Consider the following 82,279-nt stretch of genomic DNA (forward strand, 5'->3'; position numbering starts at 1 on the left):
CCGTGCTCAGCGTGCACGATGGCGACTTCGACGTCTTCCTGCTCAGCTACGACTCCGACAAGAGAAGGTGGGCGGTCCTGGTCCCGAACCAGGCCACCGGCTGGGCCGACGGCGAGCAGACCGTCTTCAGCCGGGAGCGGCCGGATGCCGGGTCTTGGACGCACCTCGCCGCGGTGTACGACTTGAAGAGGCGGCGGTTGCGGCTCTACGTCAACGGGGAGCTGTCGGCCACCCGGTCGTGCCGCAGGCTGGTGCGCGCGACGGGTCCGCTGGAAATCGGCTCACTCGCCAGGGCCTCGCGGGCGGTGGAGTCGGGATCGGGGCGGTCTTCGACCACACCACCCAGCAGATCGCGGCGGTATCCCGTGCCCCCGGCAACCTCGACCTGTTCGTCATCGGGTTCGACAACCGCGCCTGGAGCGAGCCCTGGAACGACCACGTCGGCTGGAACTGACATGCGCGGGTCCCAGGGCGGCAGCGCGAGAGACCCGCCGCCCCGACCGTCCTCCCGCTCTGGGAGCGTCGTCGGCACTCTTGACGCGAAAGTACTCGCTGTTGCAAAGTACTTCTCAAGCGCAAAGTGAGGGAGGCATCATGGATCCACAGTCCCCCGACCGGATACTCGACGAGGTGGCCAGGCTGCGGCGGCTCACCCGTGCCCGTGCGCGCGGGGCGGCGGTCCCACTGATGATCTTCGGCCTGCTGACGCTGGCCTCGATCCCCCTGTACTCCCACCCCTTCCACGCGATGCAGACGCTGCCGGACGGCGGCAGCGTGAGCAGACCCGGTTCGACAAGCGGCTATGCGGGGCTGAACGGGTTCGACCGATCGGGAGCCCTCTCGATCGCGTTCTGGCTGATCACAGGACCGCTGAGCTACCTGGCATGCGCCTGGTGGTACCGGCGACGGGCCGCCCGCGTCGGACTCACCGTGCGGTGGCGGCCCTGGGCGTACACGGGCACGGCGCTGTTCGCCGTGTTCTTGCTCGCCGTATTCGCTCAGGACCACGGCGCACGGGATGCGTCTTCGCCCTTCGGAGATGGTTTCGTGGCGAGTGCCGTGGTCAGCCCTCTGCTAGCGATCGCGGTCGGGTTGCTGGTCCTGGCCAAAGTGGAGCGGAGCCCGGGCGTCGCGGTCTGCGGTCTCGTTTACGGGGGGCTGTGCGTCATCATGAACGGCTACGGCCTCGGCCAAATCCCTCCTTGGCTCGTGCCCCCGTACGGCGGCATGATCGATGGAATGCTCAACCCTGCACAGAACCTGATCCTGCTGGCCGCCGTCCTGCTGGTCGGCGCGCTGGTCGTCCAGTTGCGGGCGTGGGCGCGACTGCGTTCGGTCACCGCCGCGGCCCCAGTCCAGGCATGAGGGAGACCAGCGAGCCGCCAGGGGCACCGCACCCCACGCAAGGCCTCAACGACACCGTCCACCATCGCACCCGTCTCGGCATCATGACGGTGCTGCACGAGATCGACCGTGCCGAATTCGGATATCTGCGCGACACACTGAACCTCACCGACGGCAATCTGTCCCGACATCTACGGACGCTGGACGAGGCCGGCTATATCGACATTCACAAGGGCTACCACGGACGCCGTCCCCGGACCTGGCTCAGTTTGACCCCGAAGGGGTCTCGTGCGCTGGCAGAGGAGTTGGCCGCCCTGCGCGATCTGGTCGCCCGGCTCGACGGCGTCGCGGACCCCAAGGAGACAGCCGAAGGCAAATGATGTGGTCGGCCTCCCGAAACCTACGGCCGGTACCGCCGGCCGTAAACGACGGCGAACCCGGCTCAGGCGTCGCACGACGCGATCCCCGGGCCGATCAGTTGAAGCCTCAGGTGAGGGGTTTGGTGTCGGCGGGGAGGTCGAAGGTGAGGCCGCTGGAGCCTTCGCCGCGGCCGGTGCCGCGGCGGGCGCTGAGCCAGACGGCGACGCGGCCGTCGCCCCAGCGGGTGCGGTTGTAGGCGACGGTGACCTTGGTGCCGGTCTGCGGGACCTCTTCTTCGTTGAGGAAGTACGAGCGTTGCGGGGCGGCGTCCAAGCCCTCGCGGAGGATCGTGGTGCGGGGGCGGACGGGCTTGGTGTCGATCTCGCTGGGCACGGCGGCGCGCTGGAGCTGGATCTTGCGGCTGTCGCCGGGGACGTGCACGGGGATGAACGGAATCCAGTGGCCGGGGACCGAGGTCATGGCCAGGTAGGCGATGGGGGCCAGCGGGGCGGTGGGCGGCGTGGGCGGGAACAGACGGCGGCGCTGGGCGAGGATCTCGGCGGCGACCTCGCCGCCGCGGCGGCCCGGGCCGGTGGGCAGCCGTACGGTCTGCTCGATGCCCCACACCATGTTGGCGTTCTCGTCGCGGATGAGGTCGACCTCTTCCAGGACGGGTCCGTCGGCGACCTTGGGGACGGTGGGGGCGAGGAACAGGCCTGTGTCGGCGGGGACGGCGTCTGAGCCGATGGTGTCCAGGGTGAACATGGACCAGCGCTGCCAGTCGTTGTCGGGCCCTGCACCGGCAGGCGTGATCCACAGGCGCTGGCCGAAGACGTCGGTGACGGCCAGACCGCGCAGTGAGGCCAGCGTTCCGGTGGGCAGGTCGCACGGCAGGTAGAACCAGTCGTTGCTGTAGACGAGGGCGAACTCCAGGACGACCAGGCGGGCCATGTCGGTGCGGTCCGGGCGGACGGCGGCGAAGTTGGTCTTGCCGTCCTCCACCGCCCACCAGCGCGGCAGCGGCATGCCGGAGTAGCGCACCGGGGCCGGGAAGACCGTGCGGTTGATCGGGGCGGGCGGTGCGGCGGCCCCGCCCACCTGGGTGCCGGGGTCGATGGAGAAGGCGTGCCAGTCGAGCTCGCCGCCCGGATACTCCTGGGCGGTCAGCACCTTCTCCGCGCCCCCCGGCTGCCCCGCGGCGACCGAGAACCGATGCTCCAGGCGGCGCGGATCCCAGGTGGCGTCGCCTGCGGGCTGGTCGATCAGGCCGTCGAACCAGCCGACCAGCCGGATGCCCAGCTCGTTGATCAGTGTGCGGTGCGGTGGCGCGACATGGTCGATGCCGTCGGCGGCCTCATGTCCCGCCTTGATGTGAAGGTACAGCTCGTACCCGTCCATCCGGCGGCCGGCGACGGCCTGCAGCGTGGACCAGACCTCGGGGTGGGCCACCCGCGGGGTGTCGGCGTCGCTTGCCGGGGACGGCAGTGCGATGGGATACAGGTCGACGAAGTCCTGCCGATGGTGGTGGATGGGCGGGTGCAGGCCCATCAGTTTGAGCCAGCGGCGGCCGATGGCAAGGCGCAGATCGTACGAGATCCGCTCCGGCCCGAAGGCGAACGGCAGGGCCCGGCGTTCGGCGACGTCCTCCAACGGACGGTCGGCGGGCAGATTCTCAGCCGAACCGCCCGACGCGGACTGGAACCGGCTCGGAACCGCCATCCCCACCGAGTACATGGCGGTGACCGGCGTCCCGGCGTCGGAGCCGCGGAACTCGCCGAGCTGCCATTGCCGGGTGAGCAGCCACAGCGCGTCCCGCACCTCCACGCGCAAGGCCCGCTCGAAGTCCGCCGTGCGGGGACGTCCCTCCAGCCGGTTCCACAGGCCGACGGTCGGGTACTCCCGCTCCGCCAGGGCCTTCGGCAGGTTCTCGATGCGCTCTGTCATGGGTTCTTCCCGCGCAGATTGTTGGTCGCGAAGTCGGTGCTGATGGTGATCGGCTTGCTGGCGGCCGACACCAGCGTGGCGGGCAGCAGGTGGGCGTAGGCGGTCTCGTCCAGGTGCGCGGGCTCGACGGCGCGGGCCTTCATCAGGTCGTACGTCTCGTGCAGCGCCGCCACCAGGTCGTCGGCGTTCCACGTCCCGGTACGGGTGGGCGGGGTGACCAGCAGCATGGCCTGCGGCGGCTCGGAGTCGGGCTTGTCATAGTGCAGCGCGATCCCGGTCGTCTCCTTCTGCGCCGGGATGACCTCGGTCCACTCGTCCAGCAGCAGGCCGCAGAAGTCGTCGGTCGGCGGTGTGGGCTTGGCGGCGTAGTGCGCGGTGAACAGCAGCCGGTCCTCATCCAGCGTCGTGCCCGGTGCGAACTCCATGGCCAGCCAGTGGTCGTCCGCCCGGTACGGCAGCTGGATCGGCGCCAGCTGCGGCTCCTCGAAGCCGGGCAGATGGCCGAGCAGGCCCCCGTCACGGCGCAGCGCGTCGCTCAGGATCGCCACCTGCTCCCACAGCCGCGGCTTCTCCCTGACCCGGGCGATGCCGTGCAGCCAGTCGTCCACCGGGAAGTCGCGCCCCGCGTCCTCCAGGTGCTCGATCAGGCCGCCGCTGTCGTCGCGGGCCTTCTTCCAGTCCGAAGCGAGCGCGGCCGACGGGGTGTACTGCGGTACGGCCAGTACATCCTCGCCGAGCAGCGCCTTGAGGGTGTCGAGCGCGGCCTCCACCCGGTCGGGCCCGGTCACCGCCGCATCGTGCTCGGTCAGCGCCGCGTCGGCCGCGGTCAGCCGCTCGGCGATCTCGGCTTGCAGCGCCCGTGCCCGGTCCAGCAGTTCCTTCCCGTACGCGACGACCAGGTCCTCGTAGGGGGTCAGCGTCAGCCCGGCCGGGTCCAAGCCGGTCAGCGGCAGCAGCGCGGCGACCTCGGCCAGCAGCCCGCTCAGCGTCCTCTGGCCGGTGCCGGCGACCTCGCGCAGAACCCGCAGCCTGTTCTGGAACACCTGCCGCCGGTTGGTGATGATCGAGCGCAGCAGCCGGGGCGTGTTCGGGCGCGGCGCGGTCGGCGTGGTGGTAAGCAGCCGCTCGATCTGCTCCAGCAGCCGGAACCGCTCCGGGGCCACGGTGGCCGCGGGGAGCGCATCGTAAGCGGCGATGAGCGCGTCGGCGTCGGCCAGTGCCTTGGCCATCCGGTCGGCGACCTCGTCGACGGCCGCGAGCACCTCGGTGTAGCGGTCCCGCCGCCACCCGGCGGCCTCGCCCCAGCCGCTGCGCACCATGCCGAACCCGCCCGCCGTCGCGATCAGATCCCCGTACCGGCGCAGGAACGTGTCGATACCGCTGATCACCTCGCTGCGCCGGACCGGCGCGGGCGGCTCGGGGAACAGCGGCCCGAGGCCGTTCAGGTAGCCGGTGACGGCCGTGCGCAGCGCCACCAGCGCATCCCGCACCGCCACCAGCCGTTCGCGGGGCAGCGTCACGACCGCGTCGGCGGAGCGGTCGACCGGGGCGTCCCCAGCGGCCGGGATCAGGTCGGTGGGCCGCACTGGCCGGGACGTGGTCAGCAGCGACCGCAGAGCGGCGATCAGTGGCGACAGCTCGAAGAACGTCACCTTGCCGGTGACGCGCGTGGTGTGCTCGATCACCAGCCGCGCGTCCGGACGCGGCTGGTCGCGGGTGGCGACCACCCCGATGATCCGGTCGTCCAGATCGGTCATCGACGCCTCTCTCGCGGGCCGTACCGCCCACAGCAGGTCGATCGGCCGCAGCCGCAGGTCCCGCTGGGTGACCACGCTGCTGCGGGCCACCCCGTTGACCGGGTCGGTCCAGGTGACCAGCGCGGCCACATCCCGCTGGTCGGGCAGCAGCGTGGGCAGCCAGTCGTCCACGGCGGGCTCGGCCTTGGCGCGCGGGCCTTCGCCTTGCACGGACGGTGCGCTGTGGCCCGGCCGGATGCCCGGCGTCAACTGCAGAGCCATCCGGTGGGTCAAGGTGGTGCCGCTGCGCGGTGTCCGGACCACCTCGGGTTCGGGCGCGACGCCCTCCTTCGCGTAGGCGTCGAGGGTCGTCGTCGCCCGCTCGGGATTGCCTGCGAGCACCTGGTGCGTGCTCTCGGCCACCGCCAGGTCCGCTAGCGCGTCGTGGGCGTCGAGGAGCCGGTGCACCTCCTCGTTGATGGCCTTGCGCTGGTCGGCGTCGGGGTCCGGGAGCCCCTGGGCGCCGAACGGGTAGACGTCCGCGCCGGGCACCTGGGTCACCCGCCGCACGAGTTCGAGGCCGTCGATGACGTTGCGGGCCTCGACCAGTTCGACGGCGGTGCCGGGGGCCGGCCTGGTCTCCTCGATCCGCCCGGCCCGCAGCGGGAAGGCCCCGCGTAGCGCGGTGATGAACGAGTCCAGCTCGGCATCCGGATACCGGTCGTGCAGGGCCCGTTCGAGCCGGTAGCCGAGCAGGGCGCCCTGCGACTGTCCCCGCCGCAGCCCGTCCAGCAGGGTCAGCGCCACCCGGACCCGTTCGGAACTCAGGTTGACGGCGAACGTGTGCCGGTCGGCGGGACCGGCGTTGGCGATGTATCCGGCGCGGAGGACCGCGGCGGTGGTGGCCTGCGCGGGCGAGGGAGCGTGGATGTAACCGCCGTTGGCCTTGTCGTGCATCAACGGCTGCGTGCCCGGCGGGTTGAACAGCTCCCCGAGGTCGCCGGTCAGCTCGACCTGCGTCATGCCGGGGCGCGGCTTGGGCCGTACCTCCTCCAGCCAGCCGTACGCACCGAGGTGGATGCCGCGCCGGGCCGGTCCCGTGCCGGACGACCCGTATCGCAGCTCCGCGAGCCGCTCGTTGACCAGCCCCAAGCGCCAGGCGTCGAGCCGGTACGTCGCGCAGTCCAGGTGCTCGGTCAGCACCCGTTCCAGCCGGGCGGTCGGCAGCCCGGCCAGGTGTTCCAGCGCGTCGATCTGTTCGGCGAGCTGCGCGGTGGCCGGGCTCTGCCTGATGACCTCGGGGATGAAGCTCGCCACCAGCCGGTCCGGGCTGCCGGTGATGGCCCGGTCCGGCGAGTACAGCTGGCGGAACCGGCTCTCGCTCTCCACCGGGGGTGCGCCGGGCCGGTTGGGCCGTACGTGGACGAACAGCGGATCGCGCGCGGGTGGCACCGTGCTCCCGGCTGCGGCGGCCAGGCGGCGGCCGGCGTCCTCCCAGGCGAGCAGGACCGCGTGCCGCGCCAGCAGATACAGCAGCGCCGCGGGCGGCTTGTCGCCGTTGAAGCCCAGTTCGAGCCGGATGGCCTCCAGGTCCTGCTCGGCGTGCTGGGCGAGCCAGTGCAGGTAGTTGCCGCCGTCGGGAAGGTACGCGCGGATGTGGTCGGTCTCCGACGGCGGCCGGTCATCGACCAGCGGTCCGAGCAGCGGATACTGGTCGCCCACGAACAGCCGCCGGATCACCTCCGGGTCGGCTCCGGGCGGGACGGCGTAGCCGAGGCGGTCGAGCAGGGCACGGATCGGCTGCGGCATGTTGAGCTGGTCCAGCGCGGGGATGACGCGCGGGCCGCCGCTGCTGAGGTTCTCCCGGTTGAAGATGTCCTCGACGCTCTGCGCGTACCGCTGGTAGAACTCCGCCGACGTCGGATGCAGCGCCAGGATGTCCAGCAGCAGCTGGTGCGGGTCCCCGCCCTTGCCCAGGTAGCTGACCTTCGCGAGGGCCTTCTGCCAGTCCCCCGCCGCCACGCTGAGCAGCTTGTACAGCCCGCGGCGGTGCGTCGCGCTTTCCGGGAAGGTCATCTTGGAGAAGGCGGTGGTGGGCAGGATGCCGTACGGCTGCCGCCCGATCTTGACCGCCGGGACCGGGCCGCGCCCCGACACGTACCGCACGAAGAACTCGCGCGTCTGGTCGACCACCTGCTCGGGCAGGATCGGATGCATCATGCCGCGCAGGTACGCGCCCCAGGTCGCCGGCCACAGGGCGACGTTGGCCGCGCGGGCGTCACGCTGGTCGGTGCCGTCGGCGTTGGGCATGCCGGTCAGCACGGCCGGATCGATGCCGAGCAGGTCGGCCAGCCACTGCCCGTCGGTCCGGGTCCGCCAGTCGTCGGGCGCGTCCGCCGCCGCGAACCCGAAGGCGGTGCGCAGCGCGGCCTCGGCTTCGGCACGGCGGTCCTGCCCGGCGGGGGCGGCCTCGCTGTTGTTGGTCGGGGTGCCCTGCGGCAGCAGCCCGTACCCGGACGGGCTGCGCAGCTGGCGGGTGATGAGGTCGGCCAGTTGGACGGCCGTCTGCTCGGGGCCGGACCGCTCCCGCAGCCCGAACACCAGCAGCCGGTCCAGGCCGTTGCGGATCTGCGGGGTGAGCGGGATGCGCAGGCCCATGCCGAGCGTCACCGCCCGCTCGAAGTCGGTCAGCCACTGGAGCTCGTCGGGCACCCGCAGCGCGCCGGTCTGCTCGTCCACCTTGAGCTGTTCGTCGGTGTCGGCGTCGGGGTCGGGGCTGACCGCGAGCGCGTCGGGCACCGCCTCGCCGGTCGCTGTCAGCACCCGCTCGCCGCCCACGTATCCGAGCACGGTGAAGCGGTCCGGCAGGAGCCTGGCCTTCGCCGCCTGGGTCCACGACCGCTCGGCCAGGCTTCCGGCGGCCGGCGGCGGCAGCACGAGGAACGCGACCATCACCGCGTCGTCGACAGCGGTGGGCGCGGCGTCGAGGCCCACCGGGCGCCGGGACCGGATCGTGTCCGCCCGGCCGGCCCCGACGTCGGCGCGCAGCGCGGTGTCGGCGGCGCGCAGCTTGGCCCGGTCGCCGTGCGCCCGCCACACCGCCGTCCAGTACGTGACGGCCGGTTGCCGGTCCGCGGCCGGTACGGCCTGGCCGGTCACGACCACCAGCACGGTCGCGCCCTCCGGCACCGTCACGGGCCGATCGGCGGGGTTGGCGGGGGTACGCGTCTGCAGCAGCCAGGCGGCCCGGCCGCCGGGCACCCGGGCGACCAGCTCCTGCCAGGCCGCCTGCTCGGCCACCGCGTTCCCGCCGGTCCGCCAGTGCGCCGTCCAGTAGGCGTCCACCGCGGTGATCTCGGCGCGGGTCGGCTTGGGCTCGAACTTGTCGGTGCACCACTCGTCCGGGAAGATCCGTACCAGCAGCTCGGTGGCGGTGAACCGGGTCTCCACCCGGACCGGGCCGAGCAGTACCGGGAAGTCGTCGCTGAGCGCGGTCACAGCAGCATCTCCTGAGCGTGGACGGCCATCAGCACCGGCGCCTGGAACAGCATGTAGGCCACGTCGGCCGAGCTCAGCCCGCCGTGCCAGACGGGCAGGAACGCGTCCTCCAGGTGCTGGTCGTTCTTCTCGGCGTCGGCGGCGGGGTCGTCGAAGTCCTTGAGCGGGACCTGCACGGTGCTCGCGTCGAGCCGGATGAACCCGGTCCCACCCGGATCCACGTCGGCCCACGTCAGGTCGTTCCACACCTCGACCGGGGTGGGCGGGCCCTCGTCCGCGCCGAACCGGGGGTCGCCGGGACGTTCCTGGATCACGAAGAACCAGCCCGCCGCGCCGGCGGCGAAGTCGCCTTTGGCCTCGGCCGCCGTCAGGTCGAAGCCGAGCAGGGTCAGGTCGGGGTCCACCTTGGCCTCGTACAGCGGGAGCCTGATCTCCTCCAGCGTCGGGTGCGCCGGGTCGGCGAGTTCGACCGGGACCCGTTCCTGGGCCGGGTCCGGCGGTCCCGACTCGGGCTGCCAGCGGGCGCGGTGCGCGTAGACGGCGGCGTTCGGGTACTTCTTCAGCAGGTCGCCGCGGATGACCAGCACGAGGTCGTCGGCCTGCTCGCCGGTCTCCCGCGCGTCGTTCTCACCGAGCTCGGCGGCCTTGGGCCAGGTGTGCAGCGGCTGGATGTCGTACTGCTTCACGCCCCCGCGCGTGTCCCAGAACTGCCGGAAAGGCGAGCCGCGCTGGTCGGTGGGGTACTCGCGCCACAGCAGCTCGCGGGCCATCTCGTGGTTGAGTCCGACGAGGTAGGACTCGATGAACTCCTGGTTGGTCTCCAGCAGCGTCACCGTGTTCCGCGGGACCAGCCCGAGGTTGGGGGCGAAGTAGTCCACCGACAGGTCGAGCAGCGCCTTGTACATCGGCAGGTCGATGACGGGATAGGCCATCGCCTCGATGAAGCGCTCGGCGAAGGACTGCAGCCGTTCGGGCAGGCTGACCGACGTCAGCAGGCTGGTGGGCACGGTCTTCTCGGCGCGCAGGCCGGTCATCATCGCGTCGGTGGTGGCGCGGACGTTCAGCGGGTCGTCGCCGCCCTCGGTCCGGCCACCGACCTCCGCCGCGTGCCGGCCCCGGTAGATGTCGCGCAGCCCGTCCTTGAACCGCTTGGCCTCCTCGCTGTCGTCGCCGCCTTCGGAAGGGACGAACGTGTCGCCCGGCAAGGTGATCCGGAAGTCGGCGCTGTGCGGAAGCCGGTCGACCGGATCGGCCGGGTCGGCCTCGGTGGCGGCCGTGAGCCCGATCGGCGGTGGTGCCGGGTGCAGGACATCGTTCAGCTGCTCGGTCGTCACCACCGCGTCGGGAGTCTCCTTGGCGGCGGCCGCCGTCACGGGGTCGTCCGGGTCGTCCATCCGCGGGATCAGCGCGTCGGGCGGCTTGGTCTCACTGAACGGCAGGTCGCGGATCAGCCGCCCCGGCCGCAGCATCCGCCGCATCGGCGGGGACAGCGGCGCGGCCGTCACGCGGCTGCGCGCCACGTGGAACCCGACCGCGACCCGCTCGCCCTCGACCGCCACCGCCCCGCGCAGAGCCCGATCACGCGTGGTCACCCGCGAGTTGGCGGGAGCGGTGAGCACGAGGGCCTTGCCGGACGGCACCGGCTCGTCGGCCGGCGTGATCGATGCGGCGGCGGGCTCCACATGCTTGGCCTGCAGTACGGTCCCGACCTCGCGGGCGAGCTGGGCGGCGCGGATCTTGGCGTTGACCGCCAGCACGTCGCCGACCTGCGCCCAGGCGGCGACCATGAACTCCTCCTGCCGCTCCTGGACGACGCGGGTCCCCAGGTGGGCGGCGACGCGGAAGCGCGGGTCCAGGTTGAGCCGGTGCACCCAGTTGCGGTCGGGCGTGATCGGGCTGCCGTCGCGCTCGGTCAGCAGCCGGTTCGCCGGGGCGTGCCAGCGCCCGTACAGCGGCGGGGTGATGATCGGATCGACCTCGCCCGCCACGTCCTGCACCCCGTGGGCGGCGTGCGCGGCGGCCGGGGTCTGGTCGAGGTAGGCGTCGGCCAGGTTGATCAGTCCGGCGAGGGCCTTCTGGAACAGGTGCGGGTACGGCTCGTCCCACTTGTCGTAAACGTCGCCCTTGGGACGGTTGGGCGACTGGAGTGCGCCGCCCAGCTTGAGCACGCCGTGCAGCTCCGCCGGGGTGGTGATGGGCGGCAGCCCGGGCCCGGCCGAGTCGTGCACGTCGAGGTCGCGGCGGCCGATGGCCGGGTCGGCGGGCCGGGGCTCCAACAGCCGGACCAGGTATTCGAAGTCGCCCGCGCTGCCGGTGCCGAAGAACCAGCGGTGGTAGTACGGCAACGTTGCGGGCTCGGGGCGGCCCGGGTAGTCGGGGCCCCAACTGGAGTGCAGCGCGCCGGGCGCGGTGGCCGGGTCCAGGCCGAGCCCGGCCAGGCGGCCCGTCTCGAACGCGGGGACCAGGAACGCGTGGTAGCCGCTGTTGGGCTCGAGCCGCCGCGGGCACATCAGCCGCGAGCACGCCAGATCGGCGTTGGTGCTCAGCACCTGGCGCAGGGCGGTGAGCGCACCGGCGGGATCGTCGTTGGCGACCAGGCCGTCCAGCTCGCCGTTGACGTGCACGTGCGCCCACGCGCCGAGCTGGCCCGGCGGCGGCAGCGTCCCGGCCGGGTCCTTGACCTGGATCGACGGCAGCGGCCGCCCGGCGACCGCGCCCTCGGTGAACTCCGCGCCCGGGTCGCCCGCCGGCTCGGCCGCTCCGGCGAGCACGACGAGCGCCAGCCAGGGCAGCAGCCGCTTGTTGGCCCCGTCGGGCGGGGCCGGGCTGTAACTCCACGGCAGGCCCTCGTCGTAGAACTCGATGTGCGCCAGGTAGTTGGGCTCCACGTTGGTGATCCAGGGACGCGGCTCCACCCGCGAGATCACCCGGGGATCGACCCCCACCACGTCGCCCGGCCCGTACAACTGCACGGCCTTCTCGACGTCGCGGGTGATCGTGCCGCCGGACACGCCATCCCCGGTCAGCCGCAGCTTGACCGGGATGACCGCCCGGTCGGCGGTGCCCGGATCGGTCGTGATCCGGGTGCTGAGGCCGGTCCGCAGCCACGGCAGGAAGGAGTACGCGTTGCTCACGGTGTCACCGGGCCGGTGCTGAAGATCTCGCTGGTGGCGGTGACCTCGGTGGCGGCGGAGTCGGCGGCGGCAAGGCCCGCGCGGGTGATGCCGCCGGTGACCAGCACCGTGCCGCCGGTCAGCGGGACGGCGGCGAACCCCCACCGGCCCGTCGCCAGACCGCCCGCCGGGCTCCAACTCCGGGTGGCCGCGTCGAAGATCAGCGCGCTGGCGTAGCCGACGCCGTTGTCCGGGGTGTCGGTGCCGCCGGCCACCAGGATCTTGCCCCCGCCCAGTGAGACCGACCGATGCAGGCCGCGCCCGGCGGGCATGTCCTGCACCGCGCTCCACGCGCCCGCGACGGGGTTGAACGTCTCGGCGGTGGCCCTGCTGAACGGGTCGAAGGTGCCGTTGCCCGGTGCGCCCGGAGGGCTGCCGCCACTGGCCAGGACGGTGCCGTCCGGGAGCAGCGTGGCCTGGTGCCCGCTGCGCGCCGCCGGCAGGCTCCCGGTCGGCGTCCAGGTACCGCCGGTGCCCGAGGCCGGATCGTACAGCTCGCAGAAGGCCAGTGCCGCGTCGGTCTCGCGGGACACGGGTGCGCTGCCGCCGACCACCAGCACCTTGCCGGTGTTGAGCACGAGCGCCGGGTGGCCGCAGCGCGCGTCGGTCATCGCGGTGACCTCCGTCCATGCGGCGGTGTCCGGGTCGTAGACCTCGGCCGAGCACAGCGCCTTGACCGACTGCCCGGACCGGGTGGTGCAGCCGCCCGCGACGAGCACCCTGCCGTCGGGCAGCAGCGCCGCGCTGTGCCCCCACCGGCCGGTCTTCAGGCTGCCGGTCGCGGTCCAGGTCCCCTGCGCGGGGTCGAACACCTCGGCGGAGGCCAGTCCGGCGGACGGGAACGTCGCCGCCCCGGTGATGCCACCGGTGACCAGCACCTTGCCGCTGCCCAGCAGGGTGACGGTGTGCAGCCGCCTGGCGGTGTGCAGCGCGGCGGCGGCCGTCCACGTCTTGGCGACCGGGTCGTACAGCGACACTTGCCCCAGCCCTTCTCCGGCGGCGCCGGCTCCTCCGGCCACCAGGACCTTCCCGCCGGCGAGTACGACCGGGCCGTCATGCTGGCCGGACCACACGCGCGCGGAGGGAAGGGCCCCGGTGCTCGTCCACTGTCCGGTAGCCGCCACGGTGGGGCTGGTCATGGGGTGCCTCCGTCGTCAGGGCGTGAAGATCTCGGCGGTCGGGGTGAGGATGTCGGTGCCGGGGTGCGGGGCGGCAGCGGCCGAGCGGGTCCGGCCACCGGCCACGAGCACCCGGCCGTCGGGCAGGTCGATCACGGCGAACGCCCACCGGCCGGTGGCCAGGCCGCTCGTGGGGGTCCAGGTGCCGGCGGCCGGGTCGTACAGCAGCGCGCTGCGGAAGCCGCCGTCGAAGGCGGGGGCACGGGTGCCGCCCGCCACGAGCACCAGGCCGGAGCGCAATGGCAGGGCGCGGTGCCGGGTACGCCCACCGGGCATGTCGCGGACCGCCGTCCACGTGCCGGATTCGACGGTGAAGCGTTCGGCGCCGGCGAGGGCGGCGGAGTCGTACGGACCGCGCGCCGGACCGGTCGGGGCATCGCCGCCGGTCACCAAGACGGTGTCGTCGGCGAGCAGCGTCGCCTGGTGACCCGCGCGAGGTGCGGCGAGCGAGCCGGTCGGGGTCCATTTGCCGGTTGCCGGGTCGTAGATCTCGCAATAGCCGAGCGCGGCACTGGTCCGGCCGGTCTTGAGGACGCCGCCGACCACGAGGACCCGGCCGTCCGCGAGCAGTACGGCTTGGTGGTCGGAGCGCGGGTCGGTCATCGCGGTCTCGGTCCACTGCCGTTTGGCCGGGTCGTACACCTCGGCGGACGCGAGCGAGTTGCCGCGGACGCCGGTGCCGCCGGTGACCAGGATCCTGCCGTCGCGCAGCACGGTGGCACCATGGCCGAACCTGGCGGTGCGCATCGGCGGAACGTCGCTGCTCCAGGTCGCGGTGAGCGGGTCGAAGATCTCGGTGGTCGCCAGGGGCGCGGTCTCGGTCACGCCGCCGACGGCGAGGACCAGGCCGTCCGGCAGTAGGCAGAGGGTGTGCCCGTCGCGGGCGACCGGAAGCGGCGCGGTGGCGGCCCAGTTCCCGGCGACGGGATCGAAGAGCGCGGCGGCGGCGAGCGGCTTGCCCTCGGCGTCCTGACCGCCGGCGACGAGGATCTTGCCGCTGCTCAGCCGCACCGCTGGTGGGGCGATGGCCGGGGTGGGCAGGGAGCCGGTGGAGGTCCACGACTGCGGGGGGACGGGCAGGGCCGCCGCCTCGGATTCGGGGATGACGTGCAGCCGGCCGATGAGCGCGGGGTCCGCGATGACCCACTCGCCGAGGGCCTCCTCGGCCACCGCCTGGCTGCGGAAACTCGCCGTGGCCGAGCCGAGCGAGGCCGGCGGGAAGGCCTGGGCGTTGTTGCGCAGGTAGGCGACCACGAAGCGCTGGCCCGTGACCTGCACGGTCTCGTCAGGGGTGTACGGCTGGCGCTGGTCGGCCTCGCGCTGCGACAGGGGTGAACGGCTGGTGCTGCTGCCCTCCAGAAGCCGGGTGAACACGGCCGGGCTTACGCTGGTCAGCGTCTTGGTGGGCGCGGCGGTGGGAGCGACCTGGCGGACGAGTCCGTCGGCCTGCACGATCGTCCGGGTCGCCGGTCGTACGGTGCCCGGTGGGCGGCGCAGCCTGCTGTCGATGACGATCTGCTCGTAACGGGCGCTGCGCTTGACGACGCGGGCGGAGGCGATCGCGCCCTGCGCCGCCACCAGCTCCAGCCCCGCGTCCTGGTCCTCGTACGCCGGCCGCGACAGTTTGGTCGCGTCGTCCATGTCCTGGAACTGAGCCATCGCGAACTTGTCGGCGGTGATGGAGGCGCGCACGAGGCCGCTGCCGGGCAGGGGCTCGACGGTGAACCGCTTGCCGTCGCGCGGCCGCTGCGCGCCGATGCGATCCAGCCGTACGGCGAGCGGGATCGCATGCTGGCGGACGAACAGCGAGCCGAGGGGGTGCAGCACCAGGTCCTCGGTCGGCGGCAACGTGCGCAGCGTGACCAGCGGGTTGCCGCCGCCGGTCGGCAGCCGGGTCTGCCAGCCTTCGGGCTTGGCGACCTCGCCCGCCAGGAGCGGGAGCACGTCGATCGGAGGCAGCGTGGTGTCGCGGTCCTCGCCCCAGGTGATATCGAAGTCGGCGGAGATCTCGAAGAACAGCAGCGAGATCGAGCCCCGGCCGTGTGCCCGGAACGGGGCAGGGCCTTCGAGCTGGAAGTCCAGGTCGATGCCGAACAGGCCGACGCCGAACGCCTTGAGCGAGACCCCCGCGGAGACGGCGATGACGAAGCGGAACGGGGAGAACTGGAAGAGCGCGTCGAAGCTGAGATGGCCGGAGATGCCGAAGTCGTCGAAGCCCAGCACCATCTCGGCGCGCGCGCCGAACTGCACCGTGTTGCTGGTGATCGCGAAGTAGCCGGAGACGGTGATCCGGGCGCCCGGCCGGTTGAGGATGTCCACCCGGATGCGGGGCGGCACCGGGAACGGCAGCGGCGGCGGCCTGTACGAGGGGTGGAAGCCGCCGACGGAGATGACCAGGTCGGGGTCGTCGCCCCAGCCGACCAGGAGGCCCATTCCGCCTTCGAGGGTCAAGAACAGCACGCGCGACTCGAAGAGCTGGGCGAAGAACCACAGGCGCTGCTTGTCGAACTCGATCGCGCCGACGAACTGCACTTGCAAAACCAGCAGCGGCAGGTCGGTGGTGGGCAGCACGCAGCGCAGCACGCCGAGGATGGCGATGTCGCCGGGGATCTCGATGATCACCGCGAGCGAGACCGAGACCAGCGTGGGGGTGCCCCAGCCGATCTTGGCCATCGGCCCGACCAGGAACGTGCCCCGCTCAGGCGGGAAGAACGCGCGCAGGTCCGACAGGATGCGCGGCGCGTTGGCCACCACGTCGCGCGGGAACATCACCGACTCGATCGAGCCGCTCCGCACCCCCTCCACCAGAGCCTGCAGGTTCATCCGGCGGTTCAGCCCGACGATCCCGCCCACCGCCAGCAGGGTGAAGCCGAAGCCGAGCTGGATGCCGGTGCCGAACTCGGCGGTGATGATCAGCAGCAGCGAGAAGCCCGCGGAGCCGTCCGGCATCCGGGTGGTGATCAGCCCGATCGCCTTGACGTCGAACAGCCCGGCGAACTCCAGCTCCAGCGCCCCGCCGTACTCCCCCTTGGCCGGGTCGAAGAACAGGTAGCCGCCGCCGCTGACCACCCCGGCGTCCACCGACAGGCCCGCGCCCTTGGGCGGCTTGAACCCCAGCGAGACGTCCAACGGCCCGAGGTTGCCGTCGTTGCCGGACGTGAAGCCGAAGGTCGCCGCCAGACCGAGCTCCTCGACGACCGCCTTGATCGGGCCGAGCTCGGCCTTGAACGTCGCGCCGAGGTTGATCGGCAGGCCGTCCGCGCCGGGGGCGGCCGAGACGGTCAGCGACTGGATGTCGATGGGGCCCAGGTTGAGGTGGACGGGCAGCTGGATCTCCAGGCTGGAGGTGCCGCGGAAGTAGAAGCCGGTTCGCTGGGAGACGCCGAGCGTCAGGTCGGCCCCGAAGGAGAAGCCGCCGTCCGGCACGATCTTGGCGATGAAGCCGTCGGCCTCGCCGGGGTCGAAGACGAACTCCAGACCGGCCAGCTCGAACTCGGCGAACACGTCCGCCGCGCCGTCGGACAGCCGGATGCCGCCGGTGCCGCCGACCTTGCGGAACTGCAGCCGGGTCGCTCCGGGCGAGCCGAGCAGTACGATCGGGGCGGCGTCGGCGTTGCCGCGCTCCGCCTTGACCACCAGCGAGCCGCCGGCGTGGGACGGCGTGCCGCCGCCGGCGAAGCCGACGATGATCTCGATCGGGCGGTCCGGCCGCACCCGCAGCCCGATCCCGCCTTGCAGATCCAGGTCGGTGCGGATGGTGAGGGCGATGTCGTCGCCCAGCTGGAACTTGAAGTCCAGCGCGCCATTGAAGGCGGGGATCAGCGCCAGGCCGGGCTGGCTCCCGGCTGCCGCCGGCACTGGCAGCAGCCTCATCTCGGCGGCCATCCGACCCGAGGCCTGCGCCCGTTCGAAGAAGACCGCCCGAATGCCGCGCACCGGCGGGTCGGTCAGCTTGGGAGCGGTGCCTTGCAGGGCGGCCGCACTCGCCGTCGGGATCTCGGCGGTGGCGATGTCCACGCCGAGGGCCATCATCAGGTTGTCGACCTGCACGGCCAGCGCCTCGAAGTCGAAGTCCGCCTCGCCCCAGCCGAAGGCGTTCTTGAGCACCAGCGAGGGTTCGCTCAGCGTCTTGGGCAGGTCCGCCAGGTCGAGCCGGACGTTCATGTACGGCGGCCGATTGCCCTCAGCCGGTGCGTAGCCCGTCTTGACCACGCCCAGCGCGCGCAGTCCGAACCCGATCGACGGGTGGTACCGCTGCAGGTAGGTGATGACCAGGTAGTCGACGAGCTGGCCGGGGAACTTCTCCTTGAAGCCGTCCGCGCGCAGCGGCGCGGGAATGGCCGAGTCGGGTGCGTTCGCGATCGCCTTGATCGCGTTGACCACGTCCTGGAAGGCCCGCAGCACCCGGCCCACGTCGTCGGGCGAGATCTGCACCGAGGCCTCGCCGTCGCCAACGGACCCGCCGACGTTGAGGCCGCCCTCGCCGAGCAGCCTGGTCAGACCGTCGTAGAGGGTCTCCACCCCGCTGCCGAGGTCGCGCAGCGGCTGCGGGATGTCGTCGGCGCGCCAGCCCAGCTTCTGCAGGAACGCGATGAAGACCTCCGGGGAGGCGAGGGCCTCGCGCAGCGGCAGCAGCGCCTGCCCCAGCTCGGCCACGAGCTTGTCGAACGTGCCGGGCTCAGCCATTCTTCTTCGCCTTCGGGTAGAACATCGCGTCGAGGATGCTGTGATAGCCCGGATCGACCCGGTTGACGATCAGCCACTTGCAGACGAAGCAGAACTCGCCGTCGTTGTCCTCGTCGTCGGAGCGGCGCATCTTGCACGCTCCGGTCGGCCGGTAGTAGCCGCCCGCGAAGTCGAGCGCGCCCTCGTAGACGCCGATCAGTTTCGAGGACTTGCAGGGCGCTTTGAAGTCCGGGATGGATCTCGGGTTATCAACCTCGTGCTTGAAATGCAGGATGTCGGTGTCGACGTTCAGCGGCAGCCTGTTGGCGGGGGTGGGAGTGGTCATGTGTTTGCGCACCGCCGGCTCGACCACGGTGCGGAGCTGACCGGCGGCGTCCTTCAGCGGCACGTACACGGCCGAGCCCGCTGCGAACGTCGGGAACGGCGCGGGCGGCAGGCCCGGGCCGTCGAGCGTCATGGTGCCCAGCTCGGGCTCGATGTGGGCGATCTTCAGGTTGGTCAGGACCTGGGCGGAGCCGGTGGCCAGCGGCAACTGGATCCCCTGCGGGCTGACGTGGAAGTTGCGCAGGTGCACCTCGGCAGGCGGGTTCTGCGCCGCGACCTTCTGCCACGGCGCCATGTACCGCTTGTCGATCATGATCTCGATGCCGCCGAGACCCGGCGCGGAATCGATCACCAGCCGTGCGGACTGGCGCATCCGGGGAAGCGCGAACCACTTGACCTTGGTGACGTCGATCTGCCGGTCGGGCGCGGGGTTGATCCGTAGGAACCCCAGCATGCTGACGTTGTCGCCGAGGACATCGTCCGTCGAGGTCGCGGGCGCGTTCGGGTCGTCTCCCCCGGAGTTCTCGTACTCGTCCATCAGGCCGAAGCTGTGGCCGAACTCGTGCGCGACCGTGTCGACGGTCTCGGTGAAGTTGACGTCGGGCTCCGACGACGGCTTGCGCCGCATCACCCGCTTGTCACCCGCGGCGTACTCGAACTCCACCCCGACGCCCTTGTTGGTCGTCAGTGCCGTCAGGGTGTTGTTGTTGACGTTGCTGCCGCCGTTCACCTCGTCATAGGTGATGAGGGCGACCAGTCCGCGGCTGGGCTTGAAGTGGGCGTCGTCGGGCTCCCAGACCGGTCCGATGTGATGGAACGGGGCGAACGCGTACTCCAGGCCCGCGAGGTACTGCAGGATCAGGTTGCCCGGATTGGTCCTGTGTCGGCCGGCGAATCGCTCGGGAGGATGCCTGCGGGGGTCGGGCGTCAACGCCCTGGTCGCCTGTTCGGGCTTGTAGAACTCATAGAGCCGGGCGATGAACTCGCGCAGCCCCGGCGTGCCCGGCTGGTCGCTTCCGGGCGGGGTCACCGCCGCCTTGCGGTCGGAGGAGCGGTCGCCCCACCGGCAGCCCAGATGCATTCCGAACAGTGTGTCGCGTGCGTGGAGGATCCCGGTCCCCTGGTGCTTCTTCCACGCCCCCAGCAGCGTGTCGTCCACCTTGTCGGGATCGAACCCGGTCAGCTCCTGCCCCGCCCAGATGGCCTTGAGGTTGTCCCTGCTCTCGTTGCGCATCGGCAGCCCGACCTTGGCGACCAGATCCCGCAGCGTGTAGACGTTCTCGTTGTCGCTGACCCTGTGGAGGAACGGGATGGGCACGCCGGTGCCCGTCGTCTGATCCGCGTCGGCGACCCGGTGAGCGACGGTGGCGCAGTGTTCCTGCGAGGCGCCGAAGGCCTTGAAGATGTTGAAGCTGCCCTCCAGCATCGGGTACGGCTGATGCCGGGGCTGGTCGAACATCTGGTCCACGACGCGGGTGACGATCTTGTCAAAGGTCTCTTCGTCGGACTTACGGAACCCTTCCGCGAGGAAGACGATGTTGTGCTGCTCGGCCGCGTGCGCAACGTTGGGCGTCTGGACCGGCTTCAGGTCGCGGCGGTGCCTGGCGTAGTCCACCACCCGCACGGGCAGTCGCTGGGTCTGGTTGACGAATGTGCCCGTCAGGTCCACGGTCCCGGGGGTGCCGGTGGTCTCGCGCAGCCCGCGCAGCCGCCCCTGCGGGTTGACCACGAAGGTGGCGGTGTCGGCCGACGTCAGCGTCACGTACCCGTGCCCGGTGATGTCGCCGATCAGGTCGGTACCGGTCGGATCGTCGCTGAACTTGGCGTAGATCGACGGCTGGGCGTGCGCCACGTCGTCCACGGCGGTGGTGATGGAGTCATTGCCGAACCACCACGTCACGATCGAGGTGTGCACCTGTAGCCGGCCGACGATGTAGTCGCTGCCGCGCCGGATCTGGAACAGGTACACCCCCGGCTGGGTGGCGGTGACCTGCCCGTTGACGCTGTTGTACGCCGGAAGCGGCGGGAGCAGCCGCTGGCCGACCGGGCGATGCGGCGCGAAGAAGTCCACCGCGATCGCCCCCGGGGCGATCGGCGTCAGCGTGTACCCACCGGCCGTCACCGCCCGGTCGAACACCTGCAGCGTCAACGGCGGCGTACCGGACAGGGCCAGGTGGAGATCGCAGTGCGGGAACAGCACGATGTCCGGTGCCATGAGCGCCCCCATCCACGTGGGACTTCGGACGGCTCAACGGAACACAGCCGATCATCGCCGTCAGTGAAGTCTGGAATACTCACCGTGCCATCAGGGATGTTCGGACGTCTCGTTACTGGCCGACTCCGGCCGCAATAATCACGACCGCGATCTCAACTAATGGTCATAATCCACACTAACTCCGAACCAGAACTGCGGAAGTGGGAACTAGCCTCACAAGCCAGACGTTGCAGCGCATCGAAGAATTTAACCGAGTAGCGCGCCACACAGAGGTCTTTTGCCGAATATCCATCAAGCCCAGCCCAAGCGGCTTCTCGACATCGCTGCAACTCGAGCGGCACCCATCGGCACACACAGCGCAACTCAGGGGAGATCAAGTCCGTTACGCTTTCCCGCAACCGACGTCACGCCGGGATCGGCAGCGTGCCGCCCACATAAGAGGCCGGCGCTCTGCACAAGCAGCATACGCGCCAGACCGTTCAGCGCCTCAAGGCAGGCGACGTCTGGCAGCACAACGGTCTGGTGTTCCGCACGAGGAATGGGACGGCCCTAGCTAGGTACCAGGACGCGTGGTGAGCACGAACCGGGTCGGCGACCAGGCCACGACACCCCCTCGCGGCCGGGGCGTGTGGCACGCCGATGTCGCCTGGCCGAATCGACCGAGGTTGTCGAATCCGTGCCGCGCTGTTCGTAGTCGAGTTGAGACGCCGCCTACGGGGGGCGGCTGTGACAACCACAGGAGATGCCGCCCGATGTCGCACCCACAGGCCAAGATCCACCGGATGTCCGAGCTCGTCGAGCCGATCGCCACCGTCACCTTCTCCGAGGTGCCGAACGAGGCGTTCCTGGCCCTGGGCATGCGCGACTACTGGGACGGGTACTTCGCCGGCCGGGCCGCGCCGCTGGGGCAGGCGCCGGCCGAGGTGGTGCACGCGGTCTTCTACAACTTCGCCGACGGCGAGGTGGCGCGGCACATCCCGTGGGTCTGGGGGAAAATCACCCCGCAGGAGGCCATCGCCGTGCGCGAGCGGGGCACCGCCGCCGCGCTGCGGCAGCTGCTCGGACCGCTCGTCGGCTCCCCCGGTCTGGTGCGGGCCGCCGACCTCGCCACCCGGGCAGCGGTCAGCGCGCCGACCGAGGGCCGAGCACTGTACGCCGGCCTCCGGACGCTCGACGTCCCCGAGGATCCGGTGGCCAGGCTCTGGCATGCGGCGACACTGCTGCGCGAGCACCGCGGGGACGGCCACAACGCCGCCCTCCTCGCCCACGGCATCGGCGGCACCCAAGCCCACGTCCTCATGGCCCTCTCCCTCGGCATGAAGGCCGAGGAGTTCGGCCGGGTCCACCACCTGCCCAGGGCGCGACTGGCCACCGTCGTCGACGGCCTACGCGGCCGCGGCCTCGTGAACGCCGACGGCGGGTTCACCGACGCCGGCCGGGAGGTCAAGGAGCGGATCGAGACCCTCACCGACGAACTGGCGGCACCACCGTACGACGTGCTCAGCGCGGACGAACTCGACGAGCTGACTGCGGGACTCGAGCCGATCGCCGCCGCGGCACGGGGCCACGACGACTGAGCGGGGCAAATGCAGGAGACGCCACCACCCCCGGACCCGCCACTCGTCGTCGTGGTGAACCCGGCCGGCGCCGCGCCGCCAACGCTGACCGGCGGCGTGGTGAGGGCGCGTCCCGCGGTCTACGCCCGGTCGGTCAACGCGGGTTTCTGGCTCGCGGACGCTGAACCGCTCCACGGGTGGAAATTGCCCGCTCAGCGGCGCCGGTCCGGGTGGGTGTCGATGCGGACGGGCAGCGTACTGACGCTGTTGGTGAACAGGGAGCGGGCGTTCCGGAGCTCACTGTCCGGGACGGCGAGCTGCATCTCGGGGTGGCGGCCGAACAGTTCGCACAGCGCGATGCGGGCTTCGAGACGGGCGAGAGGCGCGCCCAGGCAGTAATGGCTGCCGGAACCGAAGGCGACCTGCTGGGTGTTGGTACGGGAGATGTCGAACTTGTCGGCGGTGGGGCCGTGGACGCCGGGGTCGCGGCCGATGCCGGCGTACAGGCTCACCAGGAGCTGCCCGGGCGGGATGCTGGTGCCGCCGATGGCGATCGTGTCGGTGGTGTAGCCGGCCACCAGGTAGTTGATCACACCGTCCCACCGCAGGGTCTCCTCCACGACGGCGCTCCAGCCGGCGGGCGGGAGCGCCCTGGCGCGGGCGAGCTGGTCAGGGTGGGTGAGCAGCGCCCGGACCGCATTGGTGATCAGGTTGAGGGTGGTCTCGTGCCCGGCGACCACCAGGGACCACAGTGTGTCGAGCAGCTCCCGGTGAGGCAGGGTGTCGCCGTCGCCGTCGCGTACGGTGATCAGGCTGCTGGTGAGATCGGTGCCGGGTCGGGTGCGGCGGAGTTCGACCAGTTCGTCCAGCAGCTCCAGGCGGCCATGTTCGAGGGCGGCGGCGTCCTCGGCCGTCTTGCCGTCGGTGTTGAGCAGCATGTCGACCAGAGCCCGGAACCGGGGCCGCATCGGTTCGGGGATGCCGAGCAGGTGGCAGATGACGCCCATGGGGATCGCGTAGGCGTAGTGGGCGCGCAGGTCGACGGCGCCGTCCGGGCCGCGGTGGCCGGGCAGGGCGTCCAGTGCGTTTCGCACGACGCGCGTGATGTCGCCGCCCATCCGCTCCACGCGCCTGGCGGTGAACACCGAGCTGATCATCCGCCGCTGATGCTGGTGTTCGGGGTCATCAAGGAAGAACATGCTGGTCAAGCCGATGAACATGCCGGCCAGCGGCCAGTCGGAGGGGACGAGGCCGTCGCGGTGGGCGGCCCAGTGCCGGTGCGCGACCCGGGACACGGCCGGATGCCGGCCGAGCTGGGCGAGCAGGTCCTGCCGGGTGACCATCCAGGCATGCACGGTGTCGGGCAGGCCGGGCAGCACGGTCCGCACGACCGGGCCGGCGGCGCGCAGCCGGGTCATCTCGACGTGCGGGTCGGCGCCGAGGGGGTCGATGGTGACGATCGGAACCGACGGCTGCCGGTCGTTGATAGAGGCGTCGAGCCGTGTCACGGGCTTCCTCCGGTGTGGTGGGACGGACGGCGCCGGCGCGGGGCCGGAGCCCGACCGGCGATCGGTTGGTCGGGGCGGGCGGCGTGCGGGGGCCGCCCGCGGAGCCGCGGGCGGGCTTCACGGCGGTCTCGCCGGGGTGTCGACCCAGGCCGGACGTTCCAGGATGTCGATCACGGCGGCCGACCACGTGAAGCCTGCGCCGACGCTGACGAGCAGGCAGCGGTCCCCGGCGCCGAGCGCGCCGGTCAGCATCAGGTGCTCCAGCCCGGCGATGGGATCTCCGGCGCCGAGGTGCCCGATGCGCCGGCTCCACGGCCAGGTGGTGATCTCCGGCCGGAGGCCGAACCTTCGCAGGTAGCTGCCGTTGAGCCGGTGGAGGCCGAGGTGCGGGAGGACGACCCGGTCGATGTCGGTGAGCCGCGCCCCCGCCAGCGCCAGCGCTTCGGTCAGCACCGCCTCCTGCCCCGCGGATACGCGCGCCGCCACCTGCCGCATCCCGGCGCTGGCGAGGAAGTCGCGCTGGCACGCGTCGAGGTCGACGACGGAGCGCGCGCTCAACGGAGCGGGCCCGAAGGAGTCGTCGCCGCGGTGCATGCCCTCCAACTCCGGGTCGCTGACCGTCACGAGGCTCCGCAGCAGGGCGAACCCTCGCCGCCGGGACAGCGCGAGCGCGGTCCCGCCGTCGGCGTAGACGGTGCCCGGGTCGCTCCGCCACCGGTCGAAGGCCGGTGGTCCGAACTTGTCGCCCGTCGTCACGAGCGCGGCTTCGCGGCCGGGAGCGGCGACCAGGAAGGCGCGCGCCAGCTCGACCGCGGCCATGCCTCCGTTGGACGCCTGGCGTATCTCCACCGCCGGGCAGTCGTTACCCACGGCGACGCGTTGGACGTAGGAGGCCGGAGCCCACACGTCGTGGCCCTGGTAGAAGAAGTTCGCATGCAGGATCAAGGCGATGTCCGCACCGTCGTAGCCCGCCCGGCGCAGCGCGATCCGGGCGGCCCGGCCGGCCATCTCCGGCGCCGCCTCCGCGCCGGCCACGGCGACCGACACCATTCCCGTGCGCCGGACGAGCCTCTCGTCGCAGTGGCCGTCGGCGACGGCCCGCGCGACCGGCAGCAGCGGCGGCAGCCAGGTCGCGCAGGCCGTGATGTAGATGTCCGGCTCGCTCACCGAGCACCCTCTCCACGTCCGTAGGGGATTACCGGAACCGCGGTCTGGGCGGGCCCGGGAGGCCCCGCCTAGGCCGCGACGGCCTCGATGATCGAGTACTCCCCGAGCGTCCGTACCGGGAGCACGGCGCCGATCCGCAGTCCCGCGGCGTTGAGGATCTTCTCGAACTCCTGCCGGGTGCGTTCCTTGCCGGTGAGGGTGCTCAACATGACCAGGTCGAGCGCCCAGCCGAAGTGGGGGGTGCCGGGGTCCGGTAGGACGGGGTCGATGATCAGTACGCGGGCGTCGCCCTTCATCGCCGACCGGCAGTTCCGCAGGATGGCGGTGGCCTGCTCGTCCCCCCAGTTGTGGATGATGTGCTTGAGGATGTAGACGTCCCCGCCGACGGGGACGGCGTCGAAGAAGCTTCCCTCCTCAAGGCGCCAGCGCTCGGCCGTCTGCGGCGTCTCGAGGACGTGCTCGCGCAGCGCGCTCCGGTCGTCCTGGAGAACGCCCTTCAGCCGCCGGTTCCGTTCGAGGATCGCGCGCAGAAGCGAGCCCCGTCCCCCGCCGACGTCGACCACGGTGCCGGTGGCGGGGAAGTCGTAGGCGTCGATCACCTTCTCGATCCCCGTCTCGGAGAGCCCGACCATCGACGCGTGGAAGGTCGAGGCGGCCTCGGGGTCGGTGTCCAGCCATTCGAAGAACGGCTTCCCGTACAGCTGCTCGAAGGCGCTGGAGCCCTCCCGGACCGCGTCGCCGAGATGCCCGGCCGATCTCCACATGTAGTCCTCGGAGAACATGATCACGGCGCTGCGCAGGGACGGGCTCGCGTCGGAGCGCAGGAGGTCGGCCGCCGGCGTCAGGTGGTACAGGCCCTGGCCGTCCTCCCGGAAGATGCCCTGGGAGGCGAGCATGCGCAGGACCCGGCGCAGCGACGCGGCGTCCATGCCGGTCATGTCGGCCAGCTCGGCGGCTGTGCGCGGCCGGTCCAGGTGGTCGGCGACGCCGGCCCTGGCCGCGACGGCGAGCGCCGCGGTCCGGTAGATCCCGACGGTCTGGTCGAGAATGATCGTCGCGGCGGCAATGCTTTCCTGGGCTGTTGTCATTCCGGTCCTCCGTACTCGTCTTCTCGGATCTGCCCTGACTCGTGAGTCGGCCCGCGCCCTACGAGACGGATGTGTCGATGGCGTGCCGCCCCGCCGGCGGACCGCCGGCCGGGGCCTGCCTACGCGCCACGACCAGGCCGTTGCAGGAAGGGGCGTCGAGCGGCCATACTTCCGGCGCCTCGAATCCCGCCTCCCGCAGCCAGGCGCCGTACTCGGCGGCGGTGTAGTTGCGGCCCCGGGTGGTCACGAGCATGTTGAGGCTCATCAGCGCCGCGTCGGCGGGCCCGGCCTTGTCGTCGTCGACGAGGAGCTCGCTGATGATCGCCCGGCCGCCGGGCACCAGCGCCCGGTGGCATGCGCGCAGGAGTCGGCGGCATTCGTCGGACGTCCAGTCGTGCAGGATCATCGAGAGCAGGACGGTGTCGTATCCCGAGGGCAGCTCCTCGACGCGGAAGTCCCCGCCGACCGTGCCGATCCTGTCGCTCAGCCCTTCGGCCTCGATCCTGGCCCGGGCGAGCTCGCACACCGGCGGCAGGTCGTAGATGGTGATCGTCAGCTGCGGGTTCGCGGCGGCGAGCTCGATGGCCCAGGCCCCGGTCCCGCCGCCGACGTCGAGCAGCGTCCGGGCGCTCGACAGGTCGATCCGCCGGGCGGCCGAGGCCGCCGACTGCCGGGACAGGGAGTGCATCGCGTCCTGGAACTGCGACGTCAGCTCCGGGTCGACGATGTCGAAGGGGGTCTCCTCGTGCCTGCCGGACTGCCAGCCCATGGGGCGGTTGGCGCGTATCGCCTCGGTCAGGTTGGCCCAACCGGGGTAGTTGCGCTGGTCGAGATGGGCGATCCAGCCGCCGAAGTAGTACCTCCCGCCCTTGACCAGGTAAGTCTCGGCGAGCGGGCTGTTGCCGTACCGGCCGCCGGCGACTTCGAGCAGCCCGAGCGAGGCCAGGGCGGTCGCCAGCGTTTCCGCGGGACGTTCCTGCACGTCGAGCCGCCGTGCCAGGGCACTGATCGGTTGTGCGCCCGTCTTGTGCAGGAGGTCGAAGAGCCCGAGCTCCTGCGCGCTGACGATGGCCTTGAACGCCCAGTATCCGGTGCAGATCTCCATCAGGTCCTTGACGGAGCCGGGCGGTGTGGTCTCCACGGTCACTGGTCTCCTCTGGTCAGCGACGTCCCGGCCGAGGTCACCGGGCGGGCGCCGCGATGTGCTGGTTGATCATCTCGGTGGCCCGGGTGATGCTGACGTGGAGCAGTTCGCCGAGCAGGGGGTCGGGGAGCTTGACCTTGTAGCGGAGCTCGATCTGCGACATCAGGTCGGCCATCGCGATCGAGTCGTATCCGAAGTCGGCGAGGCTGCGGTCGCCGGTCGTCGCACTGCCGTCGGACGGCGCGGGCGCGCCGCCCCACGGCAGCATGGCGATGAGGTCCTTCTCGTTCAGCCGGACATGCGGGTCCATGGTCGGTGCCCTTTCTTGGCGGACGTTGGAGTACGGGTCAGTCCAGAGCGCTGACCACGAGGGCCGAGTTGTGGCCGCCGTGCCCTCGGGCCAGGACCAGTGCGTTGCTCAGCCGGGTCTCGCGCGGACGGTCGTAGACCATGTCGACGCCCGGCGGCCCCTGCACGCCCCCCGGCCGAGCGGTCGGGGGGACGACCTGGTGACGCAGCGACAGGAGCGCGGTCGCGACGTCGAGGGCGGCTCCGCCCGCCCCCATCTCTCCGGTGAGGGTCTTGGGAGAGGTCACGGGCACCGTGTGGCCGTCGAAGACCTCGGTGACGACCGCCGTCTCGACGTCGTCCAGGCCGGGGCCGGAGCCGCCGGCGAAGACCACGTCGATGTCGGCGGGATCGGCCCCGGCGTCGGCGAGGGCCGCGCGGACCGCGCGTTCCAGTCCCGAGTCGCCCGGCCGCGGCGCCACCGGGTCGAAGGAGGTTCCATAACCCTTGATCTGCCCGTAGGGGGCGGACGGCCGCGGGTGGGCCGTGTCCGGTTCGAGCACGAGAGCGGCGCCGCCCTCCCCGACCGCACTGCTCGTGTCCGGGCTGCGCGCGTCCGCGTCGGCGAGGTACCCGGACGCGACCTCCCGCCCGATCGGATCGAGGAAGGAGTCGAAGCCGCCGGTCATGGCGACGCGGCCGCCCCTGCGGAGGTGGCGGCACGCCTGCGCGACGGCGTCCAGCCCGCCCGCCTGCCCACTCACCAGCGTCCAGGCCGGGCCGTGGGCGTCGTGCCGGATCGACGCCTGGCTGGAGTTGGCGGCGTAGAACCAGGCATAGGACAGGTAGGGCTTGACGTGCCCGGGCCCCAGCGTCCAGAGCTTTCGCAGTTCTTGCCCGACGTAGTCGGTGCCGCCGAAGGCGTTGGCGAACACGGTGCTCCGGCCTTCGGCCGGGACATCGGACAGTTCGAGCTCGGCGTCGGCCAGGGCCCAGTCCGTCCCGGCCAGTGTCATCTGGGTGACCCGGGCGGTCTGGGGCAGCAGATGGGCGGGGATGTGGGCCGCCGGTTCGAAGGGGCTGGCCAGGGCGACCTGCCGTGCGTCGGCGAGTCGGCCGGTGTCGCAGGCCAGAGCCGCTTTCCAGAAGTCGGCGTGGCCGAGACCCGTCGGGCTCAGCACACCGAGGCCAGTGACGACGATCCTCTCCGAGCGCGTCATCGTCGACCTCCGGGGGCGCCCATCAGGATGGCCGTCTGGAGTCCTCCGAACCCGCTCCCGGTGCACAGCGCGATGTCGGTGCGGTGCTCGCGCCCGATCAGGGGCACGTAGTCCAGGTCGCATTTCGGGTCGGGGTCGTACAGGTTGGCCGTGGGGGGGATGAGGTGGTCGCGGATCGCCATGGTGCATGCGATCAGCTCGATCGCGCCCGCCGCGCCGAGCGAGTGGCCGACCGTCGACTTGATCGAGCTGATCGGGACGGTGAAGGCCCGCGGTCCCAGCGCCTGCTTCAGCGCCGCCGTCTCGTGCTCGTCGTTGTGCCCGGTCGCGGTGCCGTGGGCGTTGACGTAGTCGACCTCGCCCGCCCGCACCCTGGCGATGCGCAGCGCTGCCCGGATCGCTTCGGCCAGGTCGGACCCCCGCGCCTCAAGCCCCGTCATGTGGTGGGCGTTGGCGCGGTGGCCGCAGCCGAGCATCTCGGCCAGGGCCTTCGCACCCCGGTCCCGGGCGCTGCCGGCCTCCTCCAGGACCAGGACGCCCGCGGCCTCGGCCACCACCATGCCGTCGCGGTTGCGGTCGAACGGGCGGCACGCCTCCGCCGGGTCGCCGTCGTGGGCGGAGGTGGCCCGGATGGCGTCCATCGAGGAGACCGCGACCGGCGTCAGGGGCGCCTCGGCGCCTCCGGCGATCACGACGTCGGCCTGCCCGTCCTCGATCAGCTGGACCCCGTGGGAGACCGCGTCCAGCCCGGAGGTGCAGCCGTTGCTCACCACGCGCACCGGTCCGCGCGCCCCCACCTGCTGGGCGACCACCTGTGCGATCACGCTCGGCTCCGCCTCGGACAGCGGCCGTCCCCTGCCGCCGGGGCCCCCGAGGGCCATGGCGAACCGGTTGGTGGTGTTGCACGCGGTCCAGTGGTCGAAGGAGCTGACCCGGCCCAGCGCGCTGCCCATCGAGACCCCGATCCGGTCCCGGGGGATCCGGTCCAGGTCGAGTCCGCTGTGGGCGATCGCCTGCCGCGCCGCGACGTGAGCGAACTGGCCCGCGCGGTCCAGCCGTCGGGCCTCGTCCGGGCCGATGCCGTGCTCCTGCGGATCGAAGTCGCATTCTCCGGCGACTTTGGAACGAAACTCTGTCGGGTCGAAGAAGGTGATCTTTCGAATGGCCGAGTCGCCATGGATGACCAGGTCCCAGAACGGTTTTATGCCGATCCCCGCCGGCGTCACCGCCCCCAGTCCCGTAACGACCACGCGGCGGGGCCGCTCCCCGGTCATGGGAGCCTTCCGAAATGTAGATGACGACGCACGATCTCCCCCACTATCTGGATGAGTCGGCAATCCTGTTGCCGTTGTCGCGCTTGCAACGATGAGCACGCTAGCATCGCGAATAGTTGCTTTGGCGACACAAAATGTTATTGGATTTTTCAGGACATCGTATCTTGTGATGGTTTGAAGCGAATATCGCCGCACAAGTCATGGCGCCCGGTCGACAAAGGGCGCCAGGACTGGAAAATGCAAGGATAAAAGAAAAATGCCCCACGTCAGGCGCGATGCCGCTCCGAATCATGGACGAATTCGCGGACATGCCGGAGTCTGTTCAGTCGGCAACCATCGGTCCGGCCACGTGATACCAGAACTCAGCGCAGGAGCATCGCCGGTTCGGTGGTGTTGCCGGACGAATGTCAGGGCATCCCGGAACGATCCCCGGCCCTGAGGCGCCCTGTGAGCGGCCGCGTCACCGCGTCATCGTTCTTCGCGCATTTCGATCAGCTGCCGGCTGAGCGTCTGCACCTGCAAGGCCAGTTCACGCAGGAACCGCCGGTGATGCCTGTCCCGTTTCTTGCTGCCCTTTTTGCCGTGCCACCTGTGGGGCGTGGTGGCAGGGAAAAGCACCGAATGAGTCTGCCCGGGCTGTTCGTGTCGGCCGCATGCGCAGCCGAGTCTGCAAACGCAGGGGACGGGGCCACCGCTCTGCCTGTCAGCCGCGGCGCAGGCGTTTCGTGCATGGGGGCACACCGCGACGCTCGCGGTCGCGGTGCCATGGCCGGTGCGGGCGGGCTCGCCGGGCAGGCCGGCGGTGACGGTGGCGGTACAGGACAGCGCGCCCGGAGCCGTGGCCGTGGTGCGCAACTGAAGCTCAGCGGTGCTGCCCGCGGGCAGGGCCTCGATCGCCAACCGGCCGGTGGCCGGGTCGAAGGACCGCGCTCCTTCGGCTGACACGAGCTCGAGGTCCGCCGGAAGGCGGACGGAGACGACGACGCTGGTGGCCTGGGCGGGCCCAGGGTTGCTCACCGCCAGATGGAAGGTGATGTCCTCGCCCACGGCGGCGTACGGCGGATCGGCGACGATCGTCACGGTGAGTTCGGCCGCCTCCGCATCGGTCACGGGATCGACGGTCACGTAGGTCGTGTTGGAGGTGGAGGTCAGTTGCTCAACGGCGTCGCCGCGGGCGCCCGCGTAGGTGGCGGTGGCCTGATGGGAGAGCGTCCGACCGGCACCGTCGCGCTCCACCTGGACCGTGAACTGGGCGGTGATGCCGTCCGGCGACTCGACGGTGGAGGGCAGTGTGCCGCCCTGGGCGGCGGTGGCGCCCTGCCCCAGCGGCAGGGTGAGCCGCCCGGTGGTCGAGTCGTACCAGCCGTTGCCGCTGTTCTGGCCGGGCCCCTCTTCGAGTCTCAGGGACCCGGGCACGTAGCTGGTTCCGGCGGGGACGGTGCCGCACAGAATGAGGTTCTCGGCGGGGATGCCACCGTGGTTCTTCAGGTTGACGGTGTAGGTGATGGTGCCGCCGACGGCGGCTCCGGACTCCGGTTCGGCGGCGGTGGTCACCACCACGCTGGGCGCGGTGCCGAACACGACGTCGTCCAGGAAGTTCCCCACGGTGGGGTCGCCGGTGGCGGTCCCGCCGGCCTCGAAGGCGAACCGGGTCACCGTCTGTCCCGCCGGGACCTTGTAGGAGTCGGCGTGCGGCACCCATTCGGCGGTGCCGTCGGTGAATGTCCAGGTCTTGTTCGGCTTCCTGCCAGGTCGACCGATCTTCACCGACATCGTGTCGTCGCCCTCGCGGCCGCGGTGCCGCAGGCTCCAGTACAGCGTGGTCCCTGGCGTGGTCTCGAGATCCTGGTACAGCGCGGCGGGCTCGTTGGCGTTGAGTTCGGCGAACTGCTCTCCGTGCGCCGCGGGCACCCCCTTGCGGCTGTGCCAGATCTCGATCACGCGGTCGGAGGCCGTCGTCAGCCAGCCGGGTACGGAGTCCGCGCCGGGCTCGGAGGCATCATGCAGCATCCGGTTTCCACCGGCGATCTTCGGCTCCTCGAAACTGCCGTTGACCAGGGTGACCCGTGGGGGCACGTCCAGCGGCGTGGGGAACTGGGGGGCCGGCGGCTGATCGGCGGGATCGGCGCCGGTCGCGATCCGGGCGGCGACCGCGGCGGTGTCGGCGATGCGAGGGGACATGTGATCCTTCCACGCGAGCGGGGGGCAACGAGAAGGGCGCTCACCCACAGTAATCAATCCTTGGCGGTGCGCAACCGGGGGTCTGGGGGCGGGCAAAAGATCGAGCCGTCCGCGAGCGGACGCCGGTCTTTACTGTCCGACCAGCCCCTTTGCACCTTGCGAGTCGCGTTCCTCCATGCGAGCCGGCGTGAGCGAGAGGGAAAGGGAATAGGCACGGCTGGTAAGCGGGACATGGCCGCGCAGTCGGCGGGTCACCGCCAGGATCGCCGCGTCGATGACGGCGGCGGGGGCGTAGAGGTCTGTTCCGTGCCACAACGGCGGGTGGCCCGTCCCGGCCGCGACCACGCGCTCCAGAGCGGCGGCGCCCCTCGCCAGGAGGTCCTGGGGGACGCGGTGCGGCGCTGCCAGCAGCGTCTGCAGGGCGTACGCGGTCTCCTCGGCGGTGCCCCTCCAGACTCCCCAGGACCCGTCAGGCCGCTGGGAGCCGCGAACCCACCAGACCGCACGGGCGACCGCGGAGGAGGCGCTGCGGCGACCGAAGCGGCTCAAGGCCGCTGCGGCATGGGACGTGGCGTAGTAGGGGGAGGCGTGGCCCGGATCCTCCCAGCGGCCGCTCAGCTGCTGGCGGCCGCACAGCAGGCGTGTGAGCGCGGAGATGGCGGGCGCGTGGCGCCTGATGTGGGCGGGCCGGGCCGCGGCGTGCGCACCGAACGCCTCGAGCACGTGGGCGTTGGCGACAGGCGACCAGACCGGGTCCCCGGGCCGGCGCTGGAAGTGCGTCGCGGTCTCGAAGTGCCGCAGCACCTCCGCGGGGCACCGCTCGCCCAGCTCGCCGAGCTCGGCGAGGGCGTACAGCGCGGTGCTCACGGTCCCGCAGTCTGCGGTCATCCCACCGACCTGTCGTCGCAACCGCTCCCGCAGGCGTGGCGGCACGGCGGTGCCCAGCCCGGCACGGACCAGCGTGCCCGCCAGTTCCGCCTGCTCGCCGGCGACCGCCGGCCCCAGGCCGGGCACGGGACCGCCGTGCCGGCGTGCCAAACGGTCGAGCGCGCCCACGCACCGCCCGTCGCGTCCTCCGGCCGGCCGGTGTGCGAGCCACGCCGCGGTCGTGGCGGGCGACGCGCCGGTCATCCAGCGGTCGAGGCCGCCGGCGGCCACCTCAGGAGCCGGGTCGGCGGAGCCTTCCCAGATATGGCCCGCCTCGGGAGCGGCGCCCCTCCCGGCGGGACCGACGAAGACACGGTCCCCCGGACCGCGGCGGATGGCCGTCTCCCTAGAGGGACCGGCAGCACGGCATGGCGCTCCAGCGGCCGCGGCACGCTTCCCCGCGAAGCGGGAGGCTCGCATCGGCGCAGCATCCGGTTGATCTCGTCGACCAGGTACGGCACGAGCTGGTCGGCTCCGATCGTGCGCGGCCACGGCCGGCAGCCTCGATCGAGCAGACGCCGCGACGCCGCGAGCCCGCGGTCGGCAGCGGCCGTCAGAAGGTCGGCGGCCTCGGCCCGGCGCTCGGCTCCGATCGGCGAACGGTCCCGAGCACACTCGGCCGCCGCTCTGTCCGCCGCGTTCACCGGACAGGCCACGGGCGCGGCGGCGACCACCTCGTGGCCGCCCCTGCCGAGCGTCCACCAGTTGTACACGGACCTCGCGGCGGCGCCGGCCCGGAACGCCCTATCCAAACCGCCCATGAGCGCCTTTCTGGTCGGACAACAGTGTGTGACCCGTCGCATTGTCCGTAAATAAGAGCTAAAACGCACCATATGAGACGAGGTGAGCTTGTCCAAACGCGATCCCGATCGAAGTATGCGGGAAGGTCCCGCGGGGGTGTTGACAGTCGGCGGGCTACCCGATGCATACTCGCATCCGACAAGGCTCCCCCCGGAAAAAGACGCGTCAATCGGCGATCTCCGCGGATTCGGAGCCGGGGCCCGACCACGTGGGAAAGGTGGCGTCGTGGCAAGAAGATCCGTCTTCGACGACATGATAAGACGCTCCGAAAAGGCCGGCAACCGCCACGCCAAGGCCGTGCGGAAGAGTCTCGGCGTGAAGAAAAAGAAGAAGAGCGGAAAGAAGCGCGCCAAGCGCAACGAGCGGGATATCCGCGAGCTCGCCGGTCAGATCAGCGTGCTCAGCCAGCAGATCGCCGACATGAAGAAGTAGCCGGAGCCGAACACTGTGCCGTCGGCCGATCGCGTCGGCGGGTAAGGAGCACGCGTGCCCGCAGGCAGGGCCAGCCGCACCATCAAGATCGCTTCACGAGCGGCCGCCCACGAGGCGACCCGCAGCCTCCAGGCGCGGCTGGCCCGGTCGCAGGTCTCCGCCGACGGCCTGCGCAGGCAGGAGCGGGCGAGGGCGCTGCGGGCGATGCTGGAGGACCTGGGCCCGATCTACATCAAGCTCGGGCAGATACTGGCGACCAGGCCCGACATCATGCCCCAGTACCTGATGGACGAGTTCGCCAACCTCAACGACCAGGCACGCATCGACCCCTTCCGGGTCTTCGAACCCGTCATCGAAGCCGAACTGGGCGGACACTGGCGCTCCAACTTCCAGGAGATCAACACCGAACGGCCGCTGGGCGCCGCCTCCGTCGCCCAGGTCTACCGCGCCGTCTGGACCGACGGTCGACCCTGCGTGCTGAAAGTGCAGCGCCCCGGAACCTCCGCGGCCATGCTGGGCGACATGGCCGTGCTGCGAAGGATCGCCGGTCTCCTGCACCGGACGGCCCCGCACATGTGCGAGGTCATCGACGTCAAGTCGATGATGGAAGTGGTGTTCACCGCCATGGAGGCCGAGGTGGACTTCACGCGCGAGGCCCGCAACATGAAGGACGCGCGCAAGGCCGCGCGGCATTTCAAGCAGGTCAAGGTCCCCAAGGTCATCGAGGCGACGCCCCGCGTGCTGGTCCAGACCTTCGTCGATGGCACGCCGATCAACCGGGTGAAGGACGACCAGCTGTCGGACAAGCAGCGCAAGAAGATCGCTTACCAGTTGATGGGATTCATGTTCCGCGGCTACTTCGTCGACCGCGCCTTCCACGCCGACCCCCACCCGGGGAACATCCTCATCGACCAGGACGGGAAGGCGCACGTGATCGACTGGGGGATGTACGGAAAGATCGACAGAAACGCGAGCCTGACCCTGCTCAAGGGCCTGGTCGGGATGGCACGCGGCGACGGGGCGGCCCTGGCGAGAGACTGGATCAAACTGGGCTCGCTCACGCCTTGGAGCAACAGCACCCGTTTCGCCAACGACGTGTCGAACACCATTCCCTACTGGGCGAACGCCTCCCTGGAGGAGTTGAACCTCGGAGTCGCCCTGATGTCGCTTGCCCGCTACTCCACCGAACGCGGAATCCAGGTCAGCCCGCTCGTCTCTCTGATCGGCAAGTCGATGGGGAACATCGAAGGATCAGTGCGTTCCATCTACCCCAAATTGAAGTTCGACAAAGCATTGGGCAAGGTGATGGAGGAAATCGCCCGCGAGCTCCTGGCGGACAGCCTCGGCCCGGAGAACGGGATGCACATGCTTTTGGATTCGATCTACTCGTTCAACAACTCGTCCTCCCAGATGCAGTCCGTCCTCGGCGACATGACGACCGGCCAGCTCGGTATCAACGTCCGGACCAACCAGGCGGACCCGCTCGGTCCGAGGCGGGGGCAGCGCCTGAAGCACCATGTCTCCCTCGGTTCCACGGCCGCCGCGGCCGCGGCCGAAACGGTCGTCCGCCGGACGCTCGGCGGTTGACCGCTTCGCGATCCCCGCGCCCCCGGCTCCGCCCGATCGGAAGGAAGATCCTGCGACATGCCACCAGCGAACCCGCCGACCGGTTCGGCTAGCAGGCTCCAATGGCTGGTCGACCGGGCGGCGATCGGCGACCTGCTCATCGACTTCGCCCGCGCGCTCGACGACCGGGACTGGCAGGGCTACGCGGCCGACTTCACCGAGGACGGCGTGCTCACCGTCTCACCGCTCATCGCCCAGAGCATCACCCACCGCGGACGCGAGGGCATGGCCGAGTTCGTCGCCGCCAACCTCGGCCGATACGCCGGCACCCACCACCTCAGCACCAACCACGCGATCACACTGGACGGGGATACGGCCGAAGCGCGGTCCTGCTTCTTCGCCGCGCACCTGCTCGACGCGAACGACCCGCGACGACACGCCGATGGGGCCGGATGGCACCAGTGGAAGCTCCGCCGCACCCCCGAAGGCTGGCGCATCGCCCACTTCACCCTGGAGATCCGCTACTTCTCCGGCGAACACCTCCTGCTCTAGCCTGGGACGAGCGGAAGCCGGGTCCAGGACCTTCCCGGATCCGGCTTCCACCGACGTTCAGTGCCGGGTCATGAGCCGAGGGAGAAGTTGCTGACCTTGGCGGCGTTGTCCTTGTTGACCAGGACGCAGTCGACGGACTGCTTCTCCGGCTGGCCGGTCGAGCCGGTCTTGATGTACTTGTCGGCCTGGTCGACGGCCATCTGGGAGATCTTCGCGGCGGGCTGCAGGACGGTGGCCCGCACGCCGCCCTTGAGGACGGACGAGACCACGTCGGGGCTGCCGTCGAAGCCGGTGACGATCACGTCGGTCTTCTTGGCGGCCTGCAGGGCGGCCCAGGCGCCCAGCGCCATCGTGTCGTTGCCCGCGATGATGCCCTTGACCTTGGGGTGGGCCTGCAGCATGGTCTGGACCTTCTGCAGCGCCTCGGTCTGGTCCCAGTTGGCGCTCTGCTGGGCGACCATCTTCATCTTGGGGAACTGGTCCAGGACGGAGTGGTAGCCCTTGGAGCGGACGCCGGCGTTGGTGTCGGTCTCCTTGCCGGTGAGCTCGAAGTACTCGCCGGACTGGTCCATCGCCTTGGCGAACTCCTGCCCGCCGAGCGTGGCGCCCTGGGAGTTGTTGGAGACGATCTGGGCCTTCGCGATGCCGGTCTGGTTGATCTCGCGGTCGATCAGGAAGCTGGGGATGCCCGCCTTCGCGGCCTTCTGCAGGGCGGTGACGGTGGAGTCGGCGCCCGCGTTGTCGAGGATGATGGCCGCCGCCTTCCGGGAGATGGCGGTGTCGATCTCCTGGCTCTGCTTGGTCGGGTCGTCGTCGTGGCTGAGGACGAGCGTGGTGTAGCCGAGCTTCTTGGCCTCGGCGTCGGCCGCCTGCTGCTCGGCCTTGAAGAACACGTTGTCGGGCGAGGGCGTGATGATCACGATCAGCTTGGACCCGCCGTCCTTGCCCGCGGCGGGCTTGGAGTCGTCGCCGCATGCGGTGAGGCTCATCGCGGCGATGGTCACGGCGGTCACTCCGGCAAGGGAACGGCTGAGGAAGCGGTGCATCGTGGACGTCCTTTCGGGCCGTACGGCTCCAGGGGTGGTTTGGAAAGGTCGTGCGGAAAGGCTGTTAGGCGGCCATGCGCGCCTTGACGCGCTCCTGGGTCTGCTCCAGGACGACGGCGAGCACGATGACGGTGCCCTTGACGACGAGCTGCCAGAAGGTCGAGACGCCGACCAGGACGAGCCCGTCGCTCAGGAAGCCGATGACGAAGGCGCCGACGATCGTGCCGACGATGGTGCCCTTGCCGCCCGACAGCGAGGTGCCGCCGAGGACGGCCGCCGCGATGGCGTTGAGCTCGTAGGTCGTCGCCGTGTCGGGGTAGGCGGCGCCCAGTTCGGAGGTGAGGATGAGCCCGGCGAGCGCTGCGCACGCGCCGGAGATGACGTAGACGGCGAGCTTGACGCGGGCGGTGCGGATGCCGGCCAGTTCGGCGGCGCGCTCGTTGCCTCCGACGGCGTAGACGCGGCGGCCGAACGGCGTGCGGGTGGTGACGAGGATCGCCAGCGCCGCCACCACGACCATGATCCAGATGGCGACGGGGACTCCGAGCAGGCTCTGGCCGCCCATGACGTCGAAGCCGGTGTTGTGCCGCGCGGGCGTCCCGGCGAGGTTGGGGAAGGTGCCGCCGTTGCTGCGCAGGTCGGCCAGCCCGCGCGCGGCGTACAGGACGCCGAGGGTGGCGATGAACGGGGCGACGTTGAGTCTGGTGACCAGCAGGCCGTTGACGGCCCCGACGGCGGCTCCGACGAGGATCCCGATCGCGACGACCATGACGGTGGAGAACCAGACCGTGTCGCCGCCGGGCAGCTTCAGGCCCTCGTAGAGCAGTCCCCCGGAGATCATTCCGGCGAGGCCGGCGATGGATCCGACCGACAGGTCGATGCCGCCGGTGAGGATGACGAAGGTGACGCCGATGGCCAGCAGCGCGGTGATGGACACGTGCTTGCTCATCAGCAGCAGGTTGCTCGTGGTCAGGTAGTCGCGGGAGATCAGACTGAACATGATCACGAGGGCGACCAGGACGATGAGCGTCCTGCCCTGCAGGAGGGCCAGCGCCAGCCGGGTCCCGCGGCCTCCCCCGCCGGCCGGGGCGCCCGGCCCGGCGGCCACGCTGCCCTGGACGTCGCTTCCGGTGCTGGTGCTCATGGGCTCACCTTCATGACGGTCGTTGATGCGGACGCGTTGACGAGGCGTTCCTCGGTCGCCTCGGCGCGCGGCAGGTCGGCGGTGATGCGCCCGCGTGCCATGACGAGGATCCGGTCGGACATGCCCATCACCTCCGCCAGTTCCGAGCTGACGAACAGGACGCCGAGCCCCTGGTCCGCCAGGTCGCTCATGACGCGGAAGATCTCGGTCTTGGCGCCGATGTCGATGCCGCGGGTCGGCTCGTCCAGCAGCAGGACCTTGGGGCCCGTCCGCAGCGCGCGGCCGAGGACCACCTTCTGCTGGTTGCCGCCGCTGAGCTGGGTGACCTGGGCGTCGACTCCCGGCACCTTGATCTGCAGGTCCGCGACCTGCCCGGCGGCCGCACGGCGTTCGCGCACCGGCGACAGCAGCCGGTATCTGGTGAGCGTCCTCAATGTGGAGAGCAGGAGGTTCGCGCGGACCGACAGCGCCTGGACGAGCCCGTCGCGCTGGCGGTCCTCGGGGACGAGCGCCAGGCCCAGCGCCAGCCGGCCCGGGACGCGCCTGTCGTCGGCCCGCCGCCCGGCCACGCTGATCGTCCCGGTGTGGTGCCGCAGGCCGATCAGGGCTTCCATCAACTCGGTGCGCCCCGCCCCCATGAGCCCGTAGATCCCGACGATCTCCCCGGCCCGGACGTGGAAGCCCACGTCGTCGACCGGCGGCGCCGGCTTGCCGGGCACCGTGAGGTGCTCGACGTCGAGCAGCACGTCCCCGGTCTGGCCCGCCGAGCGGGTGAAGAGGCTGTCCTGCGAGCGGCCGACCATCTGCTGGACGATCCAGCCCGTGTCGGTCCGGCTCATCGGCGCCTCGGCCACCACCGCCCCTTCGCGGAGCACGGTGACGTGGTCGCCGATCCGGCGGAACTCCTCCAGCTTGTGGGAGATGTAGATGACGGTGACGTTCTGCGCCCTCAGGTCGTCCATCACCTCGAACAGCACGTCGACCTCGGCGTTGCTCAGCGCGGAGGTCGGCTCGTCCATGATCAGGATCCGGACGTCCTGGGACAGCACCCGCGCGATCTCGACGAGCTGCTGCGTGCCGATCGGCAGGTCCCCGACCAGGGTGTCGGGGTCGATGTCCTGCCGCAGCCGATTGAGTGCGGCCTTGGCCTGGCGGCGCTGCTCGGCGACGCCCGTCAGGTGCGCACGGTTGTGGAGTTCACGCCCGGCGAAGATGTTGTCGGTGATGCTGAGGTTGGGGAACAGGCTGAGTTCCTGGTGGATGATCCCGATCCCGTGCTCGAGCGCGGCGCGGGGCGTGGGGAACTCCACCGCCTCGCCGTCGAGCAGGATCCGGCCGCCGGTCGGCTGCTCCGCCCCGCTGAGGATCTTCATCAGCGTCGACTTGCCCGCGCCGTTCTCCCCCACCAGCACGTTCACCGCCCCGGTACGGGCCCGGAAGGTGACGCCGCGCAGCGCTCGCACGCCGCCGTAGCTCTTGGTGACGTCCTCGGCCACCAGGACCGGGGGTGCGGCAGCCGGGTCGTCCGGGGCCTTCGGCCGGGGTTCGGCCGGAGGGGTCGGCTCCGTCACGGGGCCACCTCCAGCGTGATGGGGGTGATCATGACGCTGGAGGGGGCCACGAGCTGGAAAGCCCCCGTGAAGGTGACCTTCTTGCCCTTGGCCGAGGCCGGGTCCAGGTCGCGGACGACGGTCGTCTTGACCTTGTTGTTGAGCGCGGCGGCCGCGTCGGCGTAGTCGATCTGGTTGTTGAACTGGCCGAAGCCGATGAAGCCGACGGAGTCGCGGACGGCGGTGCCCACGAAGGCGGGTCCGATCGCGAGGTTCACGTCGGTCTTCCCGGCCCCCGGGATGTCGAGTCGCATGCTGCCCACGGCGTTGCCGCTGGTCACGTCCTTGACCGTGCCGGTTCCCCTGACCAGGAACGAGTAGGGCGAACCGGCGCCGGCCTGCTTGCCGTACCGGGCACTGGCCCCCTTCTGGTCAGCGCGCAGGGCGGGCAGCAGGGTCGCGGCGTCCTGGGCGTCCTTCTGCGCGGTCGGCACGACCTTCGAGGCCCAGACCTGCTCGGCGAATGCGGTCGCGTTGAACTTCTCGCCGCCGCCCGGGCCGGAACTCGCATGGCCTGCCTTCTCGACCACGTAGACGCCGGGGACGCCTGAGCAGCCGGCCAGCGAGAGGGCGAGCAGGACGGCCCCGGGAACCAGCAGCCCGCGGGCTCGTCTCCCGTGCCGGGCACTCGCTGCGTGAGCCATGGCACCACCTCGACGTTGAATTTATATTCATGAACTGTTGTCTATGCGGCAAGCTAACGCAGCCCAAATCCGGTGTCAATAACTCCGGGGATCACGACCCGATCTCAGGCGAGCAGGTCAGACGCGACGTCACCGCGGGAGCGGACGCGGCACAGCGACGCCCTGAACCCTCCACGCGGCATTCGAGGTCGCCTCCGGATCACCCGGCGACCACCAGGGGGCGACTAGGCAAACGCACTTGAATGGCTATTCTCTGCCTCGGCACGGTCCTCGCCGCGTCGCCATGGGCGCGATCCGCCCGGTGGAGGCGCGGCCGGGACCGGGCGTCCGGGCCCATCGAGCGCCGCGACCGCGGGGACTGCGGCGGCGCCGGTCGGCCGAGGGTGTGGACAGAGAGGCGCCGAGCATCATGAACAGTCCCGGGGCGCTGCCCCTGAGCGACATCCCGCCGGACCAGATCCGGCTGCTGACCAAGGTCGCGCGGATGTACCACGAGCGCGGGATGCGCCAGCCGCAGATCGCCGAGCAGCTGCACATCTCCCAGCCCCGGGTGTCGCGGCTTCTCAAGCGGGCGGCCCAGCTCGGCATCGTCCGAACGACGGTCGTCACCCCCCGCGGCGTCCACGCCGATGTCGAGGAGCGGCTCGAACAGGGCTACGGGCTCAGCGAGGTCGTCGTCGTGGACACAGGCGACCAGGCGGACGAGCCGCACGTGCTGCCCGCGCTCGGTTCGGCCGCGGCCGCGTACCTGGAGACCACCCTGATGGGCGGCGAGCGCATCGGGGTGTCCTCCTGGAGCTCGACGCTGCTGGCGGCGGTGGAGTCGATGAGCCCCCGTCCGGCGGCGGACGCGGGCAGGGTGGTCCAGATGCTCGGCGGGGTGGGCAACGTCACCGCGCAGGCGCGGGCCACCCGGATCACCGGGCGGCTGGCCCAGCTGACCGGTGCGGATCCGGTGTTCCTGCCCGCCCCGGGCCTGCTGGGGTCCGGATCCATGCGGCAGGTGATCGTCACCGATCCCAACATCGAGTCGGCGCTGGCGGCCTGCGACGACCTCACCATGGCCCTGGTGGGCGTCGGGAGCCTCACTCCTTCGCCGCTGCTGCGCGACAGCGGCAACGCCTTCGCCGAGAGCGAGCTGCCCGAGCTCCGCGCGGCCGGCGCCGTCGGCGACGTCTGCCTGCGGTTCTTCGACGAGCACGGCAGGCACCTGCGGACGAGCCTCGACGAGCGGATCCTCGGGATCGCCCCCGGCACACTGCGCCGGGTGCCGCGCCGGATCGGCCTGGCGGGCGGGGAACGCAAGCGCACCGCGATCAGGGCCGCCCTCCTGGGCGGCTGGGTCAACGTCCTGATCACCGACTACCAGACCGCCCTGTGGCTGGCCGCCGCCATTGACACGCCCGATCAGCCCCCCATACGGTATTGCTAATCGCTTACGAATAAATATTCCTCCTCATCGAGGAGCAGGTGCCCGAGCTCGCTGAGAGCGCCGGCCCCGGGGCCCGAGAGCGGCTCCACGGGGCTCCCTCCGGCGCGGTGCCTGAACGGGTGGGAAAGGGACCATATGCTGACCACCGACGACCCCCAAGCCGACCACTACCTGCGGCTGCGGCGGCGGCTCGCCGAAGGCAGCGCGGCCGACGCGGCGGCGGCGCTCGCCGACATCGCCCGCGAGGTCCGCCGGACCGACCTCGCCATGATCCGCCGGGCGGGGCTCGGCCACATCGGCAGCGACTTCTCGGTCATCGACATCCTGGTCACGCTCTACGGGGCCGTGCTGTCGGTCGATCCGCGCGCTCCGCTCGCCCCCGACCGGGACCGGCTCATCCTCAGCAAAGGGCACACCGCCGGAGCGCTCTACGCGGTCCTGGCCCAGTTCGGGTTCTTCCCCCGGTCGGCCCTGGAGACCTTCGCCGAACCGCTGTCGCCGCTCAACGGCCATCCCAACCGCACCAAGGTCCCGGGCGTGGAGACCAACACCGGTCCCCTCGGCCACGGCTTCCCGGTCGCGGTCGGCGTGGCGCTGGCGCACAGGCTTCGCGGTTCCCGCAGCCGGACCTTCGTGGTTCTGGGCGACGGCGAACTGCAGGAGGGCAGCAACTGGGAGGCGGCGATGACCGCCGGCCACCACGGGCTGTCGGCCCTCACCGCCGTCGTGGACCGCAACAGGCTCCAGCAGGGCGCCCGCACCGAGGAGACCAAGCAGCTCGAACCGCTGGCCGACAAGTGGCGCAGCTTCGGCTGGGACGTCCGCGAATGCGACGGCCACGACCACGGCCGCCTGCTGGCCGCCTTCACCGGGCCCGCAGGCGACCGGCCGGTCTGCGTCATCGCCCACACCACGAAAGGCAAAGGCGTGTCGTTCATGGAAGACCGCGTCGAATGGCATCACAAGGTCCCCTCGGCGGAGCAGGCCGCCTCGGCGTTCGAGGAGCTCGCGCGATGACCGACACCGTCGCCGCGGCGCCGCTGTTCGACTGCAGGAAGGCCTTCGCCGAGGAGCTCGCCGAACTGGCCGCGGCCGACGAGCGCGTCGTGGTGGTCTGTAACGACTCGGTCGGCTCCAGCAACCTGGTGCGGTTCCGCGAGGAGTTCCCCGACCGGTTGATCAACGTCGGCATCGCCGAGCAGGACCTCGTCGGCGTCGCCGCCGGTCTCGCCAACGGCGGCATGCTGCCCTTCGTCAGCGCGGCCGCGCCGTTCCTGACCGGCCGCGCGCTGGAGCAGATCAAGGCCGACATCGCCTACAGCCGGGCCCGGGTCGTGCTGTGCGGGCAGAGCCCCGGGATGGCGTACGGGGAACTGGGTCCCACGCACCACTCCATCGAGGACCTGTCATGGATCCGGGCGGTCGCCGACCTGCCCGTGATCGTCCCGGCCGACCCCGCCGAGACCCGCGCCGCGCTGCGCTGGGCGGCCGCCCACGAGGGCCCCAGTTTCCTGCGGATCGGCCGGTTCGCCGTCCCCGCCGTGCACCCGGACGCCATCAGCTTCTCACCGGGCTTGTCGCGGCAGCTCGCCGACGGCGACGATCTGACGGTCATCGCCGTGGGGACGATGGTGTCGCGGGCGCTCGACGCGGCCGCGCGGCTGAAGGAGGAGGGGATCGCGGTGCGCGTGATCAACATGGCCTCGATCGAACCGCTCGACGAGGCGGCGGTGCTGCGGGCCGCCGCGCAGACCCGCGGGGTCATCACGGTCGAGGAGGCCACCGTGACCGGCGGACTGGGCGCCGCGGTGTCCGGCCTGCTCAGCCAGCGGCGGCCCACCCCGATGAAGATCCTCGGCGTGCCGCGCACCTTCGCGCCGACCGGGAGCACCGAGTTCCTGCTGACCCACTTCGGCCTCACCGCGGACGGGATCGCCGCCGCGGCCCGGCAGCTGGCCGGCGATGAGCGGCGATGAGGTGATCCTCGCCCTCGACCAGGGGACGAGCTCCACCAAGGCGCTCCTGGTCGACCGGCATGGCCGCGTGCTGGCCCGCGCGTCCCATCCCCTGGGCCGGAGCCATCCCCGTCCGGGCTGGGTCGAGCAGTCTCCGGACGAGATCTGGACCAGCGTGCGGACCGCGACCCGCCGCTGCCTGGACGGGTGCGACCCCGCCCGCGTCACCGCGGTCGGCATCAGCAACCAGCGCGAGTCGATGCTGCTGTGGGACCGCCGCACCGGCGAGCCGGTCACCCCCGTCCTCAGCTGGCAGGACCGGCGCACTGCGGCGCGCTGCGCGGACCTGCTGGCCGCCGGATACGGGGAGAAGGTCTGGGAGGTCACCGGGCTGCCCCTGGACCCGATGTTCTCCGCGACCAAGGGGGCCTGGCTGCTCGACCACGCCGACCCCGACCGGAGCCGCTCCCTGCGCGGCGACCTGTGCCTCGGCACCATCGACTCCTGGCTGCTGAGCCGGTTCGGCGGCGAGCACGTCATCGAGATCGGCAACGCGGCGCGCACGCAGCTGCTCGACGTCCGCACCGGCCGGTGGGACCAGCGGCTGCTGGAGCTCTTCGGCATCCCGCCGGAAGTGCTGCCCCGCGTCGTCGCGTCCACCGGACCGTTCCCCTCCGTCCGCGGCCTGCCGCCCCTGCCGGACGGCGTCCCGGTGGCCGCCGTCCTCGGCGACTCCCACGCCGCCCTGTTCGCCCACGCCGGCTGGCTGCCCGGCCGGGTCAAGGCGACCTACGGCACCGGCTCGTCGGTGATGGCGCTGCACTCCGACACCACCGCCGTCGGCGCCGGGCTGTGCCTCACCATCGCCTGGTCCGCCGGCCCCGGCTCCGGTCCCGGCGAGGACAGCATCGCGCACGCGGTGGAGGGCAACATCCTCTCCAGCGGGGCCACGCTGCGGTGGCTGGCCGACACCGTCGGCCGCACGCCCGCGGAACTCGCCGATCTCGCCGACGGGGCGAGCAGCGACGGCGTGCATCTCGTCCCCGCGTTCGGCGGCCTGGCCGCCCCCTGGTGGGACTCCACCGCCCAGGCCGCGCTGGTCGGCATGACGCTGGCAACCGGGCTCCCCCAGCTCGCCCGCGCCGCCCTGGAGTCGACCGCGTTCCAGGTCGAGGACGTCGTCGACGCGGTCGGCCAGCACGAGACCCTCCTGGCCGACGGCGGCGCCGCCGCCAATGCGTCCCTCATGCAGATCCAGGCCGACATCGGCGGACGGCAGGTCCACCAGTCCCTGGTCAGCGACCTCTCGCCGATCGGGGCGGCGCACATGGCCGGTCTCGCCTGCGGCCTGTGGACCCGGGGCCGGCTGGAGGAACTCGACCGACCCGCCCGCGTCTTCTCGCCGCGTACCGGGGCCGCTGATCGCCGGCGCATGCGCTCCGCATGGCACCAGGCGGTGTCCCGCGCACGCGCCACCGCACAGTCGGCGGACGCCGACGTCCCACCCTCAGGAGGCTCTCAATGACGAACCAGCCGAAGTCCGAACCCCTCTACGGCGCCGGCCTCTGGCACTTCGGGCAGTTCCGCGACCGCTACGCCACCGACGGCTACGGGCCGCCCGTCTCCACCCTGGAGGCCATCGACCGGGCGGGGGACGTCGGAGACCTCTCGGTCGTCGACATCAACTACCCCTTCAACCCCGCCGAGCTGGACATCGCCGCCGTCGAGGACGCGCTCAAGGCCAACGGCCTGCGTGCCATCGCCCTGACCCCGGAGATCTACACGCGGACGTTCTGCCGGGGCGGCTTCACCAACCCCGACCCGGAGATCCGCCGCCAGGCCATCGAGCTGGTCAGCGACGCTGCCGACCTCACCCGCCGGCTCGGCGGCGACTACGTGAAGCTCTGGCCGGGCCAGGACGGCTGGGACTACCCGTTCCAGGCCGACTACAAGGCGCTGTGGGCCATGTCGATCGACGCGGTCCGCGAGCTCGCCCAGCGCCACCCCGACCTGCGCTTCGCGATCGAGTACAAGCCCCGCGAACCGCGCAACCGCATGACCTTCTCCTCCGCGGCCCGGACGCTGCTGGCGATCGAGGAGATGGACGTGCCCAACGTCGGGATCCTGCTGGACTTCGGGCACTCGCTGTACGGGCTGGAGTCGCCCGCCGAGGCCGCCCAGATGATCATGGCGCGGGACAGGCTCTACGCCATCGACGTCAACGACAACTTCCGCGGCTGGGACGACGACATGGTCGTCGGCTCCGTCCACCTCGTCGAGACCTTCGAGTTCTTCCACGCCCTCACCCAGGCCGACTGGCAGGGAGTCTGGCAGCTCGACCAGTTCCCCTTCCGGGAGAACGCCGTGGAGGCCGCCCGCGCGGGCATCGAGACGATGCGCACGATCTGGCGCGCCTTGCAGGTCCTCGACACCGAGGCCCTCGCCGAAGCCCAGGCCCGGCAGGACGCCCTCGCCGCCCAGCGGATCGCCAAGCGCGCGCTCCTGAGCGCCCAGACCGAGGAGGCGGAGCGCGGCTACTGACCGGCCGGCTCCTGGGCGAGGCGTCGCGCGACGTCCAGGTCGGTCACCAGGACGTCCACCCAGCCGCCGCGCAGCGCGGCGCGGATCGCCGTGTACTTGCGGGCGCCGCCGGCGATCGCGACCACGCGCGGGATCGAGCGCAGCGTGGCGGCGTCGATGCCCAGGACCCGGTCGTCCAGCTCGGACTTGACGACCTCGCCCTCCTCGTCGAAGAAGCGCAGGCAGATGTCGCCGACCGCGCCGAGCTCGCGCAGCGCGTCCTGCTCGGCGTCGGCGATGGCGTTCCCGCTCTCCACGAGGAGCGGCGAGGGTTCGAGGCTGCCCACGCCGGCGAGCAGCGTCGTCAGGCCGCCGTACGTGGCGAGGACCTCGCTGATGTGCGGGTCGGCCATCAGCACGTCACGGGCCTCCAGCGAGGAGGCCAGGCCGGGGGCGGGCAGGAAGACCGCCTCGGCCCCGGTGAGGATGGCCAGCCGGTCGGCGAGCCGGGTGGCGTAGACCTGCGAGGTGCTGTTGCCGACCCCCCCGATGACCTGGACCACCTGCTCGGCGACCGGGGTCGGCCGGGGGTGCATGGCGTCGACGGTGGCCAGCAGCGTCGAGCTCCACGACGAGATGCCGATGCGGTCGCCGCCGGTCAGCGTCGTCTCCAGGTACACGGCGGCGGCGGCGCCGATGGCCTGCAGCGTGGAGCGTTCGCTGGGCGAGGACTGGCCGGGGTCGGCCACGACCACGTCGCGCAGGCCGAAGCGCTGCTCGATCTGCTCCTCCAGCTCGGCGTGGACGCCGGCCGGGGTGACCACCGTGGTGCGGACGATGCCCAGCTCCGCGGCCTGCTTCAGCAGCCGCGAGACGCGGGGCTGGGAGATGTGCAGCTGCTCGGCTATCCGGGGCTGCCGCATGCCGTGTTCGTGGTACATGCGGGCGACCTTGGTCAGCAGTCGTAGCTGCGTGGTCGCCACACCGCCGATGGCTGGCTCTCGCCTGCGATCGCTGGGCACGAGACTCCTCTGCGAACCGGGGGCGGGGCGCCGGACAACACCCGCGATCTCATGCTAGCTGAATGTCCATTCACACCTGAGTGGGCGTCACAAGGGATGTCCTGCCCCGGGCCCGGCCGTCAGCGCACCGTTGCGATCACGCGCTGGTAACTCGTCAGTGGAGGGGTTCCGGTGTCCGTCACCTGGAAGACGATGTGGATCCTCTGCCCGCGCTTCGCGTCCTCCGGCACGACGAAGGACGGATGGCCGCCTGTGGCGCCGGTCAGAGTCACCACTCCCGGGTACGACCCGGCCTCCTGGTACTGCCACCACGTGCAGGTGCGGGTGTTCCCGTCCGGGTCGGCCGTGACGCCGCGCAGGTGCACCGTCTGGCCGGGCTTGACGCCGATGTCGCGGAGGCCGGGCGGCACGTAGGCGACCGGCCGGTGGTTCGCCTGGTCGTAGCGGTCGGCCGTCGTCCAGTCGACGCGGGCGGCGAAGTCGTTCTGGAGGTCGGCGGTCCAGCGGGCCTGCGGGTAGGACTTGTCCTTCTGGCCCGTGTCCGGGTTGAGGTCGGTGACCTGGTCGCCGGGCCTACCGAGGTAGGAGGGCTTGTCCGTCCATAGGCGCGGCCCGACCTGGACGAAACGTCCGGCCCAGCCTCCGAGGGCCGGGTCCTCGGCGCTTCGCAGGCCCGTCGGGATGTGCTGGAAGAACGACGGCGAGTCGCCCTCGGAGACGAACTCGCCGGGGCCGAAGTCGACGCCGCCGGCACGGCGCGGCCCGACGGGGTAGTCCTGGTTCAGCGGGCCCCTGACGATGTTCTCCGTCATCCACGGCCCCTGGAAGTAGGTTTGGAGCGCCCCGGGCACCCGGCTCTTCCACTTGTAGGCGAAGGGCTCGAACTGCTCGTTGTTCATGATCACCCGGACGTCCGGCCAGTTCTCGGCGATGTAGTCCTTATAGGTGGTGTCCTGGTCGAGGATGATGTAGATGACGGCCTTGTCGGAGACCTTGCGGTAGACGAACGGCCATTCCGGGGTCCCCTGGTACTGGTCCTGGATTGATTTGAGAGCGCGCGCGACGGTGTTCGTCCCGCCCCAGACGTCGAGCCAGAGGGGCCCGGGTTCGTCGTCGAGGAGCTTGCGCTTCATGAGGTCCGATGCCGGAGTGTCCGCGGCCATGTCGCCGACGTTCTCGATGTTGCCGACGCGCTCGATGGCCACCAGGTCGGCCGGCTTCGGGTATCTCCGGTCGTGCCTGACGAGTTCGGGGTACGCCCGCGCGTAGCCGCCGTTGATCATGTCCGTCGTCCATGTCGTCCCCCGCCAGTTGTGCGCGGGGATCGTGCTTCCGTTCCCGGCCCAGTGGAAACGCGAACTGCTGAGCGTGATGCCTTCGACGTCGAGATCGTTCGTGTAGAGCAGGAACCGGTGGAACGACGCCTGGTCGTCGATCTCGCCGTCCGAGGAGATGATGACCCGGGGCCGGTGTTGTGCCGCACTGGCCGCTTCCGAGAGAGCGGAGGCGGCGCCGGGGCTCGTGCGGGGGCCGCACCACCTGCTGGCCGTCGTGGCCGCGTCCGCGGGTGCCTGCGCCAGCAGTGCGGCGACGGTGGCCGCGGCCACCGGAAGCGCTTTCCAGGCTCGCCGCGAAGCGGTCGAGGGAAGCGCCGTCGCCGGACTGCGCCATTCGGAGCGGAGGGGGTGGGATGGCATGCGCGGTCCTCTCTTCCTGATCATTTCGCGCGCGGTGGGCGCGGCTACCGGGCGGGCCGACGCGCCGGTGCTTCACAACGGCGGATGCGGGCGGCGAAGTCGCTCAGATATCGCCGACGCCATCGGCTGACGCTCTTCGCGCCGGGGTAGATCCCCTCCGCGACGGCCGGGTCCTGATCGTCACACCACCAGTTCGGGTGCGCGGTGGACGGCCGACCCGCCCGTTCGAGGGAGGGCGTCACGGCCGTGAACTCCCCGCCCAGACCGTCGAGACCGGAGAAGTCGCTCTCGATCCGGTACGACCAGACCTGCGGCGCCTTCGGCGAGAAACGGAAGCGCAGCGTTCTGCCGTCGTAGACGGCAAGCGAAGGCACCCGGCCGTCGGTCATCATCCGCGCCGAATTGGCGGAGGTGTAGCCGTCGGGGACGGGCAGGACGAACTCGGTCACGCCGCAGGCCTCGACGATGTCCGCACGGGTCGTCATGCGGTCGAAGACGGTCTTCCTCCCGTCCCAGACGGGAACGTACCGGCCTCCCCAGCTCGGCTTCTCCGGGTTCCGCCCGCCCCGCAGGAACCAGGCGACGTTCGGACCGTCGCCCATCTTGAACTCGCCGTCGCGCTGCGCGGCGAAGAAGTCGCCGAGCGCCCCACGGCCGGCGATGTGCGCCGCCACGAACGCGGTGTTCCCCCAGTCGCCGGTCTGGTCGCCGCCGGTGAACCATCCGCGGTACGTGGAGTTCGACTCGATGATCCACAGATCGGGGAAGCGGGTCTCGATGTAGTCGTAGGCGTCGACGCTCCACATCTTGTTCGGCCCGCCGATCCAGAGGACGCGCAGTTTCGGCAGGATGTCGGGAGCGTCGTGCAGCGCCTGGGCGAGGTCGTCGAGCCCGCCGCCGATCAGCAGGTGCAGCGGGCGCGGATCCCTCCGGTGGGCGCGCTCGACGATCAGATTCGAGCCCTCGGACGGTTCACCGAACCCCGACGGACGCTGCCAGCCGTACCCGGGCGCCCCCTCCACGGTGAGCGCGCGGAGCCGTCCGGGCGCCGGGTAGGCGGGCGAGTACGTTAGCAGGTTCGGGAAGTCCCGCTCGTAGGCATCGATCACGGTGAAGATGTCGTCGACCGTGCCGTCACCGAACGGCGCCTGTACGAGGCCTTCGATGTCGAACAGGTCCGCGTACACGAGGAAGTGGACGGCGCACTGCCAGTCGTCCGGATCGGTCCCGCCAACGTCGTCGCACCAGATCACGCGTGGACGGCCACGGTGCCCGCCAAGGCCACCGGACGCCGCGGCCGGGCCCGCCACCCCTGCGGCCCCGGCCATGGCGCCCACGGCGACGGCCCCCGTGCGCCGCATGAACTCCCGCCGTCGGATGGCCGGTTCGGCGGAGTCCGCGGCCGAACCGGTCGCCCGTCCGCCGGGTCTCGTGCTGGTCATAGGGCAACGCCTTCCATGGGCGGGCTCCTGTTCTACCGGGGGCGGACGAGTCGGGTGCGCGACGGAGTCAGGCCGCAGCCGATATCGCACCGGACGTCGCCATTCTGAATATAAATTCACAAGGTGATTTTGATTCTCTACGGTATGGCCGAGCCGTTGCAGCGTCAAGAGCCGCCCTGGACGAAGCCCCTCCCTTGAGAGGTCATGCACAACATAGCTGCAGATCAGAGCCCTATTGAATTTTCATTCAGCCCTCACGTCGATACTCCGAGAGTCATCCATCTTGAATATATATTCAACTACGAAATTAAATGAAAGACCCTATTGCGGCGACGATTTCCCGATGCCACGATCTCGGCGATCCCTCTGCAGGCCCGGCGCCGATCGTCCCCTGGATCGGCCCAGGATCGTCACGGGCCCTCCGCGCCGTGACGGAAAGGAGTTGGTCGCATGAGACCCGTCCGGCCCGGAATCACGCGCTCCAGACGGCACCTCGTCGCCCTGACCGCAGCACCACTGATCGCCGCCGGCCTCGTCACCGGAGTGTCCGCGATCCAGGCGCAGGCGGCCGCCGGCTGTGCGGTGACCTACACGACCAGCGACTGGGACGGCGGCTTCACCGCCGGCGTCAGCATCAAGAATCTCGGTGACGCGGTCAACGGATGGACGCTGGGCTTCACCTTCCCCGATTCCGGCCAGAAGGTGAGCAGCGGCTGGTCGGCCACCTGGAGCCAGAGCGGGCGGAACGTCACCGCCAAGAGCATGGACTGGAACGCCGCGATCGCCTCCGGAGGCTCCGTCGAGATCGGATTCAACGGCCTCTCGTCCGGCCCGAACCCCAAGCCCTCGTCCTTCACCCTCAACGGCGCGGCCTGCACCGGATCCACCGACCCCGGCTCCCCCACTCCCACGCCGACCGACACCCCGCCCCCGGGCTCAGGTACCTGCGACACCGCCCTCTCCGGCTGGGCGGCCGTCGCGGGGGCCGGCCGCAATTCGACGACCGGGGGCGGCGACGCGACCCCGCAGACCATCACAACGCTGGGAGACCTGCAGAAGTACGCGGGCGACTCCACGGCACGCGTCCTCCGGATCTCCGGAACCATCAACACCGGCACCAGCGCCGTGAACATCGCGAGCAACAAGACCCTGGTCGGCGCCGACAAGAACGCCACCATCCAGGGCGGGCTCAACATCGAGTCCGGGCACAGCAACATCATCGTCCGCAACCTGAACATCCGCGGCCCCGGGTACGGCCACTACCCCGCCGACACGCTCGCGGCGCGCGGCTCGGACCACCTCTGGTTCGACCACCTGAACGTCCAGGACGCGGGCGACGGCCTCCTGGACCTCACCAAGGGCTCGGACTTCCTCACGGTGTCCTGGGTGAAGTTCTGGTACACCGACCGCAACAACTCGCACCGCTTCGCCAGCCTGATCAGCGCCGGCGCCGACCACGACTCCACGGACGCGGGCAAGGAGAACGCGACCTTCCACCACAACTGGTTCGCAGAGCTGGTCGACCAGCGGATGCCGCGGATGCTCTTCGGCAAGGGGCACGTCTACAACAACTACTACACGGCCACCGGCAACACGTACGCCGTCGGCGTGGGCGCGCTCGCTTCGGTCCTGATCGAGAACAACTACTTCAAGGGCACGCACAACCCCCACCAGTTCATGTACGACCGCCCGTCGTACATCACAGCCCGCGGCAACGCCTACGACAACACCAGTGGCAAGCGGGACAGCGGAGCCGGCGGCACGGGAGGCGGCGTCACCCCGTTCACCAACCCTCCGTACAGCTACAAGCCGGACACCGCGGCCGACGTCCCCGGCATCGTCAGCCGCTGCGCCGGCCCGCAGTAGGCGAGAGGGATATCGCGGAACGGGCTCGTCGCGAAAGATTCTTGAATGTATATTCATCGCTGAATACAACTTGTCGGCACGAGTCGCCTGTGTAATCATCACGGGCAATCCAGCCAACTGGAGGTAGTCGGCCCGCCGGAAATCCGGCGAGCATGCGCGGCGTGCCGCGGCGCGTCACTCGCTTTAAGACGACCACGGCAAAAAGGCCTGCAGTCGATTTAGGAAGCGCTGTCCTTCAGCGGCCGCATCCGTCGAAAGGGTCACTCCCAAGGGTTCGATCACCGGATGGTGTGCGGATGCCGATCGCAGGCTGAGTCGCGTCACGCGTGCCGTCTGGACTGCGAGGAAAGGGTTCGAATGTTGTCAACGAGGCATAGGCCGTTCGCGGTGCTGTGCACCGCGGTCGCCACAGTGATGCTGCTGTTGTTGCAAGGCATCGGAGCTGTGGAGGCGGCGGCGTCCACGGATGGCTGGGCGAGGATCGAGGCGGAGAGCTACACCGGTTCGGGTGGCTCGCTGCAGACCTGCAACGGCGTGCTGTGCTATGTCGGAGCCAACGCCTGGGTCCAGTACAACGGCGTGGACCTGCACACCGGCACCGACACCGTCCAACTGAACGCCGCCAACGGCGGCGGCGACACCAAAGTCCAGGTCTGGATCGGCGGAACCAACACCGCCACCCTCACCATCGGCGGCACCGGAGGCTGGGACACCTACCAGACCAAATCCCTCACCCTGCCCCCCCAAAACGGCGTCCAGGACGTCAAACTCGTCTTCGTCAACGGCAACCTCAACCTCGACTGGCTCACCTTCTCCGGAACCTCCACACCCCCGCACAACGACGGCACCGTCTTCGCCGTCAACGCCGGCGGAAACGCCTACACCGCCTCCGACGGCACCACATTCACCGCCGACACCGGCTTCACCGGAGGAACCACCTACACCACCACCAACCCCATCGCCGCAACCACCGACGACCCCCTCTACCAAACCGAAAGATACGGAAACTTCACCTACAAAGCCACCGTCCCCAACGCCGCATACCTGGTCACCCTCTACTTCGCCGAGACCTACCACACACAAACAGGAAAACGCAGCTTCGACGTCCAAATGGAGGGCACCGAACGCATCACCGACCTCGACATCTACGCCAAAGCAGGAGCCAACACCGCCTACACCACCCAAACCCCCGTCACCGTCACCGACGGAGCACTCGACCTCAAATTCATCTCCAACGTCGAGAACGCCAAGGTCAACGCCATCAAGGTGATCACGGCCGGACCCGCCGAGGACCCCGTCGCCGCCTTCACCGTCTCCCCCGAGCGGCCCAAGCCCGGAGAGACCGTCACCGTCGACGCGTCCGGCTCCTTCGACCCCAACGGCACCATCACCGCCTACAAGATCGACTTCGGGGACGGCGCCACCGCGAACACCGCGACCGCCACCCACAAGTACACCGGCGAAGGCGGCTACACCGTCACGGTGACCGTCACCGACAACGACGGCCGCACCAGCACCGCCAAGAAGACGATCTCCGTATCCCAGAAGCAGAAGTACCGGATCGTCGTCTCGTCGGACTTCCCGACGCTGGACGGAGCGAACAGCGACCCGGACGACGTCCAGTCGATGGTCCGCTTCCTGATGTACAGCAACGAGTTCGACATCGAGGGAATGCTGGCCACGGCCGCCACCACGCGCAACGTCGCCAACAAGCAGAACATGCTGGCCGCGATCGACAAGTACGCGCTGGTGTACCAGAACCTCAAGAAGCACGACCCCGACTACCCCAGCCCGGACTACCTGCGTTCGATCGTCCACCAGGGCCGCAACGGCACCTGGGGCGGATCGACCGGCAACAACATCGGGGCCGGCAAGGACAGCGACGCCTCGGACGCGGTCATCAGCATCGTCGACAAGGCCGATTCGCGGCCCGTGTGGTTCTCCATCTGGGGCGACAACAGCCAGGTGGCCCAGGCGATCTGGAAGGTGAAGAACACGCGCAGCCAGGCCGAGCTGGACCGCTTCCTCAGCAAGATGCGCATCTTCGCCATCGCGCACCAGGACGACACGATCGACTGGATGAAGCAGAACTTCCCGAACCTGTTCATCATCCACTCGAACACCACCTACGGCGGGATGTTCTGCAACAGCGGCGACACCTCGCTGTGCAACCTGGCGTGGCTCGACGCGAACATCCGCAACAACCACGGGCCGCTCGGGGCCGTGTACCCGCCGAGGGGATGCTGCATCACAGGGGTCCAGGAGGGCGATTCGCCGTCGTTCCTGCACCTGCTCAGCGCGAACCGCGGGATCAACAACCCCGAAGACCCCACGCAGCCCAGTTGGGGCGGCCAGTACAAGCGCGACGGATCGACCAACCACTGGGTCGACGGGCCCGGCGGAGGAACCATCTCCAGGTGGCGCGCCGACTTCCAATCGTCCTTCGCCGAACGCGCGGACTGGAACCTCCCATGAGCGTCGGCTGACACAAGGACGCAGTTCCACCAGATCCGGGGGCCTGAAGGCGTTGAAAGGCGACGCCTTCAGGCCCTTCCCGTGACGGGAGGTGGCCATATCGGCAGGTCGGCTCCGCCGCTAGAGCGGATTCAAGTCTCTCGTCCGCAAAGAAGAAAGGATTCTAATGTCGTCAAGAAGGCATAGGCCGTTCATGGTCCTGTGCACGGCAGCCGTGACAACGATGCTCCTGCTGCTGCAATGCGTCAGCGCCGTTCCGCGGGCCTCGGCCGCGGCCACCATAGATGGGTGGACGAGGATCGAGGCGGAGAGCTACACCGGTTCGGGTGGCTCGCTGCAGACCTGCAACGGGGTGCTGTGCTATGTCGGAGCCAACGCCTGGGTCCAGTACAACGGCGTGGACCTGCACACCGGCACCGACACCGTCCAACTGAACGCCGCCAACGGCGGCGGCGACACCAAAGTCCAGGTCTGGATCGGCGGAACCAACACCGCCACCCTCACCATCGGCGGCACCGGAGGCTGGGACACCTACCAGACCAAATCCCTCACCCTGCCCCCCCAAAACGGCGTCCAGGACGTCAAACTCGTCTTCGTCAACGGCAACCTCAACCTCGACTGGCTCACCTTCTCCGGAACCTCCACACCCCCGCACAACGACGGCACCGTCTTCGCCGTCAACGCCGGCGGAAACGCCTACACCGCCTCCGACGGCACCACATTCACCGCCGACACCGGCTTCACCGGAGGAACCACCTACACCACCACCAACCCCATCGCCGCAACCACCGACGACCCCCTCTACCAAACCGAAAGATACGGAAACTTCACCTACAAAGCCACCGTCCCCAACGCCGCATACCTGGTCACCCTCTACTTCGCCGAGACCTACCACACACAAACAGGAAAACGCAGCTTCGACGTCCAAATGGAGGGCACCGAACGCATCACCGACCTCGACATCTACGCCAAAGCAGGAGCCAACACCGCCTACACCACCCAAACCCCCATCACCGTCACCGACGGAGCACTCGACCTCAAATTCATCTCCAACGTCGAGAACGCCAAAGTCAACGCCATCAAGGTGTCTCTCGCCGGGCCGGCGGCAGCCTTCACCTACACCCCCGCCAAGCCCGTCCCGCACGAGACCGTCACCTTCGACGGTTCGACCTCCAGCGACGCTGACGGCACCATCACCGCCTACGCCTGGAACTTCGGAGACGGCACCACCGGCACCGGGCAGAAGGCCACCCACACCTACACCGCGGCCGGCGACTACAAGGTCACACTGACCGTCACCGACAACGACGGCAAGAGCGGAAGCCAGAGCCAGACGGTCAAGGTCTACTCCGGCGACCCCGTCTCCGCGTTCACCGTCTCCCCCGAGTTCCCCAAGCCCGGAGAGACCGTCACCGTCGATGCGTCCGGCTCCTTCGACCCCGACGGCACCATCAGCGCCTACAAGATCGACTTCGGGGACGGCGCCACCGCCGGTACCCGGACCGCCACCCACAAGTACGCCGGCGAAGGCAGCTACACCGTCACGGTGACCGTCACCGACAACGACGGCCACACCGGCTCCGCCAAAAAGACGATCTCCGTCAGCAAGGCGACGTCCCTCAAGCCGCGCGTGGTCGTGCTGACGGACATCTCCACCTGGGAGCCGGATGACCACGAGTCGCTGACGCGGCTCCTCGCCCATGCGGACATGTATGAGATCGAGAGCATCGTCCTGACGACCGGCTGGAGCATCGACACCCTCAACGACCCCACCAAGAGCGGCTTCATCAGCATCATCAACGACACGATCAACGCGTACGAGAAGGACCTGCCCAACCTGATGAAGCGCTCGAACCAGGTGGGCTTCGCAGCCGACGAGAGCAGGCAGGAGATCGGGTACTGGCCGAGCGCCCAGTACCTGAGGAGCCGGGTCATGACCGGAAGCCGGAACCGGGGTGTCCAGTTCCTGGGCGCCTCCAACGACTCCCCCGGCAGCAACGAGATCATCAAGCTGGCGGACGAGAACGACGCCCGTCCGCTCTACGTCACCGTCTGGGGCGGCGGGAACACGGTCGCCCAGTCCATCTGGCGCGTGAAGCAGGACCGGACGCAGGCGCAACTGGACGCGTTCCTCCGCAAGCTCCGCGTGTACACCATCACCGACCAGGACAGGGACTCCTCCCAGCCGCTCAGCTACAGCTCGCACCAGTGGATGCGCAGCGTCTCGGGAGGCAACCTCCTCTTCATCTGGGACGAATGCGCCTGGAAGTTCCAGAACGGAACCGGCAAAGCGAACTGGAACCAGTACGCGACCGATATCCAGGGCCACGGAAACCTCGGCAGGCAATACCCCAAGTACGTCTACGGCGTAGAGGGCGACACCCCGTCCTTCCTCTACGTCACGCCCACCGGCCTCAACGACCCGGACCATCCCAACCAGGCCAGCTGGGGCGGAACGTACAAGGGAGACTCGAACAACGTCTGGACGGATTCCAGTACCTGCGGGACGTACAACAACCGCTTCTACTCGGCCTCCTACAACAACTTCGCGGCGCGGATGGACTGGGCGCAGTCCGGTTCCGGCAACCGGAACCCCGTCATCGTCCTCGACGGCGACAACGGCGTCAGCGTCCTGAAGAAGACTCCCCGCCAGGGCACCGCGGTCACGCTGGACGCCTCCAAGACGACCGACCCTGACGGGAACAACCTCACCTACAGCTGGTGGATCCAGTCCGACGCCGGCACCTACCCCGGAACGGTCAACATCTCCAACAGCTCTTCAAGCACCGCCACGATCAACGTGCCGTCCGATTCCGCCGGAAAAATCTTCCACGTGATCCTGGAGGTGAAGGACAACGGCGAGCACAACCTCAGCGACTACCGCCGAATAGTCTTCGAACCGACCTCATAGCGCTTCGTCATCGCCTGGGACAGGCCCCCGGCGAGCCCTGACGACGGGCGGCCACCGCTGTGATCACCTGGGTCTCCAGGAACCTCCGATCCGCGGTGGCCGTGCCGTCCTCATGCTGAACCCTCAGAAGTCCCCACTGACCCGCGTATCGGCTTACGGACGGATCGGGGTCCCCATACGAAGGCGGGCGGCAAGCGCCGCCGCACCTCTGGCGGCCAGCGCGACGCTGGTCAGGGTGGGGTTGCAGGCGTTGGCGGTGGGGATCAGACCGTTGCCGGCGAGGACCAGGCCGTCCGTGCCCCAGAGGCGCGAGTAGGTGTCGCAGACGCTGGTTCCGTCGTCGGCAGGGCCCATCCTGAACGTCCCCATGTAATGGAGCGAACTGCCCGCAGGCATCGCACGCGGCATTCCCGGCAGGAAGTCGCCGAAGAGCGCCGCGGCACGGAGCGCGACGGACCGCGCCCGGTCCAGCTCCGCTTCCTCTCGTTCGGTGAGTTCGTAGGCGATGCGGATGGCGGGCAGGCCGGTGTCGTCCGGTGCGCCGTCGTCGAAGGTGACGCGGTCGGATGACCGGGGCCACTTGCGCACGCCCCAGCCCATGCCGATGTAGCCCGCCGGATTGTCGGCCTGCGGGTGGTCGGGTGGGAGTGGCACCGGACAGGTCGGGGTGAACATCAGCTGGGCGTGGAACGGATGGGCGGTGTCGCTGTACCCGAGGTTGACTGCCGTGGTGATCGGGTCGAGGGACCGGGCCCGGACGGCGGGCAGGGTTCCGGGCCGCACCGCGACCACGCCGAAGAGCAGCGGATGCTCGGTGAGGTAGCGGCCCAGCGCGGGGGGACGGATGCCCGAAGCCCACAGCAGTTGCGGGGTGCGGAGAGCGTCGGCGGCGACCACCACGGCGTCCGCCTCCAGCCGTTCCGAGGCACCGGTCTCCTGGTCGCGCAGGACAGCGCCGGTCACCCGGTTGCCCGACACCAGCAGCCGCGTGCACAGGGTCCGCGGGCGGAGAAGGAATCGGCCCGGGCGGGGAAGCACCACGTCGGTGCCGGCCCACCGCAGCATGCCGTCGGGCTTCGGATCCGCCGCGATCGGCAGACGCCTTACCGGAACGTCCGGAAACGCGTCCGCGAGTAGCGCGAGCGCGGCGTCGGCCTGCGGTGATTCGGTGAACGCGGAGTGGGTGGTGTGCAGCAGCCGCTCGGCGTCGGTGACGTGCTCCTCCCACTCGGCGGGATCTATGAAGGCGACGCGCTCGGTACCGGTGGGCCGGGGAGTGGCGCAGGTCCAGTGTGCGCCCTGCCCGCCCACGCAGGTGGAGACGGCAGCCGCGGGCATGCCGCCGGAGCCTTTCGCCGGGCGCCCGATGAGGTGCGTTCCGTGCCTGGCGGTGACGGTCCCTTCTGCGACGGTGCCGCCGGGCACGCCTGCCACGCCGGGCAGGCCCGCGGTCCCCTGGGAGGCGTCGCGCGCCGCGGCCTGCCCGCCGGGCTCGGGAATGTTCTTGATGTTCATGCCGGGCGGGTCGGTCAGGATCGGCCCGGCGTCCACCATGACCACCTGGACGGACGGCAGCGCCTCGGTCAGCAGGCGGGCGTAGGCGGCACCGGTGGGTCCGCTGCCCACGATGAGGACTCTCGTCACGCGTTCTCCTCCTCGGCACGGAGCCCGGCCTGAAGCGCGCGGGCGCTCAGTACGCCGAGCGCGACAGCGGTCAAGGTCGGGTTGCACGCGGTGGCGGTGGGGATGACGTTGTTGCCTCCGACGTAGAGGTTGTCCGTGCCCCAGACCCGGCCGGTGGCGTCGCAGACGCTGGTGCCGTCGTCCGCCGGCCCCATTCGCGTGGTCCCCTGGTAGTGCAGGGAACTGCCCGCGGGCATGACGAACGGATCGTCGAGCGGCCGGCCGAGCGCCTTCGCGGCCGCTTTGATCTCGGCGGTGGCCGCCGCGACGGCGGAGCGGTCGGCAGCCGTCAGGCGGTACTCGATGCGGATAGCGGGCATGCCGTGCTCGTCGAGCTCACCTTCGTCGAACCAGACCCGGTCGTCGGCGGAGAGTTCCTTGCGGCAGAACCAGCCGAGGCCGACGACCTGCCCGGGCCGGACGGTGGTACCGGGGTCGAGGGGCACCGGTGAGGCGTCGAGCTGCATGACCTGCCCGTGGAACGGCCGGTCGGCGGCGTAGGGCACCCAGGAGACCCCCGAGAGGGGGACGATGGCCGTGCCAGGAGCCGAGGTCTGGAGGATGCCGGGTTCGTCCAGTAGCGCGGCTGCCATGACCTGCGGCTGGTCGTTCAGGTAGCGGCCGAGTGCGGCGGGACGGATGCCGGAGGCCCACAACAGCCGCGGAGTGCGCAGAGCATCGCCGGCCACGACGACCGCCCGTGCCGTGACCCGCCGCACGGAGCCGGTGGCGATGTCGACCGTCTGGACGCCGGTGGCGCGGCGGCGGTCCTCGACCAGCACCCGCCGTGCCAGCATCCCGGGGGCCAGCGTCACCCCGGGGCGCCGCCACAGGTCGCCGGCGATGACGGCGGGACCTGTCCAGTGCGGCGAACCGTCGGCGCCCACGGTCACCGCCATCGGCATGGGGCCGACCGGGCGGACGCCGGGCCGGTCGAGCCGCTCGCCGAGCACCTTCTGCACCATCGGGGTCAGCGGTGCCCGGTCGAAGGCGTGCGTCGTGACCTGCAGGAGCTGCTCGGCGCGGGCGAGGGCGGCGTCGAACGCGGCCGGGTCCAGGAAGTCGGGGATCTCGTCGTCGCCGGGGCGGGGGCACGCGCAGGTCCAGTGCGCGCCCATCCCGCCGACGTTGGTGGAGACGGCCGCGTTCGGCATGGCGGGCGTGCCGATCAAGGCGGTGCCGGGCCGCGGTGGCGTCGCACCTGCCGGAGTGCGCCTTCCCGTCACCGCGGCCACCGCCGACGCGCGGGTCGAGGGGTCCGCGATGTTCTTGACGTGCCCGCCGGCCTCGGGCCCGAGCACCGGGCCGGCGTCCAACACGAGCAACCGCAGCGACGGCTCCAGGTCGGCGAGCTCTCGCGCGATGGCGGTGCCGACCGGTCCGGAGCCGACGATCACTACGTCGTAGCCGCTCACAGCGCCTCCAGAATGCTCTTGCACATCCGCTGGTGGGCGGCGACCTGGTCGAAGGCGTTGTGGCGGGCGGTATAGGCGTGGGCCTCGTATTCGCTGGAGATGAAGCCGGTGTACCGCTGCTCGCGCAGCACCGCGAGCACGGCCGGGTAGTCGATCGACGGATCCTCGCCGTCGGTGATGCCGTAGAACTTGCCGTGCACATGGACGACGTGCGGGAAGAAGTCCGCCCATCGGTCCGGCTGCATCCGGCCGTGCATGGTGAGCAGCATCTTCAGGTGGCCGACCTGGTCGGGGCGGGCGCCGAGGGCGGCGGCGCGCTGCTCCAGGTCACCGAACTTGGCGATGGCCGGCCCCGGTTCGGCCCACGCCTGCTCGGCCAGTCCGGTCAGCGCCGGTGCGATGCACGCCGCCCGGTGGGCGTCGGCCACCGCGTCGGGGAGGGCGCGCATGCTGGCGCTGAAGTCCGGGATGAACCCGAGCCATTCGGTCTCGAGGCGGGTGAAGAACTCCTTGAGGGCCGCGACCGGAGGCGCGTCCAGGGTGAGCGGGCTGTGGATCTCCACGCCGATCCGGATCCGCAGCTTCTCCGCCAGTGGCAGGAGCCGGGTGAGCACAGCCGGACCGCATTCGGCGCCCACGCGGACCACAGGGAACCCCAGCGCCGCGGCGCCGCGCAGCTGCACGGCGAGGTAGTCGTACGCCTCGTCGTCGCCGAGCAGTCGGCCGGGGCGGAGCGCGAGATCCAGATTGATCGCCAGGCAGGACGGGACGAGCCCGGTGTCGTCGAGCGCGCCGCGTACCGTGCGGACGAGTTCCTCGTCGGGACGCGGCCAGCCGCGCAGGCTCTGGAAGGCGACGATCTCCAGCCCGGGGCCCAGCCCGCGGGCCGCGACGTCGCGGATCAGCGTGATCACGTCCGTGCCGGGCCGCCGCTGTTCCAGTGTGAGGCTGAAGAGGGTGGTGCCGAGGCGGGGAAGCCCGATGGCGGTGTCGGTCACGGTCGCCTCGCTGCGAGGGTGCGGTCGGTGCGGCTGGTGGACAGCAGCGGCTGCCGGTCGGGGCCGGTGAGGATGTAGGGGATGGACAGGCCCAGTTCGAGCCCGATGCGGTGCTCGCCCGCATCCCCGGGAACGTGCAGGATCAGCGGGTCGGTGGTGAACCAGTACTCATGGGTCAGGCCGGTGAGCTCCTCCCAGGCGCGGCGCACGCCGTTGACCGTCACCTGCGGGACGACCGGCGCGCCGTCCACGGTCACGTCGAGTCGGACCACGCACGACAGCGGCAGGGCGCGGTACCAGTGCGTGTGGACGGCGATGTCGAGGCCGTCCGGGGTGGCGGTGAGCGCGTCGTCGCGCAGAACCTGATCGTCGAGGGGGCCCATCAGCGTCCTTCTTCCTCGTCGCCGGGCGCGCTCTCGGAGGCCTGGAGTGCGCGGAGCAGGGCATGCTGGCGGCGGACCTGGTCGCGGCCGCGGTACGGCTCTCGCCGGCCCTCGTACTCGCTGGACAGCCAACCGCTCCAGCCGTGCCGCAGCAGCGTGCCGACGATCGGCGACCAGGGCACGTGCAGGTCGGTGAGGGCGTCGTCGATCTCGAAGAACTTGGCCTGGATGAAGTGGACATGCGGGAGGATCTCGACGAGGTCGTCCATCGGCACGGCCAAGGGTTCCAGGAACGCCGGCCGCTTCTTGCCCTCGATGCCCTCGTGCCCGTCGTCAACCGGCGCGGTCTGGAAGATGCCGGTGTCGATCAGAAGCTTGAAGTGGTCGGTGCCGGTCTTCTCGATGAAGTCCAGGTACGCCTGGGTCACCGGGTGCCGGATCGGAGTCGGGCTGTGGATCTCCGGGCAGAGGACGACGTCCAGCTCCTGGGCCAGGTCGAGGCTGCGTTCGACCGCCTCCCGCCAGACCGGGTGCGGGTCCAGTTCTGCGGAGACGACCCCGAACTTGGGGCGGATCGAGGAGAATCCGAGCCGTGCGGCGAGCCGCAGGTCCAGCCGGATCTGGTCGGCCGCCTCCCTGGCGGTCAGGTCGCGGTCGCGCCACATCGCGGTGTCCACCCACGAGCCGTAGTTCGTCGCGGTGAGCCCGTGTTCGCCGAGCAGCCGGTGCCAGTGGTCGATCCACTCGGCGGCCGGGGAGGGGTAGCCCGGGACGTTGCCTTCGCCGAGGATCTCGATGCCGGTGGCGCCGAGGTCGGCGATGTCGGCCATGGCGTCCTCCAGCGTCATGGCGGTGTACATGTCGCCGGAGTAGCTGTAGAGCGAGACGCCGTAGCGCAGGCCGCCGGCCGGGACCTCCGGAACGATCACCCGTTTCCCAGCGGCCCGGAACACCGAGCGGGCGACGAACGGCGGGAAGTACGGCCGGCGGAGATAGACGGCGACCTCGATGTCGTGCACACCGGGTGCCAGACCGCCGGGCTGCGGCACGGTCACCGTCGCGGTCTCGTCCAGCTGCCACCGCACGTCGGTGCTCGCGCGCAGCTCGTCGAGGGTGAAGGTACGGCCCTGCAGGGTGATCCGGGGGGCGTCGTGGTCCCGCTTCCGCCCGTCCACCACCACCTCGACGCCGTCGAGCAGGCTGCCCGCCACACCGCGGTAGTTGGGGTTGCGCAGGCGGAACTCGAAGCCGCCGGGCACGTTGCGGAAGCCGCGGTTCTGGATGATGTCGCGGTCGAGCACGATCAGCCGTCCTCCTTCTCGACGGTCACGGACAGGTAGGAGCGTTCGATGTCGGCACGGTTGCGCCGCAGTTCCTCGCCGGTGCCGGAGAGTGCCACCCGGCCGCGCTGCAGGACGTATCCGCGGTCGGCGACCTCGAGCACCAGGCGGACCTGCTGTTCGACGAGCAGCACCGCGCAACCGGAAGCGGCGAGGTCGCGCACCGCGGCGAGGAGCCGGTGCACGACGATCGGCGCCAGGCCGAGCGACAGCTCGTCGGCGAGGAGCAGTTTCGGCCGTGCGGCGAGCACCCGGCCGAGGCCGAGCATCTGCTGCTCTCCCCCGGACAGGAGGCCCGCGGGGCGGTCGAGGAGGCGTTCCAACTCGGGGAACGCGGCCAGCGCGAGGTCCATCGGGCCGCGACCGAGGCGCAGGTTCTCCCGGGTGGTGAGGCCGCGGAAGACCGACCGGTCGTCGGTGAGCAGCGCCAGGCCGCGCGCCGCGCGGGCGCGCAGGCCCTCGCGGGGGTCGGCGGAGCCGAGCACCTCCAGGTCGCCGCCGAGCGGGCGCAGCGCTCCCGCGGCGGTGAGCAGGGCGGTGGTCTTGCCGGCGCCGTTGGCGCCCATCAGCGCCACGATCTCTCCGGGCCGGACCTCCAGGTCGAGGTCGTGCACGACGGCGACCTCGCCGTATCCGGCCCTCAGGCCGGTGGTGCGCAGGGCCGCGGTCATGATCGCTCCTTCGCGGGCGCGGTCGCGGTGGAGAGCGCGGGCTGCGCTCCACCGAGGTAGGCGTCGACGACGCGCGGATCGGCGAGGACCTCGTCCGGTGTGCCCGCGGCGATCTGCTCGCCGAAGTCGAGGGCGATCGCCCGGTCCGAGACGCGCCGGACGAGCTCCACGTCGTGCTCGACGAGCAGGACCGCGATGCCCCAGTCGTCGGCCAGGTGCCGGATGAGGCCGCCGACCTCGGCGCGCTCGACCTCGGAGAGGCCGGCCGCCGGTTCGTCGAGCATCAGCACCTTCGGCGCGGCGGCGACGGCGCGGGCGATCGCGACCAGGTGGCGGGTGCCGTAGGGCAGTTCGGTGGGGAGCTGGTGCAGGTGCCCGGCGAGCCGGAAGGTGTCGATGGCGGCGACCGTCGCCCCGCTGATCCGCCCGCGGTCGGGCCGGACGAGGTCGATCAGGTAGGAGGCGGCGTCGGCCGGGTCGCCGGCGCAGCGCAGGTTGTCCAGCACCGTCATGTCCTCCAGCAGTTCCAGCGACTGGAAGGAGCGGGTCAGGCCGGCCCGGGTGCGGCGGAACGCCGGAAGCCCGGAGATCGGCCGGCCGTCCAGCTCCACGGTGCCGGAGGCGGGGACGAATCCGGAGAGGGCGTCCATCAGCGTGGTCTTGCCGGCGCCGTTCGGGCCGATCACCGCGACGACCTCTCCTGGCCGGACCTCCAGGGACACGTCGTCCACGGCCACGACGCTGCCGAAGCGGACGGTCACCCCGCGCGCCTCGAGGCGGCCGCCTGACGGGCGCCCGGCCGTTTGCCGGGCGGCCGCGATCTGCGCGTCCACCGCCGCGGCGCGCCGGCGGGCGAGGGGGTTCGGCGGCTGCGGCAGCCGGGCCCGCAGCGTCCGCAGGCGCGGCCTCCGCTCGCGCGGGGGGTGGGCGATCACGTCGGCGATGCCGTTGGGCTGCACGATCACCTGGACGATCAGGCCGATGCCGAGGATCAGCACAAGGTACCGGGCGATGTCGAAGAGCCAGGTGTTGGCGATCGCGGTGGCCAGGCCGCCGTTCTGCCCGATACCGCCGAACAGCGCGCCGGGGATGTAGCCGATGCCGCCGATCACCGACTGGATCAGCCCGTTGACGGAGGTGAGCGGGTCGTAGGAGGCGAAGGTCAGTGTCGGGTTGCGGAACGCGCTGAGCACGCCGCCGATCCCGGCGATCATGCCGGCGAGCACGAACGCGTACAGCTTGGTGGAGGCGACGTCGACGCCGAGTGCCGCCGCGGCGCGCTCGTTGGTGCGCACCGCGAGCATCCGGCGGCCCACCCGGCCGCGGCGCACGTTCGCCGTCATCAGCGCCAGCAGGACGAAGACCAGGCCGCACAGGATCGCGTAGCGGGCCGGGTAGACGATCGAGCCGACGTCGATGCCGAAGACCGACTGGAAGCCGACCTGCAGCCCGCCGGCGCCGCCGTTGAGATCGCTGTTGCGCAGGATGACCGCATTGATCGCCACGCCGAAGCCCAGGGTGGCGATGGCCAGGCTGACGCCCCGGGCGCGCAGCGCGGGCAGGCCCACGGCGAGCGCGACCGGTATCGCCGCCGCGCCGCCCACGAGGATCGCCAGCGCGAACGGGATGCCGGTGGCGGCCAGGACCCGCCCGGCGATGATGGCGCCGACCCCGGCGATCGGCACCTGCGCCAGGGAGAGCTGGCCGGCGTAGCCGGTGACGACGACCTGGGACAGCAGGATGATCGAGGTGACCAGGGTGACGGTGAGGCCGTCCAGGAGCTGCACTCCGAGCAGGGTCTGCGCGGCCACCGCGGCCAGGGCCACCGCGACGACGAGGCGGACCGGACGCACCCTGCCGCCGCCCACCCTGGGCAGCCGCTCGTTGACGTGGCTGCGCAGCGGCAGCGCGCGGCCCATCAGCATCAGCACCCCGATGATCACCAGGAACGGCACCGCGTCGCCGACGCCGGGCAGGTCCAGGTAGTGCGCGCACAGCGCCTGCAGGACGCCGAGCGCGATGCCCCCGAGCAGGGTGAGCGGGAACGAGCGCAGGCCGCCCAGCATGGCGCTGGCCAGGGTGGGGATGATCAGCAGGGCGAAGCTGTTGGGCTGGAGCTGGAGGCCCGGTGCCAACGCGATCCCGGCCACCCCGGCGAGGGCTCCGCCGAGTGCCCAGTTGGCGCCGCGCAGCCGGCCGACCCGCCAGCCGAGCGCGGCGAGCGACCGCGGGCTCTCGGCGACCGCCGAGGTGGCGAGGCCGAAGCGGGTGTGCTTGAACACGGCCCACAGGACGGCGGTCAACCCGGCCGAGAAGACGAACAGGATGAGCTGGTCGGCGCCGACGGCGATCGGCCCGGCGCGGACGGCCCCGGTCGGCAGGTACGGCTCTGGGATCTTCAGGGCGCTGCCGTAGACCAGCACGACGCCCTGCTGGAGGACGACGAACACGCCCAGGGTGGCGATCACCCGGGTCAGCGTCGAGGTCTCCGCGAGCGGGCGGATCACCAGGACGTACACGAGCCAGCCGATCAACGCGGAGGCGAGGACCCCGGCGGGCACGGCGATCAGGTGGCTGAGCCCGGCGGTGTCGGCCACGGAGTACATCACGTAGCCGCCGGCCATCGCGACCGCACCGTGCGCGAAGTTGATGACGCCCGAGCTGCGGAAGACGGCGACGACGCCCATGGCGCTGATCGCGTAGATGCCGCCGGTCGCGCAGCCGAGCGCGAACAACTGCAGGAACAGATTCATGACTTGGCCTCACTCCGGTGCGCCGGGGCCGGCCGCGGCCGGCCCCGGCGGGATCACTTGATGTACTGGCCGATGTCGGTCGGGGACTCCGAGCCGCTGCTGGTCCACTGGCCGTCCTTGACGACGCCGTACCAGACGCCGCTGTTGAACATCCGCGGGTACTGCTCGCTGGCCCGGGTCTTGGTGAAGTCGAGCGGGGGGAAGTTCATGACCTTGACGCCGCGCATCCCGCCGAGCCTCTTCAGCAGGCTCTTCGCCGTGACGTCGTCGAGGCCGGTCAGCCCCTGCCGGAGCAGGATCGTCGAGGAGTAGCCGATCAGCGCGAACCCGTTGGGCACCGCCTTCGGGCTGTAGCTCCTGAGATCGGACAGGAACGTGCGCACCGAGGGGTCCGAGCTGTTCGGCAGCGGGGTGTCCGACGCGCCCTTGATCCCCTCGGCGGCCTTTCCGAGCGCCGAGATGACCTGCGGCTGCAGGACGCCGGGCGGGGCGTACAGGGTCGCCTTGTTCCCGGCCTTGCGGACGGCGGCGAAGATCTTCGCCGCGTCGTTGCCCCCGCCTCCGAAGGCGAGGCAGTCCGGGCTCTGCGCCAGGGCGTCGGCCACGGTCGGGGTCACGTCGGTGGTGCCGGTGGTGAACTTGATCGCGCCCTTGAAGGCGACCCCGGGCGCGCCGCCGAGAACGTCCTTGGCCTGCGCGTAGGTGACGTCGCTGCCGGCGTCGCTGGCGCCGATGAAGACCGGCCTCTTGCAGCCGTCCTGCACCATCTGGCTGAACGTGCCGACGTACCCGCCGACCGTTCCGATCGCGACCGGGAAGGACACCTTGCTCTGGTACTCGGTCGGGGTCCCCTGCAGGTAACCGATGTAGGGGATGTCGCCGGCCTCCAGGACGGGCAGGGTCTGGCTCGGCGCGTACGGGTCGAACCCGCCGAGCACCGCGACCCACTTCTCCTGCACGGCCCGGCGGGCGCAGGCGGCGTCCCGGTTGGGGTCGCCGGCGTTGTCGCAGACCTTGAGCCGGATCTTCTTGCCGTCCACGCCGCCGGCGTCGTTGATCACCTTGAGGCCGGCCTGGACGCCGTCCACCGACCAGGTGTTCACGAACGCGGCCGACGTGGCGGCGCTGGTGGTGGCGAACATGCCGACGGTGATCGTGTCGCCGCCGGATCCCTCGGCGGCGTTGCACGCGGCGAGGGGCAGGCTCCCCGCGAGCAGCGCGGCACCGAGCCGGAGTTTCGAAGCCATCGATGGGCCTTTCTCTAGTCGTTGACGTCGACCCAGGTGCCGCGTTCGGCGGACCGCAGCACCGCCGCGGTGAGCCGCGCCGCGCGCAGTCCGTCCGTGAAGGTGGGCAGACCGTCCGGCGCCGCGCCCGACAGGGCGGAGTAGGTGTCGGCCACGAACGCGTCGAAGCAGTCCTGGTAGCCCTGCGGGTGTCCGGCCGGCAGAGCGTCGTAGCGTGTGGTGTCGCCGGCGGCCCGCAGCAGTTGCTGGTTGGCGGCGCGCGCACCGACCCAGAGCGTCTCCGGCGCCTCCTGGTCGAAGGACAGGCTCTCCGCGGCGCCGTCCACGGAGAACCAGAGCCGGTTCTTGCGTCCCGGGCTGACCTGGCTGACGGTCAGGTTCCCCAGGGCGCCGTGGGAGGTCTCGAACAGAAGCACTGCCGCGTCCTCGGTATGGACCGGACGGCCACCGCGCGCCGGGACGGCCACCGTGGTGCGGGCCGCGAGACGGACGATGCGGTGCCCGGTCACGAACTCGACCAGGTCGCACCAGTGGACTCCGATGTCGGCGAACGCCCGCGAGGGTCCGCCGGAGGCGGGGTCGACCCGCCAGTCGTCGCCGTGTTCGTCGGCCAGCCAGTCCTGCAGGTAGGAACCGTGGAGGAGCCGCAGTGCCCCGGCGGTTCCGGCGGCGATCCGCGCTCGCGCCAGGCGGACGGTCGGATAGAACCGGTAGACGAACGGGACCGTCGCGGTCACCCCGGCCGCCTCTGCGAGCGCGGCCAGGTCACCGGCCTCGGGCAGGCTGACTCCGAGCGGTTTCTCGCAGACGACGTGCTTGCCGTTGGCGATCGCGGCGCGGACCAGCGGGCCGTGTGTCGCGTTCGGCGTGCAGACGTGGACGACGTCGATGTCGTCGGCGGCCAGCAGCGCCTCGGCCGTGTCGCCCGGGTGGACGGCGCCGAAACGATCGGCGCCCGCGCGGGACGACTCCCGGGTCGAGCCGGCGACCCGTGACAGGGTCGCGCCGCTGCGCCGGATCGCCCGGGCGTGCACCGCTCCCATGAAGCCGACGCCGATGACCCCGGCGCGGACCGCGTCGCCCACGCTTCCTCCTCTGTGAGCTGGGTAACTGGATGCGCCGATACTTCTTTCTGTTAACGGACAAAGTCAATCGTTACTGCAACGAAAAAGGGTGATGACACGTATAGATCCCGCCGATAGTGATCCCGGACCGCGGATCTTTCACCCCGCAGGACCTCGTCTTTTACCGATCTCCGGAAGAACTCGGTTAGGGTTGGGGTGTGCCCAGCGATCGCATCAACGGCCTCGCCGCCGTCCTCGCCGCCGTGCGCGCCGACGCGCGGGTGACTCAGCCGGCCCTGGTCGAGCGCGTCGGACTCGGCCGCAGCGTGATCGCCCAACGCGTCGCGGAACTGGAGACCGCGGGCCTCATCGAGGGCGCCGGGCTCGGCCCGTCATCGGGCGGCCGGGCCCCCCGGCGGCTGCGGTTGCGGGCGGAGCGGGGCCGGGTTCTCGCGGTGGACGTCGCCGCCACCGAGCTGGTCGTCGGGCTCGCCGACCTCAGCGGCGGCCTGCTCGCCACCCGCCAGGAGTCCATCGACGTCGCCGCCGGGCCGGAGGTCGTGCTGTCCCTGGCGGAAAGGCTCGCCGACGAGCTGATCGGCGATGACACGGCGTCGATCTGGGCGATCGGGGTCGGCGTGCCCGGCCCGGTGGAGTTCGGCAGCGGGCTGCCGGTGGTACCGCCCATCATGCCGGGCTGGGACCGCTACCCGATCAGGGACCGCTTCGCCGCCCGCTACGGGGCCCCGGTCTGGGTCGACAACGACGTCAACGTGATGGCGCTGGGCGAGTTGCGCTCCGACCCCCGGGCCTCGGAGGCCCGGCACATGCTCTATGTCCGCGCCGGCGTCGGCATCGGCGCCGCCATCGTCGTGGACGGCGGGCTCTACCGCGGTGCCAACGGCTCGGCCGGCGACATCGGCCACGTGGCCGTCCCGGAGGGCGGCAACATCATCTGCCGTTGCGGCAACATCGGCTGCCTGGAGGCGGTGGCCGGCGGGACCGCACTCGCCCGTGAGGGCCGCATGCTCGCCGAGACCGGACACAGCCCGGCCCTGGCCGCCGTCCTCGCCGCATCCCGGGAGGTCCGCGCGCTCGATGTCACTGAGGCGGCCGACCAGGGCGACCGGGCCGCCCAGGCACTGCTGCAGCGCACCTCCACCCTGCTCGGCGGCACTCTGGCCACGCTGGTCAGCTTCTACAACCCCGCGCTGCTGGTGCTCGGCGGAGGCATCGTCCGGGCCAAGGCGCATGTCCTCCCCACCATCCGGGAGGTCATCCACCGCAGAGCGCTGTCCCTGGCCACCCGGACCCTGCGGATCGACGTTGCGACCCTCCGCGAGGAGGTCTCGGGCGTGACGGGGGCGGTGCATCTCGCCCTCGACGAGGTCTTCTCCCCCGCCAACCTGGAGACCTGGCTGGCCGGGGGCTCGCCGCGCGTGGCCGGCGGCGGCGCCGGGACGCCCGCCGCCCGTTGAGCCTGCGGGCTCAGGTGGCGGCGAGTTGCCCGGCGGCTTCCACAAGGAGTTCGCGGAGCCAGGCGTGCGCGACGTCGCTGCGGTACATGGGATGCCACCAGAACGCCTCGGCGAGCGGCACCGCGTCGAAGGGGCACTCCAGGACGCGAACACCGGCTGCGTCCGCGATTCTCCAGGCCAGCCGCTCCTGCACCAGGGCGACCCGGTCGCTGCCGGCGACGAGGAACGGCATCTGCAGGAAGCCGTCGACCACGATCTCGACGCGCGGCTCGACCCCGATCATGCGCAACTGCTGCGCCGCGGGGGCGAAGGCCGTCGGCCGGTCGAACAGCACGACCCACGGCATCTCTTCCAGCCGCGCCAGGCTGAGCCGCGCACCGACCGCCGGATTGTCCCGGTCGACGATGCACACCCAGCGGTCTTCGTAGAGCTCGGTGCGGGGCACGTTGGCGAGGAAGCCATGGGGCAGGATGACGCCGTCGACCGTGCGCAGCGATTCGGGCGCATGGTCGACCGCATCGGGAGTGGCCTGCTGGATCCGCAGCCGGACGCCCGGCGCCCGCTCGGCCACCAGCCGCGCGACGATCGGACCGAGGACCGCCGTCGCGTAGTCCGAGGTGATGATCGTGAACTCCCGCTCGACCGTGGCCGGGTCGAACTCCTCCCGGACGTCGAAGACGCGGCGGACGCCCGCCACGGCCGGAGGCGTCCGCGCCGCCAGCTGGACGGCCAGCGGGGTCAGCTCGTAGCGGTTGCCCGCCCGGTGCAGCAGCTCGTCGTCGAAGTACCGGCGCAGCCGCGCCAGCGCGTTGCTCACGGTGGGCTGGCTGCATCCGAGCTGCTCCGCCGCCCGGGTGACGTTGCGCTCGCGCAGCAGCACGTCCAGCGTGACGAGCAGGTTCAGATCGAGATTGACCAGCAGACGATCGACTGCCACGCGGTCACTATAGGACCCGTCTATAGACCACATCAATAAATTGATCTTCCTGATGGCCATGCCCCTCGTGAGAATGGCCGCGACTCGACGCTCCGCCTGTACTGGTCAGGCGGGTCGACCCGCGGCCCCCTTCGCGGCGGCCCGGCGCGCTCGAGCATCAGCGAAGGGAGCGGGCCGCATGACCGAACGACCGACCGCCGGCACGTCCGGGACCGGCGCCGCCGCGCCCGGCTTCGAACTCGACCGGACCGACCCGGAGGGCGCGATCGCCGCGGCCGCCGCACGGTGCTCGAACTGGGGCCGCTGGGGCCCCGACGACGTGCTGGGAACGCTGAACTTCCTGGACGCGGCCAAGCGCCGCGAAGGAGCCGCGCTCGTGCGGCGGGGCGCGAGCTTCTCGCTGGCCCAGTCGTTCGACATGAACGGCCCGCAGAGGGGCTGGCGGCGGCGCACCAACCCGGTGCACACGATGCTGGACACCGGCACGGACGCCGAGCGCGGCGCCCAGGGCTTCCCCCACGGGCTGGGCGGCGCCGACGACGTGGTCTTCATGCCGCTCCAGGCCTCCACGCAGTGGGACGGCCTCGGCCACATCTTCGATCACGGCCGGGCCTGGAACGGCCGCCGCGCCGGCGAGGTGGTCACCAGCGACGGCGACCGGGTCACCGGCATCGAGACCGCGGCGGCGCACCCGGCGGGCCGGGGCGTCCTGCTGGACGTCGGCGCGGTGATCGGCGCCGACGGCGAACTGCCCGACGGCTTCGCGATCACAACCGAGCACCTGGACGCGACGATCGCCGCCCAGGGAGACACCGCCCGAGTCGGGCGAGGCGACCTCGTCTGCGTGCGCACCGGCCGGCTGGCCCGCGCGCGCCGGGAGGGCTGGGGCGACTACGCCGGCGGCCCCTCCCCGGGGCTGTCGTTCACCACCGCGGACTGGCTGCACCGCACCGAGATCGCCGGCATCGCCACCGACACCTGGGGGTTCGAGGTTCGGCCCAACGAGTTCGACGACGCGTTCCAGCCCCTCCACCAGGTGTGCATCCCCAACATGGGGCTGTTCATCGGCGAGATGTGGGACCTCGACGCCCTCGCCGCCGACTGCGCCGCCGACGGCGTCTACGAGTTCTTCCTCACCGCCGCTCCCCTGCCGGTGACCGGTGCCGTCGGCGCCCCGGTCAACCCCATCGCCGTCAAATGACGCTCCAGACGAAGGAGCCCTCCATGCCCGCCGTGAACAGCGTCCTCGTCGTCGGCGGCGGCCTCGCCGGGACCGCCGCCGCCATCCGCCTCGCCGCCCGAGGCGTCGCCGTCGACCTGATCGAGATCAAGCCGCAGGCGGCCGCCCTCGGCTCCGGGATCACCCTGCAGGGCAACGCCCTGCGCGAACTCCGCACGCTCGGCGTCTGGGAGGACGTCCAGAAGCACGGATACGCCTTCGACGTCACCGGCATCCGCGCGCCCGACGCCGACGGCACCGTCATCGCCGAGATCCCCGACGCCCGGACCGGCGGCCCGGACCTGCCCGCGGTACTGGGGATGCCACGCCCGGACCTGGCGCGCATCCTGCTCGACCGCGCGACCGACGCCGGCGCCCGGATCCGCTTCGGCATCACCCACACCGACCTCCGGCAGGACGGCACAGGTGTGGACGTGACGTTCTCCGACGGCTCGACCGGCCGCTACGACCTGGTGGTCGGCGCCGACGGCGTCCGCTCGTGGACCCGCCGCGCCCTGGGCATCGACCTGGAGACCAAACCGGTCGGGATGGGCATCTGGCGTGCGTTCGGACCAAGGCCCGCCGCCGTCACCCGCACCGACCTCTACTACGGCGGCCCCTCCTTCATCGCCGGCTACTGCCCGACCGGGGAGGACTCGCTCTACGCGTACATCGTGGAACCGGCGCAGGACCGCTCCACGCTGTCACCCGACGAGCAGTTGGCCGTCCTCAAAGAACTGGCCGCCGCCTATCACGGCCCCTGGGACGACATCCGCGAGACCCTCACCGATCCCGGCCGGGTCAACTACACCTGGTTCGAGACGCACGTGCTGCCGGCGCCGTGGAACCGCGGCCGCGTGGTCCTGATCGGCGACGCCGCGCACACCTGCCCGCCCACCCTGGCTCAAGGGGGCGCCCAAGCCCTCGAAGACGCCACCGTGCTCACCGAACTGCTGGCCGACCGGCAGGCCGTCGACCAGGACCTCTGGGACGCCTTCCACGCCCGGCGCCTGCCCAGGGCGCGGGCCGTCGTCGACGCGTCCAACCGGCTCGCCGAATGGCAGCTCACGCATCAGCCCGGCGACGTCCCGGCCCTGATGCACCGCATCGCCGAACTCGTCGGCCGACCCGCCTGACCCCACGTCCCGCTCAGGAGAGATCCATGCCCGACCGACTGATCACCCACCTGCGGCACGTCGCCCTGGCCGTGCCCGACTACCGCCGGCAACTCGACTTCTACACCGGCACCTGGGGCCTGAGGGCCGAGCACAGCGACACCGGCCTGGCCTTCCTCACCGCCGAGGGCAGCCCCGAACAGTACGTCGTGCGGCTGCGCGAATCCGACGACAAGCGCATCGACCTCATCTCCTTCGGCGCCGCCACCGCCGCCGACGTCGACACTCTGGCCGCGCGCCTGGCCGCGGACGGGGTGCGGCTGGTCAGCGAACCGGACGTCCTGCAGACCCCCGGCGGCGGCTACGGCTTCCGGTTCTTCGACAACGAGGGCCGCACCGTCGAGGTCTCCTGCGACGTCGCCGTCCGGCGGCACCGGACGATCGAGGAGGGCGAGTCCGTCCCGGTCCGCCTCTCGCACGTGGTCGTCAACTCCGCCGATCCCGAGAGCACCCGCGCGTTCTACGAGAAGCACCTGGCCTTCGCGCTGTCGGACACCCTCATGCACCCGCGCATGGGCGAGATGATGTGGTTCCTGCGCGTCAACGCCTGGCACCACAGCCTGGCGATCGCGCGCTGCCCGCACCCGTCGCTGCACCACGCCAGCTTCGAGCTGCGCGGTCTGGACGAGTACATGCGCGGCACCGGCCGGGTGCTGCGCGCCGGCGTGGAGAAGATCTGGGGTCCGGGCCGCCACCTGGCCGGCGACAACACCTTCAGCTACTTCCTCGACCCGTCCGGCAACACGATGGAGTACACCACCGAGTTGGAACTGGTCGACGAGGACACCTGGCACCCCCACCTCTACGACTTCTCCCGGCCCGAGGTCTCCGACCAGTGGGGCACGGCCAACGCGATGAACGAGTTCGTCGCCCAGAGGTCCTTCAACGACCCGGACAAGGGCCTGTTCGTGGCCCCGCCGGTCTGATCGGAGCCCATCCCATGAGGTTCGCCACCTGGGAGTCCGACGGACGCGTCCGGGCGGGCGTCGTCGGCGACGCCGGCCTGCACCCGCTTCCCGGCGGCACCACCGTGCTCGAACTCGTCCGCGCGGGGCTGCCCGCGGCGCTGCAGGCCGGAGCCGACGCACTGGACGGGCCCGCCGTACCCCGCGACGAACGGATCCGGCTCCTGGCCCCGCTGGCACCCCCGACGCTGCGGGACTGTGTCGCGTTCGAAGAACACGTCGAAGGCGTCCGCAAGAGCATCGACGGCGTGGGCGGGATTCCACCGGAGTGGTACGAGGCTCCGGCGTTCTACTTCACCAACCCCTATGCCGTGGTCGGCCCGTACGACGACGTGCCCGTGCCACCGGGATCGCGGCGCTTCGACTTCGAGCTCGAAGTCGCCGCCGTCCTCGGCCGTGACGGCGCCTCGCTCACCGCCGAACAGGCCCGCGAGTGCATCTTCGGCTACACCGTCATGAACGACTGGTCGGCCCGCGACCTGCAGGCCCGGGAAATGAAGGTCAACCTCGGACCGGCCAAGGGAAAGGACTCCGCGACGACACTCGGCCCATGGCTGGTCACCGCGGACGAGCTCGACGGCCGCCGCGACGACGACGGCTTCCTCGCGCTGGAGATGCGGGTCGCGGTCAACGGCGTCGAGGTCGGCCAGGACCTGCTGAGCAACATGGGCTGGCCCTTCGAGGAACTCATCGCCTACGCCTCGCGCGGCACCCTGGTCCGCGCCGGCGACGCCATCGGGTCCGGCACCTGCGGCAACGGGGGCTGCCTCGCCGAGCTGTGGGGCCGCCGAGGCGAACTCGACCCGCCGCCGCTGCGGCCCGGCGACGTCGTCGAGATGACCGTGGAAGGCATCGGCACCCTCCGCAACCGCGTCGTGCCCGGCCGCGATCTGCCGCCGGTCCGCGCGGCCCGGCCGCGCCCCCGAGCCCGGAAGCGTCAAGCGTGAGAGCACGGGCCGCCGACATGATCGCCACCGTCACCGGCGCCGTGGCCGACGGCGGCCGGTCCGCTGACCTCATCACCGCGAAAGGATCAATGTGTTCGAGTACTTCCCCGGCAACTACGTCTGGAACCTGGGCGTGGTCGCCGCGCTGAACTCCGGCGGCCTCATCGACGAGGTCGACCGCGCCTGCCGCCCGATCCGGCAGGCCGCCGCCGACGGCGAGGACGCCGGCACACCGGACTTCCTGCGCGCCTGGACCGCACTCACCGACCAGCTCGCCGGCCGGGCGGAAGCCGCCGAGAAGGCCGGGCACACGCGCACCGCAGGACAGCTATACGCGCGAGCGACCAACTACCTCTGCCAGGCCGAACGGATGCTGTCCAACTCCGACCCCGACCGCCTCCCCGCCTACCGGCGGGTGCTCGACCTGCAGCAGAAGGCCTTCGACCTCAAGGACCGCGGGCACGTGACCCGTGTAGCCGTCCCCTACGAGGGCACCACGCTGCCGGGGTACTTCAGCGCCGCGCCGGCCACCGCACACGGTCCCGCACCGGCCGTCGTCATGGTCAACGGCCTGGACTCCACCAAGGAGCACCAGTACTCCTCCGGGCACTGGGAAGAGCTGGCCGCCCGCGGCATCTCCTGCCTCATGCTCGACCAGCCCGGAACCGGTGAAGCGCTACGCATGCAGGGGCTGACCGCTCGGATCGACGCGGAGGCCTGGGGCTCCGCCGCCATCGACTACCTCCACACCCGCACCGACGTCGACCCAGCCCGCATCGGCATCGTCGGCTGGTCGCTCGGCGGCTACTACGCCCCGCGGGTCGCCGCCTTCGAGAAGCGCTACGCCCTCGTCGTCGCCTGGGGCGCCAACCACAACTGGGGAGCCGTCCAGCGCCGCCGCCTCGAACGCGAAGGCGAGCGACCGGTCCCCCACTACTGGGAGCACGTCCTGTGGGTGTGGGGCCACACCGACCTCCAAGATTTCATCGGCTTCGCCGACGACGTCCACCTCGACGGCGTCGTCGAACGCATCACCGCGCCGTTCCTCATCACGCACGGCGCGAACGACCGGCAGATCCCCCTCGAATACGCGCACCGTTCCTACGACCAGGCCGTCAATTCCCCCAAACGCGAACTCCGGATCTTCAGCCCCGAAGAAGGCGCGACCGAGCACATCGGCCTGGACCACCTCCCCCACGTCAGCACCTTCATCGCCGACTGGGTAGCCGACACGTTCACCGACCAGGCCAACTCTTAGGGCGCCTGTTCTTGCCTCCCATACTCCGATCGGGGATGGCTGCCTTCTGTGGTGGAGGTGGGCAGGTCTCGTCACTGGCGGCGGGAGCGGCGGGGCCTGCCGCCGACCTATTGCCAGTAGCTCTCGACTACTGAAGCGGACCTGGGGACGGCCTCATCAGGGTCTCCGCCGATGTCCCGCTTCGCGCGACGTTGCCGGAGGAGGTCCCAGCACTGATCGAGTTCCACCTCGATTGCCTGCAGTTCGCGGTGTTCGGTCCGCTCGTCCAGGGACCCGTCTGCCCGATGGCTGCGCAACGCGTGCTCACGATCGACCAGTGCGCTTATCCGGTCCAGGATGTTGTCGTCGCTCACTGGTCCTCCGGCCGTTGTGGCTGGGACGGACGATTCTCGGGGTCCGCCAGGGGTGATGCGACCCGAAGACGAAGTAGGTCGTTCTCGGCCTCGAGAACGTCAACGCGCTGTCGAAGCGGTCGCAGCATGGGCGCCACTTCCTCGGCCGTGTAGCGCGGAGTGATGTGCTGAGGGCAGTTCCAGTCGAAGGCTTTGACCTCGACGCGCACCTCACGTTCGACGATCGCCCGGTACCCCGGTATCGCGGACGCACTCGGCGACGGTCCCTGGTGGCGTACGTCGTTGATGGTCGCGACTCCGAAGATCTTGAGGCGCAGCCGGCGGGCGTAGTCCATGAAGATGATGGACATGCGCGGGTCGTGCGCCACGTTGCCGGTGCTGATGTACTGACGATTGCCTCGGAAGTCGGCCCAGGCCAGGGTGTGCTCGTCGGGCACTGTCACGAATCCCGGTGGGCCGCCGCGGAACTGGACGTACGGCCACCCGCCGACGGCGACCGTCGCCAGATAGAAGCCGTCCCGCCCGGCGATGAAGTCTCGTTCAGCACGGCCCAAGGGGTCCTTGATCTGCTCGAGTCCGTCGGTCTCCGCGGCCTCGGTGTTCGGAGCCGAGCCGCTCCCGTCCGCCGACAGAATACTTCACTGACAACGTCGCCCACCTTCCACTGGGAACACGTCGAATCAACAGGAGACAACGGTGATCTTCATGGACCTGACTTTCGGGTCCGTTTAGCCATACTCCCCAAAGCGGTTCGGACCGACGATCCTGTACGTATCGCCCTTCCCGGGAACCTCCCATTCGGGCGAGCCCTGGAAGCCCGACTCCGCGTGAGGACCCCACTTGGCCGCGCGCCTCGCCGATTCGCACCATTGATAAAGCTTTTGAGTAGGATCTGTGGGGCTTACCGTGCGCGGGGTCCCCTGCCCGGCCTTAATCCTGGCAATCTCGCTTGCAGCCCACCCAGGAACTTCGTTGTCGTTGTGCACCAGCACCGGCCCGGGGGTAGTCCCTGCCACTGGAGCCTGATTGTGCGGGACCGGTTGTGTCCGCGGCGGTGGAACTTGCGAATGCTGCAGTCGCCACCAGCGGCCGCGGCCCGACGCCGGGGACCACACGAATGACCAGGATGTACCTGCCTGAGCCGTCGTCCATCGGAACCGGAACGATCTCGGGCACCCATGGGGGCTCACGCTGGGCGCGGCGCCCCGGCCCTTGTCCCGCTGGACCTGCTGCCGCAGCACGTCCAGCATCCGCTGGATAGCCCGCTGCTCTCCCCCACCGCACGAAGTACCAACACACCGCCCGCCAGGCAGGGAGCCAGCAGGCAGCCGCCGCCAAGCGCAGCCGGTGCGCACCACGTACACCACTCCCACGACCTCGCGCCGCCAGTGCTCCCCCGGACGGCGCCCGCCGCCAGGCGCGGGAAAGCAACTGCTCCACCAGCGCCCACTCATCGCCGGTCAGGCCCGGGGCAACACGACGTCCGAGCCATCGCCACCCTGCACGAACCAGCGCACAACATCACGCAGCCACAGCGACCCTGATCAACTTCTCTAGCGCGCAGCAAAGCAGGCAAGTCGATCTAGGTCGATCGGAGTCGAACGGGGAGCCTCTCACCTGTACAAACGCCCTGTCCAAGTCGCATTGTGTCGATCCCGAAACTGGCTCCCGCGCCTTCCTAGCAGAGCGAGAAGGCCCATGGCGCTGAGTTCGCGTTGCCGCAGCCCCAACTGGGTGGGCACCCGTTCCGTGTCCGCCAGCCAAGGTCAACGTGAGCATGTTGTCGACACGCCTGATCGGTTGGACCGACGTCGGTCTTGGTTGTCCTGCGTCTCGGAGACAGGTGAGGGCGTGGTCGTTGTGGGCGCTTGCGTGCCGGACACGAAACGGTCGGTGCTCAGCCGCCGGACGAGGTCATGCAAGCCAGGCTTCGGGTACGCGTGGCCCGTTCAAGGACAAGAACCTCAAGCTGGCCGTGCAGACCACCCCCGGCCTGCAGACCGCACCCGGCGGGGTGCCTCCTGATGACCGGCGCCGGCGGGGCGGGCTCTGACACTCCGGGACCGAGGACGGCCCCGCGAACAGCGGGCACCGGCCCTCCTTCCACTCCACCTCCGCGACGGGCCGGGGCGCGGGCGGGAGGCCCGGACGGGGAACCGCAGTGCCGGCCCCCTGAACTCCCGTAGACCCTGACTGCAAGTGAGGAACCTCTGCCGCTCTGGCACACGCCAACTCGGTCGGGTGCCGTTGCCGGTCAGCGAAGACCGAGCCGACCCCGCCGGCGATGCCCGCAACAAGCAGTCGATCGCCGGCCGCCCCTGAGCCCCCGGCTCCCCGGCGCGCAGCCGCGCCACGGAGCCCTCGTCCGCCCGACGCCCTCATCGCTCTCCGGAGTGATGGGGGCGTTGCCGCGCGGGGTCCTTGCCGGTGATGTGCGCGCTCTTGTACGTTATAGGCCTATAAAGCGCACAAATGAGCAGAGGAGAGCTTCGGTGTCGTTCGTTAGTGAGGAGATCGCTTCGCAGCCGAGCTGCTGGCAGCGCGCCGCCGAGATGGCGGACGGCGTGCGCGGCCTGCCTGCGCGGGGCGAGCGCGTCGCGGTCGTCGGATGCGGCACCTCGTTGTTCATCGCCCAGGCGTACGCGGGCCTGCGGGAGGCGGCCGGGGCGGGCGAGAGCGACGCCTTCCCGGCGTCGGAGTTCCCCCATGCGCGGGAGTATGACCGGGTCGTGGTGATCTGCCGGTCGGGAACCACGACGGAGGTGCTGGAGCTGCTGCGGACCACCGCGCTGCCCACCGTCGCCGTGATCGGCGACCCGCGGACGCCCATCGTGGACGCCGCCGGCGCGACCGCCGTGCTCGACTTCGCCGACGAGCGGTCGGTGGTGCAGACCCGGTTCGCCACGACGACGCTGGCGCTGCTGCGCGCGCACCTGGGCCTGTTCCCCGCCGATCTGGTCGACCAGTGCCGCGCCGCGGTCGACGCGCCGCTGCCCGCCGGGGCCACCGGACGCGGCCAGTTCACCTTCCTCGGGGCAGGCTGGACGAACGGGATCGCCAACGAGGCGGCGTTGAAGGTCCGGGAGGCGGCGAGCGCGTGGACCGAGTCGTACCCGGCGATGGAGTACCGGCACGGGCCGATCAGCGTGACCGACGAGCGCAGCCTCGTCTGGTTCTTCGGCACGCCGCCGGCAGGGCTGGCCGAGCAGGTGCGGGGCACCGGCGCGCAGGTCGAGGCGTCCGGGGCGGACGCCCTGGCCGACCTGGTCCGCGTCCAGCGGCTCGCGGTGGCGCTGGCCGGGGCCGGGGGCCTGGACCCGGACCGGCCGCGCAACCTGACCCGGTCGATCATCCTGTCCTGATGATCCTCACGGTCACCCTGAACCCGGCGTGGGACGTGACCTACCGGGTCCCCCGGCTGACGCGGCACGGGTCCCACCGCGTCGGCGCGACGTTGCAGCGTCCGGGCGGCAAGGGGCTGAACGTCGCCCGCGTCCTGCACGCCCTGGGCGAGCGGACCATGGCGACGGGCCTGGCGGGCGGCGCCACCGGCGCCATGGTGGAGGCCGCGCTGGACGTCCCGCACGACTTCGTCGCGATCTCCGGGGAGACGCGCCGGACCGTCACCGTCGTGGACACCGACGCCACCGTCTTCAACGAGCCCGGCCCCGAAGTCCACCCGGACGAGTGGACGGCCTTTCAGGAGTCGTTCGGCGCGCAGGCCGCCGAGGCCGCGGTGGTGGTGATGTCCGGGAGCCTTCCGCCGGGCGTGCCGGAGGACGCCTACGCAGTCCTGACCCGCCTGGCGCGGGCGGCGGGGGCTCGGGTGCTGGTCGACGCGGGCGGCGCCGCGCTGCGCGCCGCCGCGGCGGCCGGTCCGGACGTGCTCAAGCCAAATGCCGCCGAGATGGCGGCGGCGGACCTGGACCGTCTTCCGGCGGACGGCCCGCCCGCCGGCTCGCTCGTCGTGTCGCGCGGCGCCGACGGGATGATCGCCGTCACGCCCGAGGGCTGCTTCGAGGCGGTCCCGTCCCAGGTCGTCGCCGGGAACCCGACCGGCGCGGGGGACGCGGCCTTTTAATAGCCCAATCAAATGCAAAACTTATAGAAAAAATGGAAGCCAATAATAAGTGGGCTTGGGGCTTTATGCTTACTCTTGCCGTAACTGTTATTGGATATATAATCACTAAAATAATTTAAAGGAGAAAGAACATGAAAACAATCGACAAAGGAACACTCACACGTACAATCTTACTTTGGTTGGCAATTTTAAACCAAATTCTAACAGCATTAAACATTAACCCATTGCCACTTGACGATAATACTGTTAGCACTGTAATTACAACAGTTTTTGCACTTTGGGCTTGGTGGAAGAATAACGACTTCACTCATGCAGCTAAAAAAGGAACTGAACTTACTAAAAGTTTGAAAAATGGTGATAGCGTTCAAGTGGTTAAAGCTTCTGAC

At 70.6% G+C, this 82,279-nt stretch carries 58 protein-coding genes and 1 pseudogene (1 of these 59 running past the window's edge); 25 read left to right on the plus strand and 34 right to left on the minus strand.

Annotation, left to right across the window (positions count from 1 at the left end):
* From ABWI07_RS19690 to ABWI07_RS19705, 4 genes and pseudogenes are all read left to right on the plus strand, one after another.
* A pseudogene (locus ABWI07_RS19690) lies at positions 1 to 230 on the plus strand (LamG domain-containing protein); its annotated part reaches 289 nt to the left of the window's first position; the annotation flags it as partial.
* A gap of 8 nt (positions 231 to 238) precedes the next feature.
* Entirely contained in the window at positions 239 to 454 is a 216-nt protein-coding gene (locus ABWI07_RS19695; RefSeq protein WP_353819447.1) for a hypothetical protein, read from the plus strand.
* Positions 455 to 594: 140 nt separating this feature from the next.
* Complete coding sequence (locus ABWI07_RS19700; RefSeq protein ID WP_149256862.1) at positions 595 to 1,365, plus strand: hypothetical protein; 771 nt, start codon at positions 595 to 597, stop codon at positions 1,363 to 1,365.
* Entirely contained in the window at positions 1,362 to 1,724 is a 363-nt protein-coding gene (locus ABWI07_RS19705; RefSeq protein WP_149256861.1) for a winged helix-turn-helix domain-containing protein, read from the plus strand. The genes ABWI07_RS19700 and ABWI07_RS19705 overlap by 4 nt, the downstream gene beginning before the upstream one ends.
* Before the next feature lie 106 nt (positions 1,725 to 1,830).
* Here ABWI07_RS19705 and ABWI07_RS19710 read toward each other — a convergent pair whose 3' ends face one another.
* Genes ABWI07_RS19710 through ABWI07_RS19735 form a run of 6 tightly spaced genes read right to left on the minus strand, consistent with a single transcriptional unit; the run spans position 1,831 to position 20,458 of the window.
* Entirely contained in the window at positions 1,831 to 3,648 is a 1,818-nt protein-coding gene (locus tag ABWI07_RS19710; protein ID WP_353819403.1) for a hypothetical protein, read from the minus strand.
* Positions 3,645 to 8,882 carry a hypothetical protein gene (locus ABWI07_RS19715; protein WP_353819404.1) on the minus strand — a complete coding sequence of 1,746 codons (5,238 nt, stop codon included), beginning with the start codon at positions 8,880 to 8,882 and terminating at the stop codon, positions 3,645 to 3,647. The genes ABWI07_RS19710 and ABWI07_RS19715 overlap by 4 nt, the downstream gene beginning before the upstream one ends.
* On the minus strand, positions 8,879 to 12,016 hold the full coding sequence (locus ABWI07_RS19720; protein WP_353819405.1) for a hypothetical protein: 3,138 nt from the start codon (positions 12,014 to 12,016) through the stop codon (positions 8,879 to 8,881). Before ABWI07_RS19720 ends, ABWI07_RS19715 begins: the two co-directional genes overlap by 4 nt.
* Positions 12,013 to 13,194: a Kelch repeat-containing protein gene (locus ABWI07_RS19725; RefSeq protein ID WP_353819406.1), complete on the minus strand. Its 1,182-nt coding sequence runs from the start codon at positions 13,192 to 13,194 to the stop codon at positions 12,013 to 12,015. The genes ABWI07_RS19720 and ABWI07_RS19725 overlap by 4 nt, the downstream gene beginning before the upstream one ends.
* A 15-nt stretch (positions 13,195 to 13,209) precedes the next feature.
* Positions 13,210 to 17,919 carry a DUF6603 domain-containing protein gene (locus tag ABWI07_RS19730; protein ID WP_353819407.1) on the minus strand — a complete coding sequence of 1,570 codons (4,710 nt, stop codon included), beginning with the start codon at positions 17,917 to 17,919 and terminating at the stop codon, positions 13,210 to 13,212.
* Positions 17,912 to 20,458, minus strand: a complete 2,547-nt coding sequence (locus ABWI07_RS19735; protein ID WP_353819408.1) for a hypothetical protein — start codon at positions 20,456 to 20,458, stop codon at positions 17,912 to 17,914. The genes ABWI07_RS19730 and ABWI07_RS19735 overlap by 8 nt, the downstream gene beginning before the upstream one ends.
* Before the next feature lie 752 nt (positions 20,459 to 21,210).
* Here ABWI07_RS19735 and ABWI07_RS19740 point away from each other — a divergent pair.
* Positions 21,211 to 22,035, plus strand: a complete 825-nt coding sequence (locus ABWI07_RS19740) for a MarR family winged helix-turn-helix transcriptional regulator (RefSeq protein ID WP_353819409.1) — start codon at positions 21,211 to 21,213, stop codon at positions 22,033 to 22,035.
* A gap of 191 nt (positions 22,036 to 22,226) precedes the next feature.
* Here the strand turns inward: ABWI07_RS19740 and ABWI07_RS19745 are convergent, their stop codons facing one another.
* The 9 genes from ABWI07_RS19745 to ABWI07_RS19785 form a co-directional block, all read right to left on the minus strand.
* Entirely contained in the window at positions 22,227 to 23,522 is a 1,296-nt protein-coding gene (locus ABWI07_RS19745; RefSeq protein WP_353819410.1) for a cytochrome P450 family protein, read from the minus strand.
* A 117-nt stretch (positions 23,523 to 23,639) separates the two neighbouring features.
* Positions 23,640 to 24,689, minus strand: a complete 1,050-nt coding sequence (locus ABWI07_RS19750) for a ketoacyl-ACP synthase III family protein (protein WP_353819411.1) — start codon at positions 24,687 to 24,689, stop codon at positions 23,640 to 23,642.
* Between the two features lie 68 nt (positions 24,690 to 24,757).
* Entirely contained in the window at positions 24,758 to 25,777 is a 1,020-nt protein-coding gene (locus ABWI07_RS19755) for a methyltransferase (protein ID WP_149256855.1), read from the minus strand.
* Between the two features lie 58 nt (positions 25,778 to 25,835).
* Complete coding sequence (locus ABWI07_RS19760; RefSeq protein ID WP_353819412.1) at positions 25,836 to 26,918, minus strand: methyltransferase; 1,083 nt, start codon at positions 26,916 to 26,918, stop codon at positions 25,836 to 25,838.
* 40 nt (positions 26,919 to 26,958) lie between these two features.
* Entirely contained in the window at positions 26,959 to 27,231 is a 273-nt protein-coding gene (locus tag ABWI07_RS19765) for an acyl carrier protein (RefSeq protein WP_353819413.1), read from the minus strand.
* 37 nt (positions 27,232 to 27,268) lie between these two features.
* Complete coding sequence (locus tag ABWI07_RS19770) at positions 27,269 to 28,429, minus strand: beta-ketoacyl synthase N-terminal-like domain-containing protein (protein ID WP_353819414.1); 1,161 nt, start codon at positions 28,427 to 28,429, stop codon at positions 27,269 to 27,271.
* On the minus strand, positions 28,426 to 29,703 hold the full coding sequence (locus tag ABWI07_RS19775; RefSeq protein ID WP_353819415.1) for a beta-ketoacyl-[acyl-carrier-protein] synthase family protein: 1,278 nt from the start codon (positions 29,701 to 29,703) through the stop codon (positions 28,426 to 28,428). The genes ABWI07_RS19770 and ABWI07_RS19775 overlap by 4 nt, the downstream gene beginning before the upstream one ends.
* A 468-nt stretch (positions 29,704 to 30,171) precedes the next feature.
* Positions 30,172 to 31,932, minus strand: a complete 1,761-nt coding sequence (locus tag ABWI07_RS19780) for a hypothetical protein (protein ID WP_353819416.1) — start codon at positions 31,930 to 31,932, stop codon at positions 30,172 to 30,174.
* A gap of 81 nt (positions 31,933 to 32,013) precedes the next feature.
* A complete protein-coding gene (locus ABWI07_RS19785; RefSeq protein ID WP_353819417.1) occupies positions 32,014 to 33,042 on the minus strand; it encodes a prenyltransferase/squalene oxidase repeat-containing protein in 1,029 nt (342 codons plus the stop codon).
* Between the two features lie 795 nt (positions 33,043 to 33,837).
* On the opposite strand from ABWI07_RS19785, the gene ABWI07_RS19790 reads away from it, so the two are divergent.
* The 3 genes from ABWI07_RS19790 to ABWI07_RS19800 are packed head-to-tail and all read left to right on the plus strand — an operon-like array spanning position 33,838 to position 36,162.
* Positions 33,838 to 34,044: a hypothetical protein gene (locus tag ABWI07_RS19790; protein WP_149256849.1), complete on the plus strand. Its 207-nt coding sequence runs from the start codon at positions 33,838 to 33,840 to the stop codon at positions 34,042 to 34,044.
* 54 nt (positions 34,045 to 34,098) lie between these two features.
* The gene (locus tag ABWI07_RS19795) at positions 34,099 to 35,631 is read left to right on the plus strand and encodes an ABC1 kinase family protein (RefSeq protein ID WP_353819418.1); all 1,533 of its coding nucleotides are present in this window, start codon (positions 34,099 to 34,101) and stop codon (positions 35,629 to 35,631) included.
* Between the two features lie 57 nt (positions 35,632 to 35,688).
* Complete coding sequence (locus ABWI07_RS19800) at positions 35,689 to 36,162, plus strand: nuclear transport factor 2 family protein (protein WP_149256847.1); 474 nt, start codon at positions 35,689 to 35,691, stop codon at positions 36,160 to 36,162.
* A gap of 68 nt (positions 36,163 to 36,230) precedes the next feature.
* Here ABWI07_RS19800 and ABWI07_RS19805 read toward each other — a convergent pair whose 3' ends face one another.
* The 4 genes from ABWI07_RS19805 to ABWI07_RS19820 all read right to left on the minus strand — a co-directional run bounded on the left by ABWI07_RS19805 (position 36,231) and on the right by ABWI07_RS19820 (position 40,606).
* Positions 36,231 to 37,175 carry a D-ribose ABC transporter substrate-binding protein gene (locus tag ABWI07_RS19805; protein ID WP_200841608.1) on the minus strand — a complete coding sequence of 315 codons (945 nt, stop codon included), beginning with the start codon at positions 37,173 to 37,175 and terminating at the stop codon, positions 36,231 to 36,233.
* A gap of 97 nt (positions 37,176 to 37,272) precedes the next feature.
* Positions 37,273 to 38,352, minus strand: a complete 1,080-nt coding sequence (locus ABWI07_RS19810) for an ABC transporter permease (RefSeq protein WP_353819419.1) — start codon at positions 38,350 to 38,352, stop codon at positions 37,273 to 37,275.
* Positions 38,349 to 39,923, minus strand: a complete 1,575-nt coding sequence (locus tag ABWI07_RS19815; RefSeq protein WP_353819420.1) for a sugar ABC transporter ATP-binding protein — start codon at positions 39,921 to 39,923, stop codon at positions 38,349 to 38,351. The genes ABWI07_RS19810 and ABWI07_RS19815 overlap by 4 nt, the downstream gene beginning before the upstream one ends.
* Positions 39,920 to 40,606, minus strand: coding sequence for a DUF2291 family protein (locus ABWI07_RS19820; protein WP_353819421.1), 687 nt, complete (start codon positions 40,604 to 40,606; stop codon positions 39,920 to 39,922). The genes ABWI07_RS19815 and ABWI07_RS19820 overlap by 4 nt, the downstream gene beginning before the upstream one ends.
* A 409-nt stretch (positions 40,607 to 41,015) precedes the next feature.
* Between ABWI07_RS19820 and ABWI07_RS19825 the strand changes: the two genes are divergently transcribed.
* The 5 genes from ABWI07_RS19825 to ABWI07_RS19845 all read left to right on the plus strand — a co-directional run bounded on the left by ABWI07_RS19825 (position 41,016) and on the right by ABWI07_RS19845 (position 46,534).
* Entirely contained in the window at positions 41,016 to 42,038 is a 1,023-nt protein-coding gene (locus tag ABWI07_RS19825; protein WP_353819422.1) for a sugar-binding transcriptional regulator, read from the plus strand.
* A gap of 135 nt (positions 42,039 to 42,173) precedes the next feature.
* Positions 42,174 to 43,055 (plus strand): transketolase, encoded by an 882-nt coding sequence (locus ABWI07_RS19830; protein ID WP_353819423.1) that lies wholly within the window; start codon positions 42,174 to 42,176, stop codon positions 43,053 to 43,055.
* Positions 43,052 to 44,014 (plus strand): transketolase family protein, encoded by a 963-nt coding sequence (locus ABWI07_RS19835; protein ID WP_353819424.1) that lies wholly within the window; start codon positions 43,052 to 43,054, stop codon positions 44,012 to 44,014. The genes ABWI07_RS19830 and ABWI07_RS19835 overlap by 4 nt, the downstream gene beginning before the upstream one ends.
* A complete protein-coding gene (locus ABWI07_RS19840; protein ID WP_353819425.1) occupies positions 44,001 to 45,518 on the plus strand; it encodes an FGGY family carbohydrate kinase in 1,518 nt (505 codons plus the stop codon). Before ABWI07_RS19835 ends, ABWI07_RS19840 begins: the two co-directional genes overlap by 14 nt.
* Positions 45,515 to 46,534 (plus strand): sugar phosphate isomerase/epimerase family protein, encoded by a 1,020-nt coding sequence (locus ABWI07_RS19845; RefSeq protein ID WP_353819426.1) that lies wholly within the window; start codon positions 45,515 to 45,517, stop codon positions 46,532 to 46,534. Before ABWI07_RS19840 ends, ABWI07_RS19845 begins: the two co-directional genes overlap by 4 nt.
* On the opposite strand, the gene ABWI07_RS19850 is transcribed toward ABWI07_RS19845, so the two are convergent.
* From ABWI07_RS19850 to ABWI07_RS19860, 3 genes are all read right to left on the minus strand, one after another.
* Positions 46,528 to 47,496, minus strand: a complete 969-nt coding sequence (locus ABWI07_RS19850) for a sugar-binding transcriptional regulator (RefSeq protein WP_149256881.1) — start codon at positions 47,494 to 47,496, stop codon at positions 46,528 to 46,530. The genes ABWI07_RS19845 and ABWI07_RS19850 overlap by 7 nt on opposite strands.
* A gap of 158 nt (positions 47,497 to 47,654) precedes the next feature.
* Positions 47,655 to 49,142: a DUF1593 domain-containing protein gene (locus tag ABWI07_RS19855; protein ID WP_353819427.1), complete on the minus strand. Its 1,488-nt coding sequence runs from the start codon at positions 49,140 to 49,142 to the stop codon at positions 47,655 to 47,657.
* Positions 49,143 to 49,276: 134 nt separating this feature from the next.
* Positions 49,277 to 50,674 (minus strand): DUF1593 domain-containing protein, encoded by a 1,398-nt coding sequence (locus tag ABWI07_RS19860; protein ID WP_353819428.1) that lies wholly within the window; start codon positions 50,672 to 50,674, stop codon positions 49,277 to 49,279.
* A gap of 450 nt (positions 50,675 to 51,124) precedes the next feature.
* Here ABWI07_RS19860 and ABWI07_RS19865 point away from each other — a divergent pair, with 450 nt between their 5' ends.
* The 3 genes from ABWI07_RS19865 (at position 51,125) to ABWI07_RS19875 (ending at position 57,926) form a co-directional block, all read left to right on the plus strand.
* Positions 51,125 to 52,540, plus strand: a complete 1,416-nt coding sequence (locus tag ABWI07_RS19865; RefSeq protein WP_353819429.1) for a cellulose binding domain-containing protein — start codon at positions 51,125 to 51,127, stop codon at positions 52,538 to 52,540.
* A gap of 357 nt (positions 52,541 to 52,897) precedes the next feature.
* On the plus strand, positions 52,898 to 55,015 hold the full coding sequence (locus tag ABWI07_RS19870) for a nucleoside hydrolase-like domain-containing protein (RefSeq protein WP_353819430.1): 2,118 nt from the start codon (positions 52,898 to 52,900) through the stop codon (positions 55,013 to 55,015).
* Between the two features lie 223 nt (positions 55,016 to 55,238).
* Positions 55,239 to 57,926, plus strand: coding sequence for a nucleoside hydrolase-like domain-containing protein (locus tag ABWI07_RS19875; protein ID WP_353819446.1), 2,688 nt, complete (start codon positions 55,239 to 55,241; stop codon positions 57,924 to 57,926).
* A gap of 153 nt (positions 57,927 to 58,079) precedes the next feature.
* On the opposite strand, the gene ABWI07_RS19880 is transcribed toward ABWI07_RS19875, so the two are convergent.
* The 9 genes from ABWI07_RS19880 to ABWI07_RS19920 are packed head-to-tail and all read right to left on the minus strand — an operon-like array spanning position 58,080 to position 69,501.
* A complete protein-coding gene (locus ABWI07_RS19880; protein ID WP_353819431.1) occupies positions 58,080 to 59,570 on the minus strand; it encodes a GMC oxidoreductase in 1,491 nt (496 codons plus the stop codon).
* Complete coding sequence (locus ABWI07_RS19885; RefSeq protein WP_353819432.1) at positions 59,567 to 61,024, minus strand: GMC oxidoreductase; 1,458 nt, start codon at positions 61,022 to 61,024, stop codon at positions 59,567 to 59,569. Before ABWI07_RS19885 ends, ABWI07_RS19880 begins: the two co-directional genes overlap by 4 nt.
* Positions 61,021 to 62,022, minus strand: coding sequence for a sugar phosphate isomerase/epimerase family protein (locus ABWI07_RS19890; protein WP_353819433.1), 1,002 nt, complete (start codon positions 62,020 to 62,022; stop codon positions 61,021 to 61,023). The genes ABWI07_RS19885 and ABWI07_RS19890 overlap by 4 nt, the downstream gene beginning before the upstream one ends.
* Positions 62,019 to 62,405 (minus strand): C-glycoside deglycosidase beta subunit domain-containing protein, encoded by a 387-nt coding sequence (locus tag ABWI07_RS19895; RefSeq protein ID WP_149256833.1) that lies wholly within the window; start codon positions 62,403 to 62,405, stop codon positions 62,019 to 62,021. Before ABWI07_RS19895 ends, ABWI07_RS19890 begins: the two co-directional genes overlap by 4 nt.
* Positions 62,405 to 63,706 (minus strand): C-glycoside deglycosidase beta subunit domain-containing protein, encoded by a 1,302-nt coding sequence (locus ABWI07_RS19900; protein ID WP_353819434.1) that lies wholly within the window; start codon positions 63,704 to 63,706, stop codon positions 62,405 to 62,407. The genes ABWI07_RS19895 and ABWI07_RS19900 overlap by 1 nt, the downstream gene beginning before the upstream one ends.
* A gap of 2 nt (positions 63,707 to 63,708) precedes the next feature.
* A complete protein-coding gene (locus ABWI07_RS19905; protein WP_149256832.1) occupies positions 63,709 to 64,416 on the minus strand; it encodes an ABC transporter ATP-binding protein in 708 nt (235 codons plus the stop codon).
* Positions 64,413 to 67,169: an ABC transporter permease subunit gene (locus tag ABWI07_RS19910; protein WP_353819435.1), complete on the minus strand. Its 2,757-nt coding sequence runs from the start codon at positions 67,167 to 67,169 to the stop codon at positions 64,413 to 64,415. The genes ABWI07_RS19905 and ABWI07_RS19910 overlap by 4 nt, the downstream gene beginning before the upstream one ends.
* A 53-nt stretch (positions 67,170 to 67,222) precedes the next feature.
* Positions 67,223 to 68,416 (minus strand): ABC transporter substrate-binding protein, encoded by a 1,194-nt coding sequence (locus ABWI07_RS19915; RefSeq protein WP_149256830.1) that lies wholly within the window; start codon positions 68,414 to 68,416, stop codon positions 67,223 to 67,225.
* A 14-nt stretch (positions 68,417 to 68,430) separates the two neighbouring features.
* Positions 68,431 to 69,501: a Gfo/Idh/MocA family protein gene (locus ABWI07_RS19920; protein ID WP_353819436.1), complete on the minus strand. Its 1,071-nt coding sequence runs from the start codon at positions 69,499 to 69,501 to the stop codon at positions 68,431 to 68,433.
* A gap of 197 nt (positions 69,502 to 69,698) precedes the next feature.
* Between ABWI07_RS19920 and ABWI07_RS19925 the strand changes: the two genes are divergently transcribed.
* Entirely contained in the window at positions 69,699 to 70,958 is a 1,260-nt protein-coding gene (locus tag ABWI07_RS19925; protein WP_149256828.1) for an ROK family protein, read from the plus strand.
* A 10-nt stretch (positions 70,959 to 70,968) separates the two neighbouring features.
* Here the strand turns inward: ABWI07_RS19925 and ABWI07_RS19930 are convergent, their stop codons facing one another.
* The gene (locus tag ABWI07_RS19930) at positions 70,969 to 71,895 is read right to left on the minus strand and encodes a LysR family transcriptional regulator (RefSeq protein WP_353819437.1); all 927 of its coding nucleotides are present in this window, start codon (positions 71,893 to 71,895) and stop codon (positions 70,969 to 70,971) included.
* Between the two features lie 178 nt (positions 71,896 to 72,073).
* Between ABWI07_RS19930 and ABWI07_RS19935 the strand changes: the two genes are divergently transcribed.
* The 5 genes from ABWI07_RS19935 (at position 72,074) to ABWI07_RS19955 (ending at position 77,459) form a co-directional block, all read left to right on the plus strand.
* On the plus strand, positions 72,074 to 73,096 hold the full coding sequence (locus tag ABWI07_RS19935; protein WP_353819438.1) for a cyclase family protein: 1,023 nt from the start codon (positions 72,074 to 72,076) through the stop codon (positions 73,094 to 73,096).
* A gap of 23 nt (positions 73,097 to 73,119) precedes the next feature.
* Complete coding sequence (locus ABWI07_RS19940; protein ID WP_149256825.1) at positions 73,120 to 74,250, plus strand: FAD-dependent monooxygenase; 1,131 nt, start codon at positions 73,120 to 73,122, stop codon at positions 74,248 to 74,250.
* A 26-nt stretch (positions 74,251 to 74,276) separates the two neighbouring features.
* Positions 74,277 to 75,215, plus strand: a complete 939-nt coding sequence (locus ABWI07_RS19945) for a VOC family protein (RefSeq protein WP_149256824.1) — start codon at positions 74,277 to 74,279, stop codon at positions 75,213 to 75,215.
* A 14-nt stretch (positions 75,216 to 75,229) separates the two neighbouring features.
* Positions 75,230 to 76,201, plus strand: coding sequence for a fumarylacetoacetate hydrolase family protein (locus tag ABWI07_RS19950; RefSeq protein WP_353819439.1), 972 nt, complete (start codon positions 75,230 to 75,232; stop codon positions 76,199 to 76,201).
* Positions 76,202 to 76,292: 91 nt separating this feature from the next.
* Positions 76,293 to 77,459, plus strand: a complete 1,167-nt coding sequence (locus ABWI07_RS19955) for an alpha/beta hydrolase family protein (protein ID WP_353819440.1) — start codon at positions 76,293 to 76,295, stop codon at positions 77,457 to 77,459.
* Between the two features lie 107 nt (positions 77,460 to 77,566).
* Here ABWI07_RS19955 and ABWI07_RS19960 read toward each other — a convergent pair whose 3' ends face one another.
* Both ABWI07_RS19960 and ABWI07_RS19965 read right to left on the minus strand, forming a co-directional pair.
* Entirely contained in the window at positions 77,567 to 77,812 is a 246-nt protein-coding gene (locus ABWI07_RS19960; protein ID WP_149256821.1) for a DUF2630 family protein, read from the minus strand.
* Entirely contained in the window at positions 77,809 to 78,366 is a 558-nt protein-coding gene (locus ABWI07_RS19965; RefSeq protein ID WP_353819441.1) for a pyridoxamine 5'-phosphate oxidase family protein, read from the minus strand. Before ABWI07_RS19965 ends, ABWI07_RS19960 begins: the two co-directional genes overlap by 4 nt.
* 1,938 nt (positions 78,367 to 80,304) lie before the next feature.
* Between ABWI07_RS19965 and ABWI07_RS19970 the strand changes: the two genes are divergently transcribed.
* From ABWI07_RS19970 to ABWI07_RS19980, 3 genes are all read left to right on the plus strand, one after another.
* Positions 80,305 to 81,174, plus strand: coding sequence for an SIS domain-containing protein (locus ABWI07_RS19970; RefSeq protein ID WP_149256814.1), 870 nt, complete (start codon positions 80,305 to 80,307; stop codon positions 81,172 to 81,174).
* Positions 81,174 to 81,893, plus strand: coding sequence for a 1-phosphofructokinase family hexose kinase (locus tag ABWI07_RS19975; RefSeq protein WP_353819442.1), 720 nt, complete (start codon positions 81,174 to 81,176; stop codon positions 81,891 to 81,893). Before ABWI07_RS19970 ends, ABWI07_RS19975 begins: the two co-directional genes overlap by 1 nt.
* A gap of 131 nt (positions 81,894 to 82,024) precedes the next feature.
* On the plus strand, positions 82,025 to 82,279 hold a 255-nt coding region (locus ABWI07_RS19980), incomplete at its 3' end, for a phage holin (protein ID WP_353819443.1).

It is taken from the genome of Actinomadura sp. NPDC000600, from assembly GCF_040492135.1.
Classification (GTDB): domain Bacteria; phylum Actinomycetota; class Actinomycetes; order Streptosporangiales; family Streptosporangiaceae; genus Spirillospora.

Bases quoted from the DNA above. Each gene is read 5' to 3' on its own strand.
- ABWI07_RS19735 (WP_353819408.1), bottom strand. From the start codon at position 20,458: ATGGCACCGGACATCGTGCTGTTCCCGCACTGCGATCTCCACCTGGCC.
- ABWI07_RS19770 (WP_353819414.1), bottom strand. From the start codon at position 28,429: ATGACGCGCTCGGAGAGGATCGTCGTCACTGGCCTCGGTGTGCTGAGC.
- ABWI07_RS19905 (WP_149256832.1), bottom strand. From the start codon at position 64,416: ATGACCGCGGCCCTGCGCACCACCGGCCTGAGGGCCGGATACGGCGAG.
- ABWI07_RS19775 (WP_353819415.1), bottom strand. From the start codon at position 29,703: ATGACCGGGGAGCGGCCCCGCCGCGTGGTCGTTACGGGACTGGGGGCG.
- ABWI07_RS19910 (WP_353819435.1), bottom strand. From the start codon at position 67,169: ATGAATCTGTTCCTGCAGTTGTTCGCGCTCGGCTGCGCGACCGGCGGC.
- ABWI07_RS19945 (WP_149256824.1), top strand. From the start codon at position 74,277: ATGCCCGACCGACTGATCACCCACCTGCGGCACGTCGCCCTGGCCGTG.
- ABWI07_RS19835 (WP_353819424.1), top strand. From the start codon at position 43,052: ATGACCGACACCGTCGCCGCGGCGCCGCTGTTCGACTGCAGGAAGGCC.
- ABWI07_RS19800 (WP_149256847.1), top strand. From the start codon at position 35,689: ATGCCACCAGCGAACCCGCCGACCGGTTCGGCTAGCAGGCTCCAATGG.
- ABWI07_RS19870 (WP_353819430.1), top strand. From the start codon at position 52,898: ATGTTGTCAACGAGGCATAGGCCGTTCGCGGTGCTGTGCACCGCGGTC.
- ABWI07_RS19860 (WP_353819428.1), bottom strand. From the start codon at position 50,674: ATGACCAGCACGAGACCCGGCGGACGGGCGACCGGTTCGGCCGCGGAC.
- ABWI07_RS19810 (WP_353819419.1), bottom strand. From the start codon at position 38,352: ATGAGCACCAGCACCGGAAGCGACGTCCAGGGCAGCGTGGCCGCCGGG.
- ABWI07_RS19865 (WP_353819429.1), top strand. From the start codon at position 51,125: ATGAGACCCGTCCGGCCCGGAATCACGCGCTCCAGACGGCACCTCGTC.
- ABWI07_RS19710 (WP_353819403.1), bottom strand. From the start codon at position 3,648: ATGACAGAGCGCATCGAGAACCTGCCGAAGGCCCTGGCGGAGCGGGAG.
- ABWI07_RS19705 (WP_149256861.1), top strand. From the start codon at position 1,362: ATGAGGGAGACCAGCGAGCCGCCAGGGGCACCGCACCCCACGCAAGGC.
- ABWI07_RS19975 (WP_353819442.1), top strand. From the start codon at position 81,174: ATGATCCTCACGGTCACCCTGAACCCGGCGTGGGACGTGACCTACCGG.
- ABWI07_RS19700 (WP_149256862.1), top strand. From the start codon at position 595: ATGGATCCACAGTCCCCCGACCGGATACTCGACGAGGTGGCCAGGCTG.
- ABWI07_RS19755 (WP_149256855.1), bottom strand. From the start codon at position 25,777: ATGACAACAGCCCAGGAAAGCATTGCCGCCGCGACGATCATTCTCGAC.
- ABWI07_RS19825 (WP_353819422.1), top strand. From the start codon at position 41,016: ATGAACAGTCCCGGGGCGCTGCCCCTGAGCGACATCCCGCCGGACCAG.
- ABWI07_RS19830 (WP_353819423.1), top strand. From the start codon at position 42,174: ATGCTGACCACCGACGACCCCCAAGCCGACCACTACCTGCGGCTGCGG.
- ABWI07_RS19845 (WP_353819426.1), top strand. From the start codon at position 45,515: ATGACGAACCAGCCGAAGTCCGAACCCCTCTACGGCGCCGGCCTCTGG.
- ABWI07_RS19765 (WP_353819413.1), bottom strand. From the start codon at position 27,231: ATGGACCCGCATGTCCGGCTGAACGAGAAGGACCTCATCGCCATGCTG.
- ABWI07_RS19940 (WP_149256825.1), top strand. From the start codon at position 73,120: ATGCCCGCCGTGAACAGCGTCCTCGTCGTCGGCGGCGGCCTCGCCGGG.
- ABWI07_RS19725 (WP_353819406.1), bottom strand. From the start codon at position 13,194: ATGACCAGCCCCACCGTGGCGGCTACCGGACAGTGGACGAGCACCGGG.
- ABWI07_RS19895 (WP_149256833.1), bottom strand. From the start codon at position 62,405: ATGGGCCCCCTCGACGATCAGGTTCTGCGCGACGACGCGCTCACCGCC.
- ABWI07_RS19950 (WP_353819439.1), top strand. From the start codon at position 75,230: ATGAGGTTCGCCACCTGGGAGTCCGACGGACGCGTCCGGGCGGGCGTC.
- ABWI07_RS19740 (WP_353819409.1), top strand. From the start codon at position 21,211: ATGTCGCACCCACAGGCCAAGATCCACCGGATGTCCGAGCTCGTCGAG.
- ABWI07_RS19840 (WP_353819425.1), top strand. From the start codon at position 44,001: ATGAGCGGCGATGAGGTGATCCTCGCCCTCGACCAGGGGACGAGCTCC.
- ABWI07_RS19820 (WP_353819421.1), bottom strand. From the start codon at position 40,606: ATGGCTCACGCAGCGAGTGCCCGGCACGGGAGACGAGCCCGCGGGCTG.
- ABWI07_RS19915 (WP_149256830.1), bottom strand. From the start codon at position 68,416: ATGGCTTCGAAACTCCGGCTCGGTGCCGCGCTGCTCGCGGGGAGCCTG.
- ABWI07_RS19730 (WP_353819407.1), bottom strand. From the start codon at position 17,919: ATGGCTGAGCCCGGCACGTTCGACAAGCTCGTGGCCGAGCTGGGGCAG.
- ABWI07_RS19935 (WP_353819438.1), top strand. From the start codon at position 72,074: ATGACCGAACGACCGACCGCCGGCACGTCCGGGACCGGCGCCGCCGCG.
- ABWI07_RS19875 (WP_353819446.1), top strand. From the start codon at position 55,239: ATGCTCCTGCTGCTGCAATGCGTCAGCGCCGTTCCGCGGGCCTCGGCC.